80 protein-coding genes and 4 pseudogenes are annotated in these 83,922 nt (G+C 60.3%); 57 read left to right on the top strand and 27 right to left on the bottom strand.

Annotated elements, in window-relative coordinates:
* From EC86_RS29330 to EC86_RS0125410, 3 genes are all read left to right on the top strand, one after another.
* Nucleotides 1-917, top strand: a 917-nt coding sequence (locus EC86_RS29330) for a transposase (protein ID WP_232230067.1), incomplete at its 5' end; no start/stop codon positions are given.
* Between the two features lie 32 nt (nucleotides 918-949).
* Nucleotides 950-1,375 carry a transposase gene (locus EC86_RS30660; RefSeq protein ID WP_198026728.1) on the top strand — a complete coding sequence of 142 codons (426 nt, stop codon included), beginning with the start codon at nucleotides 950-952 and terminating at the stop codon, nucleotides 1,373-1,375.
* A gap of 330 nt (nucleotides 1,376-1,705) precedes the next feature.
* Entirely contained in the window at nucleotides 1,706-2,089 is a 384-nt protein-coding gene (locus EC86_RS0125410; protein ID WP_051676412.1) for an H-NS histone family protein, read from the top strand.
* Nucleotides 2,090-2,151: 62 nt separating this feature from the next.
* On the opposite strand, the gene EC86_RS0125405 is transcribed toward EC86_RS0125410, so the two are convergent.
* A complete protein-coding gene (locus EC86_RS0125405; protein ID WP_232230066.1) occupies nucleotides 2,152-2,646 on the bottom strand; it encodes a universal stress protein in 495 nt (164 codons plus the stop codon).
* Between the two features lie 619 nt (nucleotides 2,647-3,265).
* Between EC86_RS0125405 and EC86_RS0125400 the strand changes: the two genes are divergently transcribed.
* The 3 genes from EC86_RS0125400 to EC86_RS0125390 all read left to right on the top strand — a co-directional run bounded on the left by EC86_RS0125400 (nucleotide 3,266) and on the right by EC86_RS0125390 (nucleotide 5,660).
* On the top strand, nucleotides 3,266-3,766 hold the full coding sequence (locus EC86_RS0125400; RefSeq protein ID WP_029528535.1) for an RNA recognition motif domain-containing protein: 501 nt from the start codon (nucleotides 3,266-3,268) through the stop codon (nucleotides 3,764-3,766).
* Nucleotides 3,767-4,106: 340 nt separating this feature from the next.
* Nucleotides 4,107-4,982, top strand: coding sequence for a glutathione-dependent disulfide-bond oxidoreductase (gene yghU, locus EC86_RS0125395; RefSeq protein ID WP_029528534.1), 876 nt, complete (start codon nucleotides 4,107-4,109; stop codon nucleotides 4,980-4,982).
* A gap of 45 nt (nucleotides 4,983-5,027) precedes the next feature.
* Nucleotides 5,028-5,660 carry a glutathione S-transferase family protein gene (locus EC86_RS0125390; protein WP_029528533.1) on the top strand — a complete coding sequence of 211 codons (633 nt, stop codon included), beginning with the start codon at nucleotides 5,028-5,030 and terminating at the stop codon, nucleotides 5,658-5,660.
* 446 nt (nucleotides 5,661-6,106) lie between these two features.
* Here the strand turns inward: EC86_RS0125390 and EC86_RS0125385 are convergent, their stop codons facing one another.
* Nucleotides 6,107-6,820 carry a GntR family transcriptional regulator gene (locus EC86_RS0125385; protein WP_051676410.1) on the bottom strand — a complete coding sequence of 238 codons (714 nt, stop codon included), beginning with the start codon at nucleotides 6,818-6,820 and terminating at the stop codon, nucleotides 6,107-6,109.
* A gap of 130 nt (nucleotides 6,821-6,950) precedes the next feature.
* Nucleotides 6,951-7,676 (bottom strand): maleate cis-trans isomerase family protein, encoded by a 726-nt coding sequence (locus EC86_RS0125380; protein ID WP_029528531.1) that lies wholly within the window; start codon nucleotides 7,674-7,676, stop codon nucleotides 6,951-6,953.
* Nucleotides 7,677-7,973: 297 nt separating this feature from the next.
* Between EC86_RS0125380 and hydA the strand changes: the two genes are divergently transcribed.
* The 12 genes from hydA to EC86_RS29325 all read left to right on the top strand — a co-directional run bounded on the left by hydA (nucleotide 7,974) and on the right by EC86_RS29325 (nucleotide 20,188).
* Entirely contained in the window at nucleotides 7,974-9,407 is a 1,434-nt protein-coding gene (hydA, locus tag EC86_RS0125375) for a dihydropyrimidinase (protein WP_029528530.1), read from the top strand.
* Nucleotides 9,404-10,150, top strand: a complete 747-nt coding sequence (locus EC86_RS0125370) for an aspartate/glutamate racemase family protein (RefSeq protein WP_029528529.1) — start codon at nucleotides 9,404-9,406, stop codon at nucleotides 10,148-10,150. The genes hydA and EC86_RS0125370 overlap by 4 nt, the downstream gene beginning before the upstream one ends.
* A 47-nt stretch (nucleotides 10,151-10,197) precedes the next feature.
* Nucleotides 10,198-11,214, top strand: a complete 1,017-nt coding sequence (locus EC86_RS0125365; protein WP_051676409.1) for a TRAP transporter substrate-binding protein — start codon at nucleotides 10,198-10,200, stop codon at nucleotides 11,212-11,214.
* 24 nt (nucleotides 11,215-11,238) lie between these two features.
* Nucleotides 11,239-11,787, top strand: coding sequence for a TRAP transporter small permease (locus tag EC86_RS0125360; RefSeq protein ID WP_198026924.1), 549 nt, complete (start codon nucleotides 11,239-11,241; stop codon nucleotides 11,785-11,787).
* Nucleotides 11,784-13,064, top strand: a complete 1,281-nt coding sequence (locus tag EC86_RS0125355; protein WP_029528526.1) for a TRAP transporter large permease — start codon at nucleotides 11,784-11,786, stop codon at nucleotides 13,062-13,064. Before EC86_RS0125360 ends, EC86_RS0125355 begins: the two co-directional genes overlap by 4 nt.
* Nucleotides 13,065-13,184: 120 nt before the next feature.
* Complete coding sequence (locus tag EC86_RS0125350; RefSeq protein WP_029528525.1) at nucleotides 13,185-14,231, top strand: TRAP transporter substrate-binding protein; 1,047 nt, start codon at nucleotides 13,185-13,187, stop codon at nucleotides 14,229-14,231.
* 65 nt (nucleotides 14,232-14,296) lie between these two features.
* Nucleotides 14,297-14,908: a TRAP transporter small permease subunit gene (locus EC86_RS0125345; protein ID WP_051676422.1), complete on the top strand. Its 612-nt coding sequence runs from the start codon at nucleotides 14,297-14,299 to the stop codon at nucleotides 14,906-14,908.
* Nucleotides 14,905-16,197 carry a TRAP transporter large permease gene (locus EC86_RS0125340; protein WP_029523712.1) on the top strand — a complete coding sequence of 431 codons (1,293 nt, stop codon included), beginning with the start codon at nucleotides 14,905-14,907 and terminating at the stop codon, nucleotides 16,195-16,197. Before EC86_RS0125345 ends, EC86_RS0125340 begins: the two co-directional genes overlap by 4 nt.
* 10 nt (nucleotides 16,198-16,207) lie before the next feature.
* Complete coding sequence (locus EC86_RS0125335; RefSeq protein ID WP_029528523.1) at nucleotides 16,208-17,617, top strand: amidase; 1,410 nt, start codon at nucleotides 16,208-16,210, stop codon at nucleotides 17,615-17,617.
* A gap of 31 nt (nucleotides 17,618-17,648) precedes the next feature.
* Entirely contained in the window at nucleotides 17,649-18,401 is a 753-nt protein-coding gene (locus EC86_RS0125330; protein ID WP_029528522.1) for a fumarylacetoacetate hydrolase family protein, read from the top strand.
* Nucleotides 18,402-18,629: 228 nt separating this feature from the next.
* Nucleotides 18,630-19,544: a polysaccharide deacetylase family protein gene (locus EC86_RS0125325; RefSeq protein WP_029528521.1), complete on the top strand. Its 915-nt coding sequence runs from the start codon at nucleotides 18,630-18,632 to the stop codon at nucleotides 19,542-19,544.
* The gene (locus EC86_RS29325) at nucleotides 19,541-20,188 is read left to right on the top strand and encodes an aspartate/glutamate racemase family protein (RefSeq protein WP_029528520.1); all 648 of its coding nucleotides are present in this window, start codon (nucleotides 19,541-19,543) and stop codon (nucleotides 20,186-20,188) included. Before EC86_RS0125325 ends, EC86_RS29325 begins: the two co-directional genes overlap by 4 nt.
* On the opposite strand, the gene EC86_RS28320 is transcribed toward EC86_RS29325, so the two are convergent.
* The 4 genes from EC86_RS28320 to EC86_RS0125290 form a co-directional block, all read right to left on the bottom strand.
* Entirely contained in the window at nucleotides 20,130-20,957 is an 828-nt protein-coding gene (locus EC86_RS28320; protein WP_084181783.1) for a cytochrome P450, read from the bottom strand. The genes EC86_RS29325 and EC86_RS28320 overlap by 59 nt on opposite strands.
* 468 nt (nucleotides 20,958-21,425) lie before the next feature.
* Nucleotides 21,426-21,665 carry a hypothetical protein gene (locus tag EC86_RS0125305; protein WP_029528518.1) on the bottom strand — a complete coding sequence of 80 codons (240 nt, stop codon included), beginning with the start codon at nucleotides 21,663-21,665 and terminating at the stop codon, nucleotides 21,426-21,428.
* Nucleotides 21,666-21,807: 142 nt separating this feature from the next.
* Complete coding sequence (locus EC86_RS0125295; protein WP_029528517.1) at nucleotides 21,808-22,116, bottom strand: hypothetical protein; 309 nt, start codon at nucleotides 22,114-22,116, stop codon at nucleotides 21,808-21,810.
* A 369-nt stretch (nucleotides 22,117-22,485) separates the two neighbouring features.
* The gene (locus EC86_RS0125290; protein WP_029528516.1) at nucleotides 22,486-23,265 is read right to left on the bottom strand and encodes a response regulator transcription factor; all 780 of its coding nucleotides are present in this window, start codon (nucleotides 23,263-23,265) and stop codon (nucleotides 22,486-22,488) included.
* Nucleotides 23,266-23,727: 462 nt separating this feature from the next.
* Between EC86_RS0125290 and EC86_RS0125285 the strand changes: the two genes are divergently transcribed.
* From EC86_RS0125285 to EC86_RS0125265, 6 genes are all read left to right on the top strand, one after another.
* On the top strand, nucleotides 23,728-23,904 hold the full coding sequence (locus tag EC86_RS0125285) for a hypothetical protein (protein WP_156955525.1): 177 nt from the start codon (nucleotides 23,728-23,730) through the stop codon (nucleotides 23,902-23,904).
* 90 nt (nucleotides 23,905-23,994) lie between these two features.
* Complete coding sequence (locus EC86_RS0125280; RefSeq protein ID WP_051676406.1) at nucleotides 23,995-26,196, top strand: hybrid sensor histidine kinase/response regulator; 2,202 nt, start codon at nucleotides 23,995-23,997, stop codon at nucleotides 26,194-26,196.
* Between the two features lie 259 nt (nucleotides 26,197-26,455).
* Nucleotides 26,456-26,656: a magnesium chelatase subunit ChlI family protein gene (locus tag EC86_RS28315; protein WP_232230065.1), complete on the top strand. Its 201-nt coding sequence runs from the start codon at nucleotides 26,456-26,458 to the stop codon at nucleotides 26,654-26,656.
* A gap of 315 nt (nucleotides 26,657-26,971) precedes the next feature.
* The gene (locus EC86_RS0125275; RefSeq protein ID WP_029528513.1) at nucleotides 26,972-28,282 is read left to right on the top strand and encodes a M12 family metallopeptidase; all 1,311 of its coding nucleotides are present in this window, start codon (nucleotides 26,972-26,974) and stop codon (nucleotides 28,280-28,282) included.
* A gap of 16 nt (nucleotides 28,283-28,298) precedes the next feature.
* On the top strand, nucleotides 28,299-29,333 hold the full coding sequence (locus EC86_RS0125270; protein ID WP_198026923.1) for an MvdC/MvdD family ATP grasp protein: 1,035 nt from the start codon (nucleotides 28,299-28,301) through the stop codon (nucleotides 29,331-29,333).
* Complete coding sequence (locus tag EC86_RS0125265; RefSeq protein WP_084181782.1) at nucleotides 29,305-29,655, top strand: YbaY family lipoprotein; 351 nt, start codon at nucleotides 29,305-29,307, stop codon at nucleotides 29,653-29,655. The genes EC86_RS0125270 and EC86_RS0125265 overlap by 29 nt, the downstream gene beginning before the upstream one ends.
* A gap of 793 nt (nucleotides 29,656-30,448) precedes the next feature.
* On the opposite strand, the gene EC86_RS0125260 is transcribed toward EC86_RS0125265, so the two are convergent.
* From EC86_RS0125260 to EC86_RS0125220, 9 genes are all read right to left on the bottom strand, one after another.
* Nucleotides 30,449-32,275 carry an Hsp70 family protein gene (locus tag EC86_RS0125260; protein WP_029528510.1) on the bottom strand — a complete coding sequence of 609 codons (1,827 nt, stop codon included), beginning with the start codon at nucleotides 32,273-32,275 and terminating at the stop codon, nucleotides 30,449-30,451.
* Entirely contained in the window at nucleotides 32,272-32,943 is a 672-nt protein-coding gene (locus EC86_RS0125255; protein WP_029528509.1) for a nucleotide exchange factor GrpE, read from the bottom strand. Before EC86_RS0125255 ends, EC86_RS0125260 begins: the two co-directional genes overlap by 4 nt.
* The gene (locus tag EC86_RS0125250; protein WP_029528508.1) at nucleotides 32,933-33,235 is read right to left on the bottom strand and encodes a hypothetical protein; all 303 of its coding nucleotides are present in this window, start codon (nucleotides 33,233-33,235) and stop codon (nucleotides 32,933-32,935) included. Before EC86_RS0125250 ends, EC86_RS0125255 begins: the two co-directional genes overlap by 11 nt.
* Entirely contained in the window at nucleotides 33,228-35,738 is a 2,511-nt protein-coding gene (locus EC86_RS0125245; protein ID WP_029528507.1) for a tetratricopeptide repeat protein, read from the bottom strand. Before EC86_RS0125245 ends, EC86_RS0125250 begins: the two co-directional genes overlap by 8 nt.
* Nucleotides 35,739-36,089: 351 nt before the next feature.
* Entirely contained in the window at nucleotides 36,090-37,436 is a 1,347-nt protein-coding gene (locus EC86_RS0125240; RefSeq protein ID WP_029528506.1) for an ATP-binding protein, read from the bottom strand.
* Nucleotides 37,433-37,642, bottom strand: a complete 210-nt coding sequence (locus EC86_RS29320; RefSeq protein WP_156955523.1) for a hypothetical protein — start codon at nucleotides 37,640-37,642, stop codon at nucleotides 37,433-37,435. The genes EC86_RS0125240 and EC86_RS29320 overlap by 4 nt, the downstream gene beginning before the upstream one ends.
* 167 nt (nucleotides 37,643-37,809) lie before the next feature.
* The gene (locus EC86_RS0125230) at nucleotides 37,810-38,997 is read right to left on the bottom strand and encodes a helix-turn-helix domain-containing protein (RefSeq protein WP_029528505.1); all 1,188 of its coding nucleotides are present in this window, start codon (nucleotides 38,995-38,997) and stop codon (nucleotides 37,810-37,812) included.
* Nucleotides 38,998-39,004: 7 nt separating this feature from the next.
* Entirely contained in the window at nucleotides 39,005-39,646 is a 642-nt protein-coding gene (locus EC86_RS0125225) for a hypothetical protein (RefSeq protein ID WP_029528504.1), read from the bottom strand.
* A gap of 83 nt (nucleotides 39,647-39,729) precedes the next feature.
* The gene (locus EC86_RS0125220) at nucleotides 39,730-40,311 is read right to left on the bottom strand and encodes a recombinase family protein (RefSeq protein ID WP_029528503.1); all 582 of its coding nucleotides are present in this window, start codon (nucleotides 40,309-40,311) and stop codon (nucleotides 39,730-39,732) included.
* A gap of 202 nt (nucleotides 40,312-40,513) precedes the next feature.
* Between EC86_RS0125220 and EC86_RS0125215 the strand changes: the two genes are divergently transcribed.
* Nucleotides 40,514-41,644 (top strand): sensor histidine kinase, encoded by a 1,131-nt coding sequence (locus EC86_RS0125215; protein WP_029528502.1) that lies wholly within the window; start codon nucleotides 40,514-40,516, stop codon nucleotides 41,642-41,644.
* 212 nt (nucleotides 41,645-41,856) lie between these two features.
* Here EC86_RS0125215 and EC86_RS0125210 read toward each other — a convergent pair whose 3' ends face one another.
* The gene (locus tag EC86_RS0125210; protein ID WP_232230064.1) at nucleotides 41,857-42,939 is read right to left on the bottom strand and encodes a LysR substrate-binding domain-containing protein; all 1,083 of its coding nucleotides are present in this window, start codon (nucleotides 42,937-42,939) and stop codon (nucleotides 41,857-41,859) included.
* Between EC86_RS0125210 and EC86_RS0125205 the strand changes: the two genes are divergently transcribed.
* From EC86_RS0125205 to EC86_RS0125185, 5 genes are all read left to right on the top strand, one after another.
* A complete protein-coding gene (locus EC86_RS0125205; RefSeq protein WP_029528500.1) occupies nucleotides 42,902-43,876 on the top strand; it encodes a Bug family tripartite tricarboxylate transporter substrate binding protein in 975 nt (324 codons plus the stop codon). The two genes, EC86_RS0125210 and EC86_RS0125205, sit on opposite strands and share 38 nt — an antisense overlap.
* 16 nt (nucleotides 43,877-43,892) lie before the next feature.
* A complete protein-coding gene (locus tag EC86_RS0125200; protein WP_029528499.1) occupies nucleotides 43,893-45,587 on the top strand; it encodes an FAD-dependent monooxygenase in 1,695 nt (564 codons plus the stop codon).
* 47 nt (nucleotides 45,588-45,634) lie between these two features.
* Nucleotides 45,635-46,492 carry a fumarylacetoacetate hydrolase family protein gene (locus EC86_RS0125195; RefSeq protein ID WP_029528498.1) on the top strand — a complete coding sequence of 286 codons (858 nt, stop codon included), beginning with the start codon at nucleotides 45,635-45,637 and terminating at the stop codon, nucleotides 46,490-46,492.
* 70 nt (nucleotides 46,493-46,562) lie between these two features.
* Complete coding sequence (locus EC86_RS0125190; protein WP_198026922.1) at nucleotides 46,563-48,194, top strand: carboxylesterase/lipase family protein; 1,632 nt, start codon at nucleotides 46,563-46,565, stop codon at nucleotides 48,192-48,194.
* A gap of 68 nt (nucleotides 48,195-48,262) precedes the next feature.
* Nucleotides 48,263-49,258 (top strand): VOC family protein, encoded by a 996-nt coding sequence (locus EC86_RS0125185; RefSeq protein WP_029528496.1) that lies wholly within the window; start codon nucleotides 48,263-48,265, stop codon nucleotides 49,256-49,258.
* Between the two features lie 77 nt (nucleotides 49,259-49,335).
* On the opposite strand, the gene EC86_RS0125180 is transcribed toward EC86_RS0125185, so the two are convergent.
* Nucleotides 49,336-50,046, bottom strand: a complete 711-nt coding sequence (locus EC86_RS0125180) for a TetR/AcrR family transcriptional regulator (protein WP_029528495.1) — start codon at nucleotides 50,044-50,046, stop codon at nucleotides 49,336-49,338.
* 160 nt (nucleotides 50,047-50,206) lie between these two features.
* Here EC86_RS0125180 and EC86_RS0125175 point away from each other — a divergent pair, with 160 nt between their 5' ends.
* The 10 genes from EC86_RS0125175 to EC86_RS0125135 all read left to right on the top strand — a co-directional run bounded on the left by EC86_RS0125175 (nucleotide 50,207) and on the right by EC86_RS0125135 (nucleotide 61,156).
* Complete coding sequence (locus tag EC86_RS0125175; RefSeq protein ID WP_029528494.1) at nucleotides 50,207-51,046, top strand: fumarylacetoacetate hydrolase family protein; 840 nt, start codon at nucleotides 50,207-50,209, stop codon at nucleotides 51,044-51,046.
* A gap of 89 nt (nucleotides 51,047-51,135) precedes the next feature.
* Nucleotides 51,136-52,110, top strand: coding sequence for a tripartite tricarboxylate transporter substrate binding protein (locus tag EC86_RS0125170; protein WP_084181776.1), 975 nt, complete (start codon nucleotides 51,136-51,138; stop codon nucleotides 52,108-52,110).
* A 16-nt stretch (nucleotides 52,111-52,126) separates the two neighbouring features.
* On the top strand, nucleotides 52,127-53,125 hold the full coding sequence (locus EC86_RS0125165) for a VOC family protein (RefSeq protein WP_051676416.1): 999 nt from the start codon (nucleotides 52,127-52,129) through the stop codon (nucleotides 53,123-53,125).
* On the top strand, nucleotides 53,122-54,750 hold the full coding sequence (gene mhpA / locus EC86_RS0125160) for a bifunctional 3-(3-hydroxy-phenyl)propionate/3-hydroxycinnamic acid hydroxylase MhpA (protein ID WP_029528491.1): 1,629 nt from the start codon (nucleotides 53,122-53,124) through the stop codon (nucleotides 54,748-54,750). The genes EC86_RS0125165 and mhpA overlap by 4 nt, the downstream gene beginning before the upstream one ends.
* Nucleotides 54,751-54,896: 146 nt before the next feature.
* Complete coding sequence (locus tag EC86_RS0125155) at nucleotides 54,897-55,799, top strand: SphA family protein (RefSeq protein WP_029528490.1); 903 nt, start codon at nucleotides 54,897-54,899, stop codon at nucleotides 55,797-55,799.
* A 130-nt stretch (nucleotides 55,800-55,929) separates the two neighbouring features.
* Entirely contained in the window at nucleotides 55,930-57,180 is a 1,251-nt protein-coding gene (locus EC86_RS0125150; RefSeq protein WP_051676398.1) for an MFS transporter, read from the top strand.
* A 333-nt stretch (nucleotides 57,181-57,513) separates the two neighbouring features.
* Complete coding sequence (locus EC86_RS0125145; protein WP_029528488.1) at nucleotides 57,514-57,939, top strand: cupin domain-containing protein; 426 nt, start codon at nucleotides 57,514-57,516, stop codon at nucleotides 57,937-57,939.
* 54 nt (nucleotides 57,940-57,993) lie between these two features.
* Nucleotides 57,994-58,161, top strand: coding sequence for a hypothetical protein (locus tag EC86_RS29315; RefSeq protein WP_156955522.1), 168 nt, complete (start codon nucleotides 57,994-57,996; stop codon nucleotides 58,159-58,161).
* A 125-nt stretch (nucleotides 58,162-58,286) separates the two neighbouring features.
* Nucleotides 58,287-59,435, top strand: a complete 1,149-nt coding sequence (locus EC86_RS0125140; protein WP_084181774.1) for an amidohydrolase family protein — start codon at nucleotides 58,287-58,289, stop codon at nucleotides 59,433-59,435.
* A 572-nt stretch (nucleotides 59,436-60,007) separates the two neighbouring features.
* Nucleotides 60,008-61,156: an ABC transporter substrate-binding protein gene (locus EC86_RS0125135; RefSeq protein ID WP_029528486.1), complete on the top strand. Its 1,149-nt coding sequence runs from the start codon at nucleotides 60,008-60,010 to the stop codon at nucleotides 61,154-61,156.
* Between the two features lie 50 nt (nucleotides 61,157-61,206).
* Here the strand turns inward: EC86_RS0125135 and EC86_RS0125130 are convergent.
* Together EC86_RS0125130 and EC86_RS0125125 are read right to left on the bottom strand one after the other, a co-directional pair.
* Nucleotides 61,207-61,517: pseudogene (locus EC86_RS0125130) on the bottom strand (transposase); the annotation flags it as partial.
* 120 nt (nucleotides 61,518-61,637) lie between these two features.
* Nucleotides 61,638-62,543: a LysR family transcriptional regulator gene (locus EC86_RS0125125; RefSeq protein WP_029528484.1), complete on the bottom strand. Its 906-nt coding sequence runs from the start codon at nucleotides 62,541-62,543 to the stop codon at nucleotides 61,638-61,640.
* A gap of 236 nt (nucleotides 62,544-62,779) precedes the next feature.
* Between EC86_RS0125125 and EC86_RS0125120 the strand changes: the two genes are divergently transcribed.
* The 9 genes and pseudogenes from EC86_RS0125120 (at nucleotide 62,780) to EC86_RS0125085 (ending at nucleotide 69,391) form a co-directional block, all read left to right on the top strand.
* Nucleotides 62,780-63,400 (top strand): nuclear transport factor 2 family protein, encoded by a 621-nt coding sequence (locus EC86_RS0125120; protein WP_036774272.1) that lies wholly within the window; start codon nucleotides 62,780-62,782, stop codon nucleotides 63,398-63,400.
* Nucleotides 63,401-63,408: 8 nt separating this feature from the next.
* Nucleotides 63,409-64,383, top strand: a complete 975-nt coding sequence (locus tag EC86_RS0125115; protein ID WP_029528482.1) for a Bug family tripartite tricarboxylate transporter substrate binding protein — start codon at nucleotides 63,409-63,411, stop codon at nucleotides 64,381-64,383.
* Nucleotides 64,384-64,409: 26 nt separating this feature from the next.
* Complete coding sequence (locus EC86_RS0125110) at nucleotides 64,410-64,997, top strand: malonic semialdehyde reductase (RefSeq protein WP_029528481.1); 588 nt, start codon at nucleotides 64,410-64,412, stop codon at nucleotides 64,995-64,997.
* Nucleotides 64,998-65,131: 134 nt separating this feature from the next.
* On the top strand, nucleotides 65,132-66,334 hold the full coding sequence (locus EC86_RS0125105; RefSeq protein WP_029528480.1) for a porin: 1,203 nt from the start codon (nucleotides 65,132-65,134) through the stop codon (nucleotides 66,332-66,334).
* A gap of 24 nt (nucleotides 66,335-66,358) precedes the next feature.
* A pseudogene (locus EC86_RS0125100) lies at nucleotides 66,359-66,655 on the top strand (cupin domain-containing protein); the annotation flags it as partial.
* Between the two features lie 245 nt (nucleotides 66,656-66,900).
* Nucleotides 66,901-67,131, top strand: coding sequence for a type II toxin-antitoxin system RelB family antitoxin (gene relB / locus EC86_RS0125095; protein WP_029528478.1), 231 nt, complete (start codon nucleotides 66,901-66,903; stop codon nucleotides 67,129-67,131).
* Nucleotides 67,115-67,384 carry a type II toxin-antitoxin system RelE family toxin gene (locus EC86_RS0125090; protein WP_029528477.1) on the top strand — a complete coding sequence of 90 codons (270 nt, stop codon included), beginning with the start codon at nucleotides 67,115-67,117 and terminating at the stop codon, nucleotides 67,382-67,384. Before relB ends, EC86_RS0125090 begins: the two co-directional genes overlap by 17 nt.
* 68 nt (nucleotides 67,385-67,452) lie before the next feature.
* Nucleotides 67,453-67,683, top strand: coding sequence for a hypothetical protein (locus EC86_RS29310; RefSeq protein ID WP_156955521.1), 231 nt, complete (start codon nucleotides 67,453-67,455; stop codon nucleotides 67,681-67,683).
* A gap of 1,018 nt (nucleotides 67,684-68,701) precedes the next feature.
* The gene (locus tag EC86_RS0125085; RefSeq protein WP_084181769.1) at nucleotides 68,702-69,391 is read left to right on the top strand and encodes a LuxR C-terminal-related transcriptional regulator; all 690 of its coding nucleotides are present in this window, start codon (nucleotides 68,702-68,704) and stop codon (nucleotides 69,389-69,391) included.
* 169 nt (nucleotides 69,392-69,560) lie between these two features.
* Here the strand turns inward: EC86_RS0125085 and EC86_RS0125080 are convergent, their stop codons facing one another.
* Nucleotides 69,561-69,815 (bottom strand): BON domain-containing protein, encoded by a 255-nt coding sequence (locus EC86_RS0125080; protein WP_029528475.1) that lies wholly within the window; start codon nucleotides 69,813-69,815, stop codon nucleotides 69,561-69,563.
* A gap of 1,081 nt (nucleotides 69,816-70,896) precedes the next feature.
* On the opposite strand from EC86_RS0125080, the gene EC86_RS29305 reads away from it, so the two are divergent.
* Nucleotides 70,897-71,211, top strand: coding sequence for a hypothetical protein (locus EC86_RS29305; protein ID WP_156955520.1), 315 nt, complete (start codon nucleotides 70,897-70,899; stop codon nucleotides 71,209-71,211).
* 18 nt (nucleotides 71,212-71,229) lie between these two features.
* Nucleotides 71,230-73,608 carry a hybrid sensor histidine kinase/response regulator gene (locus EC86_RS0125070; protein ID WP_051676396.1) on the top strand — a complete coding sequence of 793 codons (2,379 nt, stop codon included), beginning with the start codon at nucleotides 71,230-71,232 and terminating at the stop codon, nucleotides 73,606-73,608.
* Nucleotides 73,609-73,884: 276 nt separating this feature from the next.
* On the opposite strand, the gene EC86_RS0125065 is transcribed toward EC86_RS0125070, so the two are convergent.
* Nucleotides 73,885-75,234 (bottom strand): hypothetical protein, encoded by a 1,350-nt coding sequence (locus EC86_RS0125065; RefSeq protein ID WP_029528472.1) that lies wholly within the window; start codon nucleotides 75,232-75,234, stop codon nucleotides 73,885-73,887.
* A 28-nt stretch (nucleotides 75,235-75,262) separates the two neighbouring features.
* On the opposite strand from EC86_RS0125065, the gene EC86_RS0125060 reads away from it, so the two are divergent.
* Nucleotides 75,263-75,466 carry a hypothetical protein gene (locus EC86_RS0125060; RefSeq protein ID WP_029528471.1) on the top strand — a complete coding sequence of 68 codons (204 nt, stop codon included), beginning with the start codon at nucleotides 75,263-75,265 and terminating at the stop codon, nucleotides 75,464-75,466.
* 311 nt (nucleotides 75,467-75,777) lie between these two features.
* Here EC86_RS0125060 and EC86_RS26765 read toward each other — a convergent pair.
* Nucleotides 75,778-77,080: pseudogene (locus EC86_RS26765) on the bottom strand (Y-family DNA polymerase).
* A 62-nt stretch (nucleotides 77,081-77,142) separates the two neighbouring features.
* Nucleotides 77,143-77,583: a LexA family protein gene (locus EC86_RS0125050; protein ID WP_029528470.1), complete on the bottom strand. Its 441-nt coding sequence runs from the start codon at nucleotides 77,581-77,583 to the stop codon at nucleotides 77,143-77,145.
* A gap of 44 nt (nucleotides 77,584-77,627) precedes the next feature.
* Here EC86_RS0125050 and EC86_RS0125045 point away from each other — a divergent pair, with 44 nt between their 5' ends.
* The gene (locus EC86_RS0125045) at nucleotides 77,628-78,632 is read left to right on the top strand and encodes an IS1595 family transposase (protein WP_029528469.1); all 1,005 of its coding nucleotides are present in this window, start codon (nucleotides 77,628-77,630) and stop codon (nucleotides 78,630-78,632) included.
* A 165-nt stretch (nucleotides 78,633-78,797) separates the two neighbouring features.
* Here EC86_RS0125045 and EC86_RS0125040 read toward each other — a convergent pair whose 3' ends face one another.
* The gene (locus EC86_RS0125040; protein WP_029528468.1) at nucleotides 78,798-79,091 is read right to left on the bottom strand and encodes a hypothetical protein; all 294 of its coding nucleotides are present in this window, start codon (nucleotides 79,089-79,091) and stop codon (nucleotides 78,798-78,800) included.
* 19 nt (nucleotides 79,092-79,110) lie between these two features.
* Nucleotides 79,111-80,013: a plasmid replication initiator TrfA gene (gene trfA, locus EC86_RS0125035; RefSeq protein ID WP_084181767.1), complete on the bottom strand. Its 903-nt coding sequence runs from the start codon at nucleotides 80,011-80,013 to the stop codon at nucleotides 79,111-79,113.
* Nucleotides 80,014-80,439: 426 nt separating this feature from the next.
* On the opposite strand from trfA, the gene EC86_RS0125030 reads away from it, so the two are divergent.
* Together EC86_RS0125030 and EC86_RS0125025 are read left to right on the top strand one after the other, a co-directional pair.
* Nucleotides 80,440-81,153, top strand: coding sequence for a ParA family protein (locus EC86_RS0125030; RefSeq protein ID WP_029528466.1), 714 nt, complete (start codon nucleotides 80,440-80,442; stop codon nucleotides 81,151-81,153).
* Complete coding sequence (locus EC86_RS0125025; protein WP_156955519.1) at nucleotides 81,150-81,530, top strand: hypothetical protein; 381 nt, start codon at nucleotides 81,150-81,152, stop codon at nucleotides 81,528-81,530. Before EC86_RS0125030 ends, EC86_RS0125025 begins: the two co-directional genes overlap by 4 nt.
* 348 nt (nucleotides 81,531-81,878) lie before the next feature.
* Here the strand turns inward: EC86_RS0125025 and EC86_RS0125020 are convergent, their stop codons facing one another.
* The gene (locus tag EC86_RS0125020) at nucleotides 81,879-82,919 is read right to left on the bottom strand and encodes a tyrosine-type recombinase/integrase (protein ID WP_232230063.1); all 1,041 of its coding nucleotides are present in this window, start codon (nucleotides 82,917-82,919) and stop codon (nucleotides 81,879-81,881) included.
* Nucleotides 82,920-83,093: 174 nt separating this feature from the next.
* On the opposite strand from EC86_RS0125020, the gene EC86_RS0125015 reads away from it, so the two are divergent.
* Complete coding sequence (locus EC86_RS0125015) at nucleotides 83,094-83,618, top strand: transposase (RefSeq protein ID WP_029528463.1); 525 nt, start codon at nucleotides 83,094-83,096, stop codon at nucleotides 83,616-83,618.
* A pseudogene (locus tag EC86_RS29725) lies at nucleotides 83,615-83,922 on the top strand (IS3-like element ISGur6 family transposase); the annotation flags it as partial. The gene EC86_RS0125015 and the pseudogene EC86_RS29725, both read left to right, overlap by 4 nt.

Below are 83,922 nucleotides of genomic sequence, written 5' to 3'. Positions count from 1 at the left end.
TGAGCGAAAACATGACCGATTTTCTTATCAAGCGACTTCCCTACGACCTCAGTTCCCATGCCGGACTGGCGTTGATTGGCAGATATCTCAAGCGCATCAATATCAACGCGCTGATCGATCCGGCCTTCCCGGTCCGCTCGGGCATTGCCAATAGCGACATCCTCAAGAGCTACCTCGGGCTGCTGTGCCTGGGCAAGAACGACTTTGACGCCATCGAGAGCTTTCGGGGTAACGCTTTTTTCATGCGCGCGCTGGGGTTGCAGGCGGTGCCGTCGAGTCCGACGCTGCGCCAGCGCCTGAACACCCAGGCCAGCGACTGGTTTGAACTGGCCGCGCAGATCAACCAGGCGCTGCTGGGCAGCCGTATTGAAGGGCGGCCCATTGATTTTGGCGCGCTGGGCTGCGGCTACACGCCAGTGGATCTGGACACCTTCGCGATGGACAACAGCGACACGCAAAAGGAACTGGTCGGGCGTACCTACGCGGGGGTTGATGGTTACTGTCCGCTGGCGGTGTACCTGGGCCGCCTGGGTTACTGTCTAGAGTTGGCGCTGCGCCCCGGCGTGCAGCATTCGGCCCGGGAGAGCGAGTACAACCTCGAACGCGCGCTGCCCCTGGCGGCAAGCCTGGTCAAGGGGCCTTTGCTGGTGCGTGCCGATTCGGGCTTTTGCTCTTTGAAGCTGATGCAGGAAATCTCGGCCCAGGGCGCGGCTCTTGGACGCGAGATAGCTCCTCAATCATCAAGTGGAACCCGCGCAAGACCCCAGTTGAGACGGTGGCAGTGGGAAAGGCGGGCGATCCGAACAATGCCTGGCAGACGCTGCGCCCGGGCAAACGCGAGTGCGTCTGGCAGGATAGGCTCGATCTGGTCGATGTCGGCAACCCAGCGAATCCGGCCCGGCGCGTTTACCGCCTGACCGAGCGCACGATCGACAAGTACGGCAATGCTTTGTTGCTGCCCGAATATGTGCTCGACGGCTGGACGACGACGCTGCCCGAGCGCTTTGAGGCGAAAGACATCATTGCGCTGTACGCCGACCACGCCACGCACGAGCAGTTTCACGCCGAGTTCAAGTCCGATATGGACCTGGAGCGCCTGCCCAGTGGCAAGTTTGACACCAATTATCTGGTCTGTCGGCTCGCTGCGGTCGCCATGAACCTGCTGCGCCTGATTGGACAAAACACCCTGAACGAGCCCGATGCGCCCGTGCGCCACCCGGCCCAGCGCCGGCGTATCAAGACGGTGTTGCACGAGATGATGTTCAAAGCCGCCCGCATGATCCGCCATGCTGGGCGTTGGGTGCTCGGCCTGGGCGCGAACGACAGTGGCTTTGCGGTGTTTGACCGGCATTACGGGCAACTCGCAACCGCGTAGCAGCGCAAATCCTCGCGCTGCCCCATGCTCCATTTACCTGGCCTGCGCGCAGCGCGGCATGTTCAGCCCTGGGCTGGAAAATCTTCATGCTGCTCAAAACCTGGGAAAACCGCCTTGCCCGCCCTCATGGCGTCGCCATAAACCGCTTCAGTACGCGACAGCACGGCATATTCCACCGGGATTTGTCCACTCCAGTTTGAAAATCAGGCCGCGTTTTTTGAACTCACGGATTCAGGAATGCGTCAAAGCCTTGAGGAAACCGAACAACGAAGACGCGCGCTCCCTAGGGGCAGTACGATACGTGCTGCTACAACTCCAGAAGAACCCAAAATGAACGAACTTGTCAAACTCCGCCAGCAAATTTCCGACATGGAAAAGCAGGCCGCTGAACTGCAGAAAAAGAACCGGCCTGCCGTGTTGACCCAGTTGCGTGAGCAAATGGCCGCCTACGGCATCACCGCCGAGGAGCTCAGTCGTCCGGCGGCCAGGGTACAAAAGCCAAGGCAGCCACTGGCCAAAGTAGCGAGTCCGACAAAAGGCAAGAAGCCGGCTGCGGCGTCGCCCGCGAAATACCGCGGACCCGAGGGTCAGGAATGGACCGGCCGCGGAACCGCGCCGAAGTGGCTCAACGACTTGCTCGTCGACGGCAAGACCCGGGAAGATTTCCTGATCGATCAGAACCGGGCCGCCTCTGGCAGCGCAGCAGCAGAGTAAACAAACAGGCGGCCCGAATCGGGTCGTTTTCTTTTCTGGAAGAGCGCCCCGATCAACTGCCCTTAGCGCAGCACCAGCACGGGAAGCCGGCTTTCGATGATGACGTTCTTGGTATGCGAGCCGAATACGAATTTCCCCACTCGGCTGCGCCCGTGCGTGACCATGACAATCATGTCGGCGCCAGCTTTTTCGGCCTCGTCAACGATGGTCTGATCGACCGTGTAAGAGGTCACATGATGGGCGGTGAACTGCACCCCTTTGGCTTGGGCGCGCGTTTCAAACTGCCCCAGCAAGGCTGCAGCGTGCGCTTCATTTTTGGATTCATGGTCCTTGATGCGATTCATGAACTCATCACCCCGCGGGGCGTTCGTGGAAAGCGGCAGATCGGGCTCGACCACAAAGCCCGTGATGCGCGCCCCCAATTGCACAGCGATTTCAATGCTGCCATCCATCGCACGGTGGGAGAGTTCGGAGCCGTCAACGGGCACAAAAAGATGCTTATACATGGGTGATGAATCCTCAACAAAAAAAGCAATGAACGTCTGCGCCTCAAACACCAGGCGCAGCGCTGAAAGTTCAGTGTAGCCAGTTCATGGCGCTGCTTTTGGCCATGGCCGGCTAAGAAGCCTGCCATCTTCCCGGGCACTGTTGAAAAGAGCTTCTACGCTTGGCAGCCACCTGGCGTCCTGCTGGAGCCATCGAGTCCCCAAGGCCGTTCATCACGCGGGATTTTGTATGTTCGCCGTGCCAGTGGATCAGGCGAGTGGGTCAGGCAAATGGGTCAGTGATGCCGGAGTGAACTGCCAGGCACGTCCAGACGCTGCTGCGTAAACCCTCAGATCCATCCCGGGGCGCAAGGCCATGTGCGCGCCGAGGACGGCGCTGAACGTTCATGGACAGCTAGGTCGGTAGCGATGGTGAACGGGATGGAAAAACGGGATACTGAATCATTTCGGCTGGACGGTGCATTTCTACCGCTGGACACGCGTGTTGCGCGCCAAGAAGGCAATGGCCCCGAGCTGGGCTGACGCATAATTTCAACTGTGCGGGTGCCAAAGCATTCGCACAGCGCTAGGCGATCGGTCCGTTTCGCAGGCGACAGCGCTACTTTTGTTCTGTGTTGTGCTCTCTAGACCCCATCGCTTTTGTTTTTGTGTTTTTCGAGGAATTCCCTTCATGGGCAACAAACTATACGTCGGCAACCTGCCTTACACGGTGCGTGACGAAGACCTGCAACAGTCTTTCGGTCAATTTGGCGCGGTCACCAGCGCCAAGGTCATGATGGAGCGTGACACGGGTCGCTCCAAAGGCTTTGGCTTTGTCGAGATGGCTAATGATGCCCAAGCGCAAGCGGCCATCAGCGGCATGAACGGCCAGCCTCTGGGCGGGCGCAGTATCACCGTGAACGAAGCCCGTCCGATGGAGGCACGTCCTCCACGCACCGGCGGCTTCGGCGGTGGGGGCGGTGGCGATCGTTCTGGCGGAGGCGGTTATGGTGGCGGTGGCGGCGATCGCTCTGGTGTTGGCGGCGGCTATGGCGGCGGTGGCCGTTCGGGTGGCGGCGGCTATGGCGGCGGTGGCCGTTCGGGTGGCGGCGGCTATGGCGGTGGCGATCGTTCTGGCGGCGATGGCTACGGTGGTGGTGGTGGTGGTGGTGGTGGTCGCGGCGGTTATTAAACCCTGCACACCCGGTCAACGGCAACGATGCTGCTTGCTACCGGCTGCCCTGGCCTTGCGCTGAGCAAGGCACAAAAGGCTTCGAAACTTCGGTGTTGAAGCCTTTTTACCTTGAAGAGCCTATGCAGGTTGGCGTCCAAGCACCATTGTCCCTATTGTCGATTTTCTGTTGCACCTCCATGCAAGCCGCAAGATCGGCTCAGCGTAAGAATTCCAGTCCTTTGAAGCGGGGACAGCCAGCATCGCCAGCATGGATCAAACTTCAATGGACCGCGATCTGCGTACCATGCGCCTGAAACCCTGGCCCCACAAGTTTTCATCACGACAAACTACCTTCCCCATGGACAACTCATCCTCTTACACGCCGCCCCATGTCTGGACTCATGCCAAGGAAAGCGGTGGCCGCTTTGCCAGCATCAACCGACCGACCGCAGGCCCCACCCATGACAAGGAGCTCCCGATCGGGCGCCATCCGCTGCAGCTTTATTCACTGGGCACGCCCAACGGCGTCAAGGTGACGGTGATGCTTGAAGAACTGCTGGCCGCAGGGCACACGGGCGCCGAGTACGACGCCTGGCTCATCCGCATCCAGGAGGGCGACCAGTTCGGCAGCGGTTTTGTTTCAGCCAATCCCAATTCCAAGATCCCGGCGTTGGTGGACCGCAGCGGACCGGCGCCGGTTCGGGTGTTTGAGTCCGGGGCGATCTTGCTGTACCTTGCCGAGAAATTCGGCGCCTTTCTTCCCGCGGACGGGCCCAGGCGCGCCGAATGCCTGTCGTGGCTGTTCTGGCAGATGGGCAGTGCGCCTTTTCTGGGCGGGGGGTTTGGTCATTTCTACGCTTACGCGCCCACAAAAATAGAGTACGCGATCGATCGGTACGCGATGGAGGTCAAGCGCCAGCTTGACGTGCTCGACCGTCGGCTCGCCGAAAGTGCCTATTTGGCGGGGGACGAGTACACCGTGGCCGACATGGCGGTGTGGCCCTGGTACGGCACGCTGGTCAAGGGCCAGCTGTACGAAGCGGGTGAATTCCTGCAGGTTCAGGCGTACCGCCATGTGCTGCGCTGGACGGACCAGATTGCCCAGCGTCCGGCCGCCCAGCGCGGCCGCATGGTCAACCGCACCATGGGCGCGCTGTCCAGCCAATTGCATGAGCGCCATGAAGCCGGCGACTTTGACACCCAGACCCAGGACAAGCTGGCTGCGCCAGTTTGAGGCTCAGTTGGCTTGCCTGTCCTGAGCTCCAACCGGAACTGAACCATGATCACCCTGTACGACTGCGCCACCGCGCCCAGCCCGCGCCGCGTCCGCATTTTGCTCGCCGAAAAAGGGATTTCCCATGAGACGGTCCAGGTGGACCTGAGGAATTCCGAACAATTGAGCGTCGCCTACCAACAAATCAATCCGCAGTGCACGGTCCCAGCGTTGCGCACGGGGGAGGGGGCCATGCTGACCGACAATGCGGCGATCACGGCCTACCTGGAGGCTCGTTACCCAGAGCCTCCGCTGCTGGGCACCACCCCGGACGAAAAAGCAGAAATCGCCAGCTGGAACTGGCGCGTCGAGTTCGAAGGGCTGCTGGCCGTCGCCGAAGCACTGCGCAACAGTGCGCCGGCCATGGCCAACCGGGCGCTGCCCGGGCAGATGAACTACCCGCAGATTCCCGAGCTGGCGCAACGCGGCTTGGTAAGGGTGCAGCAGTTCCTTGTCATGCTCAACGAACGCCTCTCTGACCGGGACTTCATCGCCACCGACCGTTTCAGCGTGGCCGACATCACTGCGGTGGTGGCCCTGGACTTTGCACGCGTAGTGAGAATCAAGCCCGGCGAACAACACCCGCACCTGCAGCGCTGGCGGGCGGCGATGGCCCAGCGGCCGTCGATGTCACTGTAGACGCGCAGCTCAGCGTGATGTTGTGTGGCCTGCGGCTGAAGCACCAAGCCTTGCCTATGGCGCACCCGCATTAAATTAACCGATCCCTGCCCAACCAAACCGGCTATTTCCATGCTTAAAGAAGTCCATGAATTCCCGCGTGAACGTTATGGCGCGTGGAAACACGCTGGACTTGCGGATTCTCTGGGCGCTTGAAGCAATGCAATTGCCTTTCTAGCAGATTCCAGCGATCAATGATGACGCGATCGTGCTGACTGAATTGGCCGCGATTGTGATTTACCGCGCAAAGAAGTCTGGCAAGTTATCCCTGACGATCGATCCCGTGGGGGGGGGAGCACAACAGCATTCAAATGGTGAAGAGCTTGTTGACTTTCCTTGATATGAGCCAAAATCCACATCGATGACTGCAACGAAAGCACAAAAGATCCGGACTTTAAATGGCCGGATCAAGAGGACCCGAACAACGCTTCCAGATCCACTGCTTCGGTTGAACTGTCGAGTTTCAAGCTGCGTTCGATGTGATCGAGATGCTCCAGCATCAGGCGTTCAGCACGCGCCGCATCTCGTTTAGTCACAGCATCGATGATTTCAGAATGCTCATCAGCGCGACAACTGGAAGCAGTCGGTGCATCGTACAAAATGATGATCAGACAAGTCAGGGTCGTCAGTTCGCGCATGCTGCGTGTCAAAGGAGCATTTCCAGCCAGTTCAGCCAACAACTGGTGAAACTCGCCGGTCAGGCGAACCATCGCCCGCTTGTCGTCGCGCCGCCGCGCATCGATTTCGAGTTCCTGGTGCTGGCGCAAGCGCGCCACTTTGTCGTTGGTCAAGGTGTGGATCAGGCGGCGCAGCAGCGCAGGCTCTATCAATCGCCGTGCCTCGAACACATCAAGGGCCTGCTCTGGCGAAGGCTGGGCCACAAAGGCACCGCGTTGCGGATAGAGGTTGACGATCTGCTCATGTGCTAAGCGCCCGAGCACTTCGCGTACCCGCGCGCGGCTCACACCAAAGATGTTGGCCAGACGGTCTTCGCCCAGCTTGGTGCCTGGGTGCAGACGATGCTCGACGATGGCACCGTAGATTTTTTCGTAAATACCGTCATTCGCAGTTTCGCGCTCAAGATGAACCACGGGGGGTGTTTTTTGCGCTGTGCGGGCCATATTTAAACTATTTGTTGGAAGCAATAGACTGATGCCAACTGGCACAAATACCAGGACGTCGGCAGGCGGGTCGACATCGACGCGATCCGCAAGGAGTTTATCAAGCCGTTTGTTGCGTATTGAAAGACATTTAGCGCCAGCCGTAAAGCTGGCCCCAGCCGCGCACGCCAGCCGGATCGACGCCCACCTTGCGCAGCATGCCCCAAACCGTGGTGCTGACAGTGTCGAGCAAAGGAATGGCAAGGCTGGCTTCAATTTCCTCAGCCAAACTGGCTGCATGCAAGTTGGTGCAGAAGGTAGTGAGGGCTTGGGGTTGCGCCGTAGAAACCTGCCTCATCAGTGCGCCTAGCGCTTCAGGTTCGACCAGCGCAAAGTCGTGGTTGACACTGATGCCCAGGTGGCGTTCAGCGACCACTTCAATACCCAGGGCGCGGTAGTTGCCGATGATGCGCTGCTGCACATCAGCCGTGTAAGGCGTCACCAGCGCCAACCGTTTGATGCCGCGCAGCGCCAGCAGTTCGTTCAAGGCCAGCACCGCCGTGGTGGCCGGGATACCGGTGTGCTGGTGAATGCGCTCGCACATCCGGACATCCGCATCAAAGCCCAGCCAGCCCGAGGACGTACCGCTCCAGCCAATCACATCGACTTTTGCATCGGCCAGCAACTCGGCAGCGGCCAGGATCTTGCTGTCGTCAAACTGCTCGAGCGCCTGTGTCTTTAGCGATATCTCCGTCACCCTGAAACGCGAAAAATGGGCCGTCACGCCAGGAATACTGGCGACGATGGCACTGGTCAGCGGCTCCAGCGCTGTGTTAGATGACGGTGTCAGCACACCAAGGCGAACGGGTGGGGTCAAGGCAAGCTCCGAATAAAAAGGAAGGCTTGTAATAAGGCCATTGCCTTATTACAAGTTTTGCTGCAAATGTTGACAATAGTGTAAACACTAAGATTGAATATTAACTATCACGTTAGCATGAATTGTCGTTCACAAATCGTGTTTGAGTGAAACAGGCCCAGAATTTGCTCTAGCTATCTCAATCTTTGCCATACACATCATGATGCACCAAAACAAACTTAACAAGATATTGTCAACATGCATGTTTTCATTGAAGTTAACCAAATTTCACCATTTTGGTGCATCCAGGGTACTGGCATGATTGATACAGCCTTTGATCTGGTCATCCGACATGCACGCATCGCCACGGCCAGCGATACCTTTAGCGCAGATATCGGTATCACTGGTGGACGGATTGTTCAGTTAGGAACGAATCTGGGCGCGGGCAAAAAAAAAATTGATGCCGCCGGCCGCACGGTCACCCCAGGCGGTGTCGATGCCCACTGCCACCTTGACCAGCCGATGGCGCCGCCGGTGCGCATGGCCGATGACTTCAACACCGGCACGCGTGCGGCGGCCTGCGGCGGCACGACGACCGTGATTTCCTTCGCAGCCCAGGAAAAAGGACAGTCGCTGCGGGCGGCCGTCGACGACTACCACCGGCGGGCCGATGGCCGCGCCCATATCGACTATTCCTTCCACCTGATCGTCAGCGACCCGACCGCGCAGGTCTTGACGGAGGAGTTGCCGGCGCTGATTGCCGAGGGCTACACCTCGTTCAAGATCTACATGACGTATGACGACTTGAAGCTCGACGATGGCCAGATCCTCGATGTGCTCGATGTGGCGCGCCAGCACGGCGCCATGGCGATGATCCATGCCGAGAATGCCGACTGCATCGAATGGCTGACCCGGCGGCTGGAAGCGGGCGGGCGTACCGCGCCGCGCTTTCATGCGCATGCGCGGCCAATGCTGGTGGAGCGCGAGGCCACGCATCGGGCCATCGCCCTGGCCGAACTGGTGGATGTGCCGATCCTGATCGTTCATGTTTCCGGCCGCGAGGCGATTGAGCAGATCCGATGGGCTCGTAGCCACGGGCTTCAGGTTTTTGCCGAAACCTGTCCGCAGTACCTGTTCCTGACCGCCGAGGACTTGGGAATCGATGACAGTTACCAGGGCGCCCGCTGCATCTGCAGCCCGCCGCCACGGGACAAGGCCAACCAGGAGATCATCTGGAACGGCCTCAACGATGGCCTGTTCACGCTGTTTTCGTCCGACCATGCGCCCTTCAACTACGACGGCAGCGAAGGCAAGAAGCCCGGCGGCAGCGAGGTCGAATTCCGTCATATTCCGAACGGCCTGGCGGGTATCGAAACCCGCATGGCACTGCTGTATTCCGAAGGCGTGCTCGGCGGGCGCATCACGCTGCAGAAGTTTGTCGAACTGACCGCGACCAACCCGGCCAAGGCCTACGGTCTGCATCCGCGCAAGGGCACGATTGCCATCGGTTCCGATGCCGACCTGGTGATCTGGGACGAGCGCGACCTGGTGCTGCGCAACACCCAGCTGCACCATGCGGTGGACCACACGCCCTACGAAGGCATGGCGCTGAAAGCCTGGCCTGGCCTCACGCTCTCGCGCGGCGAGGTGGTGTGGGATGGCCAGGAATTCCACGGTCGTGCCGGTAGCGGCCAGTTTCTGAGCCGGGGCGCGCCGTCCCTGATGCCGCGCCAGCCGGGAGGCCGCGCATGAAACTGTTGCTCATCAACCCGAACATCTCGGACAGCGTGTCGGCCTTGATCCGCAGCGAAGCCGAGCGCAGCGCATCGCCGGGCACGCACATCGAGGTGCTGACGGCGCCGTTTGGGGTGGCCTACATCGAGACTCGCTTTGAAGCGCTGATCGGCGGCTATGCGGCGGCCCAGTTGGCTGCCGAGCACCATGCGCAGTATGACGCTGTGGTGGTTGCCGCCTTCGGCGACCCCGGCCTGATGGCCTTGCGCGAAGTGCTGCCCATTCCGGTGGTGGGTTTGACCGACGCCGCGCTGACCAGCGCCTGCTTGCTGGGACGGCGCATTTCCATCATCGCCATTTCACAGCGCATCCAGGCCTGGTACCGCGAAGTGGTCGAGTCTTACGGGTTGGGCTCGCGGCTGGCCAGCATCCGTGCGCTGGACCGGCCGCTGGCCAGCATCGGCGCCGTTCAGGACGAGCATGCGCAGGCCCTGCAGGCGCTGGCCGAACGCGCGGTCGACGAGGACGGCACGGACGTGATCATCCTGGCCGGCGCACCGCTCGCCGGACTGGCGCGGCTGCTCAAGGGCCGTCTGCCGGTGCCGGCGGTCGATGGCGTGTCCAGCGCGGTACGGCAGGCCGAAACCCTGGTGGCGCTGCAGCCCGGCATGGCCCGGCGCGGCAGTTTTTCACCGCCGCCGCCCAAACCCCACCATGGCCTGCCGCCGGCCATTGCCCGGCTGCTGGACCCCTCGGCCTGACTTTCGTCTTTTATTCCATCCTCTATTCCATGCCACGAAAGACCGCCATGAAACTTCGCTCCCATTTCAAACTCCCCCTGATGGCCCGTATGGCCGCTGCCGCTGCCGTGACCTTCGGTTGCGCCATGGCGCCGGCAGCAGCCCAGCAAAAGCTGCAGATCGCCGGCAACTTCGCGTCCGAACACCCGAGCAGCGTGGCGGTCGAGCAGGTGTTCAAGAAAGAAGTCGCCCGGCTGACCAACAACCAGCTGCAGGTCGATGTATTTCCGGCGATGCAACTGGGCGGCGCCAAGGAAAACGTGGACGCCGTGCGTTCTGGCACGCTGGCACTGACCTGGGTCGGCGCGGCCTTCCTCTCCCGAATCGCGCCCGAACTGGAAGCGGTCAGCCTGCCCTTCGTATTTTCCAACCGTGAAATAGCTTTTCGCGTGATTGATGGCCCTGTCGGCGATGCCATCGACAAGAAGCTGCAAGCCAAGGGTTTTGTCTCGCTCGGCTGGATGGAGCTGGGCATGCGCCACATCACCAACAGCCGGGGTCCGATCAAGACCATGGCCGACCTCAAAGGACTCAAAGTGCGCCTGCAGCCCAATGAAACCCACCTCAACACCTTCCGGGCACTGGGCGCCAATCCGGTCGCCATGGACGTGAAGGAACTCTATTCGGCGCTGGAGCAGCATGTCGTCGATGCCCAGGAGAATCCCTACACCGTGATTTCGGCCGCGCGTTACGGCGAAGTGCAAAAGCACCTGTCCAACAGCGGCCACTTTTTCGACCTGATTGCCGTGGTGGCCAGCCGCAAGGCCTTCGAGCAGCTCAATCCCGAGCACCAGAAGGCGATCCGCGAAGCCATGACATCGACGATTGCGTTTCAGCGCAAGCTGGCCGAACAAGACGAGTCCAAGCGCCTGGCCGAGCTCAAGGGCAAGATGACCTACACCGAAATCTCTGCCGCTTCCCTCGATGAAATGCGCCGCGCAACCGCGCCTGTGATCGAGGATGTCAAAAAGCGCGCCGGCGCGGACCTGGTCAACCAGGTGCTGGCCGAAGTGGCCAAGCGCTAAGGAAATCGAGCCATGGAGAGTGCCATGACAGCAAAAACAAACGCAACTGAAATGCCCGGTCAGCCGATTGCGGCCGTTGCGCACCCCCTGGCGGAGCGGATGCTGGGCGGGCTGGACCGTCTGGTGACCACCATTTTGCTCGCCACCGTGGCGGTGATGGTGGGCGTGGTGTCGGCGCAGGTCGCGCTGCGCTACGGCTTCAACCTGTCCCTGGACTGGGCGGACGAGGTCGGGCGGCTCGCTTTCGTCTGGTCCATCTTCATGGCCATTCCGCTGGGGGTGCGCCAGGGTTCGCACATCGGCATCAACATCCTGGTCGACAAGCTGCCGCCAGGCTGGCAATTGGCCTTCAGGCGCGCGGCGGCAGCCCTATGCGCAGCCCTGATGCTGGCCATCGCGTGGGCGTCCCTGGGAGTGGCGCAGGAGCAGTGGGATGAACTGATGGCGACCGTGGACTGGAGCGTTGGCTGGTTCATCGTGCCAGTCGGACTGGGCGCGCTGCTGAGTGCCCTGCACCTGGCGCGGATCGCCATCGTCGGCGCGCCCCTGCCTGCCCTGGGAGGTGCCGAATGAGCCTTGCCGTCATCATCTCCTTCATGGGGCTGGCCCTGCTGGGCCTGCCTATCGCCTTTTCCATGGGCGTGGCCGCGCTGGGCGCGCTGTGGTACAGCGGAGTGGACTTCAGCATGGTGCCGCAGCGCATGATGCATGCGGTCAATTCATTCCCGCTGATGTCGATTCCCTTCTTCATGCTCGCCGGCGAACTGATGATCAAGGCCGGCATCGTCGAGCGCCTGATTGCGCTGGCCAACACCCTGGTGGGCCGGGTGCGTGGCGGCATGGCGCATGTCACCATGCTGTCAGGCGCGGGCCTGGCGACCGTGTCGGGCGCGGCGGTCTCGGACGCCAGCGCGCTGTCGTCGATGCTGGTGCCGTCGCTGACCAAGATCTACGACAAAGGGTTTGCCACCGCCATCGTGGCCGCTGCCGCCAACCTCGGGCCGATCATCCCGCCTTCAGGCGCCATGATCGTGTATGCCTTCATGGCGGGCTCGTCGGTGTCGGTCGGCGGCATGTTCATGGCCGGTGTGGTGCCCGGACTGATCATCACCGCCGGTTTTCTCGCCATCTGTTCGTGGATCGCCACGCGCCGCGGCTGGGCTGTCACGGGCGAGCCGTTTCGGATGGCCGCCGTACTGAAGGAACTGCGGCGCTCGCTGATCGTGCTGGCCATGCCGGTGCTGGTCATCGGCGGCATTGTCGGCGGCGCCTTCACCGCCACGGAAGGCTCGGCGATTGCGGTGGTGTATTCCATGGCGCTGGGATTTTTCGTCACTCGAACGCTCAAGCTGGCCGATCTGCCCGGCATCGTGGTGCGGGCGGCCATCACCTCGGGCATGGTGGGCGCGCTGATCGCTTTTGCCTCCATCATCACCTACCTGATGACGGTGGACCTGCTGCCGCAGCAGCTCTCGGAACTGCTGCGCGGGCTGACGAGCAATCCGCTGGTGTTTCTCGCGCTGGTCGCCTTGCTGCTCTTTGTGGTCGGCATGTTCCTCGAATCGAACGCGGCCTACATCATGCTGGTGCCGCTGCTGCATCCAATTGCCCTGCAGTACGGCATCGATCCGCTGCATTTTGGCTTCCTGTTTGTTCTCAACCTGGTCATCGGCATGCTGACGCCGCCGGTGGGTGTGGTGCTGTTCGTTGTTTGCGGCGTGACCGGCGTGCGCATGCGCGAGCTGGTCAGCAACCTCTGGCCCTTCATCCTGCTGATGTACGGCGTGCTGCTGGTCTGCATGCTGGTGCCTTCTTTCGTGACGGCCCTGCCGCGCGCGCTCGGCTATTAACCGCTTTGGTAGGCACAAAGGACAAGTGCATGTCATTTTTCTCAGCCGTTGCGCCATGTCATTTGGCGCGCGGCAGTTCAATCCCGTTTCCCAACCGCAATCGAAAAAAGGAGTTCCCCTATGTTCCGTCTTACCAAAACCTTCGCCGCATTGAGCCTGGCCGTGGGCTTGACCATGGCAGCAAGCGCGCAGGAGCGCATCACGTTCAAGGTGGTCGGCCAGCCGGCCGCGACCGGCCTGATCCAGAAAAACAAGGAAAAACCATTTTTCGACAATTTCGCCAAGAACACGGGCCTGCCCATCGATGCCGAGTACAAGTCCATTGACACCTTGGGCATCAAGGACACGGAGCAGTTGCGTGTGTTGAAGGCGGGCTTGTTCGACATCGTTTCGCTGCGGGTCTCGCAGAACTCACGCGATGAGCCAACGCTGCTGGGCATGGACCTCGTCGGCGCGTCACCCGACTACCCGACCGCCCGGAAAGTTTACGACGCCTATTTAGAGACGCTCGACACTCGCCTGCAAAAGAGTTTTCAGGTCAAGCTGCTGGGCGTCTGGCCATTTGGCCCGCAGATCTTGTTTTGCAAGAAGCCGATCACCAAGCTGGGCGACCTGGCGGGCATGAAGGTGCGCGTCTACGACCAGAACCTGTCCAAGTTCATTGAATCCGTCGGCGGCACGCCGGTGCCCCTTTCATTTACCGAGGTGCACCAGTCTTTGTCGCTGGGCGTTGTCGATTGCGCCATCTCCGGCCCCAGCTCTGCCAATTCGTCGAACTGGCCCGAGGTAACGACCCACCAGTACCCGATAGGGTTCCAGATGGCGCTCAACGGATACGCGATCTCGCTCAAGTCCTGGAACAAACTGACCCCGGACCAGAAAACAAAAATGCAGACGGCCTTCAAGACGCTGACCGACGATATCTGGACCTATTCGCAGGAACTGACGCAGGACGCGCTCAATTGCAACGCAGGCAAGGACCCATGCACCACTGGCAAGAAGTTCAATCTCGTCAATGTGCCCGTCAAGCCCGAGGATATTGCCACCTTGCGCAAGGCCGTGTCCACAGTTTCGCTGCCGACTTGGGGTGAGATCTGCGACAAGTCCAATCCAGGCTGCTCTGATGCCTGGAAGAAAACCGTCGGCAAGGTGATCGGCGTTCAGTAACTGTGCGGGTGGGTGGCGTGCCGCTGGGTGCTGCCCACTGAACTGCATTCAACAAGGATGACATGATGAAAGATTTCATCGAGCGCTGGCTCGGAACACTGTTTGGCCTGATTTTCATGGGCCTGTCGGTGGTGGTGACGGTGGAGACCGTGATGCGCAAGGTCTTCACCGTGTCGCTTCAGGGTGCCGATGAACTGGGTGGCTACGCGCTGGCCATCGGTGCCACGATCGCTTTCAGTCTGGCACTGATCGGCCGCACGCACATTCGCGTGGATGTCTTTCACGAGCGCTTGCCGGCGTGGTTGCAAACGGCGTTGAACTGGTTGTCGGTCACCTCCCTTGCCGCGTTCGCCGGCTTGATGGCCTGGCTGGCCTGGTTCGTGATCCGGGACACACAGGCTTACCAAAGTGTGGCGCAGACGCCCTGGGCGACCCCCTTGGTCTACCCGCAAAGCGCTTGGCTGCTCGGTCTGATCATGTTCGCCCTGGTCTCTGCAGCATTTGCGATCCATGCGTCGATCCTACTGCTGAGCGGCCGTACCGACGAGCTGAACGCCGATTACGGCCCGCGCTCGACCAAGCAGGAAGTCGATGAAGAGGTTGAAGATCTCAAGACGCGCTCAAGCGACGATGCGCCCCATGTCCATCACATTACCGCCCCGGGAGCCCGCGCATGAACGTCACTTACATCCTGCTCGCCTTTGGCCTCATGCTCGGCATGATGCTGCTAGGGCTGCCCATCGCCGTTGCAATGGCGGGGGTTGGAATCGTCGGCGGCCTGCTGGCTTACGGCATGCCATTCATCGACTCCATCGCCCCGGTGCTTTGGGGCGTGCACAACGACAACTTGCTGACGGCCGTCCCGTTGTTTGTGCTGATGGGCGAATTGCTGCTGCGCTCGGGTATCGCCGACCGCATGTTCGGCGCACTGGCTGCCTGGCTGGGCCGGCTTCCCGGTGGCTTGCTGCACACCGGCATCGGCTGCAGCGCCCTGTTCGCGGCCACCTCAGGCTCATCGGTGGCCACTGCAGCCACCGTGGGCACGGTGGCGTTGCCATCGCTGTACAAGCGCGGCTACCGGATGGACATGTCGCTCGGGGCGATCGCAGCCGGCGGCACGCTGGGCATCCTGATCCCGCCATCGGTCAACATGATCATCTATGGCTCGTTGACCGATACCTCTATCGGCAAGCTGTTCATTGCCGGCATCCTGCCTGGACTCTTGCTGACCGGGTGTTTCATGCTCTTCATCATGGGCCACGCGCTCCTGACGGGCAGCACCATCCGTGAGGAAAAGGTGCCGCTGGCGCAGCGCTTGCGCCTGCTGAAAGACCTGATTCCGCCAGCGGTGGTGTTCTTCATCGTGATGGGCAGCCTCTACACCGGTCTGGCAACGACCACCGAATCGGCCGCGCTCGGTGTTGTCACCTCAGTGTTCTTCGCCTGGCACGGCGGAAAGCTGAACTGGACGCTGCTGCAACACTGTTTTGTGCAAACCGCCAAGACCAGCGGCATGATCCTCTTGATCATCACCGCCGCGTTCATCCTGAATCTGGCCATCAGTCTGACGGGCGTTGCCGAGGCGATGACCACCTGGGTGACATCGTTCGGTCTGTCGGCCACCCAGATGCTGCTGGTGCTGGTCGTCTTTTATTTCGTGCTTGGCATGTTCATGGACGTGCTGTCGATGATGGTGGCGACCATTCCGATCACCTTTCCAATCGTCACCCACCTGGGGGTCGATCCGGTCTGGTTCGGCATCTTCATTGTTCTGATGTGCGAGTTGGGCATGATCACGCCGCCGGTGGGCATGAACCTGTTCGTCGTGCATGGCATCCGGCCGGACAAGGGCGGCATCCGTGACGCCATGGTGGGCGCCGTTCCCTACGTCATCATCATGCTCGTGTTCACGCTGCTGATCATCGCATTCCCGGGGATCGTCTCCTGGCTGCCCTCGAAGATGTGAGGCGAATGCAATGACCGAATCACCTGAACTCTGGCGTCTTTCCGCTGTGGAACTGCACCGCCGCTTTCGCGAGGGCTCATTGACGCCGCTGGCGGTGGCGCAGGACTGCTTGGTGCGGCTCGACGCGGTCAATCCGCACCTGAACGCGATCGTTGTCCGCCGCGACGAGCGGTTTCTAGAGGAAGCGGAGGCGGCTACCAGGCGCCACGCTCAAGCGCAGCCCTTGTCAGCACTCGATGGCATCCCCTTGACCGTGAAGGACAGCCTGCTGACGTCTGATATGCCAACGACCTGGGGCACACCAGCCCTGCGCCAGCACCAGACCGGGCACGACGAACTGGCGGTGGCCCGCGCCCGCGCCGGCGGGGCCCTCATCGTCGGCAAGACCAACGTGCCCGAGTTTGCGCTTGAAGGTTATACGGACAACCCGCTGTTCGGTGTCACTGGCAATCCGTGGGCGCCGGCGTTGACGCCTGGCGGCTCCAGCGGCGGCGCCGTGGCCGCCGTGGCCGCCGGTATCGCGCCGCTGGCCATTGGCCAAGACGGGGGAGGGTCGATCCGGCGGCCGGCCTCGCACGCAGGGGTGGTGGGCCTGAAGCCATCGCTCAGTGCATGGCCGCGTGAGCATGCGCTGCCCAGTTTGCTGCTGGACTTCGAAGTGATCGGCCCGCTGGCGCGCACTGTGGCCGACACGCAGTTGCTGTTCGAGGCGCTGCGCGGACCGGCGCCGGTCGACCGGTCGTCGCTCGCTGCGGCGCAAGCGGCGGTTCAACCTCGCCAGGCCGGGCCATTGCGCGTGCTGTATGTCGAGCGCATGGGAGACGCGCCGCTGGATCCGCAGATTGCCGCCAGTGTGGGGCGCGCCGTAGGGCAACTGGCAGCTCTTGGCCACCGTATCGAAGCAGGTGCGCTGCCTCTGGATCTGGGTTTTTTTTCCGAAGCCTGGCCGCAGATCGGACAGATCGGTCTGGCAAGCATGTTCGATCAGCATCCGCTTTGGGAAGGCATGGCCTCACGGCAGTACCGCGATATGGCTGAGGCCGGCCGTCGCCTGCCAGCGTCCCGTTTGTGGCAGATTATCGAGCGGGTCAAGCAACTTCGCCGTGACAGCCAGCAGCTTTTCGAGCATGTGGATGTGATCGTGATGCCGTCCGCCGCAGCGCTGCCGTGGGCAGCGAGCGAAGCTTATCCACAGCGCATCGATGGCCGGGAGGTTGGACCCCGGGGGCACGCCATCTATACCGGTTGGGTCAACGCCGCTGGACTGCCTGGGCTTGCTTTGCCGGCCTCGCCATCGGCCGAAGGCTTGCCGATCGGCTTGCAGCTGGTCGGTGGTTACGGTAGCGATGAGGCATTGCTGGCGCTCGGGGCTCAATACGAAGCAATCGCGCCATGGGCCCATCGTTGGCCCTCGCTCTAACCGAGAAAAGCACTCCCATGAAAGCAATCCCATGACTGACGAGACAACTCGCCGCTTGATTGAAGCACGGCGCAGCGGCCAGCCTTCGATGGCCGCAGGTGCTTGCCCCACGGATGCAAAAGCGGCCTATGCCGCGCAGGACGCAGTCGCCCAGGCGTTGGGCTGGTTCGATGCGGAGCCAGCACGTCACTGGAAATCCGGCGGGCCTTCGCGGGCGTCTGCGCTGACGCACGCGCCGCTGCCCCCGCAAGGTGTGTGGACGAGTCCGGCCCAGGCCGCAGGATGGCCATTTCATTTGCGCGGCATCGAAGCCGAAATCGCATTGCGTCTGCAATGCGACGTTGATGCGGCGCTGGCGATGACGCTGGGCGAAAGCTGCGCGATGGAACTGGTCGACGCGATGTGCGTGTCAATCGAGGTGGTTGATTCGCGCTGGGAAGAAGCGCTCGAGGCGCCGCCATTTGCGAAATTGGCCGATCTGCAGTCGCATGGCGCACTCATCCCCAGCGCCTGGTCCTCTTATGTCCCACGCGACTGGAGCAAGCAATTGTGCCGGGTAGAAATTGGCACCAAGACCAGGATTGAGCGCTGTGGCACCCATTCGCTGGGAGATCCAGCTTTCCTGCTTCCGGCGTGGTTACGTCACGCCACACAAGGTGGGCGTAGCGTCCTGGCCGGAACCGTGGTAACCACCGGCACCTGGGTTGGCATTCTGAACGCTTCAGCAGGTGACCTCGTGACTGCCGTATTCCCAGGCATTGGCAACGCATCCGTCCAGCTTTAGCATGGGCATGGGCATCTGTGAGTTCAACGAGATCGTGCTTTCGAAAAGCAAACTGAACATTTTTTCCTAATGATTCATCCATGGCCGCCATTTCTTGCAAGTACCACAGTCATGCGCAAGCACTTGCCTGATCATATTGCGCGCGCGCTCAGCAGGCTGAACATGGCTCATCGCAGGGTCAGCATCTGCAATCAATAACTGTTTGCGCCCTTAAAGTGAAAGTTGGCAATGAACGAGTTGATCCGGGATTTTGTGGGCTATGGACGTGTCCAGCCCCAGTTTGTATGGCCAGGAGCCAAGCGAATAGCGCTTAGCGTCGTAGTCAACTACGAGGAAGGCGGCGAGAGCTGTGTGCTCGACGGCGATGAGTGCTCGGAGTTTCTCAACAGTGATGTTGCCGACGCCCAGCCTCGTCCGGGACGGCGAAACCTTGCGGTCGAGTCCCACTATGAGTACGGTAGCCGCGTGGGTCACTGGCGCCTTCTTGATCTGCTGCGCGAGTGCAGGATTCCTGCAACCTATTTTGCGGTTTCCAGCGCTCTTGAGAAGCATCCTGAGGCGGCACGCTCAATCGTACAAGAAGGGCATGAAGTGGTTTCGCATGGTGCGCGGTGGATCGACTATGACGCAGTGGACTGTGAAACCGAAAACCAGCACATGAGGCAGTCCCTCGATGCGATCGAACGCTTGTGCGGCGTGCGACCCGTTGGCTGGTATACCGGCCGGGTCAGCATGAACACCCGCGCCCTGGCCCAAAAACACGGGCTTCTTTATGACTGTGATGCTTACAACGATGACCTGCCCTATTGGACAAGGGCCAACAATTGCCCACATTTGGTTGTGCCGTACAGCTTTGACTGCAATGACATGCGGTTTGCGTCCGCGCCCGGTTTCAACACCCCGGATGATTTCATTGGCCATCTGCAGCGCACGCTCGATTGTTTGCGCAGAGAAAGCAAAACGCACCCCAGGATGATGTCGATCGGACTTCACCTGCGATTGGCCGGGCGTCCTGGCCGAGCAGAAGCATTGCGCGAATTCCTCCTGCGTGCGGCTGAGCACAGTGACATCTGGTTCTGCCGGCGCCAAGACATTGCCCGGTTTTGGCTTGAACGTTTTCCGGCGCCTGCCGCATCATCATGAAGACACTGTTTCTAAATCCCAACTCAAGCGACACGATCACAAAAATATTGAGGCGCCAGATCGCCGCGCAGGGTTGGTTGCCTGACAGCTATGAGGTCTGTTGCCTGGCGGGAGCGCCGCAAATTATTGGCTCTTTGCAAGATGAGTTCAAATCGCAGGCACTGCTTGAAAAACATTACAAGGAGCTGACCCACGGCTTCACGCGACTGGTGATGATGTCGTCACTGGATACTGGATTTGAGACCGCGCGTCGATTGGGCGGCGTCGATGTCCACGGTTTTACACGCAGTGTCCTTGCCTGGCATCGAAGTCAGGCGCAGCAGCTGCAGGTGATCACCTTTGACTCATCAATGACTCCTCTTTATCAAGCGCTTTTTTCAATGGAAGAAAATCAAAGCGTTGTATTGAACACCACGGTAATGGCGTTCGCCCCGGCCGCTGTCGCTGAAGCGAAAGAGGCTGTACTTGATTTGCTGCGCAAGACATGCCGGCAATTGACTGAAGCGTCTTCTGCGCCGATTTTCATCGTCGGTGCTGTTGGTCTGGATTTGGGTGAGGCATTGCGCCAGGAAGAATTTAAGCAAGTTATCGATCCAGTCGCCAACCTGATTGCCCACTTGCAGTGCTTGGCCAGCGGGTCGTAATTGCACCGTCCGTCGCGTTTGCGCCCGACCACCAGCCGGGCCAACAACCGAGGTTGCGGGGGTGTTCGCGCAAGAGGGAATCGGCCTGCATGCGCCTTCTGGCCTGCGCAAGGAAACCGGCGACGGCCGAATTAACCTCGGCAATGCTGCGCTCGAGCTGGCGGTCGGCCGCAGAGCGCATGAAGCGCCAGATCGGCACGGGCGAGAGGATGCGTTTGTTAAGGGCCGGGAAGATTTTGTCCAGGTGCTGCTGGATCACGTCGTCGTCAGACTCCAGCGTATTGACCCGTGCGCCGAATGCCAGACCCTGCTGAGCGGCCCGTTGCCAGCGCCCGACCAGGCGCTGCGAAACCGCCTGCAAGGCGGGGAAGTAGCGCTTGACATGCCCCGGATCAAACCCCGCCATCACCATGCGGCGTTGGCGCCGCCAGGTGTCGCCATTGGCGGCGAACACGCCGAGCGGCAAACCCATTTCGATACAGATGGCTTTGAAGCGGGTCGTGCGGCGCAGGCCGTCAGGCCGATCACGCAAGAGCGAAGCCACCACCTGATGGTCACCGACCACCAGCATCTTGCGATTGCCAATTTGCAGCTTGAACAGGGGTCCGTACTCGCCGCACCACTGTTCGAGTTGCTGGTGAAAGCGCGGCGCTTCGATCTGCAGTGCATTGCCCAGCAGTGGAATGCCGCGCGGACCCGGCAGTTCGTCATAGTGGCGCAGAACGTGCGGCGGTTGTGCCACGAGTTTGTCCGGTATGTCGGTTTGCATGATGGCCTCGCTTTCCTTCGCGGCTCATCGAGCGTGGGCCAAGGCCCAAAGCCTCGGGCCTGCCCTGGCAGGCTGCGCCGCATCAACTGATGACGTGCGCACAACACATTGTGGGCGAAGTCATCCCTCTCAAACAGGTCCGGTAGCCAGTGCTTACGGCTTTTTCCGAAATTGAAATCTTGTACAAAGGTTGTGCAACGGGTTTTTGACCTTCGCAAAGGTTCATTCTCCGGCAGGGTATGCGGCACGGTGTCGGTGGACAGGCCCATGGGCTTTTGAATGTCACTCAGTGCGTATTCGGTCCCCCAGGCGGGTCCTTGGCGCTTGTACAGCAGCGGCTCGATGGTGTGCTGGAACTCGCGCTCGCCCACCTGCAGGGCACCTGGCTGTTGACGCCGACCTGAAATTGGGTCTTGCTCACTTGGTGCTTGCGCAAGAAAGCGATTTCATGGCGCTGGCAGCTCCCGCTCAAGGCTGTCCGAATGCTGGAATCGACGTGTCAAACGGCTTGAGCGGGGCCCCCTGGTAGATCGTCGGCCGGCACAGCCACATCTGCACAAACTCATGGGTTCGCTTGTTGATGACTTCCACCTCCGTGCCCCGGATCAACATTGCGTCCGCCGTGGTCATCAGCAATTCCGGATCAAAGACGGTGGCCACCGTCTGCCTGGTGCAGCCGTTGATGAGGAAGAGGTTGGCCACCCGCATGTGGCGCTTGAAGTTGTTGCTCGAACCATCCTAGTCGCGCACCTCCAGCGTCAAGACCTGTGGCCTGGGCCATTCCGACTGCTGGAGCCTCATGCCGCTGCGCCTGAGGACGGTGACCTCGTAAAGCATGCGACGGCTTGGCTCAAGCCAGCCCGGCCAGCTTGGCGGCGCCGACAACCAGCGCGGCGCCAGCAATGATCCAGACCAGGTTAGCGGGATCGGCATCCTTCCCGGCATGGTGGTTCAAAATACCTTTCGCAAAGCCTAGGGCGACGGGCGCCAAAGCGGCGGCCCTCAGGCCAAAAGGCAGAGTAACCGCCGCACACACCGCGCCGATCAATAGGTGAACACAGGGCGCCGCAGCTTGGAGGCGCCAGTTTTGTTGTTCGTCGGTTTTTTCCGCTGGGCCCGATGCCAAGACGACGGATGGATAAGACAGCTGGGTAACCATGGTGACGCTCCCCGGGTGTTGGGTGAAAAGCCAATGCAACTAGCTTTTGAAAATATACGCCGTTACGGCAGAGCTTTGCGAACAGGTGCGTAGCCCGTTTGCCCTATGCCCTATGCCCTAACACCCCGGTGCGCTGCGATAGCGCGACCCCAGGCGCTGGCGCTGCGGGGATCAGGTCGGTACACAACGCGCTTTCAACCGATCAAGGCCGCTGTAGCGCGGCGCGACCTGGTGCCCGAGGCAACAAGCGATCGGGCCGGCTGATGACCGCAATGTATACGCTCGACAAGACAGACAACCAGCACGGGGCACCTGCCCTGTGGTGGAATCTCTGATCGATGGGCGCTGCAGAAGGCGCTTGGGGCGGCGTTAGAAAAGTCCGTGGGTCGCAGCAAAACTCACCGCATGGGCGCGGTTGTGCACATTGAGCTTGCGATAGATGTTCTTGATGTGCGTGTTGACGGTTTGGCTGCCGATGCCAAGGCGCGTGCCGATGTCCGTGCTTGTGTGGCCCGCGGCGACGAGCGTGAGCACGGCTTTCTCACGCTCGGACAGTACGTCCCTGGCCTTGTGAGGGTTCGCCGCAGCAGGCGCGCTGCCCCCTGCGGGCTCGAATTTGCCCAGAAGCCTGCGCGCCAGATTCGGCGTGATGGAGGCGCCGCCATTGACGACCTGGAGCACCGCCTGGGGAAAGCTGCCGAACCAGGAATTTTTCACCAGGTAGCCGGTGGCGCCAAGCTCGAACGCTCTCAAGGCGTGCTGCGCGTCTTCCATCGCCGAAATGACAATCGCCTCGGCTGCGGGGCGCACGGTTTTGAGGTGCTCGATCAGGGCAAAGCCGGTGCCATCGCCCAGGTTCAGGTCCACCAGCAGGACGTCAAAGTCGCTCTGGCTGATCAGCTGGCGCCCTTCGCGCACGCTGCTGCCTTGCCCCACCAGGCAGACGCGCCGATCGGCCAGCAGTTCGCGGGCGATCTCGCGGCGCATGGGCGCATCGTCATCGACCAGCAGCACGCGCACCGGCTGCTCGGCCTGGCCGGTGAGAAATCCCGGCCACACGGGCTGCGCGGCGCCATGCGGGGTCAAATGGTAACTAGCCGACGGCAAGGCGCTCTTGATCAAAGAATCGGGGGGGCCCTTTTGATTCATTACAAATTTCCATACGTTTCCCGTAGATGGCTATCCAGCAGAATGTTTTTCGTGACCGTTCTACCGGCTGTCCGGCGCGCTCTGAACTCTGGATCGGAACGGGTAGTTTTCCAGCGAGAAAGGCTTGTCAATATCAAGGTGGTAACAAATTTATCCAAAAATACCATTGTATTTTTAGTGTTTCACTTTTTACCATTTTTTGCTTCAGCTTATTCCCGCTGTTAAAGCCCCTGAAACTCGTGACAAAGCTGCCTATTCAAGAGTGACACTGCGCAGACAGGCGCTGCAAGGACGAACGCGACCCGCTTTCATGGGGTGCCCCATCGGCGTGATTGGCGGCAAGCGCGGTCTTGACGAAACTGGGCTCGACCTCCCCCGGCAGGGGACCTGGCCGCCATGGAACCGGGCGTGCACCGGCCCTGTGCAGCGAACCCCTCCACACCGATGGACAAGGAAGTGCCCATGCTTTTTCCCAACCACCCCGTCAACTGGGACAACCGCGACTACCGCGCTTACTGCGACCACAGGACCCGCCAGAAGCGTCGCCTGCGGCTGCGCATGTCCATTGGCCTGGCGCTCGCGCTGATGGTGGGCATGGTGCTGGTGGCCGCCGGGTTTTCCACCGTGACCGTTTGGTGACGGCCCATAGCAAGTTGCAAAATCCTCCCGTCATGCGCCGTCCGTTTTGCGTCAGCCCGAAAGTGCATCATGGCCCATGACTGACCAACCATGACTGAAGCCGCGCCGGCCGGGCCGGACTTTCTGGCGCATGCGGGCCAGATGGGCGCGCGCATCAAGGCACAGGACTGGAGCGCACATCCGCTGGGCGCGCCCGAGGGCTGGCCCAGCGGCCTGAAGGCCGTGCTTGCGACCGTGCTGGGCAGCCCCAGGCCGATGTATGTCCTGTGGGGCCCGGAGTTTATCTTCTTTTTCAACGACGCCTACGCGCCGATGCTGGGCCAACACGGGGACGGCGCGATGGGTCGGCCGTTTGCCCGGGTGTGGCCCGAGCTGTGGGCCGACTTCGAGCCGATGCTGCGCCAGGCCCTAAGCGGCCAGGGGTCTTCCTACGACAACATGGCGCTCACCCTGGCGCGCCACGGCTACCCCGAGCCGACCTGGTGGACGTTTTCCTTTCTTTGCTTGCGCGACGAGCACGGCGCGGTCGTCGGCGTGCATTGCATCACCACCGAGACGACGGAACTGGTGCGCGCGCAAGCGCGCCAGGCGTTTTGGCTCGAACTCGCAGGCGCCCTTCGCGCAGCCGACACACTCGAGCAACTGAAGGCGGTGGCGGCCGAAAAGCTGGGCCGGTACCTCACGGTGAGCTGCGTCGGCTATGGGGAGGTTGACGTAGCGGGCGAGTGGATGCAGATTCATCACGACTGGACGGCCGGCGGTTTTTCCAGCGTGGTGGGAACCCACTGGCTTGACACGTATGGGCCCTTGATGATTGCCCAGTTGCGGGCAGGCCGAACCGTCGTGGTGACCGACAGCGCCACCGACCCGCTGACCGCCGGAACGGCCTACGCGTCCGCTTACCAGGCGGTCGGTACCCGGGCGTTCATCGATGCCCCGTTGATCAAGGACGGTCGCCTGGCCGTGATCTTTTTTGTGATCGATCCCCGGCCCCGCGCCTGGACGCAGGACGAGCAGGCGCTGGTCGAGGAAGTGGCCGAGCGGACCTGGACGGCTCTTCAGCGGCTGCAGGCAGAACTCGACCTGCGCCAGACCCACGAAGTGCTCGACCACCGCACGACCGAGCTGCTGCACACGGAAAATGCACTGCGCCAATCGCAAAAGCTCGACGCGCTGGGCCAGCTCACCGGCGGCGTAGCGCATGACGTCAACAACTTGCTGGCGGTGATCGGCGCCTCGGCCGAGCTGCTGCGCAGTCCCGGCCTGGCCCAGGACCAGCGGGGGCAGTACCTGGACCGGATTTTCGACACGGTCGCGCGCGCAGCCAAGCTCACCGGCCAGCTGCTCGCTTTTGCCCGGCAGCAGTCGCTCAGGCCCGAGGTGTTCAACGTGAACGAGCAGGTGCAAGGCGTGCTCGTTCTGGTGCGCCCGCTGATGGGCGAGCAGGTCGCCATCGAGCTGAAGGCCTGCGGGGTGAACTGCTGCCACGGCCAAGCCGACGTCAACCAGTTTGACACCGCGCTGGTCAACCTGCTCGTCAACGCGCGCGACGCCATGGACGCCCAGGGACGGATCACCGTGCAAGTGCAGCGGGTTGATCGTCTCCCGGCGGGCCCGGGCCGGGACATGCAGCCAGGCGATTTCGTGGCCATCTCGGTGCGTGACACCGGCTGCGGCATTGCCGCCGACCAGCTCGAAGCAATCTTCGAGCCGTTTTACACGACCAAGGAAGTCGGCAAGGGCACCGGCCTGGGCCTGAGCCAGGTGTTTGGCTTTGCCCGACAGTCGGGCGGCGAGATCGCGGTCACGAGCGCGCCGGGCCAGGGCGCGGTCTTTACGCTGTACCTGCCGTGGGCCGAGGAGGGCGCTGCGGCGCCACACGCCCGGGCAGCGCTGCCCGGACAGAACGCGGATGCACCGGGCCCCAAGGTGCTGGTGGTGGAAGACAACGACATCCTGGGCGAGATAACGTGCGAGATGCTGGCGGCACAGGGCTACCGGACGGTCTGGGCGGCCAGCGCCGCTGCGGCGCTGGCGCTGCTGGGCACGGACGGCGGCGGCTTCGAACTGGTGTTTTCCGACGTGGTCATGCCCGGCATGAACGGCATTGAACTGGGCCTGGAGGTGCGCCGGCGCTATCCCGGCCTGCCGGTGGTGCTCACCAGCGGGTACAACGCGGTCATGGCCAGGGAGGGGCCGTATGGGTTTGAACTGGTGCTCAAACCCTACACCCTCGACACCCTGGCGCGTGCCGTTGGCCAGGCCCTGGCAGGCAAGACTGGCCAGGGGTGATGGCGCCATGGAGCGGCATTCATTTTTTGATCTCCATGATCCTAAGAGCTGCAACAAAATGAATCCGACCCGGATAACTGTCACTGAATGCTCGACGACATCAGGAAAACACTCAGGCTGGGGCCGCCACAGGAAATGTACAGCGTAAGCCGGTCGAAAGGACCGCAGAGGCGAAATCCACCGCGATGGTGCGCAGCCGTGTGGTGTGCGATGACCCGGCAGGGCAGCACCTACCAAGCGCTCAATGGCCAGGCCATCGATGCACACTGCCAGATGGAAGCCCGCAGCGGCCAAGTGCCTCAATCTGGCAGCGACGCGACTGGGCTGGTCGAGCCCGGGCATTCACCGCTGCCTGAAAGTGGCTCGCACCATTGCCCATCCAGCGGGTGCCCACGCGGTGCAGCTCGCCCATGTGGCTGAAGCGGTGCAGTACCGCTGGGCGCTAAAAGGCAGCCAGTGAAACCCCGGCAGCAAAACCAGCGCGTTGAATCAAGGCAAAAAATTGAAACCATTGCCCGGTTGCGTCGCCTCACGCCAGGCAGTCAGGCATTTGACCCAGGCCGAGTAAGAAGCCCAAACAATCGCTACAAACCGATACTGGCAATGCCACAGGCCCTGCCGATGAGATTGACGCTGTCAACAAAACGGCGTTTGATGCTTCCATGTAGCGGCGGCTGGATTTTTTGTTGCCCAGCGTGTCCGATCGGCGTCCTTTTGCGCAGGGAAAAGGTGTGCCTTTTTATACCTTTGCCCTGCATCGAATGGAGGATTGATCATGGCTTCAAATTCGGACAACAAGGGCAAAGGTGAAAGCAGCGCGCAGGGTAGCAAGCCGTCCAAGCCGCGAGACGACGCCTGCGAGTGTCGATCGGGGCCGATTTTCGGCTCTGCGCTCATCAGTGGCGCGACGTTTACCAATAGATGGCTGCATTACGCCGAGGTGGACGGAAACGCGATGTTCGAGGGCGACATCGTGCTCGGGTCGGTGGCCGATGTTCAGGCTGACGAGGGTGGTAATCCGGTATTGTTTTCAGTCGGCATTACCGGCCAGCAGTTTCGCTGGCCGGGCGGGCGCATCCCGTTCGAGATCGACCCGGCACTTTCCAATCAGCAGCGTGTCACCGATGCAATTGCCCATTGGCATGCCAACACCGGCATCCGCTTTGCCCCACGCGCCGGCGAAGCGGACTTTGTGCGCTTTGTTCCTGGCGGCGGCTGCTCCTCACGGGTAGGGCGTATTGGGGGACGACAAGACATCACGCTGGGTACCAACTGCACGACGGGCAATGCCATCCATGAAATTGGCCACACGGTGGGCCTGTGGCATGAGCAGAGCCGCGAAGACCGCAACAATTTCATCAATGTGGTTTTCGCCAATATCGACCCGGCGATGCAGCACAACTTCAACCAGCAGATCTCGGATGGCGACGATCTCGGCGCTTACGATTTCGGCTCTGTCATGCATTACCCAGCGACTGCCTTTTCGATCAACGGCCAGCCAACCATCGTTCCGCGCCAGCCCTTGCCAGGGGGCGTGACAATGGGCCAGCGCAGCGGTCTTTCCACGGGCGACATCGACGGCGTGCGCATGATGTACCCCGGCCTGCAACCCACCATCAAAGAGATGGCGAAAGACCCGATCACCGATCCCGTCGGCACCTTCAAGGAGGTCCGCAAGGACCCCATCCAGGACCCGGTGACGATCAAGGAAATTCGCAAGGATCCGATCAGGGATCCGATCACCCTCAAGGAAGTCCGCAAGGATCCCATCCAGGACCCGGTGACGATCAAGGAAACGCGCAAGGACCCGATCCAGGACCCCGTCACCATCAAGGAAGTGGGGAGCGATCCGGGTTTCCCCGGCGGCGGCTTTGTGCCACGGCCCGGATTTGACACCGGACCCCGTCCTTTCGTGCTGGCGGGCGCAAGCCGCTTCATGCCGAGCGATCCCTTAATCGATGCCATGAACCAGGTGCAGCAACTGGCCGCCGCGCACACCGAAGCGCAGCAGCAGGCGGACGCGCTGGCAGCGGCCTATGAGCAGGCGGTTGAAGCGCTCGCGCAATGGCAGCAGGGGCAAACGTGAACTCCGGGACTCAGCCGTGATTCTCGTCGTGTCCTACCCGGGCGAAGAGCACACGGCCTTGGTGGTCGATCACCTCACGCGCGCGGGGCGTGAGGTGGTGCAAATCGATCTTGCCGATTTTCCAGCCCGGCGCGCGATCGAATTGAGCTGGAGCAACACCAGAAAACCGGAGTTCCTGATTGAGCATGACGGACGGCGGGTGAACCTTGCTGAGGCCAGCGCCGTCTGGTGGCGCCGAGTGGCCAATTTCGCGGTCGATCCTTCGATCGGCTACGGTGAACGCAGCACGTTTGCCCACAGCGAAACCTCCCAGGCTGTGTACGGCATGCTGGACTCGCTGTCATGCCAGTGGATGAATCCGCGCGAAGCCGATGCGGCTGCGCACCACAAGCCGTACCAGTGGACCGTCGCGCATGAACTGGGGCTGAAACTGCCGCGCACGCTGGTGACCACAAATGCACGGGCGGCGCGTGAATTCATCGAGAGCGTGCGCCCTGCCAAAGTCGTGTTCAAGGCGTTTCTTGCGGCAATTCAGGAATGGCGCGAGACGCGTCTGATCGAACAAGAAGACCTGGACCGGCTCGAACTGGTGCGCTACGCGCCCGTGATTTTCCAGGAGTACGTTCCCGGCGTGGATTTGCGCATCACCATGATTGGCAACGACATTTTTGCCGCCGAAATTGATGTGCGCAACACATCCTACGAGGTGGACATGCGGATGGTGGTGGGTGAAGGCATTGTCAACGCCGTCACGCTGCCAGACGCGGTACAGACAAAACTGCGCAAGCTCCAGCATAGACTCAAGCTCGTTTATGGCGCCATCGACATGCGCCGGACCGAGGCGGGTGAATATGTATTCCTGGAGGTCAACCCGGCCGGACAATGGCTGTTTGTTGAACAGCGTACCGGCCTGCCGATTGCCAGGGCGCTGGCGGATTATTTGTGTGTCGTGAGCGAAAACCATGACGCAACCCAACCGCGTGGAACCGCAACAATAGCCTATCCAAGAACGGAAAAATCCCATGACTCAATCCCGGCGCATCCAGGGTGAAATCGTTTTTCCTGACCATGCGGACAAGGGGATGGCCGCAAAAATTACCATTGAATTGCGTGATGTGTCCCTGCAGGACCAGGCCTCCACGGTTGTCGCGGCCATGACGCTGGACAAGGTTTCCGTCGGCCCCAATTACCGCGTTCCCTTCGAGTTCAATGCACCGGCGGTAGCCCCAAGCCGGTTGCTCACCCTGCGGGTGCAGGTCGATAGGCATTCAGGCCAGCGGCACGCGAGTGGAGATTTTCTTTCCACCAGTGCCCAACGTGTGCCTGCAGGGGGCGATGCGTGTGGACTGGTCGTGCCCGTGACAGGGGTTTAGGGTCAATACTGGGATCAAGGTGGCCCAAGTGACTCAAAGACCAGTTGGCCCGGGGAAAAAATCGGGAGGATGTCCTGATCGGCCAGGATGACGCTGCGGCATCAAGCAGCGCAGCGGCAGAGTAAAAAACAGGTGGCTTGAAACAAGCCACCTTTCTTGCATGGGGCCAAGCTGGTTTGAAATAAGTTCAAGCTCGATGGTCGGATTGACAGGTGGAAAGCTGTTGAACAGACGTGTCGGTGGACACTACAGATGATATTGCGTTGCCTGCCCGGGCATGGACATAGTAATGATTGCCGCAGGAGTTGACATGGCTGTACCTCGAGTCCAGAAGCTGGACGAGGCAACAATGCGCCATTTCTATTTTGGACAAATGCGACATTACTATTTAGCGCCTACATGATTACATTCCTCAAAACTTATCCTTATGTTAAGTATTATGAATATTCTTATATTATTTCCCGCGCACATTGTGTGACTCCGCTGTCGCTGTCGCTGTCGCTGTCGCTGTCGCTGTCGATAAAAATCTATTTCCCTTCGCGTCTTCTGATCGCTCTGGTAACCGCTTGCGCCAGCAGCGGGCTGGCCAGCTGGGATGCGGTCGCAGCGGCAGCCGCGGCTTCTCGGTCATGGCCGCGTGCCAATTCTTGCACCGCGACGCGTGCAAGCGCTGCCGCCTGGCGCCGCGCACGCCGGGAAATGGAGAAGTCGCTTCCGCAACGCGCGCACACATCCGCCTCGCCCAGACGCGCACGGCAAGCCAGACAGCGCTCCAGCGGTTCCAAGCCTTGCATCACTGGTCGAGGTAGTACAGCACGTCGGCCAATGCCGCCATGGCTTGTTCAAGTCCAGCCTCATCCTCAGCTGCGTCTGCGCCCATGGCGTCGCGCACGGCTTCGATGCTGTCGATCAGGTCTTCGCGGTCATCCGCGCCTGCGGTCTTCATTAGTCGCTCGGCCTTTTCAATCAAGGCGAGCGCTTCCACCCTGCTGCGGCGAAGTTCCAGCCGCTCAGCGTCTGGCTGCACATCATCCGCATCATCACTGCCATGTGCAGGCGACCAGGCATCGTCACCAAACATCGCTCGGATGCGGTCACGCGCCTGGTCGAGCTTGCCGTCTTCAAAGCGGGAAATCGCGTTGTCGATGGTGATGGCGTATTCCAGTCCGGTTTTCTTCTCGCTGGCGCGAACCTGAAGAATTCCGTTGATGTCGATAGAAAACTCCAGCACGATGGGGTTGCCGGACGGCACCTTGCGCAGGCCCTCGACCAGAAAGCGGCCGATCTCGATATTGTCGAGTGCGTCCGGGGCTTCGCCCTGGTACACCGTGACATCGACCTTATCCTGGTTGTCCACCAGGGTATAAAAGACCTCGCTGCGCGAGGCCGGTATCGGCGTATTGCGGCGGATCAGCGGAACAAAACAGTAGGGGTATTCCCGGCCATCGAGGAAGCCGAACGTGCTGGTGCCAAAGGTATAGGGCGTCACATCGATCAGCACCGTGGGCGATGCACCACCGGCAATGGTCTGGCCCTGAATCGCCGCGCCCATGGCCACGCACAAATCGGGATTGATTTCGCCATGGGGCGCAATGCCGGTCAGCGCCTCCAGCAGGCGCGACACCATGGGCGTGCGCGTGGCGCCGCCCACCAGCAGCACCTCGTCAAGATCCGAAACGGCCAGCCGGGCGCCGCTCAGTGCCACATGGACGGCATCCATGGTCTCGGAAATGTAGGGCTCGATCAACGCCTCGTACTCAACGCGCGAGATTTCAAGTGACAAGTGAACGGGCGCGCCATCCTTTTCGAATAAAAACTCCTCGGCCAGCGTCGCGTAGGGGCGGTCCGAGAGCGCAATCTTGGCCGCTTCCGCCGCACGCTGCAGGCGCGCCAGGGCAATCGGCGAGGCTGCTGCCGTTGCGGCATCGATGCCGTGGGCGCTGTCCAGGTGGTCCAGTGCGAAATCGACAATGCAGCGATCAAAGTCGTCGCCGCCCAGGCGGTTGTTGCCGTGGCTTGCCAGCACCTCGACTACATCGCCTTCCATGTTGACAATCGACACGTCGAAAGTGCCGCCCCCCAGGTCGTACACCAGCGCCTTGCGCGCCACCGTGCTGGCGGCTGAACCCGCCTCGGCACTGCGGTGCGCGCCGTAGGCCAGCGCGGCGGCGGTCGGCTCGTTCAGGATGCGCATCACCTCCAGCCCGGCGATTTCCCCGGCCTCACGCGTGGCCTGGCGCTGGGCATCTGAAAAGTAGGCTGGAACAGTGATCACCGCCCGCTTGACCTCCGCCCCCAGATGCGTTTCGGCCACCTTCTTGAGCCGCAGCAGGATCATCGCTGAAATCTCGGGCGGGCTGTATTGCTTGTCGCCCAGCTCCAGGCGCGTGGCCTCGCCCATGCGGCGTTTGACAGAACGAATCGTGCGCTCGGGGTGAAGCACGTACTGGTTGCGCGCCGCAGCCCCCACCAGCAAGGCGTTGTCGTCGCCCAGACCGACCACCGAAGGCAGCATCGGCACGCCATTTTCGATATCGATGACTTCAACCCGGCCGTTTCGGACAACGGCAATTTCGGAGTTGGTGGTCCCCAGATCTATTCCGACAATGGTGTCGCTCATATTTGGTTCTCCCTTTTATTCACGATGACTTCGGCCAGGCGCAGCAGTTCGTCGCCCTGCATATAGCCGCGCCGCGCCTCGCTGAGCACTTCGCCTGGGGCATGGTCCGCGTCAACGGCGGTCGCGATGGCGCGCATGGTGCTCGGGTCCAGCCGGCCCCCGACCGCTTCGATGGCGCGCACGCGCCGCTCCGAGAGGGCAGCGTCGAGCCGGCGCAGGGTCAGCGCGATACCTTCGCCCAGGCCCTGCGCCAGCCGGGTCTCGGCCGGTGCCAGGCGGGACAGCACACCGGGACGATAGGCACTGAAAACGCCCATGGCAGCGCAAATGCGGTCGCGAACTTCCAGCATCTCCAGCAACAAGCGGCGCTCGGTCTGGCGTTGCACGGTTTTTTCGGCTTCGCGGGCGCGCTCCAGGTCATGCGTGAGGCGGCGGTTCTGTTCGCTGAGCAATTCGGTGAGCGCGCGCATGTCGTCCAGCGCAGCCTTGAACTGGCGGGCCTCGGTCCGAACCTCGTTGCGCAGCACCGACAACTCGGAGAACAGCAGCGCTAGGTCCACCACCGGCCCGTCTCCAGTTGCGTCGCAAGCGCTGCCACCGGCTGGCTCCCAGTCCTCCAGGCAGGCCCGAAACTCATCGATCAGGCGCTCTTTCGCTTCAGCGTCCATCAGGGCCTCCTTTGAGCAGTCGCAGCAGGCTGGCAGTGTCGGGGCGGCGTGGAGAAAAATCGGACTGTAGCAAATGGAGCAATCCATTGAGGGTCGGGGGTTCTTGGTTAAACAACTCGTGCTCAAGCCGCAAGGGTGCACTTGACACCGCGTCAAACGCCCTGCGCACGGCGGCAAAGCGCTCGGCATCGCGCTCGGGCGGGTGCAGCCGCACGGCAGCGAGGTAGGCTGCGCGCACGGCGGCATCGTCGGCGCCATCGGCAATGCCCAGCACCTGGTATGGATCACTCATCGGTCAGGCTTCCTAGCCCTCGGGCGGGCGCTATGGGTTTGGCGGGCGGTGCCTTGTTGATGATCGTCGCGGGCTGGAACGGTTGGCCGAAAGGTCCGGCTACTTCAGCAACGGCCATATCAATGAGGCGACGCAACACTGCCTTTTTGTCGCCAGCACACTCCTTCTCAATCTGGCGGATCAGCGCATCGCCATAATTGGCGCGGGCCTTTTTCAAAAAGTCCTTGCCCCCATCGATCATGATCGTCTGTTCGAGCATCGCTCGAAACGCCTGCAGCATCTGGAGTGGCGGTCCATCCATAGAGGGTGAATCATCAACGCCCGGGCCTGGATCGTCGGCCTCGAACAGCGCCTCGATGCGTGCATGCAGTTTGAAATCCTTGTTTTTCTGCGCAAGCTCCCCCGCGCGTTCCAGATCATCGAAGTCGCGATCGGTCTCAATACCCCCGTTCTTGCCAAAGCGTGCGGCCACCGCGTGATAAACAAAGATGGGCCAGTCCGGCCAGCGCTTGCGTGCAGCAGTGGCGAACTTTTCAAGCAGATCGTGCTCCTGGTGGCGACTCCATGCCTCGCAGATTCTCACGCTTGTCTCGGCGTCGAACAACGGGCTCGAAGCCAGCGCCACCAGCGCCTTGCGCCACGCCACCAGCGGGTCTGCCCCTTTGCGGGCGATGAAGGGCTCTTGCTCCAGCACCTGCACCAGCCCCAAGACATCGGCTGGCGCCAGTGCTTTGGCTGAATCGATGCCTGCTTCACCAAGCCGCCAATTCGCCGAGGCCAAGTCCACACGGGGAAAGATGCCCTGCGCCTCCCGCAGCAGGCGCCAGCCAGCGGCCAACCCGCCGCCCCAGGTCGTCACGGCAAGTTGCGCCAAACGCAGCCGCTCGGGGCTTGCTTGCGGTTCGGTCCAGGCCAGCAGCAGGTGCAAGCGGCCCTGCTCGGCAGCGGCGCCCAGCCAGCTGCGCGCTTCTTCGATCTCCTTCTTCGCCGACTCCAGCTTGCCTGCTGCAATGTGTTTGCCGGCATGTGACAAATGGGCGTTGCCGAGCAGGGTGCGCACCTTGCGGTTGAGCGGATCGAGCGCCAGCAGACGACGTGCCGTGGTGGCCGCCTTTTTGAAGGCGCCAGCCGCCAGCGCGGTTTCAACCGCTTCGCTCAGCAGCGCCGCGCTGTCGGGAAACAGGCTCAGCGCCGCGTCCAGGCGTTCACGGGCTTTTTTCAAGTCCCCCTGGCGTCGAAAGTACGCAACCAGCCGAACATGCACATCACAGTCACTAGCATCAAACTCCAGGCTTCGCATCAAATACCCGGCGCCCGCCTTGTCGAGCATTCCTTCGCGCGAAAAATGCTCTTTCATGGTCGCCATGTGACGCAGCACCATCGCTGCGCGCTGGCGGTCATCGGTGTCTTTGCTGCTTGCCAGCATGTCCACCGCGTCCAGCCAATGCTCCTCGGCATGGCCCAGTTCCCCCTTGATCTCGACTGCTAGTGCAGTGGCGCACTCCTGCTGCGCCCGGGAGGGTTTGCCAAAGATCAGCGGGTTGTCGCAACCGCGCCGCGGTGCCCACGGAGCCAGCCATCGCCACACGCGCGTGGCAAGCGTTTCGGGCAAAACGCGCGCATTACGCTGCACCAGATCGAACAGCTCAGCGGGAGCCGCATCGGCCTTGGCACCCGCCAGCGCTTGCAACAAGCCTGCCCATGTGCGCGGGCAGCCCATCAAATCCAGAGCCATCAATTGCTGGCTGTTGTTGAGACGGGCCCAATGCGGCAGCCGCTCGGAACCGGACGCTGCCACGCTGCGCAAGGGCGCAGCGAGTGGCTCGAATGGGCCACCCGGCGGCACGCGCTCTATGGCTGCGCGCGCCGCCTCACGATCAGTCTCCCAAAGCACCAGCGCCTTGAGCAGCGAGCGCAAGTCGCGATAGGGGGAACGAAAGGAAATGCCTGCCAAGGCCTCTTCCAGCGCGGGCCCGTCCTGGCGGGCGTAGGCCGCCAAAGCCGCCAGGGCGAGCGGGCGATGTTGCAACAGCAGCGACCCGGCTGGCAGCTGCTTCAATACCGTGTCGTCGGCTGACAACACGCCGGGGGCCAACTGCGCTTCCAGGGCAGCGAGCCCGTCGTCGGTTTTGCCATCGAGTGCTGTGCGGCGCCTGGCGAGATAGCCCAGCACCTCGCTCACTCTGCCCTCGGCCACCAGCCAGCCTGCGTAGGGGCCTTCCCACAACGCCGTGTGGCAAACCTCGGCACGGCTGCGCCATAGCTCGATCGCTTCGCGTCGCATGCCTTTGTCGGCCAGTGCTTTTGCGCGTCCCGCATAGGCGCTGGCAAGCCCGGCCAGCCATTCGGGGCGCTGCTCGGTCTTGAGCAGGGTCTTGTAGCAGTCAACGGCATTACGAAAGCGGCCTTTCTCGAGATGCATCAGTGCCAGTGCCGCTTGCTCTTCGGGGAGGGCGGCATCGGAGATCGGCTTCTTGACGGGGCGTGCTGGGTTGCGGGACATGGATTGTGCTGATTTTGGAAACGACGGGCGGCTGAAGTCGGAGAATTCCGAATTCCAATTATGCCCACCGTAGTCTGCGCATGGCCCAAACCAAATCTGTCACTTTTAAACTTTCAATTGACACTGTGGACCGTCATTACCTGTTGCAAAACTCAGCAGCGATCCCCACGGACGTAGGGACAAATCGGGCAGTAATCATGTTAATTTTTTAACAATTTCTACTTATCTGATGCCTGACCAAGTATCCCGACATTCTCTGCACAAAACCACACTCCTTTGACAAAAGCCGCAAGGAACTGTCAGTGTGTCGAAGCGCTGCGCACAAACATTTTGTGCCGATCGTACTTGTGCTCATTTCAATACCTCCCAGTGACCGCCCTTTTGCGGGCCGACATGTTTTAATTTTCCGTCCTTGACCAGCCGGGCGCTGGCGCGTTCCACGGCGCTGAGCGATTTTTCAATCTTGGCTGCGACTTCGGCCAGTGTCATGGACGGGTTGGCCGCCAGGCATCGCAGGATTTCTGCCGGCGTTTTGACCGGCACTTTGACCGGCGTTTTCACCAGCGTTCCTACCGGCGTTTTGGGCGGCTCAACCACCTCGGGAAACGCAAACTCGACCCAAAATCCCGTGCTGTCGCATTCAAACCGTGGCGCAGGCGTGCCTTGCGCTTTGCAGGCGTTGCGAATCAAGTCAATGCCGCGCCCCCAGGATTCGATCTTGCCAGCGACAAACAGCACATTGGCTACATCCGGGTTGGCGGGCTGCGACGCATGCTTGGCGAGCAGGCGGTCCAGCGACCAGTCGGGTGGCAGCTGACCAGGGTTCCACAGCATCAGCTTGTCGTCATACACGCTGATTTGAACCGGGATGCAGGCCGCATAGTCCTTGTGCGCGATGGCATTGATCAGCGCTTCGCGCAAGGCCGCCTCGGGCACCGGCAGGCGCTCGAGCCGCTGCGAGCCTTGGTACGAAATGCCCGCCCGCAGGTATTTGGTCAGCAGCAGGTCGAGTGCTTTTTCCACCTGCGTGACCAAGTCGCCCTGGACCACGTCATGAAAGAGCAGGTCCGAGTCGGTGCGAAAAAACCCGATCTTCACACAGGCGCCCGTGGTGAACTTCTCGGGGTCGGCATGAAACAGCAGCGTTGCTGCACGCTTGAGATAAGGCCCTTCGAGCAGGTGCAGCTTTTCGATCAGCAAGGCATCGCTGTCAGCGACAAACGCAGCGCTCAATCGCCCGCTTTGGGCTGCCAGCGTGCGAAAAGCCTGAATCGCTGCCGGGTCCAGGTCTTTCACACCGACATGCGGTACCGGCACCCCGTCCCAGTGCCGCCCGAGCTTGCGCAGCAAAAAGCGGTCTAGCGCCGCGCCCTTGAGTTCTTGCTTGGTGCTGCCGCTGCGCAGGTGGTATTCCCCCTTGTAGCTGATGGGGCTGGGGTACGGATCCACCTCGATTTCCAGCCAGTCAAGCCCCGCTTGCGAGTGCAGGTTGACCGCCACCACGATGCCCAGGATGTCGCGCACCTTGTTTGGAATGTCTTCGAGCAGCCGGGCGGCATTGGCGATGCCGACCACTTCGCCCTGATCGTTCTTGCCGATCACCAGCGTGCCGCCCTCGGCATTGGCAAAGCCGCAGATCCACCTCAGGTACTCATCGCGCCAGGACTGCTTCCACTCGGTGTTCTGGCTTTCTTTCATACCAGGCAAATGCTGTGGGTCAGCAGCTCGTGCATCATCCATTTTTTAAGGTCGCGCATTTTTTTAGGGCAAACTTCGAGCGTGACGTATTTGGCGAACTGCATAACCACGACGAATATCTTGTACTGACTGGCGTCCATAGAACCGCGCAGTTCGACGCAGGACTGCCAAAATGAGAAATAGCATTCTGATTTTTTGGTGGTCATGAAAATCAATTTAATTGGAGAAGTCTGCACTGCTGTGACTGACGACATCAATGACGACACTGAGGCGATTCCAGGTGCCCCTGATCGACTTTTACAGTCGCGTTACGGCACTTTTAAACTGAAATCGTTAACAGGTCGAAGCGAATGAGTTCATTGAGAATTCCAGCCTAACTTGAGCCTTCCGAGGAACGAACCAGACGCATCTCTCCACGCGGCTTTTCTGAATTGGGCGTGCTGCCTTTGCGGCCGCCATTCAACAGGTTCAGCATGAGGTTAAAGGTCAGTGCGTCAATTTCCTCAATGGGAATGAGCAGTTCGTCGGCCACGTCGAATTTCGAAACGCCCTCCTCGCGCAGCGCCTTGAATACCTTTTCGAGGATCAACGACTTCTCGTGGGTGGCCTCTTCAGGCTCCTTGGTACGGTAGCCGGCTTCGGCCAGTTGAATGCACAGCGTCCGGTAGACCCAGTCCGACGTCATACCCAGCGCATGGAGTCGGTAATTCAAAGCCGCGACCGAAACTCTCCAATAGTGTTTTGCGCGCACCAATCCGGGAAGAGTAGCAACGCGCGGTGCGTTGGCCAGCACGCTCTTTCTGGGCATCAAAAACGCCGAGGCAAAGGCATTGGCTTCGCGCTCGAGCTCTGGCCCCTGCGTCTGGCCGTGGCGATGCAGGACCAGGTGTCCGAGTTCGTGCGCGGCATCGAACCGGCAATGCTCGGCGGACTTGAACGTGTTAAGGAACATGAAGGGTTTGCCGCCATGCCACATCGAAAATGCATCGACCTCCTTGGCATCGACCGCCAGGGAAAAGACGCGCACCCCCTTGGACTCCAGAAGGGTGATCATGTTCTTGACGGGCAACTCGCCCAGACCCCAGTGCGACCGGAATGCCTCGGCCGCCGCTTCCGGGCCATTGGCGGTCGACTTCGAAGGGAAAGCAATCTTCTCCTCGTAAGTTTCTCGTCGGGACGGGTCTGTCAGAACGCCAGGCTCGCGGCCCAGATCGGGAAGGTTCGGCTCGGGCAGGTTGAATTTCTTTTCAAGCCATTCGTTGAGCAGCAACCCAATCGAGCCCGACCCCAGTGCCGAGTCGCGTTGGCGCGCGCTCATTTTTGACATGGAGCGAAAACTTGCAATGCCCATGGTCAGCTCTTCAGGATCGGCCGCATAGAAAAACGCTCGCGGGAAGTTCAGCGCTTTCGTCATCCGCTGAACGTTGGAGGGCTCGGGCTCCTGGTCACCCTTTTCATAGGCAGATACCGAGCGCTCGCTCACGCCGATGCTTTCAGCAATCTCCCGTTTGGTCAGGCCTCGCCGGCGCCGGGCGAGCGAAAAACGTTTCGGATTAAACATTCAGGGCCTACGCTGCCTTGCGAGTGATAAGTATGTCGTCTTCGGGAAGCTGGGGCATCAGCATGGGCATGGGATCGTTGTCCAGCGAGATGGCGCCCAGCAAGATGCGCTCGGACCATCCTGTCACGAAGCGCTCGGTGTCATCAAAGCCGTTGGGACGCGACAGCTCCAGCCGAATTGCGCTAGCGCAGCGGTGGTGCAGCAGTATCCAGGTATCGGCGGGGACGATGCTTTCTGGCACGGTAGGGACTGTTTCGGGAAAAAAATCAGCCGTCTGATTGTCTTTGACGGCCTTGGCCGTGCGCGGGCCTTTTTCACTTTTGTTCGATGGAACGCGCAGCCGGTCACCCGTTGCTTCGTTGCCAGAGGCCACAGCAATGCTCATGTTCAAGCGAGGATTGAAGACCAGCTCGTAGTTGCCTTCATTTCGCACTTCCCAGCCACGAGGCGCCAAAAAATCGCGAAGCGCAGCGACCGTTTCAGCCGTCAAGACACCATAACGATAAAGAAGCGGATGGTGAGATGTCAGGCGCGCAAAGTACATATGGGCCTGGACCAGCGCATCGGTCAGCACCTGTCGGTCCAAATCAAGGCTCGCCAAGCGGACATCGACGGTTTCTGGTTCATCGAAAATGATGGGTGCGAGCATGGAAAGCTTCCTGAATTGACTTCCGATAATCTTACCGCAATTGAGGCTATGAAACCGGAAGCCAGCAGCCGAATTCGCCCAACTTATTTTGAGCAAGCGCAATACCGCTTGACGGTAGCCAGTGAGAGGCCCCAGTGCTCTGCAGTCTTTGCCAGGCTCACGCCGCCCTCGCGTCGCCACCGGGCCACCTCGCCGGCGTCGGCCTTGGCAGGGCGACCCAAGCTTAACTTGCCACGGTGCGTCATACCCGTACGCGTCAGCGACTCTCTAGCCACCTGCCGGCCAGCGGCGGTGCGCTCGGCAATGCGCTGGCGCTCCATATCGGCCACTTGCGCAAGCACGGCCAGGATCAACTCGCCGGCGCCCTTGGCCATCACGCCTAGGCCCTGCACGTGAACGGCCACGCCCTTACCCAGCAGGAAGCGAACCGTTGACTGGACATCCAGGGCATCGCGTCCGAGCCGGTCGACCGCGTAGACATGCAGCGTGTCGCCCCTTCGGATGAAAGCCAGCAGCCTGGCAAAGCCCGGTCGTTTTGCCGCCAAGATGGCGCCGCTCACCCCGACATCATCAAATTCTTCATCAAAGCTGCCACCCATGGCCGCGCGCTGCGATGCGATGCTCTGGTCCGAGGTCGAGACCCGGTAGTAGGCGATGTTGCTCATTTCTGGCTCAAAAGCTAGTTCGCCAACTATAAGCCAGGCTCAAAACCCGTTTCAGTGTCTTTTAAACCCATATTTTGGAGGCTCTTTAGGCTGGCTTAAAAGTTACAAGTTCTGAGCCAACCACCTTGACCGAAGTCTTATCCCGTTCTGGAGCTTTTGAAGCTTTCATCAGCCCAGCCTTGGGGCAAGGCATACTTTGCGCATGCGCCTGAGCCAATTCATCAAAGACAACATCGAACCCATCCTGCTTGAATGGGAAGCCTATGCCCGCACCATGATTCCGCCTGCGGAGACCATGTCTGTTGCCGAGCTTCGGGACCATGCGCATGACATCTTGCTCGCTGTCGCCCAGGACATGGACACGGCGCAGTCCGAGGACGAGCGCCAGGCCAAGTCGTTGGGCCGGGGGAAACCGCCAGCCCAAGCGTCGTTTTCTGCGATCCATGGACAATTGCGCCAGCGCTCGGGCTTTGACCTCATCCAGCTGGGCGCCGAGTACCGGGCGTTGCGGGCAACCGTTCTTCGGCTGTGGATGCACACCGTGGACACGGTCGATGCGGCCAAGCTCGAAGAGATGACTCGTTTCAATGAAGGCATCGACCAGACGCTGGCCGAAGCCCTGGCGTCCTACTCGGAGCTTGTTGCCAACTCCAGGGACACCTTTCTTGCCGTCCTCGGGCATGACCTGCGTAATCCGTTAAGCGCGCTGAGTTCGTGCATTGAGCTTCTTGCCCGAACAGAGGAGCCGGCTAAGAAGGGCAATACGGTTGAAGTTGCCAAGCGCAGCCTCAACGCCATCAACACCATGGTGACGGACTTGCTGGAGTACACGCGTACGCGGCTGGGCCGCGGAATCAAAGTCAGCCCGAAACCGGGCAACTTCGCCGCCTTGTGCCGGCGCACTTTCGAGGAGGTCTGCTTTGCCCATCCCAAGCGAGCGCTGAGGTCCGAAATTCCTGAGGCTGTTCCCCTGACATTTGATGAACCCCGGATGCGCCAGGTGCTGACCAATCTGCTCGGCAACGCCGTGCAGCACGGCGATGCAGCGTCTCCCATAATTCTTGTGGTTCAGAGTGATGATGAAGGGGTGACGGTGGTGGTGAAGAACCAAGGCGTGCCGATACCGCCAGAAGCGATGCAGGTCATCTTCAACCCCTTGGTGCAGGTGGCCAGCAAAGAATCAGAGTTACACGAGCGCCCCTCGACCAGCCTAGGGCTGGGCCTGTTCATTGCCCGCGAAATCGTCACCGGGCATAGTGGAAGGATTGCCGTGACCTCCACGGCCAAGGAGGGCACCGCATTTACTGTGCACCTGCCCCGTACTGCTGCGTAACCCCGGGTCGGCAAAGCGAGCGCAGCAGCAAGCGGATCCATCAGCGCTGCTCAGGCGTCATCAGGCATTTTCCAGAACAACCCTTGCCGAGCCTGCGTCCGTGGCGCTGATGGGTGCCTTTTTTGAAATCCCCATATAACAATAAAACCCATTCTTGGCGCACGAAGTGACGCCAGTCGCTCGACATCAATGCTTGGCCAGCAGATCAAATCTCACAAGTTTTGAGCCATCGCACTGACCAATTGATGACCTTCATACGGCTTCCCGCAAGCGCGTTCAAACATGGTGGCAAGCTTTTCGGCCAGCGGCGTCAAGGGCAGGGCGCTGCGCCTGACCAGTACGATGTCGGGACCGGCCAGCGCTTCGATCACCGGGATTTCCTGCAGGGATGTTTTGAAGATGGCACTGCTCACCCACTGCTGGGGCAAGAATGCCAGCGCGTCGGTGGATGTCAGCAAAGCCACGACGGGCAGCGTGGTCAGCGTCTGAGTGACTGATTTGGGTGCGGGCAGGCCGTGCACTGCGAACTGCTCCTCAAACTCGACCTCGACCGGCTGGCGCAAGCCCGTCATGATCCACTGGGCATTGATCAGCCCGCGCAGGCTGCGCACACCGGCCAACGGATGGCCTCGGCGGCCCACAACCGCGCGTCGATTTTGAAACAGCAGCTGCACGGCATAGGAATGATCCAGTTCGCCCAGCGGGCGTGGCCCGACATAAAAGTCGAGGCTGCCATTTCTGAGCTGCGGCTCCAGCGCCGGAAACAGCCCTTCCGTCAGACTCACATGGGCATCGGGAAACTGTTTGCGAAACAGCGGGTACACCTCGGGCACCAGCGATAAAAACACCGCGCTGGACAGACCGGCGCTGACCTTGCCGGCGACGCCCCCCTTAAGCTGCTCGATCTCCTGCCGTCCGCGTTCGACGTCTTGCAGGATGGAGCGGGCACGTACCACGAACGCCTGGCCATAGACGCTGAGCGACACGCCCTTGCCGTGCCGCTCCAGTAAGGGAACGCCCAGCTCCTTTTCCAGATCACGCAGGCCGCGCGTGATGGCCGGCTGCGCCAACCCTTGCGCGCGCGCCGCAGCCCGGATGCTGCTGGCGTCGGCCACGGCGACCAGATTGCGCAGTTGGTGTAATTTCATAAGTGATGCCGAACGGGTATCAAAAGTCCTATTTTGCCTGTTTATTGTTTTGTTGATCGACATCAATAATCGCCACATTGCTAAGTGGTAATCAATTACTGGAGACAAAATGAAACGTCGATCATTCACTTTTCTGGCCGCCGGCATGGGCCTGAGCCTGCTGGCCAACCCGGGCTGGGCGCAGTCCTTTCCCGCCCAGCCGGTGCGCATCATTTCCCCCTTTCCGGCGGGCAGCGGGCCCGATGTGGTGGCCCGCATCGTCGGCGAGAAGCTGACGGCCAGCTGGAAGCAGGGCGTTGTGGTTGATGCTCGGCCGGGCGCCAATGGTTTTCTGGCCATCGGCGCGGTCAAACAGGCGGCGCCCACGGGCTACGACCTGCTGATCGCCGACGTCGGCCACTTGTCCATCAGCCCCTCGCTGTTCAAAAAGCTGCCCTATGACCCGAAGCTTGACTTCGTTCCGGTGGGCGGTGTGTACCGCACCTCGTTCTTTGTCGTGGTGGCGGCCAACAGCCCGATCCGCACGGTCAAGGACCTGATTGCCGCCGCCGCCACGCCGGGCAAGGTCACCTACGGTTCGAACTCGATCGGCGGTCCTTTGCACCTGGGCGCCGCGCAGTTAGAGGCGGCCAGCGGCACCAAGATGACGCATGTGCCCTACAAGGAAATCTCGCAGCTCTACATTGCCGTGTCCACCGGCGAGATCGACTGGGCCATGGGCAGCATGGCCAGCGCCGGCCCGCTGCTCAAGGCGGGCAAGGTCCGTTTCATCGCCGTGGCCGATGATGTCCGCTCACCCAGCCTGCCCAATGTGCCGACGCTGGAAGAGTCGGGCGGCCCGAAGGGCGTGAAAGCGCGCACCTGGGTGGCCTTGATGGCACCCAAGGGAACGCCTGCAGCCGTTATCAACACACTGAACCAGAGCCTAAACGATGCGCTCAGGCAGCCTGACGTGGCGGAAAAATTCGCGAACTTCGGCTTCGTGCCGGATCCGACCACGCCGGCGGCGCTCGCCAGCCTGATCGACAGCGATGCCGTGGTCTATGCGGCCATGGTCAAGCGCACCGGCGCCAGCGTTGACTGACAACAGGAGCCAAGCCATGAAAAAAACAACCGACGTTGCCATCATCGGCGGCGGACCGGCCGGCCTGATGCTGGCCATCGAGCTGGGCTGCCGGGGCGTGGACTGCGTGGTGCTGGAGGAAGACATCGCCGCGCCCGATTTCCCCAAGGCCAACGCCACCTCGTCGCGCACCATGGAGCATTACCGGCGCCGGGGTTTCGCCGCACAGATCCGCTCGCTGGGCCTGGCCGAAGACCATCCGCAGGACGTGATCTACTGCACCACGCTGGTCGGCCATGAACTGACCCGGTTTGCGATTCCGTCGCGCAGCCAGGCGCTGGCCCGGACGTCGTTTGGCGACTACGGCGAGGAATCCTGGCCCACCCCGGAGCTCCCACACCGGGGCCAGCAGATGCTCATCGAACCGGTGCTGCGGGCGCAGGCGCAGCAATACGACAGCGTCCACCTAATGCTCGGCTGGCAGGCGCAGTCGCTGGCGATGGATGACGAACAGGTCACCATCGTGTCCCGGCATGCGCACAGCGGCGAAGCGTTCGAGATGCGCGCGCGCTACGTTGTCGGTTGCGACGGCCCGCGCAGCCTGGTGCGCAAGACCTGCGGCATCCGCTACAGCGGGCAAAGCGACGAAGCGCGCGACTTTTTCGGCGGGCAGATGCTTTCGGTGTATTTCACCTCGGCCAGCCTGTACGATGTACTGGACAAGCCGCGTGCCTGGATGTACTGGGCCGTCAATGCGGTGCAGCGCGGCCTGCTGATCGCCATTGACGGGGTGGACCAGTTCTTGTTCTGCCTGCAGCTGGCGCCCGGTCAAAGCCCGGAATCGGTGGACTACAAGGCGGCGATGTTCGCGGCCATCGGCAGCGAATTTGCGTTCGAGCTGATCGCCACCGGTCCCTGGCATGCCGGGTTCACGCTGGTGGCGGACCAGTTCTCCAAAGGCCGCGCCTTCATCGCCGGTGATGCCGCGCACCTGTTTACGCCCACCGGCGGCATGGGTTACAACACCAGCGTGGACGATGCGGTCAACCTGGGCTGGAAGCTGGCGGCCGTGGTCAAGGGCTGGGCCGGCGAGGAACTGCTCGACTCGTACGAGGCCGAGCGCAAGCCCATCGCGCAGCGCAACACCACGTTCGCCCGCGCCATGGCCGACAGCATCGGCGGCATCAAGGTGCCGCCCAATGTCGATGCCGAGGGCCTTGATGCCGAACGCGTGCGCCAGCAGCTCGGTGATGCCCTTCACCGGCATGTGCGCAACGAATTCAACATTCCTGGCCTGCAGCTGGGCCTGCGCTACGAGGGCAGCCCCATTGTGGCGAGCGAAGCGGGCGCGCCAACGCTTGATGAGCCCAATCACTACCTTCCTTCGGCGCGCCCTGGCGCGCGCGCACCGCATATCTGGCTGGACGGCGCCTCCATCTTCGACCTGTTCGGGCGCGATTACACCCTGCTGTGTTTTACCGCCAGTGACCACAATGCCCCGCCCGCCGATGCCCTAGCCTGGCAGGCTGCTGCCGCAGCCATGAATGTGCCGCTGGCACTGGTGTGCTGCAGCAGCCTAGACGCTAGAGCCCTGTACGGCGCCGACCGGGTGCTGGTCCGGCCCGACCACCATGTGGCCTGGCGCGGTGATGCCAGTGCCGACGCCCCAGCCTTGCTGGCGATGGCCTGCGCCCGGGAACGCCATCGGGCCCTGCAGCCCATTGCCGCATAAACCTTTGATTAATCCTTTTTCATCGACCCAACACGGAAAGCATCGACATGCGTTTTTTAAATTTCAAACAAGATGGCCGCAAAGGAATGGCCGTTGCCGACGGCACGCAGTTTCGAGGGATTTTCAGCACCGACGCGGGCTTTCCGGGTGACCTGCAGTCCTTGCTGGCCCAGGGGCCGAAAGCGCTTGAGAAGGCCGCCGAGGCGCTGCGCCAGGGACCGGTGATTGACCTGGACAAAATCACTTACCTGCCGCCACTGGAAAACCCGGGCCGTATCTTCTGCATCGGCCTGAACTACGTGGACCATTCGGTCGAAAGCGGGTTTGCCGTTCCGACCTACCCGGCGATTTTTTCGCGCTTCGCCGCCAGCATGACAGGCCACGGCCAGCCCATCGTGCGCCCCAGGGTGTCCACGCAGCTCGACTACGAAGGCGAACTCGTTGCCGTGATTGGCAAGGCCGGGCGCTACATCGCCAAGGACCAGGCGCTCGACCATGTGGCGGGTTATTCGATCTGCAATGACGCGTCGATCCGCGACTACCAGTTCAAGTCTGCCCAGTGGACGATCGGCAAGAACTTTGACGACACCGGACCGTTCGGCCCGCACTTTGTCACCAGCGACGAGCTGCCGCCCGGCGCTGCCGGCCTGAAGATCCAGACCCGGCTCAACGGCGTCGTTGTGCAGGACGCTTCGACGTCGTCATTGATCTTCGACGTGGCCACGCTGGTCAGCCTGCTCAGCGAAGCGGTGTGCCTGCAGCCCGGCGACGTGATCGTCACCGGCACCCCGTCGGGCGTCGGCCTGGCGCGCAAGCCGCCGCTGTTCATGAAGCACGGAGATGTCTGCGAAGTCGAAATCGAAGGCATCGGCATTTTGCGCAACCCGGTGGTGGACGAGCAATAAATCAAGCGCGTTGCCGCCATCCGGCCACCGTTCGCTGATTCCCCGATAGAAAAATAACGAGAGACAAACAATGAAAACAGTGGCAAAAAAATGGGCACCCGCAGCAGCCCTGGCGATCAGCATTTTGGGCATGGCCGGCTGCGGAGGCGGGTCAGACCCGGTCGAGGCAAGCCAACCGCTCACCAGCACGGTAGGGGTGTCCAATGGCACCCTGTTTGGCAATGAGCGCGATGCAGCCGGCATCCTGAACTTCAAAGGCATTCCCTATGCGGCAGCGCCTGTTGGCGATCTTCGGTGGCGCGCGCCCCAGCCGGCGCCGAACTGGACAGGAACGCGGGACGCCCGGCAATACGGCAGCAAGTGCTGGGCCAACGGCACGCCTGCGCCCGTGGTCGCCGATCCCACAGTCAGCGAAGACTGCCTTTTCCTGAACGTGTGGAGCGGTGCCCGGACATCGGGCGAGCGGCGTCCAGTCATGGTCTGGCTGCATGGTGGCGGCTTTCAGTTCGGCACCTCGGGCGATCCCCGCTGGGAAGGCAATAATTTGGCCAAAAAAGGCGTGGTCGTGGTCTCGCTCAATTACCGGCTGGGTGTTTTCGGTCACTTGGCACGCCCTGACCTGGCCGCTGAATCGGGCGGTAGATCTTCGGGCATGTACGGCCTGCAGGACCACCTGGCCGCGCTGCAATGGGTCAAGAACAACATCGCGTCTTTTGGCGGCGATCCAGCCAACATCACGCTGTTCGGCGAATCCGCGGGCGCCCACGCGGTCGGCATGCTGTCGGCATCGCCGCTGGCGGCGGGCACGTTTCACAAAGCAATCGGCCAGAGCGGCGCGTTTTGGGAAAGCGAATTCGGGCCGCTGCCGTCACGCGTCACCGCGGAACAAAAAGGCTTGGCGCTGGGCACGACCCTGGGCGCTGCAAGCCTGGCCGCGCTTCGCGCCGTGCCTGCGCTGCAACTGGCCAGCGCGACCAATGCTGCAGCGCCGCCGTTCGCGCCGCCTTTTGGCCCCAGCCTGGATGGTTACGTGCTGCCTGAAGAACCCGCAGCCCGATTTTTTGCCGGCCGGCAAAACGATGTGCCGCTGCTGGTCGGGCAAAACGTCGCTGAGGGCAACATTTTCGCTGTTCCCGGCCGCGCCCTGCCCAATACCCCAACCGGGTTTACCGCCGCCGTGACCAAGGTGTTTGGCGCGTCCAACGTCAGCAGCCTGCTCGGGTTTTACCCAGCGGGAACCGACGCGCAGGCAGCGCAGTCATCGGTGCAGCTGCTGGGCGACCTGATCATCGGACTGCAGACCTGGACCTGGGGCGTCGTCCAGAAGGCCACCGGAAAGTCACCGGTGTACAGCTACTACTTCAAGCAGGCCTCGCTCTACACCCCGCTGGCCGTCCATGTCTCGGAAGTCCCCTACGTGTTCCAAAATCTGGTGCCCAAGGGAACGGCAGCAGCACCGGTGCTGGCCGGCGCGCAGGACCAGGCGCTGGCCGACACGATGTCCTCCTACTGGACCAGCTTTGCCAAAAGCGGCAATCCCAACCAGCCGGGTCTGCCGGTCTGGCCCGAGTATTCAGGCGCCGGCGGCAATGTCATGGGCCTGGGCGCCACCGTCGCGCTAGAGCCCGAACCCTTCACGGCGCGCTACCAATTTCTGAACAAATTCAGAGACAGCAGTGGCAGCCTGACGGTGAAGTTCTGACTGACGTCAAAGTTGAAATAGAAGGTGGCCTGTACCAGCTTGCCGCCTGAACCCTTTGGAGAATGAAAATGCAAGTGCGTCAAGACCGGTTGCCTGTCGCCCGTCGCGCCGGCACCTTCGCCGTCCATTCCGTCGAGCGAGTCGTGTTCACTGTGCCCGACATCGCACCAGCCGAGGCGTTCTACACGGCTTTCGGGCTGGATGTGAAGCGTGCCGGCCCGCGAATCGATCTGTATACCCACGGGCACAGCCACTGCTGGATGACGGTGGTCGCCAACGGCCAGCCCAAGGCCCTGCAGTACGTCAGTCTGGGGATTTTTGCCGAAGACAGGCCTGCCTTCGAGGCAAAGATCCAGGCGCTGGGCATCGGCTGCGGGCCGCATCCGATGGCCATGGATGACTCCGGCCTATGGCTGCGCAGCCCTGACGGCATGCCGATGCAACTGCTGGTCTGCGACAAGGTGTCTCCCAGTTGCAAGACCCCGGCCCATCCTGTGCGCATACCAGCGCGGCAGACGGCTGCTGCACACGCGCGCAGCCAGTGCGCCCGGGTTTTTCCGCGCTGGCTGTCGCACGTCCTGCTGTTCACGCCCGATGTCGCGCGCATGCTGGGGTTTTGCGACGAGGTGCTGGGCCTGCGGCTGTCGGATCGCTCGGGTGACCTGGTGGCCTTCATGCACTCGCCGCATGGCAGCGACCACCATTTGCTGGCCTTCGTCAAGTCCGGCGGTCCGGGCCTGCACCACACCAGTTGGGACGTCGGCAGCCTGGACGAAGTGGGCGAGGGCAGCGAGCAAATGCGAACCGCCGGTTTCACCGAGGGCTGGGGTGTGGGGCGCCATGTGCTGGGATCGAACTATTTTTACTACGCGCGCGATCCGTGGGGCAGCTTTGCCGAGTATTCGTTTGACATCGACTTCGTTTCGCAAACCACCGACTGGACTGCTGGCGACTACGCACCGGAGGATTCTTTTTACCTCTGGGGCCCCGTCGTGCCTGAATGGTTCGTGGCCAATACGGAGTTACCGGCACCATCCGCCGTTGAGGCAAGCCAAGCAGGATAAAAAGTGGATCAGGCGTTTACACCGCAATGATTGGCAATCATTGATTTCAGAAATTGATGGTCAATTGATCGCATGGATCACGAATGTTTTGTGCTGGGTGTGCTGGCTTTCAGTCTGGAAAAAATAGGCCCTTCCACCGCTCCCGGCATTTCAAGCGGCATGAAGGCGATGGCTTGGGCTTCGCTGGGCGTTAACCCCAGACCGATGAGCACGCTGCGCACCAGTTGCTCGGCATGGTTGCTCCGGGTCGGCTCCGTCAGCATCGTTTCGATGCCATAAAAAATGGCGCCCAGTACAAGGTCGCGGCCTACGCGAACGCTGTCTACCGACAGCCGCCCGCTCTTGTGCGCAAGCTCCAGGTCGCGCGTCAGGAAGAGATCGATCAATTGACCCCGCGTTGCGATGCGTGTGCCCACTTGCGTGATAAAGCTGCCCCACAGGGGATACCGCAAGGCCATCTGCATGTAAAGGCGCGATCCTGCCGCAAAGCGCTGAATCGGATCGTCGTAGTGCAGCACCAAGGGGTCAACGATCTGCAGCACCTCGTCACTCATGGCCGTGGCAAGGGCAAACAAGAGCTCGCTGGTGGTCTTGAAGTGGTTGTAGAACGTGCCGCGCGACACACCGGCAGCAGCAATGAAGTCATCGATCACAGCAACGTCCGGTCCCTTTTCGTTGAAGACGGTCAGTGCGGTCTCCAGAAGGCGAAGCCGTGTCTTTTCCCGACGTTGCGCCCCTACCCGCACGCGATGGTCTGCAACGGGTTCTTCGCTGTCTTCATTTGCCATTGCTGTAGAGCGTACGAGAACGTTCTGCTGAGCTACTGATTTGCTGGTACTAAGGGAAATCCCTACCATTTTAGACTTTCTGTCATATTGACGAAATCGTCATGTCGGTTAAAAATTCATTTTATACAAACAGTTTAATTCAACCAAAGGAATCCATTAAATGAAGCTGCTACGTCACGGTCCCGTAGGCCAGGAAAAACCCGGCGCACTCGACGCCAATGGACAGATTCGCGACCTGTCACTCTTGATCCCCGACTTCACGCCCGAGTGGATGTCTCCAGCCAAGCTGCAGGCCTTGGGAGCGATCGACTTGTCGCGCATGCCGCAGGTAGCGCAAGGCACACGCCTGGGCGCGCCGGTGGCCGGCACGCGTCAGTTCGTCGCCATTGGCCTGAACTACCGCAAGCATGCCGAAGAATCCGGCCTGGAAATCCCGAAGGAGCCGGTCGTCTTCACCAAGGCAATCACCTGCATCGCCGGCCCGAACGATGATGTCGAGCTGCCCGAAGGCTCAGTGGCGGGAGACTGGGAGATCGAATTGGGCTTTGTGATAGGCACGCTGGCCCGCAAAGTGTCTGTCGCGCAAGCTCTCTCGCATGTGGCCGGCTACTGCCTGGCCAATGACGTGTCCGAGCGTGACTGGCAGATCAAGCGCAATGGCCAGTGGGGCAAAGGCAAGAGCTTCGACGGTTTTGGCCCCATCGGCCCTTGGTTGGTGACCAGCGACGAATTACCCGATCCGCAGAGCATTCCGCTGGAGCTCGCCGTCAACGGCGAGACCCGTCAGCAGAGCAACACGGCCGACATGATCTTCCCGGTGGCCGAGATCGTCTCGTATCTCAGCCAGTTCATGACGCTGCTGCCCGGCGATCTCGTCATCACCGGTACACCACAAGGTGTTGGCCTGGGCATGAAGCCAAGCCCGGTGTTCCTGCGCCGCGGTGACGTGATGACGCTCAGCGCCGGCCCACTGGGCACGCAGCGCCAGCAGGTCATCTGACCCGCAAGCCCATCTGAAATAACCACCAAAAAAACGCCGTGCTTGGCGCGGTGCGGGCGGAGCCTTGCCCGGATTCACAGGAGACAAAAATGAAAGTAGTAAAAACCATCATCCTTGCCGTGGCTGCGACTTGCAGCTTCTGGGCAGCTGCGCAATCATCAACGCGCGCGATCAGCATCATCGTGCCGCAGCCGCCCGGCAATCCGACCGACGGTGTGGCGCGCAAGCTCCAAACGCTGTTGCAGGCCGAACTGAAGCAGACAGTGATTGTCGAGAATGCGGCGGGTGCCGGCGGTTCGATCGGCACGGCCAAGGTTCTCGCATCCAAGGCCGACGGCAATACGATCCTCATCGCATCGCAGACCGAGCCAATCCTCACGCCCTTCACGCTTTCTCACGTCAAATACAAGGCTGAAGACCTTCGGATGGTCGCGCTGGTCTGCCGCACATCCTACGTTTTGGTGGGTCGGCCTGACCTGCCAGCCAAAACTTTGGCGGAGTTGACCGATCAGGCCAAAAAACCAGGGGCCAAGCCGCTTAACTTCGGACACATCGGCCCGGGATCGATGATTCATTTGCTGGGTGAGCAATGGTCCAAACAGAGCGGCGTTCCCGTGATGCACGTGCCTTACAAGGGCGTGCCTCCGCTGTCGCAGGATGTGATGGCCAGCCAGATTGACATCAGCTTTTTGCCATTGGGCGGAACCTTGCCGTCATTGATCGAAAGCGGCAAAGTGCAGCCGTTCAGCACGACTGCGGCCACGGTGCACCCCCGTTTCATCAAGGTGCCGACGATGACTTCACAAAGCCCTGCACTCAAAGACTTCATCTACGGGACGTGGGTCGCGTTGCTGGTGCCCAGGAGCACGCCCGCAGACGTGGTTGGCCGGCTGCACCAGACGCTCGCAGTGGCGATGAAAGACAGCGAATTGCAAGCCTACGTGGGCTCGACGGGCATGGAGATGGCGCAGCCGATGTCACAGGCCGATCTCGACAAGTTTTATCGGCAAGAGACAGGGACCTATCAAACGCTTGCACGCAATGTCGGTGTTGACAGCAAATAACTGGGAGGAAATGAAAATGACGTCTACCAACACGATAGCCGAACCCGTGCGCCCAGGACCGGACGCAACACTTCTGGCCGTGCACTCTGTCGACGAATTCGTCTTCAGCGTGCCTAACCTTGAGGAGGCCAGGCATTTCTACACCAGCTTCGGGCTGGACGTGCGCAACGAGGATGGCGCACTGGCCCTTTACACATTTGGGCACCCGCATCGCTGGGCAAGAATCCTTCCGGGCGCCACCAAGCGATTGCTCTGGCTGAGCCTGGGCATCCATGCCACCGATGAACAGCGCTTTGAGCAGCACCTTGCGGAGCAGGGAATTTCCAGCATCGCGCCGCCACATGGTGCAGGCACCGGCGGCCTCTGGATTGAAGGACCGGACGGTCTGCCCATTGAACTACGCGTTGCGGACAAATCGTCTCCCTCTCAGCCTGCGCCGCGCGAGTACCCGCCGCAACACGGCAACTTCGGCCGCTCACCGAGCCGGAGCAAAGCGCAAGCCACGCGTCCGCTCTACCTCTCGCACATCTTACTGTTCAGCGCCGATGTCGATCAGGCGGTCCGTTTCTACGAAGACATCCTGGGCTTGCGGCTTTCTGACAAGTCCGGCTCGGTGATTGCCTTTTTGCACAGCCCGCACGGTAGCGACCATCACCTGGTCGCGTTTGCCAAGTCCAGTGGCCTGGGACTGCACCACAGCAGCTGGTGCGTGCCTTCGATCGACGCCGTTGGCATTGGCACGCAGCAGATGGCGCAGGCGGGCTACGAGCAGGGCTGGGGCGTCGGTCGGCACGTGCTGGGTTCGAACTATTTCCGCTACGTACGCGATCCGTGGGGCAGTTATGCCGAGTATTCCTACGACATCGACTTCGTCCACGCTGGCGACCAGTGGCCCTCGGCAGACCACCCCGGCGAAGACTCTCTCTACGTCTGGGGGCCCGCGCTGCCTGACGACTTCATCATTAACCACGAACTGCCAGCCTCGGCAACGGGCGGCGAAGGACAACCATCATGAGCCAAGACAACATTCCTTTTTACGATGTCGTGCAGATCGGGTATGGCCCGGTCAGCGAAATCATGGCCCTTGCGCTGGCGCGCCAGGGTCGCAGCGTGGCCGTTTTCGAGCGCTGGCGTGTGCGCTTTGCCCTGCCGCGTGCTGTCTGCATCGACCATGAGCTTTACCGCGTGCTGTCTGCCCTGGGCATGGGCAAGGAGCTTCCCGCAGTCAGCCATGCCGGACCCATGTACCGCTGGTACAACGCTGACTGGAAAGAGTTGCTAGCCATTGACTGGGAGTCCGAATCGATTTCGGGCGGGCCGGAGGTCAACTTCGTGCACCAGCCGACGTTGGAAAAGCTGTTCGAAGATGTCGTCGAGGCTTGTCCGAATGTTGAGCTCAACCTGGGTTGGGAAGCCGTGGAGGCAACCCAGACGGCTGACTACGCGCAGCTGGTGGTTCGCGACTTCGAGACCGGGGAAACCCGAACGGTACGCTGCAAATACCTCATTGGCGCTGACGGGGCGAACAGCTTGGTGCGTCAAGCCATCGGCTCGACCCAGGAAGACAAGGGCTTTGAGGCCGACTGGCTGGTGATCGACGTGTTGCCCCACGAAGGCGTCACGCTCGACATCCCGCCGGCCGCTCAATACTGCAATCCACTGCGGCCCACCACGATCGTGCCCGCCGGTGTCAAGGACGGCCGGTATTTTCGTCGCTGGGAGTTCATGCGCCTGCCGCACGAAACGGCCGCAGAGATCGAAAACGAAGACTTTGCGTGGGAACTTCTTGCGCCGTGGGTGACGCGCAACCAGGCGACCATCGTGCGCCATAAGGTCTACACGTTCCGCTCCCTGCTGGCCAACACCTGGCGCAAGGGCCGGATGCTGATCGCTGGCGACGCTGCCCATGTGATGCCGCCTTTCATGGGCCAGGGCATGTGCGCCGGTCTGCGCGACGACTGGAACCTGGCATGGAAGCTCAACCTCGTGCTGAACGGCCAAGCCAGCGATGAACTGCTTGACACCTACCAGCCCGAACGCCGGCCCCATGTCAGCGACGTGATCGACTTGTCAATGTATCTTGGCAAAGTGATTTGCATTGCCGATCCCGCAAAAGCGGCGCAGCGCGACGAAGCCTTTTTCAGCGGCAAGGCGCCACCGCCACCCGCCTTCCCCAGTTTGAGCGACGGTATTTTGCGCCGCGGGCCTGATGGCACGGTGCAGGCACCGGCCGGATTGCTCAGCCCGCACGGGACCGTTCGCTCAGGCGATCGGCAAGGGCGCTTCGATGAGGTCGTCGGCCTGGGCTTCATGCTGGTATCGAGGAGCGCTGCGGTCGAGGCCGAGCTTGGCAAGAAGCAGCGCGCTTTCCTCGATGCGCTGGATGCCAAACGCGTTGTCATTTCCGCAGCGGGCGCCGAGGCGGGTCCGGGCGCCTGGGAGGACCTGGACAGCAAGTTCATTCCGTACATGGAGCAGCACGGCATCGAAGCCATGCTGGTGCGGCCGGACTTCTACTTATATGGCGCCGCGTCAACGGCGAGCGACATCAACCAACTGGTGGATGACCTGGCCGGAGATTTGAAACGCCATGGCGTCACCCTCGGCACTCAGCCTGAGCAGGAAGCCGCAAGCGCTTAAGGCAAGCGTAGACAAGAAACCCGAATGAAGGCGCCCGCCGGAGGACATGGGTCACCGGCCAGTGCGGCGCGAGCCTGCTCGGATCCAAAAGAGCCAAGCGTCACGACAGTGCATTTTTCAATTTTTTCAACTCTGGGGAGATATTCATGAACACTAAATTACTTACCTGCGTGCCTGCGCTTCTGGCTGGACTGCTGGCCACCTTGAGCATGACAGGCCATGCGACGGAGGGAGGCGGCAGCCTGTATCCCAACGGGGCAGACAATTTCAGCGCAGGCGCCATGCCGCCTCCAGGGTTTTATGGAATGCTGTTCGCGAACCACTACAGCGCGGACCGCGTGAACGATGCCAACGGCAACAATTTGAACGTTCCCGGGTTCAAGGTCACGGCCAACGCGGTGGTGCCCCGCTTCATCTGGGTGACGGGCGCCAAATTTCTGGGCGGCGACCTCTCGCTCCACGCCCTGCTTCCGGTGGTTGATCTGAAGGTTTCAGCCGCAGGCAACTCACAAAGGAAGTCCGGCATTGGAGACCTCACCACTGGCCCGGGACTGGGCTACCACCACAGTCCCAACTTGCACAGCCTGCTCGGCCTCGACTTCTACCTGCCAACGGGAAGCTACAACCAAGGCGATCTGGCCAACATCGGACGCAATTACTACGCTGTCGAGCCTTTGTACATCCTGAGCTACATCGATCCGCAGGGGTTCAATGGCGACATCAAGATGGGCTACCTCTTCAACCAGCGCAACAAGGACACCGATTACCGGTCAGGGCAGGAATTTCACTTCGATTACGCCGCCGGCTGGGGATTGGGCAATGGCTTGACCGCCGGTGTCGGCGGCTACTACTACCAGCAGACCACCACCGACAGGCAGGCCGGCGTCGATTTGGCCAACAGCAAGGCAAAGGCGTTTGCCATCGGGCCCTCCTTGAAATACGACAGTGGCAAGGGCTGGTTCGCAACCGTCAAGTGGCAAAAAGAAATGAAGTCGGAAAACCGCGCGCAGGGCAACGCGCTGTGGGTCAAGGCGGTGTTTCCTCTCTAACACCCACGCTGGGCGCGATCGGACTTGCATTTCACGCTCACGCAGCAGCACGCCTATTGGACGAAAACCTCACGCTGTCCTCTAAAAGAGGGCAGCGTTTTTCAACAAACCACCTGAACAACTAATCACCATGAACACGCATGTCAACATCAATCCGAGCATCGGCACGACGTCTCGCTGGGACGTGAGCTACGAATGGAAAGCCGTCACCCTCCTGTGCCTGGCCTTTGGCCTGGTCGGCATGGACCGCTTCATGCTGCTGCCGCTTTTTCCTGTGATTGCGCCTGATCTCAAGCTCGACTACCAGGATCTAGGCCACATCACCGGCATTCTGGCAGTCGCCTGGGGCGTTTCTGCATTGTTCATGGGCAATCTTTCGGACAGGCTCGGGCATCGCAAGGTCATCATCCCGGCCATCATCATCTTCTCGTTACTGGCCGGCTTCAGCGGCCTGGCAACCAGTGTCGTCAGCTTGATGGCCATTCGCGCGCTGATCGGCTTTGCCGAAGGCGCCTACACGCCCCCCAGCATTGTTGCAACGCTCGATGCGTCCAAGCCGTCGCGGCAAGGCTTGAATATCGGGATTCAACAGGCGGCGCTGCCGTTGTTTGGCCTGGGCATTGCGCCCATCCTCGTCACGCAGTTGCTCAAGGTGGTCGAGTGGCACTGGATTTTTGCGATGGTCTCGATTCCAGGCCTGATCGTGGCGTACCTGCTGTATCGCGTGCTACGCAACACAACGCCAACGGTCGCGGCACTGCACACCTCGACCCATGATGCGTCTGAGCACAAGTGGAGCGATGTGTTCAAGTACCGCAACATTCCTTTAAACATGCTGGGGATGCTGTGCTGGCTCACCTGCCTGGTGGTGCTCAGCGCCTTGCTGCCCAATTACCTGATCGACTACCTGCACCTGTCCCTCGAACAGATGGGCCTGGTGCTCTCGGCCATTGGTTTTGGCGGCACGATGGGTACCTTGGTCATGCCAGCACTGTCGGATCGCCTTGGACGCAAGCCGGTCATGATTATTTCTGTCATCGGCGCAGCAATCGGTCTGTATTTCCTCATGCATACCGGGGCCGAGCCGTATCGCTTGTTTGCCAGCCTGTTCGTCACCTTGTTTTTTGTCTTCAGCATGATCTGCCTGACGGTGGGGCCAATCAGTGCCGAGTCGGTACCTGCCAAGCTGATGTCAACCGCCTCGGGCATCGTGGTCGGGACCGGCGAGATTTTCGGCGGTGGCATCGCACCCGTCATTGCTGGCTATGTGGCGAAGAACCACGGCATCCAATACATCATGCATTTGGCTGCAATCGCGCTTGCCATCGGTTTTTTCGTGGCAATTTCGCTAAAGGAAACAGCGCCGATCAAACAGCGCTAGGTACCTTTCAAAGAGTGCCTTGCGAAATCAATTGTCACCAACAGGAAGCTTCAACCGCATTGAAGTTTTGACAAGCGGGCTACCCGTGCATTTTAAAGTTTCCAGGCAGCTTTGCTGCATAGCTGCGTTGGGCACCAAAAGAGTTCTTTTTTGAGCAGCTTGGTGTGTGCGGGCGAGCCTGGTGTCCTTAGGAAAACTCTAGAAACGTCGAATTGAATCATGGCGGGTACATTCCTCGCCGCTTGCGGCGCTCCCCACTCCAGGTTTCTAGGATTCCAATACCTGCCCCTTGGGGCGGGGTTCTTTATTTAATTTTATGAAAGTACCTGAAGCATGAACAATCCTGAATTGCAAACCATTTTTTCTCACGTTAAACCCTCGGACACAGATTTTGTTTCTGGAGGACTGCGCGACTTCTTCACCTACCGCGACCTGGGCATCGAAAAGGCTACAGGCGGACGCGTCATCGCACAACTGGTGAAGGCTAATCAACCTCCCGAACGAGGCACGGGCTGGCATGTTCATGAAGCCCAATTTCACATTGTGTACATGCTCAAGGGCTGGGCGCGCTTTATGTATGAGAACCAAGAGACGCTGGTCGTGGCAGGCGACTGCGTGCATCAGGCACCGGGAATTCGCCACTTTCTCTTTGACTACTCGCCGGATATGGAATACCTGGAAGTTGTCGGCCCCGCTGCATTCAGCAGTATTGATGCACAGGGCCCATGCGCAGTGCCTGAACCAACGCCATGGGTCTGAACACGGGCAAGTTACGACTATTTGGGCGACCTGAACCGCGCAAGCTATTTCGCCATGTTCCGAGACAAAAGCACACCTTTTGCCATCAGCCTCTATTCAATCAGAGAAGGTATGGAGGAACTGCCTGGCGGTAATCAAGTTGTTCTCAATTCAAATGATTTTCTTCATAAAGTCACAGCCACGTTACGGCTGGCGTCCAACAAGTTGGCAGCCGCCCATTGATGGTCAACGGCCACGCCCTTTTTGACTGGAATAAGACGCCAGTCATAAAACCTTGAATTCATAGCGGAGTTCAGGCGTTTGACTGCAAATGATGATTTGAATATAGGTAATTGGAAATTCTAAAAATGAAATCGATACAAAACAAGCCATCACGGCGCTCGGCGCTGGGCTACATCACCTCTTCCCTGGCCTTAGGCTTGGCTGGCGCAACTTCCGGTTGCGCAACTATCGATGAGCCAAGCGTGGCTGGCGCTGTGGCAGTCAATGGCGGAGTCAGGCCAGGGGCTATGCGTTGCGTTTGCGGGCTGATTGATGTCCATTCTCATTATCTTCCCCCGACTTATGCGCGTGCCTTGGCAAGCGAAGGCTTGCTGACGCTGGATGGCGGTTTTCCTGTGCCGCAGTGGTCAGAAGAAAAAGCGCTGGCGCATATGGACAAGTACAACATCGAAGCCTCGATCCTGTCGGTGTCCTCGCCAAACGTCGGCTTTCTTAAGAATCCGCTGGCGCGCCAGCGACTCGCACGGGAAATGAATGATTTTGCAGGCGATCTGGTCAAGCGTAAACCCAATCGGTTTGGGGCCTTTGCCACGTTGCCTTTGCCCGATATCAACGCCTCGCTGGCTGAAATCGGCTATGCCCTCGACACCCTGAAGCTCGACGGCATTGTCATGGAAACCAATGTTCACGGCATTTACCTCGGCGACACGCGGCTCGATCCAATTTTTGCTGAACTCAACCGGCGCCGTGCCACACTGTTCCTGCACCCGACTTCTCCGCCCTGTTTCGAGTCAGTCGGACTGGGCAGGCCAGCACCAATCCTTGAGTTTCCACTGGATACGTCGCGAACCATCACGGACCTGATCTTTGCCGGTACCCTGACGCGCTACCCAGACATTCGCATGATCGTTCCGCATGCAGGCGGTGCATTGACAGCAGTGGCAGAACGGATTTCAGGATTTTCCACCTTGCCCTTCCTAAAGCAACGCCCTGTCGGCGGGGCAGAAGAAGTGCGCCGCGTGCTGGCATCTCTTTATTACGATCTGGCCGGGTCGGCAAGCGATGGCGCCATTGAGCGTCTAAGGCGAATCACATCACTGAGCCACATCCTGTTTGGCAGCGATTTTCCTTTTACCCCGGCAGCCGGCATTGATGCCAATGTCGAGAGTTTTCGAACGCTTAGCGGTTTGACCAAGTCCGAACACGAGGGAATTGCGAAAGAAAATGCCCTACAGCTGTTTGCACGCCTGGGTAGGACAGCGATAGTCAAATAAGGTGAGTGTCTTCGCAAGCAGTTCTGTGTCGCATTAGCCACCGGTGAACGCCGAGCAGATCGTGATGCGCCAAGTCGAATTTGGATTCAGCAACAGGCGAACCGGTTTTTACATCGCTGATGTCATCGGGCGAAAAGTATTCTGTCAAATTTTTCAGTCAGTGCTGGTATTGCAGGCAAAAGTCCAGCCTTGGGTGGCTTTGAGAGTAGCGCCCTACCGGGGATCAATTACACCTTCATGAGCGGTTTTGCCTTGCGCAGCTAAACCAAGTTTATTTCAGACACCTCAATAGATTGCTCAGTTGCCACTTCAGGACGCACCTTGCGCTGGGAGGTTTTCTAGTTGTGGAATGCGGTGGTCATGTTGGATGTGGAACCTGCCTTAAGCCTGCCTCACGCTTTATTCACTTGACAACATGTCATTAACTCAATTTTTGATAGAAAAATAATCAATTTATCAATTTTATAAAAATTGAAGGGAATCCACCATTGACACTATATGTCACTGAAATTACTTTCAAAGATACCCTTAAATAGTTATGTATTTTTGCTTACAAATCTACTGAGACAATCATGGTCAAAGCATCGAAATTTTTCTTATCTCTCACATGCGGACTTGTTGTATGCGCCGCGGATCCAGCCACAGCGGCTGACGTCAAGTTTGGACAGATCGCCTCTCAAACCAATCCTGCATCCATCGCCAATGCCAAAGAGCTCCAGGCCGGCATTGAGGCCTATTTTGAGTCTGTCAACGTTAAAGGCGGCATCAACGGCAACAATCTCAAGCTGCAGGTGCTCGACGACAGCATTCAGGCCGCAAAGATGGTGGAACTAACTGGCCAGTTAATTGCCAACCCGTCCGTTGTCGGGCTGATCGGGTTTTTGAATACGGGGGGCTTGACTGCGCTGACCAAGGAAAACGCATTTGGCAAGAGCGGCATTGCCATGATCGCACCGATGCAGGGCGATAAAAATATTGTCGAGGCTGAGAACGTTTTTCCGCTTCGAAGCGGTTTTCCCGAAGAAATTGAAGCCTTGCTCAAAGAGGCCAAGACTTGGGGCAAGGACACGATCTCGATCGTCAACATGAATGTCGGGTTTGGACCGGTGCTTGCTGAATTTGCTGAAAAACGAGCGACCGAGATGGGCCTGAAAGTACTGTCCCGCTCAGTAGTCGATTTCAATCCCAACACGCAAGCGGCCAGTGTCACTGCAGCGGTCAAGTCTATAGTGCAAGCCAAGCCCAAGGGAATTTTGGTAGTGGCCGCAGGCGCGCCCGCATTTGAATTCATCAAGGCTGTGCGTGACGTGCCTGAAGGAGCTTTACAGATTTATGGTTTGTCTGTTGTGCGGCACAGCGATTTGATCGCCACCACGGGCGTGGTCAAGGCACGCGGCATTGTGCTCAGCCAAGCAACACCGTACCCCTATACCTCTAACAAGACAGTGATTACCGAATACCAAAATGCCATGAAGGCACACAACCCCAAGGCCGAATTTTCTTTTGCCAGCCTGGAGGGCTTCTTGGGGGCCAAGATCGCAGGCGAGGCAGTCAGGCGCGCTGGCGGCACTCCCACGCGAGAGCGCATGCTTACCACTTTGAAAACGATGGGCGAATACAATTTGGGGGGCATCTCGGTTAATTACGGACCTCAGGCTCGCAAAGGCTGGGGCGGCGTTGACGTCACGATCGTGGGCGCCAGCGGCAACCTGCAAAAGTAAGGTTGTAAACACGTAGCAGGCGATGTGATGGTACTTTATCCGGCAGTTGTCCAGGCGTACCTCGCAACACATTCTGGGCGACATACGCCGCGGTTTTTTTTGCGATGTCGCGCTCCATCGTCAGGCGCGCCACCTCTGCGCGCAAACGGGCCAGCTCCATCTGCTCTGGGGTGACCGCGGGCTTGTCACCTGCGCCTCTGATTGGGGCCCGGGCGCTTTGGCGCACCCAGTTGCTCAGGCTGGCCTTGGGGATGCCCAATACCTTGGCCGTGGCAGCCACTGACTGTCCGGCCTTGACCTGGCGAACGGCTTCGAGTTTGAATTCCAGCGTGTACTGCCCACGCACTTGCTTTTCTGACATTTCCTGACTCCTTGAACACATTTTGTACAAGGCTCAAGAACGCCACTTTTAGGGGACAAGGTCAGAAAATCTTCGCTTGATTTTGATGAAGAATTTCTGATGGGGCAGCCCTGACATTGTTCACTTTTTCAGGTTGTATCGGCTTGCGGGGCGGCGCATCATGTCACACAGATATTCAGCCGCTGGCGTCGGCGGAATCGCATGGCGCCGTATCAGGACAATTGCCGGGGCAGCAATGAGTTCCTGCACCTTGATCTGCGAAATCGCGCCTTTGATGAGTGAGGAGTCCAGCCATTGCACGGGTGACATGGTCAGCATGTCGGTGGATGCCACAGCGGTGATCCAGGTCAGCGCGGACTCGGCCTGGATGGACAGCCGGGGTGCGGGCAAGCCAAACTTGGCAAACACGCTGCTGAATTCAGCCTCGGCATGATCGGTAATCGATGTGGTAACCCACTTGGCATCCACCAGTTCGGCGAGCGAGCGCGCCTTTGAAAGCCGATGCCCGACGCGGCACAGTACAACCCGGGTATTGTCGAAAAGCTTGACCAGTTGCAAGTCGGGTGCCGGCCCGCCTTCTGGCGCCGCTCCGATGTAGAAGTCAACCGCGCCGCTCTTGAGCCTAGCCTCGACCATTGGATACACGCCTTCGATAATTCGCAGCTTGACATGGGGATAAGCCTCATAGAACGGTGCCAGTGCCTCGGACAACAATGAGATATGCGCAACTCCAGATACGCAGGCCACCACCGTGCCCTGCACGGAACCCTGCAGCTGCTGGACTTCATCACGCGCGCGCCTGAGCTCGTTGACGGCAGACGTTGCGCGGCGTGCGAACAGAATGCCCATGGGCGTCAGCATGGTGCCCGTTGGCTGGCGCTCCAGCAAGGGAACGCCGATTTCCCGCTCAAGTTCGCGCACGCTTCTGCTGAGCGCTGGTTGCGCCATGCCAAGGTGCTTGGCCGCTGAATTGATGCTTCCCTTTTCCGCGATAGCCAGCAAATCACGCAGGTGATGCAGCTTCATCTTTTTGCCTCCTCAGCATGTGCGTATGCAATAAACGGATTTTGTCGCGTGGCTGCTGCTTTTTTCTGCGATAGCGGGCAGCTCACGCGGACGGTTCAACGTCATTTGGTCTCTTTGAACTTGATTCCTGCACAAAGGCCTATGCGAAAGAAGTATAGGCTGGACTTATTTGTAATCTAGCGTTGCTGCGGCCCCAGGATGAAACTAGCACTACTTTATTTCTGGATGGAACATCAATGCAAGACAAAGAACTTGGCGGTTTGTTGGAGCGAGCGAAGATTGCGGAGCTGCTGGCGGGCTGGGGCTACTGGCGTGACACCTGCAACTGGGCACGTCTGGCTGGCTGCTACACACCCGATGCCCGGATGCTCACCACCTGGTTTGCCGGGACAGCCACGGACTTCATCGAGGCATCGCAGCGCATGGCGGCGAAGGGTTCCAACGTACAGCATTACATCGGAACGCCCATCATCGACATCCATCAGGATCGCGCAACGGCTGCAACACGCATCCAATTGCTGGTGCGTGCAGAAATTGAAGGCGTAACGGTCGATGCGACCTGTTATGGCCGCTTTCATGATCGGCTCGTCAAGCAAAACGGCGCTTGGCGAATCCAGAGGCGCATACCGGTTTATGAAAAAGACACCATCTGCGCCGTGCATCCCGAGGACGAGTTGACGCTTGATGTCGAACGGCTGCAGGCGTTTCCGGCTCATTACCGGTTTCTCGCCTATTTGCAGTCCATGGGGGGGGGCACCATTACCCCGGATCTGCCGGCGCCCAACAGCCCGGCTGAGCACCAGCTGTTCAAGGAAGACGACGCATGGCTGTCGTCCTCTCAATCCCCCACTCAGTAAGACAAATCATGAAACTCAAACCCCTCATCGCCCTGGCGGCCGTGTGCGCCACCCTCCTTTCTCCATCAGCCCGCGCCGTCGACGCCTACCCCGGCAAGCCGGTCGTCATCGTCGCCCCGTCGGGCGCGGGCGGCGGCTTTGACTTTGTCGCACGCATGATGGGGCAGACCTTGACCGAGCAGCTCAAGGGCAGCTTCATCGTGGACAACCGCACCGGCTCGGGCACCGTCGTGGGCACCAAAAGCGTGTCTATCGCGCCACCCGACGGCTACACGCTGCTGGTCGGCGGACTGAGCAACATGGTCTTCAACGCCGCCTTGTACGAAAAGCAGGCCTACAGCCCGCAAAACGACTTCACCCCGGTCAAGCTGGTTGCCCGCTATCCCTACGTGCTGGCGGCCCGCGCCGACCTCAAGCTCGACACGGCCAGCCAGATCATGGCTGCGGCCAAACTGCAGCCCGAGACCTTCACCATTGCCACCGCCGGCGCGGGCAGCGGCCAGCAGGTGCTGGCCGCCGCGTTTGAAAAGAGCGCCAAGGCTAAGTTCCTCATCGTTCCGTACAAGAGCGCGCAGGCCGCCTACCAGGACCTGATCGCCGGGCGGGTGGACCTGTTTTTCGATACCTTGCCCTCGGTACGGCCGCACCTGCAGTCCAAGCGCGTCAAGGCCATCTTCATCACCAGCCCGGTGCGCAACCCGGTCGTTCCCGCGTTGCCGACGGCCAGGGAAATCGGCTTGCCGGAGCTGGAAATGGGCTCGTGGTTCGGCCTGTTCGCGCCGCGCAAGACGCCGCCGAACGTGGTCGCAGAGCTGCGCCGGGCGCTGGACGCGGGGATGAAGGAGCCCGCAATGCTGACGCGGCTCGACGCCGCCGGCATCGAGCCCATGGCGCTGACCCCGGAGCAGACCGACGCCTTCATCAAGGCTGAGTACATCAAATGGACCGGCGTCATCAAGCAGGCTGGCATCACGGCTGAATGAGTCCGCTTTTACCCTCTTATCCCCAAATGACCCCCTCAAACGACTTCCTCGACACGGTGTTCCACCATGCGCGAACGGCTAATGCATTCACCAATGCGCCGGTCGCGCCCGCGCTGCTGCGCCAGGCCTATGACATCGCGAAAATGGGCCCCACGTCCATGAACACGCAGCCGGCGCGCTATGTGTTCTTGACCACGAAGGAAGCCAAGGCGCGCCTTATCCCGGCCCTGAGTCCGGGCAACGTGGATAAGGCGCTGCAGGCGCCGGTCATCGCCATCGTGGCGACCGACACCCGGTTCTACGAATTCATGTCCATCGTGTTTCCTCATAACCCGAACGCCACCGCGCTGTTTGAAGGCAACGCGGCGCTGGCCAGCGGGACGGCCTCGCGCAACGGCACGCTGGGCAGCGCCTACTTCATCGTGGCGGCGCGCGCGCTCGGCCTGGACTGCGGGCCGATGAGTGGCTTTGACATGGCCAGGGTCAACGAGGAATTTTTCCCTGACGGCCGCTGGCTGGCGAACTACCTGATCAACCTGGGCTACGGCGACAAATCCAAATTGTTCAGCCGCAGCCCCCGGCTGACGTTCGAGCAGGCCACCGTGGTGCTCTGAGGCGCCCGGCCCATGAACGACTACTGCCTGAAAGGCGCTGGTCCCCCGGGTCGCTGGGAAGGACGCTGCACGAGCGAAAGACTCGGGCAGTGTCTAAACCTGCGCCCATTTTTTTACTATAAAGAGACTCTTCAATGAAAAAGACCCTTATTGCTTTGACCGCCCTGAGCGCCATCGTCGGCATGGCGCAGGCCCAGTCCACCGTGACCCTTTACGGCTTGATCGACACGGGTATCGGCAGCTTCAAAACCAATGCCGTTGTTGGCAACACGATTCAAAACCTGACACAGACGAGTATTCAAACCGATGGTCTGAACGGTAGCCGTTGGGGCATGCGCATGAGCGAAGACCTGGGCGGCGGCCTGGCGGCTGTTGCCAACCTCGAAAGTGGCATGGCAGTTGACACCGGTGCTTCCGCTCAAGGCGGTTTATTGTTCGGCCGGCGCGCCAACGTGGGCCTGAGCGGCGGCTTCGGCACTGTGACGATGGGTCGCAATTCGACCTCGTACGATGACGTGTCTGCTGACAGTTCCGTGATGAATCGCACTGTGTTTTTTGATCCGTCCCAGACCAACAACGGCCCAGCCACTTCTGTTGCCGGCGCCCCTTTGACTGCCGTCAATGCCGCTTCCTTGCTGTCTCACGGCGGCAAGACCTGGATTGGCTACCAGACGCGTTTCAACAACAGCGTCAAGTACACCAGCCCCAGCTTTTACGGTTTCAGCGGCTCGGTGACATACGCCCTAGGTGAAGACAAAGCCAGCCCGGCGGCCGCTGCAAATGCCAGCAAAAGCGTGTCGGCTTTCCTGAAGTACGTCAGTGGGCCTTTGCTGGTGTCAGGCGGCTACCAGTCCGAAGCGCCCGGTGGCACACTGGCAGTGGGGGGTGCTGGCACAACGAACGCGGCCGTTGGTGGTGTCAAGCCTGCACTGGAAAACGCACTGCTCAGCGTTGCCTACGACTTCGGGGCGGTGAAAATTGGCGCTGGCTTCAACCGTGCCAAGTTCAAGGACGTCCCTGCTCCGGCACAACTCAACGGCGGTGTTGTTGGCGGCTCTTTTGATGCCCAAAAGGAGGTTAGCTTGAGCGTTGCCGTGCCTTTGGGTGCGACAACCCTCAGCGCTGGTTATGCACAGTCTAACGGCGGTACGCTCGGCAAGAGCACCGGCTTTGGTGTGCAAGCTTTGTACGCTTTGAGCAAGCGAACGACGCTGTACGCGGGCGGCCTGAGCACAAAGGCTTATGACAAGCTAGCTGCAGCTGTTGTTGTGGCGCTACCGGGCAGCAACATTGGCCACATCACTACGTTCGCCGCCGGCATTCGCCACACGTTCTAAATAAAGAAAGCTGGCGATCTTCGTGCAGTGGCACAACTCGTGAGGGCGAACCAGGCGCACGAGCGCGGCACCGGGTGGCATGTGCATGAGGCTCCGTTTCACATTGTGTACATGCTCAAGGGCTGGGCACGCTTCATGTACGAGGATCGGGAGACACTGGTCGAGGCTGGTGACTGCGTACATCAGGCGCCGGGAATTCGCCATTATTTGTTCGATTACTCGCCGGACATGGAATACATGGAGATTGTTGGTCCGGCCGCCTTCACCAGTATCGAAGCAGAAGGCCCATGCGCGGTGCCCGAACCAGTGCCCTGGGCATGAGCGCTCGACACTAACGCTGCTCAAGAGTCATTCCAGCAATTCCAAATTGACCCTTGCCGAGTCTGCACCCATGGCGCCAGTTGCCGCCCGCCTTCAATCCCCCCAACTAACGATAAAAACCGTAATCATCAGTTGAAGGAGCAGTGAACAGCGTCGGATGAACAGCGCCGTTTTTATAAAAGACACGCCAAGCGATCAATGCGATACTTGTATCTCTTTTGGTCATTGGCAATTTGGAGAAAAACATGGGCGCTGTATCCCTTCGACTGCCTGACGATGTGTCGGCCCGCCTGCAGGACCTGGCCGAGCGCACCGGGCGCAGCAAGACGTTCTACATGGTCGAGGCCATCCGCGAGCACCTCGACGACCTGGAAGATGTCTACCTGGCCGAGCAACGCTTGAGCGACCTCCGCGCCGGCACAAGCCAAGCCGTGCCCTTGGAAGAAGTCATGAAGCGTTATGGCTTGGCGGGTTGAGCTCGATCCTGCCGCCGTGCGCGAACTGGGCAAGCTCGACCCGCAAAACGCCCGGCGCATCCTGACGTTTTTGCACAGCCGCGTCGCAGTGCTGGACGACCCGCGCAGCCTCGGCGAGGCCCTCAAGGGAAGCAAGCTGGGCGAATTCTGGAAATACCGTGTGGGCGACTGCCGCATCATCAGCCGCATCGAGGACGGCGCCTTGCGCATCCTGGTGGTCAAGATCGGCAACCGGCGCGAGGTGTACCGGTAGCGGGCGCGCCTTGTGCAAGGCAGGTGAAAGTGATGCCCTTGACAGGTATTTCTCAAGAAGGGTTTCCCATGGCTGGACCATTGGAACGGAGGGTGCCCGGCGGGTTCCGCCGGCTTTCTGTGGTGCAATTCGCCCGCGTGGTCGATGTGCCGCCCAAGGCCCAGGGGTTTGCCAACCTGGCGAGCGTGCAGACTCTGGCGCGCATGCCAAAGCGATTTGTGCGCCTTCACGGCGTTCACTGCCATTGTCCAGCCCGAGGAATTGCGCACCGTCACGCGCACCCACACATCCTGGCCTGACGCACCGAGATGGATAAGCAAAATTTGGCCCATGCAGCATCGGGCGCAAGCTCGCCGCGCTCGCCTCGCTTTAACCAGCCTGCTGTGTTGACATGACGCCAGACATGAAAGGAAAGACCGGACCGGTCGCAAAGCTGGCTGCTTAATTTTTGTGCATCGCCACGCAAGTCAATGCAGGCGCGGCTTTGGCGGCTCGTGAATGCAGTTATCCACAAGGTGGCCCACAGAAAAGGCGCACAAGGTGGATTGGCGCTTGCTCGGCGTTGCTCAAGGGAAGAATCCGGGCGCTCAGGAACAGCGCATGAAGGATGGCCGCCGCCCCCTTGGCACAGCGCACGCAAGCGCGGCAACGGCTTTACGCGGCAGCCTCACTGGTGCTGCCCCCCGGCTGACGCAAGTGATCGCCAGACGACACCATTCGCAAACGCTTGTTGACGTTTTCACCGCTGGCGCTGGCGCAATGGTCAGCAAGCCAGGCCTCGCAGACTGCGCGTTGGGCAACACCTGATCTCGTTTAAGTCAGGACGCGGCAATCTCAACAATAAACTGAGGCGCAGGACTACAAGCGTAAGTAACATGTAAGGTTAAAAATAACGTTCTCGATCACATTCGTTTTCCCTGCTTCACGAATCGCCTCATTTTCTTCAAAGCCGCACAAGCCAGCTTTCGCGCAAGGCTGACATTTTGGTTCTGCCTGGTGCCTGGCAGCCAGCACGCCAAGCTCCATGCCGACGCAGGCTCGGTCGGGTCTCGGTCTGATGCAAGCGCGCATAGCCAAGCACACCATCCATCGCACCGGAATGGCGCTTGATGCTCGCCAGAAGCACACAGAAGAAGCTCATGGCAGGGCAACTCACAACATCGAACTTATAAGGGGACTTGTCCTGTGCCAGTTAGTCCATTTGCAATCGACGAATTGCAGCTTTTGAATGACGCCGGGGTGGGGTCCGAATTTTTGACAAAAGGCGCTTACCCGCCAGCCACCCCTGCTCGGGCTGGGCACCGTGGCGTGCCATCGATGTGGCCGGGCTTCCTCAACGGCCAGGCCGAGCAACCGGTGCGGGTGCTGCTGGTTGATGACGATGCGAACATGCGCCGCGTGATCGCGCACGAATTGCTCGCCGACCTGCGCATCGACCTGCTGAGTGAAGGTGCCAGTATGCGCGAAGGGCGCCGGTTAATCAGCCAGCGCGAATTTGACGTCATGCTGGTCGACCTGAACCTGGGCGACGGCACGGGCTTTGATCTGATCGAACACATGAAGGCCGTGCGCCCCGCAGCCGAGGCCATCGTCATTTCGGCCATGGAAGACGCGCAGCACGCGCTGCATGCGTTCAAACTCGGCGCCACGGGTTACCTGGTGAAAAATTCCTGGTTCGGCAACTTTGCGCAGGCCGTGCTGCAGGTGGTCAATGGCGGGGCGTCCATCACGCCCGGGCTGGCGCGCAGGCTTTTGGGCAAATTCGAGCCTCTGCACACGAGAGGCGCTGGCGCGCCAGGCAGCGAGAAAGCCAGGGAACAACTCTCCGAGCGTGAAAAAGGCGTGCTGCAGCTGGTGGCCTCGGGCAATACGAGCACGGCCATTGGCGCGCGCCTGAACATCAGCGGGCAGACCGTCAACACGCACATCAAGAACATCTACCGCAAGTTCAATGTGCGCAGCCGCGCGCAAGCGGTGAGCTTTGCAGCAGCCCACGGCGTTTTTTAACGCAGCCGTTCAACGCCAGCGTGCTGGCTTGCTGCCCCAGCCATTTGCAGCCAACGCAAGTTAACGGGAAGCATTTGTGTAAATGGTTGAGGTTACCTGCCCGGCCTGCACCATGACGGGAAAAGCGCCCTACCGTCTTTCAGGCATTGGACAATGCCACGATTTAATGTCAAAACGTCGTCAAAAGCGGCCTGCTCGCGCAGGTGTCTCGGGGCCTGACATGGATGTGCACGGCCAGTGACTTGATGCCCGCCACACGCTGCGCGGCATAGTGGGCGCGCTGCTTGTGCGCGTAAATGTCCACCTCGCCGGTCAGCGTCACCGTTGCGTTCGCTGCTTCGAAATGGATTGTTTTGGCATGCTTGCCCAGTTCCCATGCCAATTCCTCGGCGATGTCTCTTTCAAGCTGCAGGTCGGTTTTCATCTGGTGTCACTTTCAGCACAAACTTGACGGTAGGGAGTTCGCAAAGCCAAACCCACCGAGCGGCTTTGGTGACTGGGCGTCGTTTCGTCCGGGTAAGCCGCTGCTGGGCGCTATCTGTCCATGGCGCTATCTTCGCGTGCCGGGCAGGATATGCGGCGTAGGAGACGGCGGCTGATGCGGGCAGGCCATTGTTCTGCTTTTTATTCATCAAACACTGACAAGCACGATGGGGGCGATCAGGCGAGCCGTCAGCTCGCCTGAAGGGCTGCCTGGACCGTTGAGCGGCAGGCCCCGTAGGGGGGGTACTTTTTTGGGAGATGGTCAGGCTGAGGATCGTCGCTAATGCCGAATGAGTGCACTTTACTGTTTCCCTAGCGACGCCAGGGCGCGCAAAATTCGCATGGCTGCAGTCCAGCTTTGCCTTAACGCAGGCAAAAAAACGTCGTGCCAGCGGCCATGTCCCGGTTCCAACAGGCCGGCGCTCAAGCAGCGCACCGTCGGCAGGTGCTGCCCCTGGCCTTGGCTGGTTTATGTCTACTGCTCAAGACGGTTGAACGAGCTTGTTTATCCACCCAGCAACACCGACACCCATGAATTTGAGAAATTTGAGAGATTTGAGAGATTTGAGAAACACTCATCATGTAATCAACAATATTAAGTAACATTAAGGCAAATATCGTTTTTCTAAGAAACAACAAGTAATGCGCACCTTGCTCCGTTCGGACGCCTTCATCCAAGTGCGCGGCACCCGACACAAACCGGTCCAATGCGGTTTTCAAGGGGCTTGGCCGCGTCCTTGGATGAACGCCCGCCAGCTGTGGGTTAGCGCCGCAGCATCAGCTTTCGTCAACGCAAACCGTGCTTTTTCCCTGACCGGGAACTTCGATGGAAATGGCGCGGCGTTCATCCTGTTGCATGCCGGCGCAACTTTGCGCTGGTGCCTCAAGACCGTTCCTGCGCAAGGCCGCGTTGCACGTGACCAGGGGATTGCCCATGAACAACACGATGGCCATTGCAGCCGGCCAGGCCAACGCCACCATCCAAAGGCGCAAGGCTTTGAAACTTCACGAGGACCCAGGCCATGCTCCAAACCACTAGCCTCTTGATCCTGTGGCTGGCCGCTTGCGCGTTGCTGCCGGCACGGCTGGTCAGTTGGGCAATGCCTCCCACACTGCCGGGAGCACGTGAGGCAGCCAAGCCGCTGCCGATACAGGCGACGACCCTGCCGGCAGCGGTGCAAATGACAGCGCTTGGAATTTCGGATCTGGGCCGACACAGCGTAGTGACCTTAGGCTTCAACAAATTACCGCGAGAGCTTCAATGTGCTCAAAAAGCGACTTCGGAGTCGAAAAGCCCTGAGCTCTGCCAAGAAGCTAATACGACCACAGCAGAATAGTACGGGAAGGAAAATTTTTTGATCACTGCCAGTCCCGTCAACCTCTTGCTTGTCGACAACGAGCCCGACAGCCTTGAACTGCTTCAGGAGTTTCTAGCTGCACCCGGGGTCGACTTCACTCTGGCCAGCTCGGGGCTGCAGGCCTTGCACAACATTGAAACTCTGGATTTTGCCGTCATCGTGCTTGACCTGCACATGCCTGGCATCAGCGGCTTCGAGCTGGCCCAACGCATTCGCCACTGCGAGCGCTCCAAATCCACACCCATCATTTTCGTGACCGGTGCGGATCCCCGGGCGTTTCCGGTCGAGAAGGCCTATGCGCTTGGAGCCGTTGACTACCTGATCAAACCGGTCAACCCCATCATCCTGCGCGCCAAGGTGGCGGTGTTTATCGAGCTTTATCGCCTCATGATGCATCAGCACCATGAGATCGAGCGCGAGCACCTGCTCAAAGAGGTGCAGGCGGCCAACGAACGGCTGGCCGACGTCTTCAGGCAAGCCCCTGCATTCATGGCCGTCCTGCGCGGACCCGAGCATGTGTTTGAGATGACCAACGATTGCTTCCTCGCGTTGGTGGGCAACCGCACGCTGATCGGCCTGCCAGTCCGGCAGGCGCTGCCCGATTTGGCTGGCCAAGGGTTTTACGAGCGGATGGACCGGGTGTTTGCAACCGGCGAGCCGTTTGTCGGAGTCGATCTGGCGATAGCGCTGCAACGCCAGGCCAATGGACCCATCGAAACACGATCGGTCGATTTTGTTTATACGGCGCTGCGTGACACCAACGGCGCCATAAGCGCTGTGCTCGTACATGGCGTGGACCAGACGCAGCGCAAGCAAGCCGAGGCGGCGCTGCGCGCGAGCGAAGCGCGTTACCGCATGCTGTTCGAATCCATGGACCAGGGGTTCAGCATTGTCCAGATGCTGGACGGCGCAGAAGGTACGCCTACCGACTTTCGGATCCTGGAAGTCAACGCCATGGCGTACCAGCATACCGGTCTGTCAGAGGCGGTAGGCAAAACTCTGCGTCAGCTCGCACCCGATGTCGATAGCCGCTGGCTCGAGCGCATTGCCCAGGTGGCGCTCACGGGGCAGTCGGTGCATTTTGAGGACTTCAGCAAGGCCTTGAATCGCTGGCTTGAGGTATTCGTGCATCCTGTCGGCCAACCCGACAACAATAAAGTAGCGCTGCTGTTCAGCGACATCACGGCGCGAAAGCAGTCAGAAGAAGCCCTGCAGCAACTCGCCTCTAGCCTGCTCGTAGCAGACCGGCGCAAGACCGAGTTCTTGGCCACGCTGGCGCACGAGTTGAGAAACCCGCTGGCGCCCATCACGGCCGGCCTGGCCATTGTGCGCATGCAGGCCGATCCGGCGCAGGCCCGCCAGACGCTGGACAAGGTGGAGCGCCAGGTCAGCCAGATGGTCATTTTGGTCGATGACCTGCTCGACATTGCAAGGATCGGTGGCGGCAAGCTCGAGCTCAAAAAGGAGCTCGTGGAACTCAAGGCAATTGTGTCCATGGCTATCGAGACCAGCCAGCCGCATATTCAGGAGAAGGAGCATGCGCTGCGAGTCCAGATGCCAGAAGAAACGCTGGTGCTCGAGGCAGACCCGACGCGCATTGCACAGGTCATCGCCAATTTGCTGAACAATGCCGCCAAGTACACCCCTAGCGGAGGCCACATCGAACTGTCGGTGCACCGTGACAACGGCCAGGACGGTGAGAACGCAGACGCTGTCATTTCAGTCGCGGACAACGGCATAGGACTTGCGCAAAACAGTCTGGACACGATCTTCGAAATGTTCAGCCAGGGCGATCTGAGTGCGGACCGCACGCATGGCGGCTTGGGCATTGGATTGTCGCTGGTGCGCCAGCTGGTTCAGATGCATGTCGGAACTGTGAACGCGGCCAGTGCGGGGCTGGGCCAGGGAAGCACCTTCACCGTCAGGCTGCCCCTGGCGAGTCGCACAGCACTTCCTGCGCTGGACCACAAACGGTTGGGCAGCAAGCCGCCTGCCAGCATCAAACAGCTGCGCATCCTGGTGGTCGATGACCACGTTGATGCGGCAAAGGCCCTGGCCACCGTTCTTGCGTTCAAGGGTCATGTGACCGAAATGGCCCACAGCGGCTTGAGCGCCCTGGACATGGCTGTTGAGTTCAGGCCCGACGTTGCTTTTCTTGACATCGGCATGCCAGGAATGGATGGCTATGAGACGGCGTGCGCAGTGCGCAAGATTGCAGGGCTGGAGGCGATGCGGTTGATTGCGCTGACTGGCTGGGGTACCCAGATGGATCGGGCGCGATCAGCCAAAGCAGGCTTTGATCATCACCTCACCAAGCCGGCAGCGCTTGACGCAGTTGATACGCTGCTGGCCAAGATTGCTGACACCTTGCATTAGGGAGCGGCAGTCGCGGCGACCCATGATCATCGCTGCACCGTTTCATGGTCCAAGCTTGAAACGAGATGCCCCCGTTTCCACGGATACGATGCGCTGGCCTATCGAAGAAGCGCCAAAATGAATGTGGCCAGGCGGTAAGTTGGGAGCATCGAGTGCCCTGCGATGTGTTGCCAGCCAGTCAGCGAGCTCAAACCCACCAGAACCAAACGCAACCGAGAAGTTTGTCTGCGTTGAATGAACGAACTCGGCTGCCTGGTAGGTTGAACAAAGCTTTTTTTAAGGCGCTGTGTTGCGGTCAATGGGCAGTGCGCCGAAATAGCGCGCAAAAATGCCGTCGCCGTTGCCATCGAAATGCTGAAGGGAAAGCATGAATCCGCCTTGTGAGGTCCCGCTCACGGCAGGCTGGAAACCACTTGCAAGCTGCGTGGGGTCGCCGGTGGGCGCGCCGTTGGCGCCATAGCGCCGGGCGTAGGACTCGGTGGCCGCCGGGCCAATGCCCTCATTGAAGACCACCACGAAACCGCCATCGTCCAGGGCGGCTACTGCGGGAGACGCCACGGGACGCGGGCATGGCCCGACGGCTCCGAGCCGGGTGCAGGTGGGAAGCGGCGCAAGCAAGGGGTTGACCGCGCTTTGCGCGGCCAGCACCGTGCCGTCGGAGCGAAAGGACTGAACCGCGATCACGGGAACGGTCTGGCCCCGAGCCAGGAAATAAGCCACGGCATAGCCGCCGCCCGCCAAGCCGGACACGGCGGGGGAACTGGCGCCGAGTAGGTCGCCTGAAGTGTCCGGTGTGAGTATCGCTTCTGGCCCGATGGGTGAATTCTGGGCACCATAGCGCTGCGCGTAAATGGCCGTGCCCGTGAAAGCGCGCTGCCCGGTGCCTGCCCAAGTAACCACGTATCCCCCGTCGGCCAGGGCGGCCACCGCCGGGTCGGATCGGGTGATCAGGTTGGACGAACTGACAAGGGTGTTCACCCGCTTTTCAGCACCGCACGGGCATGGAGCGCCATCGGCGTCAAAGCGCCGCGCATAGATGTCGCGGTTAGTTTGCAAGGGGGCGGCCGCCCCCCAAGTCACCACATAGCCGCCATCGGCCAGACCAGCTGCGGCAATGGTGGGGTAAAGGTAGCTGCTCAGGGTGGTGCTGTTGATCTGCTGGACAGCGCGAACCGGAGCTCCACTGGCATCGAAGCGCTGCGCGAAGAGATTGTGGTCGAAGCCTGCTCCGTCCGTTTGGCGTACCGGCCAGACAAGCAGATAGCCCCCGTCTTCCAGCGCAGCGAGTGCCGGCTTGCTCAGGAACACCGCCTCCGGTGCCCTGCAGGTTTCCTGCCCCAGCGCGGCGCCATCCACGCCGTAGCGCTGGGTGCATACGCCCTGCGTGTCCGCAGGGATGGAAGTGCCGTCATAAAACTCTGAACTGGAGATCCAGGCGATCACGTGGCCTCCACCCTTGAGCCGGGTGATGCTGGAATTTTCCTGCCTTCCGGCTATGGTCGTGTTAACCCTGAATTCGGCACTGACGGGTGCTGCGGCTGGCGCCAGAGCTGCTCCGGGCGCAGGATCGGCCGTGGGTGCAGGCGTGGGCGATGCGGCCGGCAGCTGCAGCGCAGCCGGTTGCATGGGGGGTGGGGTTTGTGGAGGTTGTGAGGTGAAGGACGCCAGCGCAGCGGCCGCAGGCGCGGAATCCCCGCCGCCACAGGCCGTCAGACAAAGCGCAGTCAGCACTACCAGCACACTGGCGGGCGCGGTGCGCCAGCCCTGTTTGAGCCTGGAAAAATGGGTGGTCACGAAAGGGCTTTCCTGCGGCTATTGCCGTCATGGTTTGTTTGAAAAAATCAAACATGATTTTTGATCCGCCGCAGCGCGCGTCCTGTGCGATAAAACCGCCTGTTGGGCTAGGGGCTTTGGCCGATGATCAGCCCAATCACACGCTGGCACCGGGGACACAGGGGGCGCCTCTGTCCCAGATGGAATGCATCAAGATGCCGGCGAGCCAGGCGCATTGCCATCGTTGTCCCTCAACGCAGGACCCAGGCTCGTTCTAAGGGATGTAGACGAAATCAACCGGATCTGGCGAGTCGGTTGAATTCATCTACGCCTCCTAAAACTTTCTAGCCGCTGTCCCGGCGCTGAAAAGCCGTCTGTGCAAAGCACCCTGCCCCGTCAGACCGCCTTGGCAATGGGCATGTCCCCCCACGCGGTCGTGTAGCCCGGCGTCAAGCGCTCCTGGCGCATGCCCCACTGCCGGGTGCGACCGTCGATCCCGCTGGCTGGCCAAGGGCACCATGCCCTTGCCGTATTTGGCGTTGAGCGCATCGATCGTGGCCATCAGTTTTACCCGCTCGCCGGTGGTCTCGGGCTCCAGGTCCAGCTCGCCCTGGTACAAGCTGCCGGGCACCAGGTCGAGCAGCAGGACGCCGGCCTTGATCAGCTGAAACCCGGGCTGGTAAATCGAGCGCAGGCCCAGCACCGCGGCCTGCACCAGGCAGGCGGTGTCGGCCGTCGGGCGGCGCAGCGGCACCACCGTGCTTTGCGAAAAGCGCGGGCCCGGCCGGTGCGGCGAGGTGTGGGCAAACACCAAGACTTCGCTGGCTACACTCCCCTGCCCGCGCAGCTTTTCAGCAGCGCGCGTCGCAAACTCGCTCACCGCTTCAATAAGGGGCCCGAGGTCCGTCACCGGCCGGCCAAAGCTGCGGGTGCAGGCAATCTCTTTTTTCGGCGTGGGCTGGTCATCCAACGCAATGCAACTCAAGCCCTGGAGCTCGCGCACCGTGCGCTCGAGCACCACGCTCCAGCGCCGACGCACGGTGGCCGGGTCCATGCGCATGAGGTCCAGCACGGTGAGAATTCCGCCCTCCTCCAGCTGCTCCGCAATGCGCCGCCCCACGCCCCAGACTTCGCCCACCTTTGTTGCGGCAAACACCGTGTCCTGGTCGCTTGCCGGCAGGGCCGCCAGGTTGCACACCTGCCCAAACTCAGCCGGGTAGCTGCCGGGCTTGCGCTCGGCGGTCTTGGCAATGTGGTTGGCCAGCTTGGCCAGGGTTTTCGTGGACCCCATGCCGATCCCGGTCGGAATGCCGGTCCACTGCAGGATGCGCTCGCGCACTTGCCGGCTGCGCGCTGTCAGGTCCCCGCGCACCCCGGCCAGGTCAATAAAGCTCTCATCGATGCTGTAGATCTCCTGCCCGGGGCCCAGGCCCGCGGCGATCGACATCATGCGTTCCGACATGTCGCCGTAGAGCGTGAAGTTGGCCGACAGGCCCACCAGCCCGTCGCTGTCGTTCAGGTGCTTGACCTCGAACCAGGGCGCGCCCATCTTGATATGCAGGGCTTTCGCTTCGTTGCTCCGGGCGATGCAGCAGCCGTCGTTGTTGGAAAGCACCACCACCGGCCAGCTTTTCAGGCTGGGGCGAAAGACGCGCTCGCAGGAGACATAAAAGTTGTTGCCGTCGACCAGCGCGAACAGGGCCATCGCAGTGCTCCTTTGTTTTTGGTTTTTTTTTCGCTTTTCGTTTTGTTGCTTCTTCGCTACTTGCGCAATTGGCGGATCGTGTACGTGACCACGCCGCAGATGATCAAGGTCTGCCCTTCCTTCAGAAGGATGGGCGGAAACGTCGGGTTGGCCGCGCGCAGCGAGACGGGGCTGCCCTTGCAGCAAAAATGCTTGACCGTGAACTCGCCGTCGACCTCGGCGACCACCACGTCCATGTGCTGGGGCGCGAGCGCCCGGTTGACCACCAGCAGGTCGCCGTCGCAGATGCCTGCGTCCACCATCGAGGTGCCGCGCACGTGCCAGAAGAAGGTCGCTGCCGGGTGCGTGATCATCAGGTCGTTGAGGTCGCAGCGCTTGACCGCGAAGTCCGCCGCCGGCGAGGGAAAGCCCGCCCAGACCGTGCCTTCGACCATCGGGAGCAGCAAGGGACCACTCGATTCATAGCGCGTGGCGGCTGGCGGCAAAGAGCTGTACATATAAAAGGGCTATCCACTTAGCTCCCTGAGTGGCAAAATGGCTCATGAACGAGAGTCACTCACCACCCATTGCAGGTCAGGATTACCCAAAGACCTGGAGCCAGTTTATGGATTGGTTTCATACCGAGCAAGCCTGCCTGGACTATCTTCAAAAGCTGCGCTGGCCCCATGAATTCGTTTGCCCCAGATGTGGCGTCATCAGCGCGCCCCTCAAGACCAGCCGAAACCGGCTGGTATGCCAGAGCTGCAAGCACCAGGCCAGTGTGACGGCGGGAACCCTTTTCGACAAGACGCGCACGCCGCTCAAGGTGTGGCTGGCCGCTGCGTGGTACATCACCAACCAGAAACAAGGCGTCAGCGCCCTGGGGCTGCAACGCGTGCTCGGTCTTGGGAGCTATCAGACGGCTTGGACCATGCTGCACCGCTTTCGCCGGGCCATGGTTCGCCCTGGCAGAGATATGCTCGGTGGGTTGGTGGAGGTCGATGAAACCTTCATCGCCATTGGCGACAAGGCCCAATCAGTCAATGCCAAAGGGCGCAAATCCCATACCGCCAAAACCCTGGTGGTCATCGCAGTCGAGATGATTGAGCCCAAGGGATTTGGACGCATCCGGTTGCGCCGCATTGTCGATGACTCTGAAAGCCAGGTGCTGCCTTTTGTCAAGGATGCTATTGAAGCCGGCGCCACCGTACATACCGATGGTTCGGCTGCTTACCGTCACCTCAAGGAAGAAGGTTACGTCCATCAGCAAAGCGTCATGCTGGGCTCTGACACACCGGCGCATGTGTCCATGCCAGGGGTCCACCGGGTCGCCGCGCTCATTCATCGCTGGTTGCTTGGAACGCACCAAGGCGCGGTGCAGCCTGCTCAGCTTGACTACTATCTCGAGGAGTTTGTATTTCGCTTTAACCGGCGCCAGTCGCTGTCGCGCGGAATGCTTTTTTACAGGTTGCTGGAGCAAGCCGTCGTGACCGACCCGGTGACCTACCAACACGTCGTTGCCCAGTCGAAACTACGGGTCATACAGTCTATGGAGCTAAGTGGATAGCCCATACATATAACCAGTAGTGTAACCCTGGCGCTTTCAGGGGCATGCACGGTGCAATCCCGGATGCCAAAAAACCAAGACTTGGAGTAGGAAATGAAATCCAGGCCGGCCCCTGCCTGCAAACCCCAGGGCCTCAGGCTGGGTGCTATGACAGGCGCTACCCGGTCAGCGGCCCGGCTTGAACTCGAAGTAGGCCTCGGGCGATTCGCCTAAAGTGCGAAAGCCGGCCTGCCGGGCCAAGTCCGAGGCCCTTTGCCATCGGGTCGCCTGGGCCATCTCCTCCTTGCTCAACTGGTCGTTGCCGCTTTCGCTGACGCTGAGCCAGGCGCGGTAGGCCGGCACAACCTCATCGGGTCCGCCCAGTGCTTTTTCCAGAGCGCGGCGGTACTGGTCTTCGGCTTTGATACGGGTGTCTTCCGGAATTTCGGGGAAGTCCTGCAGGGTGATGCTGTAGTTCATACTTTTCAGTATGCCTAAGTCATGCCTCGATCTGGTGCTTGCGAACTACATGCACCAAGTCGGTTTTAACATCAATATGGCTGCTCAAGAGGAATCCTTTTTCAACCAGAGACTCAAGGGCTTTGCGAAGCTTGTAGCGGAATTTGCGCAAGTCAACGATTTCGCTATCAGTCAAGCGGTGCAAGGTTTCCACCTTATATGCAAACGGCTGGGCGTGCGAATGATAAAACGTGTGCAACCACTTCTCCAGTGGAGACAGTTTTAGACGGGCCTGCCAGTTCAAGCGCAGATGGGAGGCCGGATCAAACAAGGAGGCAATCTGGGGGTTGATTTGAATATGCCACTGCCGCAGTGGCGGGCCGCCCTCCCCGTCCCGCCATTGAAACCCGCCAATCAATGAGCCCGTGTAGTTTTCGCGCCCTGCCTTGCCGCTGTCCACCGTGATGCCGACCGTGGCCACAGTTAGCCGGTACAGGGTATCAGCCAGACGCAGATAACTCGGGCCGTTTCCTGTCCAGCGCAAGTCCGTCAGCATGGAATTGGCTGTAAAGTAAACCTCGGTGCCAAGGCCCTGCATACGCGCCAGGTGCAGGCACTGCAAAAAAACATCCTCATCGTCCTGCCGCAACTCTTCGCCCGTGTAAGTGATGCTGATGCCCTTGAGCGCGGCAATCTCCCGCTTGCGGTGGAACTCCCTCTCGCCACCCTTGCGAGCACTGGCGGTATTGAACAAGGCCGAGCGAGCAATGGCATTTGGCAAGGCTCGCTGGTCCCGTGGCCACAGAGGCAGCTGGGCATTGCTATCGAGTGTCACGATTGGACCGAACGAGAGTGCTTTTTGAGGCGCGGTAGAAGGCATTCTGTGAGTTTGACCGGCGTCCTTCAGGCTGTCCAGCAGTAATCCTCGGTCCAATCGTGACATCTAACTCGGTCCAATCGTGACCTAGCCAAATCGAGTTCGTTTCAATCGTGACGCTCACCTCGTTTCAATCGTGACATATGTTCGTTTCAATCGTGACAAGCCGCCAAAATAATATGAATAAATTCAAAGAGTTAGTTCTGTTATCCACAGACGCTAATCTTCTTTAACTCTTTATTTAAACAACCAATAACTGTCACGATTAAAACGAACCCTGTGGATAACTTAAATCCAAAAAACAGTCTATCAAAAGGAATGCGGGTTCAATACGCCCTGTCCTACCAGTAAGAATGACTTTTGAACGAGATCTGCTTGCATTCGGCTAGCTGAATGGCTATCCTCTTGCTTATCCATTTGGCAACCCATGCGGCTAGCCTTGTGGATACCCAAGAGGGTATCTCATAAATCCATTCGTTTAGGGTCTTTTGCATGCCATCCATTGTTTTCGTGTCGCCCAAAGGTGGTGCTGGCAAAACCACTTCTGCACTCATCCTTGCCACGCAGATCGCCAAACAGGGCATTGGTGTCACCATCATCGACGCCGATCCTAACCACCCCATCAAGCTGTGGGCGCAAGGTGATGTTCCCCCTAAGAATCTTGCCATTGTGTCGGATGTGACAGAGGCAAATATTGCAGACCAAATAGCAGAGGCTGCCGGTAAAACGCCGTTTGTGGTGGTCGACCTAGAAGGAACCGCAGCCACTATCGTGGCCTATGCTATTTCCGAGGCTGATTTCGTGATCATCCCCACGCAAGGCTCGCAACTCGATGCCGAACAGGCCAGCAAAGCACTGCGCCTGATCCGAGCCCATGAGCGAGGCATACAAAAGCATAAGCCTGCCTACAGGCTGCCTTACTCGGTTCTCTTCACCCGCACGTCGCCTGCCATTACCAGTCGCGATACAAAGCATGTGCGCAACAGCTTTAAAAATGCTGACGTCACATGCTTTCAAACGGAATTGAATGAGCGTGCCGCATTCAAGGCCATGTTTTCATTTCGGCAACCGCTCGAAACTTTGGATCCGAAGGAGGTGTCAAATATTCCGCAAGCTATCAAGAACGCTGAGGAATATACCCGGGAAGTTATCGCTGCGATTCGATCAGCAAAAGCAGTCGAGCCTGCAGGGAAGGCTAAACAATGAGCCGCACCAATCCAATGGAAGGTTTTGATCTGACTGATTTTGAGGTCAAGCCAGTGGAGGATAAAAAACCCAAACAGAACCGCGAAGCCATTGCCAAGATTGCCGAGCAAAATGGATTTCCAAGCCGTCAGGCGCCACCGCTTAAGAGTGAAGCCGAGCGGCCGCGGCAGCACTATTTCCGCACGGGGCGCAATGTACAGATCCCGATCAAGGGTACTTCGGAGTGCCAAGAGCATCTGCAGCGCTTGGTGGAGGAGTTGAATGTGCCCAAAGGAGTAATTCTGGAAGAAGCGCTCAAGGCGCTGGAGGCTGTAAAGCATGAGCCTGCTTTATTGGACCGTCTTGACCGAGAGTTTCCTAGGCGAAGTGAACGGTAGCCAAGCGGGTAACCGTTCGATGACCCTTTCAGTTACCTACTCCGGTCCCAACAAGGATAGCTGAATTGATATCTTATTGGGTAGCCTAATGGATACCCGTTAGGGTAACCAGAAAGACATCCAAACAGATATCCTTAAGGGCATCCGTTTGGATGTCCGTTCATTGGTAGTTCTAGAAGAATTATCAGTAGTAGTAGTGCCGGCCACCACAACAGCCACACATTAAATCTACTCAACGATTACCAAAAACCGATGCTTTTCACTCTGAAAAAGGGTAGGGGCAGCGCCAAGATGCACTTTTGACTGCAGTCTTTGACCTCAGATATGTAGAGTTTTCACTGCGATCAGTTACCCGAATGCCTTGCCCAGCTCATCCACCCGCCGCTGGATCGGCGCCCGGCCATAGATCGCCGTGGTGGTCTGGATCGAGGCATGCCCCATCTGCGCCTGGATCACATCGAGCGGCACCTGCCGGGCAATGGCCCGGGTGCCAAAGGTATGATGCAGCCAGTGCGTCGTTGCCCCCGCCAGTCTTTCTCTCTCATTGGCAGGCAGGCTGGAGGCCCGTACGGCCTTGGCCAGCCAGCCCTTGACATGCTCGTAGAGCGCCTGGTAGCCCACTGGCTCCATGGGATCCAGGCTGCTCGCTAGCAGCGGCGCCTCGGGCGGCGCTTCCTGGACTGAGCCCAGGCCGCGCACGGCCAGGTACTCCTGCAGCGCAGCCAGAGCCTGCCCCGGCACGGCCGCTAGTCTGTTCTTCGAGCCCTTGCCGCGCACCTGCATCACCCAGCCTTCGGGCTCCATGCGCAGATCGCCCAGCGTGGCTGACAGGAGTTCGGCCGAGCGCAGCCCGACCGCCTCTACAAACAGCAGGGTGAACCGGATCCGGGCGGTTGACGGGGAGGGCGCCTGCACGTCAACGAAGCGCAGGACCTCCAGCATTGCCGCTTCGCTGAAGGCCTTGGTATCTAACATCTTCTTGCCCGGGTCGTCGCCGGTGAGCTGGTTGACCAGCACCCAGGGGTTGGCGCTCAAGTACTGCGCAGACTGCAGCCAAGCAAAGAGCGAAGCAATGATGGTGATGCTTTGGCGGCAACTCCCGTGCGAGAGCTGGCCGCGAAACGGCGCCCAGCCGGGCGTGCCGGGAGCGGCGCGTGCCCGGGAGATCCAGCGCGGCGGGATGTGCTGCAGGAACGCCATGAACGCGCCGCAGTCGGACACCGACATCTGGGCCAGTGTTGCACCCCGGCATTCGTATTGCAGCCACAGCAAGAGGCGGTGCGCATCGCGCTGGTAGACGCGCGCGGTGGCCAGCGACCCTGCCCGCGCCTGGATCCAGCTTTGCACTGCCTCCAAATCCGAGTTCACGTTCAGCAGCGGGCGTGCCAAGGCGGCACTCGTCACCTCTTGCACCACCAGGTCGCTGGGTGCCCCATCGGTTTGCGCGCCAGAGGCGTGAGAAGCGCGAGCAGGCGAGGGCGCGCCGAACAGCGCCGGCCCCGGGTGTCAGACTTGTTGTCGCGTCCAATTCTTCAATGGCTAACTGCCCGGCAACGACATTTCATGACCAGAACACCGCATTCACATCACTCCCTTGAATTTAAAGAGCAGGCATTGCTCAAAGCCAGGCATCGCGGCACGCGTTCCGTTATCAGCGTTGCCGGTGAACTCAACATGTCCGCCGGCACGCTCAGGAAGTGGCTGCAAAGCGCAAGCAAGAAAACCGGCACGATAGCCCCCCCGGTGTCCGCTGCAACTGCTGCACTGGACGGCCCGGCGTCGGCCTGGACGCCTGCACAGCGTTTGATGGCGCTGCAGCAAAGCTATGCACTGGATGACATGGCCCGGGCCAGCTGGTGCCGCGAGCATGGCGTGTTCGAGCATCAGCTGGTGCAGTGGCACCAGGCGTTTTGCACCCCTGCCGTGCCCGCTTCACGCGAGGCGAGCGGCGCCTTTCGCGAGCTGCAGCGCCAGCATGATCAGTTGCAGCGCGAACTCAGGCGCAAGGAAAAGGCGCTGGCCGAGGTGGCTGCCTTGCTGGTGTTGCAAAAAAACTTCCAGGCGCTGTTGGAGGGCGCGGACAAATGACGTCCGTCCAGCAGCGCCAAAAGTTGCTCGGCCTCATTGACAAGGCCTGCGCCGACGGGGCGCGTTTGCAACCGGCTTGCCGCCAGATCGGCTTGTCGTGCCGCAGCGTGCAGCGCTGGCAGCGCTCTGAGGCGGCCGAGGGTGACCAGCGCCCTTCAGGCAAGCGGCGCTATGCACGCCCGGCCAACAAGCTGCTTGAAGAAGAGCGCCAGGCCGTGATGGCCACGCTCAACAGCGAAGCGTTCAAGGACTTGCCGCCGAGCCAGATCGTGCCTCGCCTGGCCGACAGCGGCGTCTATGTGGC

The sequence above is a fragment of the Polaromonas glacialis genome, from assembly GCF_000709345.1.
GTDB lineage: Bacteria > Pseudomonadota > Gammaproteobacteria > Burkholderiales > Burkholderiaceae_C > Polaromonas > Polaromonas glacialis.
The sequence above is the reverse complement of the archived record's forward strand: the minus strand, read 5'-3'. Positions and strand labels throughout refer to the sequence as shown.

What these genes read in the sequence shown, in the direction of transcription:
- EC86_RS0125410 (WP_051676412.1), top strand. Translation starts at nt 1,706, where the DNA reads ATGAACGAACTTGTCAAACTCCGCCAGCAAATTTCCGACATGGAAAAG.
- EC86_RS0125400 (WP_029528535.1), top strand. Translation starts at nt 3,266, where the DNA reads ATGGGCAACAAACTATACGTCGGCAACCTGCCTTACACGGTGCGTGAC.
- yghU (WP_029528534.1), top strand. Translation starts at nt 4,107, where the DNA reads ATGGACAACTCATCCTCTTACACGCCGCCCCATGTCTGGACTCATGCC.
- EC86_RS0125390 (WP_029528533.1), top strand. Translation starts at nt 5,028, where the DNA reads ATGATCACCCTGTACGACTGCGCCACCGCGCCCAGCCCGCGCCGCGTC.
- EC86_RS0125385 (WP_051676410.1), bottom strand. Translation starts at nt 6,820, where the DNA reads ATGGCCCGCACAGCGCAAAAAACACCCCCCGTGGTTCATCTTGAGCGC.
- hydA (WP_029528530.1), top strand. Translation starts at nt 7,974, where the DNA reads ATGATTGATACAGCCTTTGATCTGGTCATCCGACATGCACGCATCGCC.
- EC86_RS0125370 (WP_029528529.1), top strand. Translation starts at nt 9,404, where the DNA reads ATGAAACTGTTGCTCATCAACCCGAACATCTCGGACAGCGTGTCGGCC.
- EC86_RS0125365 (WP_051676409.1), top strand. Translation starts at nt 10,198, where the DNA reads ATGAAACTTCGCTCCCATTTCAAACTCCCCCTGATGGCCCGTATGGCC.
- EC86_RS0125360 (WP_198026924.1), top strand. Translation starts at nt 11,239, where the DNA reads ATGACAGCAAAAACAAACGCAACTGAAATGCCCGGTCAGCCGATTGCG.
- EC86_RS0125355 (WP_029528526.1), top strand. Translation starts at nt 11,784, where the DNA reads ATGAGCCTTGCCGTCATCATCTCCTTCATGGGGCTGGCCCTGCTGGGC.
- EC86_RS0125350 (WP_029528525.1), top strand. Translation starts at nt 13,185, where the DNA reads ATGTTCCGTCTTACCAAAACCTTCGCCGCATTGAGCCTGGCCGTGGGC.
- EC86_RS0125345 (WP_051676422.1), top strand. Translation starts at nt 14,297, where the DNA reads ATGAAAGATTTCATCGAGCGCTGGCTCGGAACACTGTTTGGCCTGATT.
- EC86_RS0125340 (WP_029523712.1), top strand. Translation starts at nt 14,905, where the DNA reads ATGAACGTCACTTACATCCTGCTCGCCTTTGGCCTCATGCTCGGCATG.
- EC86_RS0125335 (WP_029528523.1), top strand. Translation starts at nt 16,208, where the DNA reads ATGACCGAATCACCTGAACTCTGGCGTCTTTCCGCTGTGGAACTGCAC.
- EC86_RS0125330 (WP_029528522.1), top strand. Translation starts at nt 17,649, where the DNA reads ATGACTGACGAGACAACTCGCCGCTTGATTGAAGCACGGCGCAGCGGC.
- EC86_RS0125325 (WP_029528521.1), top strand. Translation starts at nt 18,630, where the DNA reads ATGAACGAGTTGATCCGGGATTTTGTGGGCTATGGACGTGTCCAGCCC.
- EC86_RS29325 (WP_029528520.1), top strand. Translation starts at nt 19,541, where the DNA reads ATGAAGACACTGTTTCTAAATCCCAACTCAAGCGACACGATCACAAAA.
- EC86_RS28320 (WP_084181783.1), bottom strand. Translation starts at nt 20,957, where the DNA reads ATGCAAACCGACATACCGGACAAACTCGTGGCACAACCGCCGCACGTT.
- EC86_RS0125305 (WP_029528518.1), bottom strand. Translation starts at nt 21,665, where the DNA reads ATGCGGGTGGCCAACCTCTTCCTCATCAACGGCTGCACCAGGCAGACG.
- EC86_RS0125295 (WP_029528517.1), bottom strand. Translation starts at nt 22,116, where the DNA reads ATGGTTACCCAGCTGTCTTATCCATCCGTCGTCTTGGCATCGGGCCCA.
- EC86_RS0125290 (WP_029528516.1), bottom strand. Translation starts at nt 23,265, where the DNA reads ATGAATCAAAAGGGCCCCCCCGATTCTTTGATCAAGAGCGCCTTGCCG.
- EC86_RS0125285 (WP_156955525.1), top strand. Translation starts at nt 23,728, where the DNA reads ATGCTTTTTCCCAACCACCCCGTCAACTGGGACAACCGCGACTACCGC.
- EC86_RS0125280 (WP_051676406.1), top strand. Translation starts at nt 23,995, where the DNA reads ATGACTGAAGCCGCGCCGGCCGGGCCGGACTTTCTGGCGCATGCGGGC.
- EC86_RS28315 (WP_232230065.1), top strand. Translation starts at nt 26,456, where the DNA reads ATGCACACTGCCAGATGGAAGCCCGCAGCGGCCAAGTGCCTCAATCTG.
- EC86_RS0125275 (WP_029528513.1), top strand. Translation starts at nt 26,972, where the DNA reads ATGGCTTCAAATTCGGACAACAAGGGCAAAGGTGAAAGCAGCGCGCAG.
- EC86_RS0125265 (WP_084181782.1), top strand. Translation starts at nt 29,305, where the DNA reads ATGACTCAATCCCGGCGCATCCAGGGTGAAATCGTTTTTCCTGACCAT.
- EC86_RS0125260 (WP_029528510.1), bottom strand. Translation starts at nt 32,275, where the DNA reads ATGAGCGACACCATTGTCGGAATAGATCTGGGGACCACCAACTCCGAA.
- EC86_RS0125255 (WP_029528509.1), bottom strand. Translation starts at nt 32,943, where the DNA reads ATGGACGCTGAAGCGAAAGAGCGCCTGATCGATGAGTTTCGGGCCTGC.
- EC86_RS0125250 (WP_029528508.1), bottom strand. Translation starts at nt 33,235, where the DNA reads ATGAGTGATCCATACCAGGTGCTGGGCATTGCCGATGGCGCCGACGAT.
- EC86_RS0125245 (WP_029528507.1), bottom strand. Translation starts at nt 35,738, where the DNA reads ATGTCCCGCAACCCAGCACGCCCCGTCAAGAAGCCGATCTCCGATGCC.
- EC86_RS0125240 (WP_029528506.1), bottom strand. Translation starts at nt 37,436, where the DNA reads ATGAAAGAAAGCCAGAACACCGAGTGGAAGCAGTCCTGGCGCGATGAG.
- EC86_RS29320 (WP_156955523.1), bottom strand. Translation starts at nt 37,642, where the DNA reads ATGACCACCAAAAAATCAGAATGCTATTTCTCATTTTGGCAGTCCTGC.
- EC86_RS0125230 (WP_029528505.1), bottom strand. Translation starts at nt 38,997, where the DNA reads ATGTTTAATCCGAAACGTTTTTCGCTCGCCCGGCGCCGGCGAGGCCTG.
- EC86_RS0125225 (WP_029528504.1), bottom strand. Translation starts at nt 39,646, where the DNA reads ATGCTCGCACCCATCATTTTCGATGAACCAGAAACCGTCGATGTCCGC.
- EC86_RS0125220 (WP_029528503.1), bottom strand. Translation starts at nt 40,311, where the DNA reads ATGAGCAACATCGCCTACTACCGGGTCTCGACCTCGGACCAGAGCATC.
- EC86_RS0125215 (WP_029528502.1), top strand. Translation starts at nt 40,514, where the DNA reads ATGCGCCTGAGCCAATTCATCAAAGACAACATCGAACCCATCCTGCTT.
- EC86_RS0125205 (WP_029528500.1), top strand. Translation starts at nt 42,902, where the DNA reads ATGAAACGTCGATCATTCACTTTTCTGGCCGCCGGCATGGGCCTGAGC.
- EC86_RS0125210 (WP_232230064.1), bottom strand. Translation starts at nt 42,939, where the DNA reads ATGCCGGCGGCCAGAAAAGTGAATGATCGACGTTTCATTTTGTCTCCA.
- EC86_RS0125200 (WP_029528499.1), top strand. Translation starts at nt 43,893, where the DNA reads ATGAAAAAAACAACCGACGTTGCCATCATCGGCGGCGGACCGGCCGGC.
- EC86_RS0125195 (WP_029528498.1), top strand. Translation starts at nt 45,635, where the DNA reads ATGCGTTTTTTAAATTTCAAACAAGATGGCCGCAAAGGAATGGCCGTT.
- EC86_RS0125190 (WP_198026922.1), top strand. Translation starts at nt 46,563, where the DNA reads ATGAAAACAGTGGCAAAAAAATGGGCACCCGCAGCAGCCCTGGCGATC.
- EC86_RS0125185 (WP_029528496.1), top strand. Translation starts at nt 48,263, where the DNA reads ATGCAAGTGCGTCAAGACCGGTTGCCTGTCGCCCGTCGCGCCGGCACC.
- EC86_RS0125180 (WP_029528495.1), bottom strand. Translation starts at nt 50,046, where the DNA reads ATGGCAAATGAAGACAGCGAAGAACCCGTTGCAGACCATCGCGTGCGG.
- EC86_RS0125175 (WP_029528494.1), top strand. Translation starts at nt 50,207, where the DNA reads ATGAAGCTGCTACGTCACGGTCCCGTAGGCCAGGAAAAACCCGGCGCA.
- EC86_RS0125170 (WP_084181776.1), top strand. Translation starts at nt 51,136, where the DNA reads ATGAAAGTAGTAAAAACCATCATCCTTGCCGTGGCTGCGACTTGCAGC.
- EC86_RS0125165 (WP_051676416.1), top strand. Translation starts at nt 52,127, where the DNA reads ATGACGTCTACCAACACGATAGCCGAACCCGTGCGCCCAGGACCGGAC.
- mhpA (WP_029528491.1), top strand. Translation starts at nt 53,122, where the DNA reads ATGAGCCAAGACAACATTCCTTTTTACGATGTCGTGCAGATCGGGTAT.
- EC86_RS0125155 (WP_029528490.1), top strand. Translation starts at nt 54,897, where the DNA reads ATGAACACTAAATTACTTACCTGCGTGCCTGCGCTTCTGGCTGGACTG.
- EC86_RS0125150 (WP_051676398.1), top strand. Translation starts at nt 55,930, where the DNA reads ATGAACACGCATGTCAACATCAATCCGAGCATCGGCACGACGTCTCGC.
- EC86_RS0125145 (WP_029528488.1), top strand. Translation starts at nt 57,514, where the DNA reads ATGAACAATCCTGAATTGCAAACCATTTTTTCTCACGTTAAACCCTCG.
- EC86_RS29315 (WP_156955522.1), top strand. Translation starts at nt 57,994, where the DNA reads ATGTTCCGAGACAAAAGCACACCTTTTGCCATCAGCCTCTATTCAATC.
- EC86_RS0125140 (WP_084181774.1), top strand. Translation starts at nt 58,287, where the DNA reads ATGAAATCGATACAAAACAAGCCATCACGGCGCTCGGCGCTGGGCTAC.
- EC86_RS0125135 (WP_029528486.1), top strand. Translation starts at nt 60,008, where the DNA reads ATGGTCAAAGCATCGAAATTTTTCTTATCTCTCACATGCGGACTTGTT.
- EC86_RS0125125 (WP_029528484.1), bottom strand. Translation starts at nt 62,543, where the DNA reads ATGAAGCTGCATCACCTGCGTGATTTGCTGGCTATCGCGGAAAAGGGA.
- EC86_RS0125120 (WP_036774272.1), top strand. Translation starts at nt 62,780, where the DNA reads ATGCAAGACAAAGAACTTGGCGGTTTGTTGGAGCGAGCGAAGATTGCG.
- EC86_RS0125115 (WP_029528482.1), top strand. Translation starts at nt 63,409, where the DNA reads ATGAAACTCAAACCCCTCATCGCCCTGGCGGCCGTGTGCGCCACCCTC.
- EC86_RS0125110 (WP_029528481.1), top strand. Translation starts at nt 64,410, where the DNA reads ATGACCCCCTCAAACGACTTCCTCGACACGGTGTTCCACCATGCGCGA.
- EC86_RS0125105 (WP_029528480.1), top strand. Translation starts at nt 65,132, where the DNA reads ATGAAAAAGACCCTTATTGCTTTGACCGCCCTGAGCGCCATCGTCGGC.
- relB (WP_029528478.1), top strand. Translation starts at nt 66,901, where the DNA reads ATGGGCGCTGTATCCCTTCGACTGCCTGACGATGTGTCGGCCCGCCTG.
- EC86_RS0125090 (WP_029528477.1), top strand. Translation starts at nt 67,115, where the DNA reads ATGGCTTGGCGGGTTGAGCTCGATCCTGCCGCCGTGCGCGAACTGGGC.
- EC86_RS29310 (WP_156955521.1), top strand. Translation starts at nt 67,453, where the DNA reads ATGGCTGGACCATTGGAACGGAGGGTGCCCGGCGGGTTCCGCCGGCTT.
- EC86_RS0125085 (WP_084181769.1), top strand. Translation starts at nt 68,702, where the DNA reads ATGTGGCCGGGCTTCCTCAACGGCCAGGCCGAGCAACCGGTGCGGGTG.
- EC86_RS0125080 (WP_029528475.1), bottom strand. Translation starts at nt 69,815, where the DNA reads ATGAAAACCGACCTGCAGCTTGAAAGAGACATCGCCGAGGAATTGGCA.
- EC86_RS29305 (WP_156955520.1), top strand. Translation starts at nt 70,897, where the DNA reads ATGCTCCAAACCACTAGCCTCTTGATCCTGTGGCTGGCCGCTTGCGCG.
- EC86_RS0125065 (WP_029528472.1), bottom strand. Translation starts at nt 75,234, where the DNA reads ATGCAACCGGCTGCGCTGCAGCTGCCGGCCGCATCGCCCACGCCTGCA.
- EC86_RS0125050 (WP_029528470.1), bottom strand. Translation starts at nt 77,583, where the DNA reads ATGTACAGCTCTTTGCCGCCAGCCGCCACGCGCTATGAATCGAGTGGT.
- EC86_RS0125045 (WP_029528469.1), top strand. Translation starts at nt 77,628, where the DNA reads ATGAACGAGAGTCACTCACCACCCATTGCAGGTCAGGATTACCCAAAG.
- EC86_RS0125040 (WP_029528468.1), bottom strand. Translation starts at nt 79,091, where the DNA reads ATGAACTACAGCATCACCCTGCAGGACTTCCCCGAAATTCCGGAAGAC.
- trfA (WP_084181767.1), bottom strand. Translation starts at nt 80,013, where the DNA reads ATGTCACGATTGGACCGAGGATTACTGCTGGACAGCCTGAAGGACGCC.
- EC86_RS0125030 (WP_029528466.1), top strand. Translation starts at nt 80,440, where the DNA reads ATGCCATCCATTGTTTTCGTGTCGCCCAAAGGTGGTGCTGGCAAAACC.
- EC86_RS0125025 (WP_156955519.1), top strand. Translation starts at nt 81,150, where the DNA reads ATGAGCCGCACCAATCCAATGGAAGGTTTTGATCTGACTGATTTTGAG.
- EC86_RS0125015 (WP_029528463.1), top strand. Translation starts at nt 83,094, where the DNA reads ATGACCAGAACACCGCATTCACATCACTCCCTTGAATTTAAAGAGCAG.